The 109,997-nt window shown below is 62.4% G+C and carries 115 protein-coding genes, 2 pseudogenes and 3 riboswitches (2 of these 120 running past the window's edge); of the genes and pseudogenes, 38 read left to right on the top strand and 79 right to left on the bottom strand.

Annotated elements, in window-relative coordinates; translation table 11 throughout:
• Positions 1-165, top strand: the 3' portion of a protein-coding gene (locus INF37_RS07720) for an ABC transporter ATP-binding protein (protein ID WP_193537534.1). It extends 849 nt beyond the left edge of the window; the window shows 165 of its 1,014 coding nt (coding positions 850-1,014); its start codon lies beyond the left edge, outside the window; it ends in the stop codon at positions 163-165.
• Positions 162-1,139 carry an ABC transporter ATP-binding protein gene (locus INF37_RS07725; protein WP_101693404.1) on the top strand — a complete coding sequence of 326 codons (978 nt, stop codon included), beginning with the start codon at positions 162-164 and terminating at the stop codon, positions 1,137-1,139. The genes INF37_RS07720 and INF37_RS07725 overlap by 4 nt, the downstream gene beginning before the upstream one ends.
• Positions 1,140-1,215: 76 nt before the next feature.
• Here the strand turns inward: INF37_RS07725 and INF37_RS07730 are convergent, their stop codons facing one another.
• Together INF37_RS07730 and INF37_RS07735 are read right to left on the bottom strand one after the other, a co-directional pair.
• Positions 1,216-1,767 (bottom strand): Fe-S-containing hydro-lyase, encoded by a 552-nt coding sequence (locus INF37_RS07730; protein ID WP_186962756.1) that lies wholly within the window; start codon positions 1,765-1,767, stop codon positions 1,216-1,218.
• Positions 1,768-1,773: 6 nt separating this feature from the next.
• Positions 1,774-2,475: a coiled-coil domain-containing protein gene (locus tag INF37_RS07735; RefSeq protein ID WP_193537536.1), complete on the bottom strand. Its 702-nt coding sequence runs from the start codon at positions 2,473-2,475 to the stop codon at positions 1,774-1,776.
• A gap of 179 nt (positions 2,476-2,654) precedes the next feature.
• On the opposite strand from INF37_RS07735, the gene INF37_RS07740 reads away from it, so the two are divergent.
• The 10 genes from INF37_RS07740 (at position 2,655) to INF37_RS07785 (ending at position 13,675) form a co-directional block, all read left to right on the top strand.
• Positions 2,655-3,521 carry a class I SAM-dependent methyltransferase gene (locus INF37_RS07740; RefSeq protein WP_193537538.1) on the top strand — a complete coding sequence of 289 codons (867 nt, stop codon included), beginning with the start codon at positions 2,655-2,657 and terminating at the stop codon, positions 3,519-3,521.
• 35 nt (positions 3,522-3,556) lie between these two features.
• Positions 3,557-4,402, top strand: a complete 846-nt coding sequence (locus tag INF37_RS07745) for an energy-coupling factor transporter ATPase (protein WP_193537540.1) — start codon at positions 3,557-3,559, stop codon at positions 4,400-4,402.
• Positions 4,403-4,480: 78 nt separating this feature from the next.
• Positions 4,481-5,347 carry an energy-coupling factor transporter ATPase gene (locus INF37_RS07750; protein ID WP_186962759.1) on the top strand — a complete coding sequence of 289 codons (867 nt, stop codon included), beginning with the start codon at positions 4,481-4,483 and terminating at the stop codon, positions 5,345-5,347.
• 1 nt (position 5,348) lies between these two features.
• On the top strand, positions 5,349-6,155 hold the full coding sequence (locus INF37_RS07755; protein ID WP_101693410.1) for an energy-coupling factor transporter transmembrane component T family protein: 807 nt from the start codon (positions 5,349-5,351) through the stop codon (positions 6,153-6,155).
• Positions 6,156-6,219: 64 nt separating this feature from the next.
• Positions 6,220-6,990: a tRNA pseudouridine(38-40) synthase TruA gene (truA, locus tag INF37_RS07760; RefSeq protein WP_101693411.1), complete on the top strand. Its 771-nt coding sequence runs from the start codon at positions 6,220-6,222 to the stop codon at positions 6,988-6,990.
• Positions 6,991-7,009: 19 nt separating this feature from the next.
• Complete coding sequence (locus tag INF37_RS07765; protein ID WP_186962760.1) at positions 7,010-8,197, top strand: DUF5711 family protein; 1,188 nt, start codon at positions 7,010-7,012, stop codon at positions 8,195-8,197.
• Positions 8,198-8,210: 13 nt separating this feature from the next.
• Entirely contained in the window at positions 8,211-8,903 is a 693-nt protein-coding gene (locus tag INF37_RS07770) for a CvpA family protein (RefSeq protein ID WP_101693413.1), read from the top strand.
• A gap of 32 nt (positions 8,904-8,935) precedes the next feature.
• Positions 8,936-9,472, top strand: coding sequence for a CDP-diacylglycerol--glycerol-3-phosphate 3-phosphatidyltransferase (gene pgsA, locus INF37_RS07775; protein ID WP_101693414.1), 537 nt, complete (start codon positions 8,936-8,938; stop codon positions 9,470-9,472).
• A gap of 139 nt (positions 9,473-9,611) precedes the next feature.
• Positions 9,612-12,155: an ATP-dependent Clp protease ATP-binding subunit gene (locus INF37_RS07780; RefSeq protein WP_101693415.1), complete on the top strand. Its 2,544-nt coding sequence runs from the start codon at positions 9,612-9,614 to the stop codon at positions 12,153-12,155.
• A 236-nt stretch (positions 12,156-12,391) separates the two neighbouring features.
• Positions 12,392-13,675: a nickel pincer cofactor-dependent isomerase, group 22 gene (locus tag INF37_RS07785; RefSeq protein WP_101693416.1), complete on the top strand. Its 1,284-nt coding sequence runs from the start codon at positions 12,392-12,394 to the stop codon at positions 13,673-13,675.
• 149 nt (positions 13,676-13,824) lie between these two features.
• Here the strand turns inward: INF37_RS07785 and INF37_RS07790 are convergent, their stop codons facing one another.
• Entirely contained in the window at positions 13,825-14,337 is a 513-nt protein-coding gene (locus INF37_RS07790; RefSeq protein WP_101693417.1) for an SLOG family protein, read from the bottom strand.
• 186 nt (positions 14,338-14,523) lie between these two features.
• A riboswitch (FMN riboswitch) is annotated at positions 14,524-14,658 on the top strand.
• Between the two features lie 106 nt (positions 14,659-14,764).
• Here INF37_RS07790 and INF37_RS07795 point away from each other — a divergent pair.
• From INF37_RS07795 to dinB, 6 genes are all read left to right on the top strand, one after another.
• On the top strand, positions 14,765-15,391 hold the full coding sequence (locus INF37_RS07795; RefSeq protein WP_101693418.1) for an ECF transporter S component: 627 nt from the start codon (positions 14,765-14,767) through the stop codon (positions 15,389-15,391).
• Positions 15,392-15,775: 384 nt separating this feature from the next.
• On the top strand, positions 15,776-16,801 hold the full coding sequence (pheS, locus tag INF37_RS07800; protein WP_193537542.1) for a phenylalanine--tRNA ligase subunit alpha: 1,026 nt from the start codon (positions 15,776-15,778) through the stop codon (positions 16,799-16,801).
• Positions 16,802-16,881: 80 nt separating this feature from the next.
• Positions 16,882-19,566 carry a phenylalanine--tRNA ligase subunit beta gene (gene pheT, locus INF37_RS07805; RefSeq protein ID WP_193537544.1) on the top strand — a complete coding sequence of 895 codons (2,685 nt, stop codon included), beginning with the start codon at positions 16,882-16,884 and terminating at the stop codon, positions 19,564-19,566.
• A gap of 127 nt (positions 19,567-19,693) precedes the next feature.
• Positions 19,694-19,942, top strand: coding sequence for an IreB family regulatory phosphoprotein (locus INF37_RS07810; RefSeq protein ID WP_101693421.1), 249 nt, complete (start codon positions 19,694-19,696; stop codon positions 19,940-19,942).
• A 120-nt stretch (positions 19,943-20,062) separates the two neighbouring features.
• Entirely contained in the window at positions 20,063-20,581 is a 519-nt protein-coding gene (locus tag INF37_RS07815) for a nitroreductase family protein (protein WP_193537546.1), read from the top strand.
• Positions 20,582-20,702: 121 nt separating this feature from the next.
• Positions 20,703-21,929, top strand: a complete 1,227-nt coding sequence (gene dinB, locus INF37_RS07820) for a DNA polymerase IV (RefSeq protein ID WP_193537548.1) — start codon at positions 20,703-20,705, stop codon at positions 21,927-21,929.
• A 44-nt stretch (positions 21,930-21,973) separates the two neighbouring features.
• Here dinB and INF37_RS07825 read toward each other — a convergent pair whose 3' ends face one another.
• From INF37_RS07825 to INF37_RS07835, 3 genes are read right to left on the bottom strand one after another with little or no spacing between them, the layout of a single operon-like run.
• Positions 21,974-22,858, bottom strand: a complete 885-nt coding sequence (locus INF37_RS07825) for a radical SAM protein (protein ID WP_101693424.1) — start codon at positions 22,856-22,858, stop codon at positions 21,974-21,976.
• Between the two features lie 12 nt (positions 22,859-22,870).
• On the bottom strand, positions 22,871-23,947 hold the full coding sequence (gene hisC / locus INF37_RS07830) for a histidinol-phosphate transaminase (protein ID WP_193537550.1): 1,077 nt from the start codon (positions 23,945-23,947) through the stop codon (positions 22,871-22,873).
• Complete coding sequence (locus INF37_RS07835) at positions 23,944-24,138, bottom strand: DUF951 domain-containing protein (RefSeq protein WP_101693426.1); 195 nt, start codon at positions 24,136-24,138, stop codon at positions 23,944-23,946. Before INF37_RS07835 ends, hisC begins: the two co-directional genes overlap by 4 nt.
• A gap of 209 nt (positions 24,139-24,347) precedes the next feature.
• Between INF37_RS07835 and INF37_RS07840 the strand changes: the two genes are divergently transcribed.
• Entirely contained in the window at positions 24,348-25,277 is a 930-nt protein-coding gene (locus INF37_RS07840) for a S1 RNA-binding domain-containing protein (RefSeq protein ID WP_193537552.1), read from the top strand.
• Positions 25,278-25,372: 95 nt separating this feature from the next.
• Here INF37_RS07840 and INF37_RS07845 read toward each other — a convergent pair whose 3' ends face one another.
• From INF37_RS07845 to INF37_RS07885, 9 genes are all read right to left on the bottom strand, one after another.
• A complete protein-coding gene (locus INF37_RS07845) occupies positions 25,373-26,500 on the bottom strand; it encodes an ABC transporter ATP-binding protein (RefSeq protein ID WP_101693428.1) in 1,128 nt (375 codons plus the stop codon).
• Between the two features lie 247 nt (positions 26,501-26,747).
• Entirely contained in the window at positions 26,748-27,875 is a 1,128-nt protein-coding gene (nagA, locus tag INF37_RS07850) for an N-acetylglucosamine-6-phosphate deacetylase (RefSeq protein ID WP_193537554.1), read from the bottom strand.
• Positions 27,866-28,618: a glucosamine-6-phosphate deaminase gene (gene nagB, locus INF37_RS07855; RefSeq protein WP_101693430.1), complete on the bottom strand. Its 753-nt coding sequence runs from the start codon at positions 28,616-28,618 to the stop codon at positions 27,866-27,868. Before nagB ends, nagA begins: the two co-directional genes overlap by 10 nt.
• 39 nt (positions 28,619-28,657) lie before the next feature.
• Positions 28,658-29,563, bottom strand: a complete 906-nt coding sequence (locus INF37_RS07860; RefSeq protein ID WP_101693431.1) for a dihydrodipicolinate synthase family protein — start codon at positions 29,561-29,563, stop codon at positions 28,658-28,660.
• A 142-nt stretch (positions 29,564-29,705) separates the two neighbouring features.
• On the bottom strand, positions 29,706-30,545 hold the full coding sequence (locus INF37_RS07865) for a carbohydrate ABC transporter permease (RefSeq protein WP_193537556.1): 840 nt from the start codon (positions 30,543-30,545) through the stop codon (positions 29,706-29,708).
• A gap of 12 nt (positions 30,546-30,557) precedes the next feature.
• Positions 30,558-31,496 (bottom strand): carbohydrate ABC transporter permease, encoded by a 939-nt coding sequence (locus INF37_RS07870; RefSeq protein ID WP_101693433.1) that lies wholly within the window; start codon positions 31,494-31,496, stop codon positions 30,558-30,560.
• 121 nt (positions 31,497-31,617) lie between these two features.
• Positions 31,618-32,967 carry an ABC transporter substrate-binding protein gene (locus INF37_RS07875; RefSeq protein ID WP_186962766.1) on the bottom strand — a complete coding sequence of 450 codons (1,350 nt, stop codon included), beginning with the start codon at positions 32,965-32,967 and terminating at the stop codon, positions 31,618-31,620.
• 161 nt (positions 32,968-33,128) lie between these two features.
• On the bottom strand, positions 33,129-33,980 hold the full coding sequence (locus INF37_RS07880) for a MurR/RpiR family transcriptional regulator (protein WP_101693435.1): 852 nt from the start codon (positions 33,978-33,980) through the stop codon (positions 33,129-33,131).
• 35 nt (positions 33,981-34,015) lie between these two features.
• On the bottom strand, positions 34,016-35,227 hold the full coding sequence (locus tag INF37_RS07885) for an AGE family epimerase/isomerase (RefSeq protein ID WP_235964256.1): 1,212 nt from the start codon (positions 35,225-35,227) through the stop codon (positions 34,016-34,018).
• A 262-nt stretch (positions 35,228-35,489) separates the two neighbouring features.
• Here INF37_RS07885 and INF37_RS07890 point away from each other — a divergent pair, with 262 nt between their 5' ends.
• Positions 35,490-36,863, top strand: coding sequence for an ROK family protein (locus tag INF37_RS07890; protein ID WP_101693437.1), 1,374 nt, complete (start codon positions 35,490-35,492; stop codon positions 36,861-36,863).
• Between the two features lie 79 nt (positions 36,864-36,942).
• On the opposite strand, the gene INF37_RS07895 is transcribed toward INF37_RS07890, so the two are convergent.
• Positions 36,943-37,605 carry a DUF624 domain-containing protein gene (locus INF37_RS07895; RefSeq protein WP_101693438.1) on the bottom strand — a complete coding sequence of 221 codons (663 nt, stop codon included), beginning with the start codon at positions 37,603-37,605 and terminating at the stop codon, positions 36,943-36,945.
• A gap of 350 nt (positions 37,606-37,955) precedes the next feature.
• Here INF37_RS07895 and INF37_RS07900 point away from each other — a divergent pair, with 350 nt between their 5' ends.
• Positions 37,956-38,543: an adenylyltransferase/cytidyltransferase family protein gene (locus tag INF37_RS07900; protein ID WP_207730463.1), complete on the top strand. Its 588-nt coding sequence runs from the start codon at positions 37,956-37,958 to the stop codon at positions 38,541-38,543.
• A 59-nt stretch (positions 38,544-38,602) separates the two neighbouring features.
• On the opposite strand, the gene hemL is transcribed toward INF37_RS07900, so the two are convergent.
• The 33 genes from hemL to rpmG all read right to left on the bottom strand — a co-directional run bounded on the left by hemL (position 38,603) and on the right by rpmG (position 68,850).
• The gene (gene hemL, locus INF37_RS07905; RefSeq protein ID WP_101693440.1) at positions 38,603-39,892 is read right to left on the bottom strand and encodes a glutamate-1-semialdehyde 2,1-aminomutase; all 1,290 of its coding nucleotides are present in this window, start codon (positions 39,890-39,892) and stop codon (positions 38,603-38,605) included.
• Positions 39,892-40,875 (bottom strand): porphobilinogen synthase, encoded by a 984-nt coding sequence (hemB, locus tag INF37_RS07910; RefSeq protein WP_193537562.1) that lies wholly within the window; start codon positions 40,873-40,875, stop codon positions 39,892-39,894. Before hemB ends, hemL begins: the two co-directional genes overlap by 1 nt.
• 39 nt (positions 40,876-40,914) lie before the next feature.
• Positions 40,915-42,408 carry a uroporphyrinogen-III C-methyltransferase gene (cobA, locus tag INF37_RS07915; protein WP_193537564.1) on the bottom strand — a complete coding sequence of 498 codons (1,494 nt, stop codon included), beginning with the start codon at positions 42,406-42,408 and terminating at the stop codon, positions 40,915-40,917.
• Positions 42,401-43,270: a hydroxymethylbilane synthase gene (gene hemC / locus INF37_RS07920; protein WP_101693443.1), complete on the bottom strand. Its 870-nt coding sequence runs from the start codon at positions 43,268-43,270 to the stop codon at positions 42,401-42,403. Before hemC ends, cobA begins: the two co-directional genes overlap by 8 nt.
• Entirely contained in the window at positions 43,267-43,716 is a 450-nt protein-coding gene (locus INF37_RS15685) for a precorrin-2 dehydrogenase/sirohydrochlorin ferrochelatase family protein (RefSeq protein ID WP_235964257.1), read from the bottom strand. The genes hemC and INF37_RS15685 overlap by 4 nt, the downstream gene beginning before the upstream one ends.
• A 14-nt stretch (positions 43,717-43,730) precedes the next feature.
• Positions 43,731-44,909 carry a glutamyl-tRNA reductase gene (gene hemA / locus INF37_RS07925; RefSeq protein ID WP_235964258.1) on the bottom strand — a complete coding sequence of 393 codons (1,179 nt, stop codon included), beginning with the start codon at positions 44,907-44,909 and terminating at the stop codon, positions 43,731-43,733.
• Position 44,910: 1 nt separating this feature from the next.
• Complete coding sequence (gene cobI / locus INF37_RS07930) at positions 44,911-45,603, bottom strand: precorrin-2 C(20)-methyltransferase (protein ID WP_193537566.1); 693 nt, start codon at positions 45,601-45,603, stop codon at positions 44,911-44,913.
• Positions 45,600-46,454, bottom strand: a complete 855-nt coding sequence (locus INF37_RS07935; RefSeq protein WP_193537568.1) for an ATP-binding cassette domain-containing protein — start codon at positions 46,452-46,454, stop codon at positions 45,600-45,602. Before INF37_RS07935 ends, cobI begins: the two co-directional genes overlap by 4 nt.
• Positions 46,451-47,233: a cobalt ECF transporter T component CbiQ gene (cbiQ, locus tag INF37_RS07940; protein WP_193537570.1), complete on the bottom strand. Its 783-nt coding sequence runs from the start codon at positions 47,231-47,233 to the stop codon at positions 46,451-46,453. Before cbiQ ends, INF37_RS07935 begins: the two co-directional genes overlap by 4 nt.
• 4 nt (positions 47,234-47,237) lie before the next feature.
• Positions 47,238-47,528 carry an energy-coupling factor ABC transporter substrate-binding protein gene (locus INF37_RS07945; RefSeq protein ID WP_101693447.1) on the bottom strand — a complete coding sequence of 97 codons (291 nt, stop codon included), beginning with the start codon at positions 47,526-47,528 and terminating at the stop codon, positions 47,238-47,240.
• Positions 47,529-47,541: 13 nt separating this feature from the next.
• The gene (locus tag INF37_RS07950) at positions 47,542-48,255 is read right to left on the bottom strand and encodes an energy-coupling factor ABC transporter permease (protein WP_193537572.1); all 714 of its coding nucleotides are present in this window, start codon (positions 48,253-48,255) and stop codon (positions 47,542-47,544) included.
• 158 nt (positions 48,256-48,413) lie between these two features.
• A riboswitch (cobalamin riboswitch) is annotated at positions 48,414-48,606 on the bottom strand.
• 37 nt (positions 48,607-48,643) lie between these two features.
• Entirely contained in the window at positions 48,644-49,450 is an 807-nt protein-coding gene (locus INF37_RS07955; protein ID WP_193537574.1) for a sirohydrochlorin cobaltochelatase, read from the bottom strand.
• Positions 49,451-49,468: 18 nt separating this feature from the next.
• The gene (locus INF37_RS07960; RefSeq protein ID WP_101693450.1) at positions 49,469-50,116 is read right to left on the bottom strand and encodes a precorrin-8X methylmutase; all 648 of its coding nucleotides are present in this window, start codon (positions 50,114-50,116) and stop codon (positions 49,469-49,471) included.
• Between the two features lie 3 nt (positions 50,117-50,119).
• The gene (locus INF37_RS07965) at positions 50,120-51,622 is read right to left on the bottom strand and encodes a cobyric acid synthase (protein ID WP_193537576.1); all 1,503 of its coding nucleotides are present in this window, start codon (positions 51,620-51,622) and stop codon (positions 50,120-50,122) included.
• Positions 51,622-52,671: a pyridoxal phosphate-dependent aminotransferase gene (locus INF37_RS07970; RefSeq protein WP_193537578.1), complete on the bottom strand. Its 1,050-nt coding sequence runs from the start codon at positions 52,669-52,671 to the stop codon at positions 51,622-51,624. The genes INF37_RS07965 and INF37_RS07970 overlap by 1 nt, the downstream gene beginning before the upstream one ends.
• A 24-nt stretch (positions 52,672-52,695) precedes the next feature.
• A complete protein-coding gene (cbiB, locus tag INF37_RS07975; RefSeq protein ID WP_101693453.1) occupies positions 52,696-53,682 on the bottom strand; it encodes an adenosylcobinamide-phosphate synthase CbiB in 987 nt (328 codons plus the stop codon).
• On the bottom strand, positions 53,679-54,740 hold the full coding sequence (cobT, locus tag INF37_RS07980) for a nicotinate-nucleotide--dimethylbenzimidazole phosphoribosyltransferase (protein WP_101693454.1): 1,062 nt from the start codon (positions 54,738-54,740) through the stop codon (positions 53,679-53,681). The genes cbiB and cobT overlap by 4 nt, the downstream gene beginning before the upstream one ends.
• A 2-nt stretch (positions 54,741-54,742) precedes the next feature.
• Positions 54,743-56,113, bottom strand: coding sequence for a cobyrinate a,c-diamide synthase (locus INF37_RS07985; RefSeq protein ID WP_193537580.1), 1,371 nt, complete (start codon positions 56,111-56,113; stop codon positions 54,743-54,745).
• The gene (cbiE, locus tag INF37_RS07990; protein ID WP_193537582.1) at positions 56,110-57,312 is read right to left on the bottom strand and encodes a precorrin-6y C5,15-methyltransferase (decarboxylating) subunit CbiE; all 1,203 of its coding nucleotides are present in this window, start codon (positions 57,310-57,312) and stop codon (positions 56,110-56,112) included. Before cbiE ends, INF37_RS07985 begins: the two co-directional genes overlap by 4 nt.
• Positions 57,309-58,055 (bottom strand): precorrin-6A reductase, encoded by a 747-nt coding sequence (cobK, locus tag INF37_RS07995; RefSeq protein ID WP_193537584.1) that lies wholly within the window; start codon positions 58,053-58,055, stop codon positions 57,309-57,311. The genes cbiE and cobK overlap by 4 nt, the downstream gene beginning before the upstream one ends.
• A gap of 1 nt (position 58,056) precedes the next feature.
• Positions 58,057-58,791 (bottom strand): precorrin-3B C(17)-methyltransferase, encoded by a 735-nt coding sequence (gene cobJ, locus INF37_RS08000; protein WP_101693458.1) that lies wholly within the window; start codon positions 58,789-58,791, stop codon positions 58,057-58,059.
• The gene (locus tag INF37_RS08005; RefSeq protein WP_193537586.1) at positions 58,782-59,837 is read right to left on the bottom strand and encodes a cobalt-precorrin 5A hydrolase; all 1,056 of its coding nucleotides are present in this window, start codon (positions 59,835-59,837) and stop codon (positions 58,782-58,784) included. The genes cobJ and INF37_RS08005 overlap by 10 nt, the downstream gene beginning before the upstream one ends.
• Positions 59,834-60,592, bottom strand: a complete 759-nt coding sequence (gene cobM / locus INF37_RS08010; RefSeq protein WP_193537588.1) for a precorrin-4 C(11)-methyltransferase — start codon at positions 60,590-60,592, stop codon at positions 59,834-59,836. Before cobM ends, INF37_RS08005 begins: the two co-directional genes overlap by 4 nt.
• Complete coding sequence (gene cbiD / locus INF37_RS08015; protein WP_193537590.1) at positions 60,589-61,743, bottom strand: cobalt-precorrin-5B (C(1))-methyltransferase CbiD; 1,155 nt, start codon at positions 61,741-61,743, stop codon at positions 60,589-60,591. Before cbiD ends, cobM begins: the two co-directional genes overlap by 4 nt.
• Before the next feature lie 86 nt (positions 61,744-61,829).
• Positions 61,830-62,013, bottom strand: a riboswitch (cobalamin riboswitch).
• 115 nt (positions 62,014-62,128) lie between these two features.
• Positions 62,129-64,195 carry a sensor histidine kinase gene (locus tag INF37_RS08020; protein WP_193537592.1) on the bottom strand — a complete coding sequence of 689 codons (2,067 nt, stop codon included), beginning with the start codon at positions 64,193-64,195 and terminating at the stop codon, positions 62,129-62,131.
• 43 nt (positions 64,196-64,238) lie between these two features.
• Positions 64,239-64,940, bottom strand: a complete 702-nt coding sequence (locus INF37_RS08025) for a response regulator transcription factor (RefSeq protein WP_101693463.1) — start codon at positions 64,938-64,940, stop codon at positions 64,239-64,241.
• Positions 64,941-65,160: 220 nt separating this feature from the next.
• Positions 65,161-65,541 carry a 50S ribosomal protein L7/L12 gene (gene rplL / locus INF37_RS08030; protein ID WP_101693464.1) on the bottom strand — a complete coding sequence of 127 codons (381 nt, stop codon included), beginning with the start codon at positions 65,539-65,541 and terminating at the stop codon, positions 65,161-65,163.
• A 107-nt stretch (positions 65,542-65,648) separates the two neighbouring features.
• Positions 65,649-66,194 (bottom strand): 50S ribosomal protein L10, encoded by a 546-nt coding sequence (gene rplJ / locus INF37_RS08035; protein WP_101693465.1) that lies wholly within the window; start codon positions 66,192-66,194, stop codon positions 65,649-65,651.
• Between the two features lie 407 nt (positions 66,195-66,601).
• Entirely contained in the window at positions 66,602-67,294 is a 693-nt protein-coding gene (gene rplA, locus INF37_RS08040) for a 50S ribosomal protein L1 (protein WP_101693466.1), read from the bottom strand.
• A gap of 19 nt (positions 67,295-67,313) precedes the next feature.
• Complete coding sequence (rplK, locus tag INF37_RS08045) at positions 67,314-67,739, bottom strand: 50S ribosomal protein L11 (protein ID WP_101693467.1); 426 nt, start codon at positions 67,737-67,739, stop codon at positions 67,314-67,316.
• Positions 67,740-67,827: 88 nt separating this feature from the next.
• Positions 67,828-68,352, bottom strand: coding sequence for a transcription termination/antitermination protein NusG (gene nusG, locus INF37_RS08050; protein ID WP_193537594.1), 525 nt, complete (start codon positions 68,350-68,352; stop codon positions 67,828-67,830).
• Positions 68,353-68,364: 12 nt separating this feature from the next.
• On the bottom strand, positions 68,365-68,646 hold the full coding sequence (gene secE, locus INF37_RS08055; RefSeq protein WP_101693469.1) for a preprotein translocase subunit SecE: 282 nt from the start codon (positions 68,644-68,646) through the stop codon (positions 68,365-68,367).
• 39 nt (positions 68,647-68,685) lie between these two features.
• Positions 68,686-68,850: a 50S ribosomal protein L33 gene (gene rpmG / locus INF37_RS08060; RefSeq protein WP_087262704.1), complete on the bottom strand. Its 165-nt coding sequence runs from the start codon at positions 68,848-68,850 to the stop codon at positions 68,686-68,688.
• A 335-nt stretch (positions 68,851-69,185) separates the two neighbouring features.
• Between rpmG and INF37_RS08065 the strand changes: the two genes are divergently transcribed.
• Positions 69,186-69,353: a hypothetical protein gene (locus INF37_RS08065; RefSeq protein WP_193537597.1), complete on the top strand. Its 168-nt coding sequence runs from the start codon at positions 69,186-69,188 to the stop codon at positions 69,351-69,353.
• Here the strand turns inward: INF37_RS08065 and INF37_RS08070 are convergent.
• From INF37_RS08070 to INF37_RS08085, 4 genes are all read right to left on the bottom strand, one after another.
• On the bottom strand, positions 69,350-69,499 hold the full coding sequence (locus INF37_RS08070; RefSeq protein WP_193537599.1) for a hypothetical protein: 150 nt from the start codon (positions 69,497-69,499) through the stop codon (positions 69,350-69,352). The two genes, INF37_RS08065 and INF37_RS08070, sit on opposite strands and share 4 nt — an antisense overlap.
• Before the next feature lie 91 nt (positions 69,500-69,590).
• Positions 69,591-69,791 carry a hypothetical protein gene (locus INF37_RS08075; RefSeq protein WP_186964418.1) on the bottom strand — a complete coding sequence of 67 codons (201 nt, stop codon included), beginning with the start codon at positions 69,789-69,791 and terminating at the stop codon, positions 69,591-69,593.
• A gap of 45 nt (positions 69,792-69,836) precedes the next feature.
• Complete coding sequence (locus INF37_RS08080; RefSeq protein ID WP_193537601.1) at positions 69,837-70,502, bottom strand: hypothetical protein; 666 nt, start codon at positions 70,500-70,502, stop codon at positions 69,837-69,839.
• A 16-nt stretch (positions 70,503-70,518) separates the two neighbouring features.
• Entirely contained in the window at positions 70,519-71,907 is a 1,389-nt protein-coding gene (locus INF37_RS08085) for a transposase (protein ID WP_193537603.1), read from the bottom strand.
• 134 nt (positions 71,908-72,041) lie between these two features.
• Between INF37_RS08085 and INF37_RS08090 the strand changes: the two genes are divergently transcribed.
• The 3 genes from INF37_RS08090 (at position 72,042) to INF37_RS08100 (ending at position 73,600) form a co-directional block, all read left to right on the top strand.
• Positions 72,042-72,422, top strand: a complete 381-nt coding sequence (locus INF37_RS08090) for a helix-turn-helix domain-containing protein (protein ID WP_193537605.1) — start codon at positions 72,042-72,044, stop codon at positions 72,420-72,422.
• Positions 72,423-72,816: 394 nt separating this feature from the next.
• Complete coding sequence (ruvX, locus tag INF37_RS08095) at positions 72,817-73,236, top strand: Holliday junction resolvase RuvX (RefSeq protein WP_101693470.1); 420 nt, start codon at positions 72,817-72,819, stop codon at positions 73,234-73,236.
• 58 nt (positions 73,237-73,294) lie between these two features.
• Positions 73,295-73,600: a putative quinol monooxygenase gene (locus INF37_RS08100; RefSeq protein WP_101693471.1), complete on the top strand. Its 306-nt coding sequence runs from the start codon at positions 73,295-73,297 to the stop codon at positions 73,598-73,600.
• Here INF37_RS08100 and INF37_RS08105 read toward each other — a convergent pair.
• The 6 genes from INF37_RS08105 to INF37_RS08130 form a co-directional block, all read right to left on the bottom strand.
• Positions 73,597-73,959 (bottom strand): TSUP family transporter, encoded by a 363-nt coding sequence (locus INF37_RS08105; RefSeq protein WP_193537607.1) that lies wholly within the window; start codon positions 73,957-73,959, stop codon positions 73,597-73,599. The genes INF37_RS08100 and INF37_RS08105 overlap by 4 nt on opposite strands.
• Positions 73,953-74,333, bottom strand: a complete 381-nt coding sequence (locus INF37_RS08110) for a TSUP family transporter (RefSeq protein ID WP_235964270.1) — start codon at positions 74,331-74,333, stop codon at positions 73,953-73,955. The genes INF37_RS08105 and INF37_RS08110 overlap by 7 nt, the downstream gene beginning before the upstream one ends.
• A 65-nt stretch (positions 74,334-74,398) precedes the next feature.
• Positions 74,399-75,094 carry a tRNA threonylcarbamoyladenosine dehydratase gene (locus INF37_RS08115; RefSeq protein WP_101694000.1) on the bottom strand — a complete coding sequence of 232 codons (696 nt, stop codon included), beginning with the start codon at positions 75,092-75,094 and terminating at the stop codon, positions 74,399-74,401.
• Between the two features lie 116 nt (positions 75,095-75,210).
• The gene (locus INF37_RS08120; protein WP_193537609.1) at positions 75,211-76,758 is read right to left on the bottom strand and encodes a peptidylprolyl isomerase; all 1,548 of its coding nucleotides are present in this window, start codon (positions 76,756-76,758) and stop codon (positions 75,211-75,213) included.
• A gap of 133 nt (positions 76,759-76,891) precedes the next feature.
• Positions 76,892-78,058 (bottom strand): alanyl-tRNA editing protein, encoded by a 1,167-nt coding sequence (locus tag INF37_RS08125; protein ID WP_193537610.1) that lies wholly within the window; start codon positions 78,056-78,058, stop codon positions 76,892-76,894.
• Between the two features lie 94 nt (positions 78,059-78,152).
• Complete coding sequence (locus INF37_RS08130; protein ID WP_101693475.1) at positions 78,153-80,384, bottom strand: hydratase; 2,232 nt, start codon at positions 80,382-80,384, stop codon at positions 78,153-78,155.
• Between the two features lie 212 nt (positions 80,385-80,596).
• Between INF37_RS08130 and INF37_RS08135 the strand changes: the two genes are divergently transcribed.
• A complete protein-coding gene (locus INF37_RS08135; protein ID WP_193537612.1) occupies positions 80,597-82,168 on the top strand; it encodes an N-acetylmuramoyl-L-alanine amidase family protein in 1,572 nt (523 codons plus the stop codon).
• A gap of 72 nt (positions 82,169-82,240) precedes the next feature.
• Here the strand turns inward: INF37_RS08135 and INF37_RS16010 are convergent.
• The 6 genes and pseudogenes from INF37_RS16010 to tsaE all read right to left on the bottom strand — a co-directional run.
• A pseudogene (locus INF37_RS16010) lies at positions 82,241-82,318 on the bottom strand (formate--tetrahydrofolate ligase); the annotation flags it as partial.
• Positions 82,319-82,457: 139 nt separating this feature from the next.
• Positions 82,458-84,122: a formate--tetrahydrofolate ligase gene (locus INF37_RS08145; RefSeq protein ID WP_101693477.1), complete on the bottom strand. Its 1,665-nt coding sequence runs from the start codon at positions 84,120-84,122 to the stop codon at positions 82,458-82,460.
• Between the two features lie 167 nt (positions 84,123-84,289).
• On the bottom strand, positions 84,290-85,372 hold the full coding sequence (eutH, locus tag INF37_RS08150) for an ethanolamine utilization protein EutH (RefSeq protein WP_193537614.1): 1,083 nt from the start codon (positions 85,370-85,372) through the stop codon (positions 84,290-84,292).
• A gap of 76 nt (positions 85,373-85,448) precedes the next feature.
• Complete coding sequence (gene upp, locus INF37_RS08155; protein WP_101694001.1) at positions 85,449-86,078, bottom strand: uracil phosphoribosyltransferase; 630 nt, start codon at positions 86,076-86,078, stop codon at positions 85,449-85,451.
• Positions 86,079-86,098: 20 nt separating this feature from the next.
• Positions 86,099-86,824, bottom strand: a complete 726-nt coding sequence (gene tsaB, locus INF37_RS08160; RefSeq protein WP_235964259.1) for a tRNA (adenosine(37)-N6)-threonylcarbamoyltransferase complex dimerization subunit type 1 TsaB — start codon at positions 86,822-86,824, stop codon at positions 86,099-86,101.
• Positions 86,821-87,270 carry a tRNA (adenosine(37)-N6)-threonylcarbamoyltransferase complex ATPase subunit type 1 TsaE gene (gene tsaE / locus INF37_RS08165; RefSeq protein ID WP_186962788.1) on the bottom strand — a complete coding sequence of 150 codons (450 nt, stop codon included), beginning with the start codon at positions 87,268-87,270 and terminating at the stop codon, positions 86,821-86,823. Before tsaE ends, tsaB begins: the two co-directional genes overlap by 4 nt.
• Positions 87,271-87,418: 148 nt before the next feature.
• On the opposite strand from tsaE, the gene INF37_RS08170 reads away from it, so the two are divergent.
• Both INF37_RS08170 and INF37_RS08175 read left to right on the top strand, forming a co-directional pair.
• Complete coding sequence (locus tag INF37_RS08170) at positions 87,419-88,639, top strand: FtsW/RodA/SpoVE family cell cycle protein (RefSeq protein WP_235964260.1); 1,221 nt, start codon at positions 87,419-87,421, stop codon at positions 88,637-88,639.
• 75 nt (positions 88,640-88,714) lie between these two features.
• Positions 88,715-90,052 (top strand): S-layer homology domain-containing protein, encoded by a 1,338-nt coding sequence (locus INF37_RS08175; protein ID WP_193537617.1) that lies wholly within the window; start codon positions 88,715-88,717, stop codon positions 90,050-90,052.
• Between the two features lie 64 nt (positions 90,053-90,116).
• Here the strand turns inward: INF37_RS08175 and gltA are convergent, their stop codons facing one another.
• Complete coding sequence (gene gltA, locus INF37_RS08180; RefSeq protein ID WP_193537619.1) at positions 90,117-91,511, bottom strand: NADPH-dependent glutamate synthase; 1,395 nt, start codon at positions 91,509-91,511, stop codon at positions 90,117-90,119.
• A 15-nt stretch (positions 91,512-91,526) separates the two neighbouring features.
• Positions 91,527-92,387 carry a sulfide/dihydroorotate dehydrogenase-like FAD/NAD-binding protein gene (locus INF37_RS08185; protein ID WP_186962791.1) on the bottom strand — a complete coding sequence of 287 codons (861 nt, stop codon included), beginning with the start codon at positions 92,385-92,387 and terminating at the stop codon, positions 91,527-91,529.
• 387 nt (positions 92,388-92,774) lie between these two features.
• Here INF37_RS08185 and INF37_RS08190 point away from each other — a divergent pair, with 387 nt between their 5' ends.
• Positions 92,775-93,317, top strand: a complete 543-nt coding sequence (locus INF37_RS08190; protein WP_193537621.1) for a beta-class carbonic anhydrase — start codon at positions 92,775-92,777, stop codon at positions 93,315-93,317.
• A gap of 10 nt (positions 93,318-93,327) precedes the next feature.
• Here INF37_RS08190 and INF37_RS08195 read toward each other — a convergent pair whose 3' ends face one another.
• The 8 genes from INF37_RS08195 to INF37_RS08230 form a co-directional block, all read right to left on the bottom strand.
• The gene (locus INF37_RS08195; protein WP_193537623.1) at positions 93,328-94,239 is read right to left on the bottom strand and encodes a sensor histidine kinase; all 912 of its coding nucleotides are present in this window, start codon (positions 94,237-94,239) and stop codon (positions 93,328-93,330) included.
• Between the two features lie 366 nt (positions 94,240-94,605).
• Positions 94,606-95,361, bottom strand: a complete 756-nt coding sequence (locus INF37_RS08200) for an ABC transporter permease subunit (RefSeq protein ID WP_193537625.1) — start codon at positions 95,359-95,361, stop codon at positions 94,606-94,608.
• A gap of 23 nt (positions 95,362-95,384) precedes the next feature.
• Positions 95,385-96,140, bottom strand: coding sequence for an ABC transporter permease (locus INF37_RS08205; RefSeq protein WP_193537627.1), 756 nt, complete (start codon positions 96,138-96,140; stop codon positions 95,385-95,387).
• The gene (locus tag INF37_RS08210; RefSeq protein ID WP_193537629.1) at positions 96,133-97,056 is read right to left on the bottom strand and encodes an ABC transporter ATP-binding protein; all 924 of its coding nucleotides are present in this window, start codon (positions 97,054-97,056) and stop codon (positions 96,133-96,135) included. Before INF37_RS08210 ends, INF37_RS08205 begins: the two co-directional genes overlap by 8 nt.
• Positions 97,057-97,159: 103 nt before the next feature.
• On the bottom strand, positions 97,160-97,855 hold the full coding sequence (locus INF37_RS08215) for a response regulator transcription factor (RefSeq protein ID WP_101693487.1): 696 nt from the start codon (positions 97,853-97,855) through the stop codon (positions 97,160-97,162).
• An 18-nt stretch (positions 97,856-97,873) separates the two neighbouring features.
• On the bottom strand, positions 97,874-99,601 hold the full coding sequence (locus INF37_RS08220; RefSeq protein WP_193537631.1) for an Rqc2 family fibronectin-binding protein: 1,728 nt from the start codon (positions 99,599-99,601) through the stop codon (positions 97,874-97,876).
• A 3-nt stretch (positions 99,602-99,604) separates the two neighbouring features.
• A complete protein-coding gene (locus tag INF37_RS08225) occupies positions 99,605-100,003 on the bottom strand; it encodes a Mini-ribonuclease 3 (RefSeq protein WP_101693489.1) in 399 nt (132 codons plus the stop codon).
• Between the two features lie 12 nt (positions 100,004-100,015).
• Positions 100,016-101,245: a class I SAM-dependent rRNA methyltransferase gene (locus INF37_RS08230; protein ID WP_193537633.1), complete on the bottom strand. Its 1,230-nt coding sequence runs from the start codon at positions 101,243-101,245 to the stop codon at positions 100,016-100,018.
• A gap of 145 nt (positions 101,246-101,390) precedes the next feature.
• On the opposite strand from INF37_RS08230, the gene INF37_RS08235 reads away from it, so the two are divergent.
• A complete protein-coding gene (locus INF37_RS08235) occupies positions 101,391-102,014 on the top strand; it encodes a superoxide dismutase (RefSeq protein ID WP_101693491.1) in 624 nt (207 codons plus the stop codon).
• 41 nt (positions 102,015-102,055) lie between these two features.
• On the opposite strand, the gene INF37_RS08240 is transcribed toward INF37_RS08235, so the two are convergent.
• Positions 102,056-102,904, bottom strand: a complete 849-nt coding sequence (locus tag INF37_RS08240; RefSeq protein ID WP_193537635.1) for a C39 family peptidase — start codon at positions 102,902-102,904, stop codon at positions 102,056-102,058.
• A 217-nt stretch (positions 102,905-103,121) separates the two neighbouring features.
• Positions 103,122-104,066 (bottom strand): HPr(Ser) kinase/phosphatase, encoded by a 945-nt coding sequence (gene hprK, locus INF37_RS08245; protein WP_101693493.1) that lies wholly within the window; start codon positions 104,064-104,066, stop codon positions 103,122-103,124.
• A 205-nt stretch (positions 104,067-104,271) separates the two neighbouring features.
• Between hprK and rpmB the strand changes: the two genes are divergently transcribed.
• Positions 104,272-104,460: a 50S ribosomal protein L28 gene (rpmB, locus tag INF37_RS08250; RefSeq protein ID WP_101693494.1), complete on the top strand. Its 189-nt coding sequence runs from the start codon at positions 104,272-104,274 to the stop codon at positions 104,458-104,460.
• A gap of 124 nt (positions 104,461-104,584) precedes the next feature.
• Here the strand turns inward: rpmB and proC are convergent.
• Positions 104,585-105,397: pseudogene (gene proC / locus INF37_RS08255) on the bottom strand (pyrroline-5-carboxylate reductase); the annotation flags it as partial.
• 269 nt (positions 105,398-105,666) lie between these two features.
• On the opposite strand from proC, the gene INF37_RS08260 reads away from it, so the two are divergent.
• Positions 105,667-106,860, top strand: coding sequence for a coenzyme F420-0:L-glutamate ligase (locus tag INF37_RS08260; RefSeq protein ID WP_101693498.1), 1,194 nt, complete (start codon positions 105,667-105,669; stop codon positions 106,858-106,860).
• A 55-nt stretch (positions 106,861-106,915) separates the two neighbouring features.
• On the opposite strand, the gene INF37_RS08265 is transcribed toward INF37_RS08260, so the two are convergent.
• Complete coding sequence (locus INF37_RS08265; protein ID WP_186962799.1) at positions 106,916-107,536, bottom strand: flavodoxin family protein; 621 nt, start codon at positions 107,534-107,536, stop codon at positions 106,916-106,918.
• Positions 107,537-107,705: 169 nt separating this feature from the next.
• Between INF37_RS08265 and INF37_RS08270 the strand changes: the two genes are divergently transcribed.
• From INF37_RS08270 to INF37_RS08295, 6 genes are all read left to right on the top strand, one after another.
• On the top strand, positions 107,706-108,017 hold the full coding sequence (locus tag INF37_RS08270; protein ID WP_193537639.1) for a hypothetical protein: 312 nt from the start codon (positions 107,706-107,708) through the stop codon (positions 108,015-108,017).
• 175 nt (positions 108,018-108,192) lie between these two features.
• Entirely contained in the window at positions 108,193-108,402 is a 210-nt protein-coding gene (locus INF37_RS08275; protein ID WP_186962800.1) for a cold-shock protein, read from the top strand.
• Positions 108,403-108,460: 58 nt separating this feature from the next.
• Positions 108,461-108,745, top strand: a complete 285-nt coding sequence (locus tag INF37_RS08280; protein WP_101693502.1) for a zinc-ribbon domain containing protein — start codon at positions 108,461-108,463, stop codon at positions 108,743-108,745.
• A gap of 118 nt (positions 108,746-108,863) precedes the next feature.
• Positions 108,864-109,049, top strand: coding sequence for a hypothetical protein (locus INF37_RS08285; protein WP_101693503.1), 186 nt, complete (start codon positions 108,864-108,866; stop codon positions 109,047-109,049).
• A 137-nt stretch (positions 109,050-109,186) separates the two neighbouring features.
• Positions 109,187-109,612, top strand: a complete 426-nt coding sequence (locus INF37_RS08290) for a MarR family winged helix-turn-helix transcriptional regulator (RefSeq protein WP_101693504.1) — start codon at positions 109,187-109,189, stop codon at positions 109,610-109,612.
• Positions 109,613-109,630: 18 nt separating this feature from the next.
• A protein-coding gene (locus INF37_RS08295) for an ABC transporter ATP-binding protein (protein ID WP_193537641.1) crosses the window boundary here: on the top strand, positions 109,631-109,997 show its 5' end (the start). It continues 1,379 nt past the right edge of the window; the window shows 367 of its 1,746 coding nt (coding positions 1-367); it begins with the start codon at positions 109,631-109,633; its stop codon lies beyond the right edge, outside the window.

The raw sequence follows: 109,997 nt of genomic DNA on the forward strand, positions 1-109,997 counted from the left end.
CCCACCGCCGGGCAGTTCTCTTCCGGCTGCCGCTTTGCCGACCGGTGCGAACACTGCACGGCCCGCTGCCGGGAGGCGGTTCCGCCGCTGACCGAGGTGGCCCCCGGGCACCAGTGCCGCTGCTGGCTCCACGCCAGCGGCGCAGAGAAGGAGGCGGCACGATGAGTCAGGAAAACATTCTGCTGGACGTCCAGCATCTGAAAACCTACTTTCCCATCCGGGGCGGCGTGATGCGCAAGGCCGTAGGCCATGTCCACGCGGTGGAGGATGTCTCCTTCCAGATCCGGGAGCAGGAGACCTTCGGCCTGGTGGGCGAGTCGGGCTGCGGCAAGTCCACCACCGGCCGGAGTATCCTCCGCCTCATCGAGCCCACCGGCGGACAGGTCCTCTTTGACGGCACCGACCTGTGTACCCTGAGCCGGGAGCAGCTGCGGCTGAAGCGGCGGGACATGCAGCTCATCTTCCAGGACCCCTATGCCTCCCTCAACCCCCGCATGACGGTACATAAGCTGTTGGAGGAGCCGCTGCTCACCCATTTCCATCTCTCCCCCAAGGAGCGGGAGGAGCAGATCCAGTGGATCGCTCAGGCTGTGGGCATCACGGCGGAGCATCTGGAGCGCTATCCCCATCAGTTCTCCGGCGGACAGCGCCAGCGCATCGCCATCGCCCGGGCCCTCATCTGCAAGCCCCGCTTCGTGGTGGCTGACGAGCCGGTCTCCGCGCTGGACGTGTCCATCCAGTCCCAGATCCTCAACCTGCTCATGGGACTTCAGCAGGATCTGAAGCTCTCCTATCTTTTCATCTCCCACGATCTGAACGTGGTGCGCCACATCAGCAACCGGGTGGGTGTGATGTATCTGGGTCGTCTGGTGGAGACGGGCAGCACCGAGGATGTCTACCGCAATCCTCTCCATCCCTACACCAAGGCCCTTCTCTCCGCCATTCCCAAGCGGGACCCGTCGGAGGAAAAGGAGCGCATCCATCTGGAGGGCGATGTGCCCAGCCCGGCCGATCCCCCCAGCGGCTGTGCCTTCCACGACCGCTGCCCCCACTGCATGGGAATCTGCAAGGAGCAGCCGCCCCAGACCCGGGAGCTGGAGCCCGGCCACCGGGTGGCCTGCCATCTCTACAATCCATAGCACAGCCAAACACTTACGTATATATGAAAAGAGCGGACCGGAACAATTCCGGTCCGCTTTTCGTATTCAGATGATCTTATTTCGCAGCGTATTCGGCCCGGCCGCTGCGGAAGAGATTTCCGCCCGTGCTGTCGATGGCGACCGTCAGGGGGAAGTCCTCCACGGTCATCTTCTTCACCGACTCACAGCCCAGCTCATCAAAGGCGATGACCTCGGCGGCCTTGATGCAGCGGGCGATCAGCGCCCCCGCGCCTCCCACCGCCGCGAAATAGCACGCCCCGTTGCGGACGATGGCGTCCACCACCTCCTGGCTGCGCTCTCCCTTGCCGATCATGGCACCCAGGCCCAGGTCCAGCAACCGGGGGGCAAAGGCGTCCATCCGGCTGGCCGTGGTGGGGCCGCAGGCTCCCACCGCCATGCCCTGCTGTCCCGGGGTGGGGCCGGCATAGTAGATCACCGCGTCCCGCAGCGGGAAGGGCAGGTCCTCTCCCCGGTCCAGAAGCTCAAAAAAGCGCTTGTGAGCCGCGTCCCGGGCGGTGTAGATGGTCCCGCTCAGGATCACCCGGTCTCCCGCCTTCAGCGCAGGAATGTGGCTGCGCAGGTCCTGTGTATGCAGACGGTATTCCATCTCTCCTCACTCCTCATCCAGCGGCAGAGGCTCGGGCATCCGGGGCCCGATGGCCTCCTCATAGGTCTCCAGCAGCAGCTTGAGCTCGGCGTCATGGTCACCGAACTCGGCGGTGAGTCCCTCCATGCTCTTGCGCACCCGGTCCAGCTCCCCGGCTGTGTGGGCGATGGTGGCCTCAATATCCGTGCGCATCCGGTCATAGCCGGCCTGCACTTTGTAGATCCACTGTTCCAGCTCCTGGCGGGCCTTCTCCACCTGCTCCCGGGCGGCCGACTCGATCCCCTGGGCACGGCAGTGGGCCTCCAGCTCGATGCCGGCCGTGCGGTCCTTGATGGCCTCGTAAGCTCTGGCCCCCTGCTCGCTTTTCTCCAGGCGCTCCTTCAGGTCGGAGAGCTGGTTCTGGAGGGCGCTTTGCTCCTCTGCCTGGAGCTCCCGCTCGCCCCGGCTCTGCTCCAGAGCGGCACCCCGCTCGGCCAGCTCGCCGGTGAGCTTCTGTACCTGGGCCGACAGCTCCACCAGACGCCCCTCGGCCTCTTCCACCCGCGCTTTGAGTTTGTCCCGCTCCTCCGTCATGGCGGAGAGCTCTTTCTGAAGTCCCTCCACCTTGGCGGCGTGGTCCTGATTGGCCTTCTCGATATAGTCCAGTACGTCCTGCTTACTGAACCCGCCCAATGCGGCGGTACGGAACTGAATGTCCGCTGCCTCCATCTACGTACACGCTCCTTCTCTCAGGGTATTGCTCGAATCAGAGGTATTTTATCACAATTTTGCGGGCAATACAATCCTATTCTATTTGACGCTGGCCGGGGCCAGGTGATATAATAACCTGATTGTACCATTTCCATCGCCCTGCGATGGATGAGATTGATAGATGGAGCGAATGCACTATGTGGATTTCCGACGCCTGGAAAGACTATGAACTGATTGACTGCGGCCGTGGGGAAAAACTGGAACGCTGGGGGAAGCATCTCCTGGTCCGCCCCGACCCCCAGGCCATCTGGAATACGCCCCGGAGACATCCCGGCTGGAAGAAGCACGAGGCCCGCTATGCCCGCTCCTCCACCGGCGGGGGCGCCTGGGAGAAGAAGGATCTGCCCGAACGCTGGACGGTGGACTACCGGGACCTCACCTTTAATATTAAACCCATGAATTTCAAGCACACCGGCCTCTTCCCTGAGCAGGCCGCCAACTGGGACTGGGCCCGGGAGCAGATCCGCCGAGCCAACCGTCCCATCCAGGTGCTCAACCTCTTTGCCTATACCGGCGGAGCTACCGTGGCCTGTGCCGCGGCGGGGGCTTCGGTCTGCCACGTGGACGCGGCCAAGGGCATGGTGAGCTGGGCCAGAGAGAATGCCCGCTCCTCCGGGCTGGAGGATGCCCCCATCCGCTGGATCATCGACGACTGCGGCAAGTTCGTGGAGCGGGAGATCCGCCGGGGCCGGCGGTATGACGCCATTATCATGGACCCTCCCTCCTATGGCCGGGGCCCCTCCGGTGAGATCTGGAAGCTGGAGGAGAATCTCTATCCCTTTGTGGAGCTGGTCTCGGGCGTCCTCTCGGACAACCCCCTCTTTGTCATCATCAACTCCTACACCACCGGCCTTGCCCCCTCGGTGCTCACTTACATCCTGGAGACCATCGTCTCCTCCAAACACGGAGGCCACACCGACAGCCAGGAGCTGGGCCTGCGGGTCCGTGAGACCGGGCTGGCCCTCCCCTGCGGCGCCACCGGACGCTGGCTGGCCGACCGCTGAGGGACCCACCCTTCTGAGATTTGAGGATATCGACTATGAGCAACGCCATCATTGAAATCAGAGATCTGCACTTTTCCTACACCGGGGCGGAGGGTGCCTCCCCCTCGGTGCTCAACGGAGTGAACCTCTCCATTGAGGAGGGCTCCTTCGTGGCGGTCCTGGGGCACAACGGTTCGGGCAAATCCACCCTGGCCAAGCACCTCAACGCCATCCTCCTCCCCAGCGGCGGGGCGGTCTATGTGGCGGGCATGGACACCGCTGACGAGTCCCTCCTGCTGGACATCCGCCGCACCGTGGGCATGGTCTTCCAGAATCCGGACAACCAGATTGTCGCCAATGTGGTAGAGGAAGACGTGGCCTTCGCCCCGGAAAACCTGGGGGTCCCCCCTGCTGAGATCCGCCGCCGGGTGGACGAGGCCCTCAAGGCCGTGGGCATGTATGAGTTCCGGGAGCACGCCCCCCACCTTCTCTCGGGCGGACAGAAGCAGCGAGTCGCCATCGCCGGCGTCATCGCCATGGCTCCCCGCTGCATTGTGCTGGACGAACCCACCGCCATGCTGGACCCGGTGGGCCGCCGGGAGGTCCTGGAGACCATACAGAAGCTCAATCGTCTCTCCGGGGTCACTGTAGTCCTCATCACCCACCACATGGACGAGGCCGCCCTGGCCGACCGTCTGGTGGTCATGTCCAAGGGCCAGGTGGTGGCTGACGGCGCTCCCCGGGAGGTCTTTCAGCGGGTGGAGGAGCTCAAGGCCCTGGGCCTCACCGTCCCCGAGACCACCGAGCTGCTCTGGCAGCTCCGGCAGGACGGGCTGGACGTGCCCCTGGACGCCCTGAGCGACGAGGAGTGCGCTCAGGCCCTCTACCAACTCTTCCGCTGAGGCGCGAGAGCCTCCGCCACTTCTTCGGGCGTCATCCCTCCGGGGAGATGCACCACTTTCGCAAAGGAATGAAGTTATTTGGAACCCATTCTTCAGACACATCAGCTCTCTCACGTCTACTCCCAGGGTACGCCCTTTGAGCGGGCTGCCCTGCTGGACGTGGAGTTTGCCGCCTACCCCGGGGAGTACCTGGGGATCATCGGCCACACCGGGTCGGGAAAATCCACCCTCATCCAGCACCTCAACGGTCTGCTCAAGCCCACCGGCGGGCAAGTCCTCTTTGAGGGAAAGGACATCTGGGAGACCAAGGAGCGCACCCGTCAGACCCGCTTCCAGGTGGGTCTGGTGTTCCAGTATCCCGAGTACCAGCTCTTTGAGGAGACCATCTACAAGGACATCTCCTTCGGTCCCCGGAACATGGGACTGCCCGAGGAGGAGATCGACCGCCGGGTCCGGGAGGCCGCCCATTTCGTGGGTCTGCGGGATGAACTGCTGGAGCGCTCCCCCTTTGAACTCTCCGGCGGTCAGAAGCGCCGGGTGGCCATCGCCGGCGTCATCGCCATGGAGCCCAAGGTCCTCATTCTGGACGAGCCCACCGCCGGGCTGGACCCGGTGGGTGTGGAGCAGATCCTCCAGAACATCCGAGATTACCACGAGGCCAACAACGCCACCATCATTCTGGTCTCCCACTCTATGGAGGAGGTAGCCCGGACAGTGGACCGCCTGGTGGTGGTCAACGACGGGACCATTCCCTTTGAGGGTCCCCCCCGGGAGGTCTTCCGCCATGGGGAGGAGCTGGAGGCCATGGGTCTGGGCGTGCCCCAGATGACCCGGGTCTTCCACCGCCTGCGCTCCATGGGCGTGGACATCGACCCCTCGGTCTACACCATCGCTCAGGCACGCCAGGTCCTGCTGGATGCGCTCAAGAGAAAGGGGGCGGTCTGATATGGCTCTGAAAGACATCACCCTGGGACAGTACTTTCCCGGTCACACCATCCTCCACCGGATGGACCCCCGCACCAAGATCCTGCTGACCACCCTCTACATCGTGGCCCTCTTCCTGTGCAAGCAGGTGGTCTCCTATGCCCTGGTCATCGCCGTACTGGCAGGGGCCGTGGCTATCTCCCACGTGGGCCTCAAATCCATCGTCCGCGGGATGCGTCCGGTGCTCATCATCGTCATCCTGACGGCGGTGCTCAACCTCTTCTACACCCCCGGGCAGGAGCTGTGGCGCTGGGGCTTCCTCCGCATCACCGTCGAGGGCATCTGGGCGGCCGTCTTTATGGTGCTGCGTATCACCCTGCTCATCACCTGCACCTTCCTGCTCACCTATACCACCTCCCCCATCCTGCTCACCGACGGACTGGAAAAGCTGCTCTCCCCCCTCAAGCACCTGCGCTTCCCCGTCCATGAGCTGGCCATGATGATGTCCATTGCCCTGCGCTTCATCCCCACCCTCATCGAGGAGACCGACAAAATCATGTCGGCCCAACGGGCCAGAGGCGCCGACTTTGACTCGGGCAATCTGATCCAGAAGGCCCAGGCCCTGGTGCCTCTGCTGGTGCCCCTGTTCATCTCCGCCTTCCGGCGGGCCGATGAGCTGGCGGTGGCCATGGAGTGCCGCTGTTACCATGGCGGAGAGGGCCGTACCCGGATGCGTCAGCTCCATTTCCAGCGCGCCGACTGCGCCGCTCTGGTCCTGGGCGTCGCCCTGGTGGCCGCCGTGTCCGTCCTGCGGCACTTCGGCCTGTAATATTCCCAGGCCGGAGAATCCCATTCTCCGGCCTTATCAACTTTCAAGGTGAATGAGATCTGCTATGAGAAATATCGCGCTGCAACTGATGTATGTGGGCACCGCCTATCACGGCTGGCAGGTGCAGAAGACGGTCACCACCGTGGCTGAAACCCTGGAAAAGGCCCTGTCCACCGTGGTCTGCCACCCGGTCAAGTGTACCGGCGCCGGACGCACCGATGCCGGGGTCCACGCCGAGACCTATGTGGCCAATTTCCACACCACCTCTTCCATCCCCTGTGAGCGGCTCCCCCTGGCGGTGAACACCCGCCTGCCCGACGACATCGTGGTGGTCCGGGCCGCCGAGGTGCCCGACTCCTTCAACGCCATCGGCTCCTGTCTGAAAAAGGAGTACACCTACCGCATCTACAACTCCCGCATCCGCAACGCCTTCTTCGTGGACCGGGCCTGGTTCTATCCCAAGCCCCTGGACGAGAAGGTGATGCAGGCGGCGGCCAGCCAGTTTGTGGGTACCCACGACTTTGCCGCCGTCCAGTCGGTGGGCACCGAGGTCCAGTCCACGGTGCGCACCATCCACTACTTTGACATCACCCGGGCGGGGGACCTCATCACCTGCCGGGTCTGCGCCAACGGTTTTCTCTACAATATGGTGCGGGCCCTGGTGGGCACCTGCGTCTATGCCGCCGAGGGAAAACTCTCCCCCGACGATATCCCCCGTCTGTTGGAGTCCCGCAACCGCACGGCGGCGGGTCCCACTGTCCCGCCGGGCGGGCTCTACATGACCCGTCTCTGGTATCCGGAGGACACCCTGGGACAGGTCGTTCCCTTCCGCTGAGCCTAACAGGAGGCAATCTATGGAACTGCTGCAACCAAAGCCAACCCCACCCAAAAAACGCCCCAGCCGCCTGCTGCGTCTGCTGGCCTTTTTGGTGACTCTGGCCCTGATGGCCGGGGCGGTGGCCCTGGTGGCCAACCGGGACAAGCTGAATCTGGACGGGGTGCGCCGCTGGTTCAACTACCGCTCTCTGGAGCGCAGCGACAGCGGCCAGGCCGAGTCCTTTTCCTACGACGGCGGAAGCGCCAGCAGCTTTGCCACCCTGGACGACGGGCTGCTGGTATGCTCTACCGCCTCCATCCGTCTCTATTCCGGCAGCGGAACCCTCTATGTGGACCAGACGATCTCCATGGAGCACCCGGTCATCCACAGCACCGAGCACAGCGCCGTGGTCTACGACGCGGGCGGACAGGATCTCTTTGTCTTTTCCGGAAAGGAGCAGGTCTTTTCCCTCTCCCTCAAGGAGGACGAGTCTCTTCTCTCGGCCCGCCTCAACCAGGAGGGTTCCCTGGTGGTAGTCGCCCAGGAGAGCGGATACAAGGGCACCGTGACGGTCTATGGACAGGATTTTCAGCCCATCATGCGCATCAAGCTCTCCAGCCGCTTCGTGAGTGACGCGACCCTCTCTCCGGACGGCAAGTCGGTGGCTCTGGTCACCCTGGGCGTGAACGGGAGCACCTTTGAGAGCACGCTGGAGCTCTATCAGCTCTCCCGGACCGAGGAGGACGTCTCTCCCGATCACACCTGCTCTCTGGGCAATGACGTTCCCCTGGATCTGGCCTGGAAATCGGACGGAATCTGGGTCCTGGGACAGTCCTCCTTCACCCTGGTCTCTCCCAGTGGAGAGAATAAGGGGAGCTACGACTATTCCGGCCAATACCTCAAGGGCTTTTCCCTGAACGGGGAAGGCTATGCCGTTCTCCTGCTGGGCAAGTACCGGGCCGGAAGCGCCGCCGACCTCATCGTGCTGGACCATACCGGCCAGGTCAAGGCATCCTCTTCCCTCCATGACCAGGTCTTTTCTCTCTCGGCCGCCGGCAATTACATTGCGGTGCTCTCGGCGGGACGGCTGGATCTGTACACCCCGGATCTCACCCTCTACCGGTCTCTGGAGACCACCCAGGGCGCCCGGCGGGTCATCCAGCGCTCCGACGGCTCTACCATGCTCATGAACGCCGACACGGCCCATCTCTATGTTCCTAACTGAGGAGGTTTTTTCCATGCCCTATCTGCTTGATCTGATCGTGGCAGCGGTCGCTGCCCTGTTTATCTGGAAGGGATGGCGCAAGGGTCTGGTCCTCTCCCTGTGCGGGCTGCTGGCGGTGCTGGTAGCCTTCGCCGGAGCGGGGATTGCTGCCCGCACCCTCTCTCCCGCCGTAGGCCAGGCTCTCGAGCCTAAGATCTCCCAGCTCATCGAAGAGCGGCTGGAGGAGGGGCTCTCCGCTCCTCCGCCGGCAGAGGAGGTCTCCGCCGGCGAGGACCCCCTCTCCGACGTGCTCTCCGTCCTCAAGGATCTGGGGCTCTATGAGAATCTGGTGGACTCCCTCCAGCACACCGTGGAGGAGGGTATGAACGGGGCGGTCTCGGCCGCCGCCAGCGCAGGGGCCGCCATGGCCCAGTCCATCGCCTACCGCATCATCTTCCTGGTGTCCTTCACTCTGATCCTGGCCCTCTGGGGCTGGCTGAGCCGGGCACTCAATCTGGTGGCCCGCCTACCGGGACTGCACTTTCTCAACAAGACCGGCGGTGCCGCCATCGGGCTGGTCAAGGCCCTGCTGGTGCTCTTTCTGGTCACCTGGCTGCTCCAGTCTCTTGGCCATTTTGTTCCGGAGGAGACGGTGGCCCAGACCACCCTCCTGCGCGCTCTGGTGGAGCACAATCCCCTTACTGCCCTGACGGATCTGGCGGTATGAGGCGCTTCACACCCATTGGGAGGTAAATCCGTATGAATGTACCAAATCTGCTCTCACTGCTCCGCCTGGCCATGGTGCCGGTCTTTGCGGCGGTCTTTTTCCTGCCCGACCCGTCCGCCCGCAGCTGGGCTGCCGGAGTGTACGCCCTGGCCTTTGTTACCGATATCGCCGACGGCTGGATCGCCCGCCATTTCCACCAGGTCACCCGTCTGGGCCGTATCCTGGACCCTCTGGCGGACAAGCTGATGACCTTTACGGTCATTGTCTGTATCACCGCCGCGGGCATCATCCCCCTCTGGGCTGTGGTGGTCTTCTTCCTGAAGGAGGCCGCCATGGGCGTGGGAGCCCTGTCCATGTACCATAAGACAGAGGACGTGATCCCCTCCAACTGGCTGGGAAAGGTCTCCACCGGCGTGTTCTTTGTGGTGTGTGCCGCACTAGTCCTCTTCCCCGGCATTCCCTCCTCCTGGGCCACCGGCCTGATCACCCTGGCCCTGGTCCTGACCATCCTGGCCTTCGTGAGCTATCTCCTGCAATACCTCTCCCTCACCGGCCGGCGGAAGAGCTGATGCCCGGAACGGGACTTGTTTCTCCTACATTCATACGCAGTTCATAATTTCGGGCTAGAATCAATAAACTGGAGGGCGGCGTTCTGTCCGCCCTCCCGCGCGCGGTCCAGCCGCGCCGGAAAAGGAGTTGAAATCATCCATGCAGCCGACACTCTGTTCCAGATGTCATAAAAATGTGGCCGTCGTCTTCATCCAGAAGATGGAGAACGGCGTGGCCAAGACAGAGGGCCTCTGTCTGAAATGCGCCAAGGAAATCGGCATTCAGCCGCTTCAGGATATGATGCAGAAAATGGGGATCACCGACGAGGATCTGGAGAGCCTCTCCAACGACATGATGACCGCCATGGGCTCCCCCGAGAGTCTGGCCGGTCTCATCCCGTCGGAATCCGAGGAGGACGACGAGGAGGACGGCAAGACCGCCACCTTCCCCTTCCTCAATAAGCTCTTTGGCGCGGGCTCCAATCCCCGCTCGGAGGAGGAGCCGGGCGGTCCCTCCATGGACGGCCCCCGCCCCAACCGGGAGGAAAAGGGCAAGGGAGAGCGTCCCCCCAAGCGGAAGTTTTTGGAGAACTACTGCATCTCTCTGACCCAGAAGGCCGCCGAGGGCAAACTGGACAATATCATTGGCCGGGAGGAAGAGATCCAGCGCACCATCCAGATCCTCAACCGCCGGCAGAAGAACAACCCCTGCCTGATCGGTGAGCCCGGCGTGGGCAAGACCGCCATCGCCGAGGGCCTGGCCCAGCGTATCTACAACCGGCAGGTCCCCTATAAGCTCCTGGACAAGGAGGTCTATCTCCTGGATCTGACCGCCCTGGTGGCGGGCACCCAGTTCCGCGGCCAGTTCGAGAGCCGCATGAAGGGACTCATTGAAGAAATCAAGAAGCTGGGCAACATCATCCTGGTCATCGACGAGGTCCACAACATCGTGGGCGCGGGTGATGCCGAGGGCTCCATGAACGCCGCCAACATCCTCAAGCCCGCTCTCTCCCGGGGCGAGATCCAGGTCATCGGCGCCACCACGCTCACCGAGTACCGCAAGCACATCGAGAAGGACACCGCGCTGGAGCGCCGCTTCCAGCCCGTCATCGTGGAGGAGCCCTCCATTGACGATGCGGTGAAGATCATCGAGGGCATCGCCCCCTACTATGAGAACTACCACTTTGTCTCCATCTCTCCCCAGATGTGCCGCCTGGCCGTCACCATGAGCGAGCGGTACATCACTGACCGCTTCCTCCCCGACAAGGCCATCGACCTCATTGACGAGGCCTGCTCCGACGTGAACCTCCACAACACCAATCTGGCCCGGGAGGCCCAGGTCCGCAAGGAGCTGGATGAGCTCTCCAAGGAGCGGGACCGTATGGTCAGCGAGTCCAACGACCGGGAGTACAAGCGCCAGAACAGCCTCAAGGCCAACGAGCAGAAGCAGGCCGAGCTCCGCCGCCAGCTGGGCAAGCTCAATGAGGAGCACGCCGCTCTCTCGGCCGCTCCCGACCAGGAGGCCGGCCTGCGGGACAACGAGCGGGAGGCCGCCCGCCTCCAGCGGGAGCTCTCCGCCCTCAACAAGGACCACATCTCCCTCTCCACCGAGACCGACGGCAATCAGTATGAGCGCCTGGCCGAGATGAAGAGCCGCCAGCTCCAGCTGGAGGAGGAGCTCCACAAGCTGGAGGCCCAGAGCGCCCCGCCCCTCACGGTGGAGCATCTGGCCCGGGTCATCGAGCTGTGGACCAAGATCCCGGCCAGCCAGATCCAGGAGGCCGAGTATGAGCGCCTGGCCAAGCTGGAGGACCGCCTCAAGGAACACATCATCGGCCAGGACGAGGCGGTAAAGGCTGTGGCCGCTGCCGTGCGCCGGGGCCGCGTGGGCATCGCCTCCAAGCGCAAGCCGGTCTCCTTCCTCTTCGTGGGCTCCACCGGCGTGGGCAAGACCGAGCTGGTCAAGCGCCTGGCCATGGACATGTTCCACTCTCCTGAGTCTCTCATCCGCCTGGATATGTCGGAGTTCATGGAGAAGTTCGCGGTCAGCCGCATCATCGGCTCTCCCCCGGGCTATGTGGGCTACGACGAGGCCGGACAGCTCACTGAGAAAGTACGCCGCAAGCCCTACTGTGTGGTCCTCTTCGACGAGATCGAGAAGGCCCACCCCGACGTGCTCAACATCCTGCTCCAGATCCTGGACGACGGCCACATCACCGACGCCCAGGGCCGGAACGTGAACTTTGAGAACACCGTCATCGTCATGACCTCCAACGCGGGCAGCGACACCAAGTCGGCCGGCAGCGTGGGCTTTGGCCGCACCGCCAACGAGCAGGGCCGGGAGCGGGTCATGAAGGCGCTGGAGTCCTTCCTCCGCCCCGAGTTCATCAACCGCGTGGACGAGATCGTCTACTTCAACAAGCTCTCTGAGGAGAACTTCAAGGCCATTGCCAGCATCATGCTCACCGAGCTCCAGACCAACCTGCGGGAGAAGGGCATCACCTTCTCCTGGGACGAGTCCCTGCTGGATTACCTGGTGGAGAAGTCCTACTCCCTCACCTACGGTGCCCGCAACCTCCGCCGCCAGATCCAGCGGGATCTGGAGGACGGCATTGCCACCAAGCTCATCGAGAGCTATCTGCATCCTCTCTACGAGATCCGCGCCACCGCCCAGGACGGACAGATCCGCCTGGAAACTCAGTAAACGGTATCGCAGGGCCCCGTGCCGCCAGTGGCGGCGCGGGGCCTTTCTCTCTTGACAATCCACACGGAAAGGGTCATAATAAACATGTATTATGTCTGAATTTGGTTTGTCTTTTTATATTGGAAATACATTCTGTATATCGGAATCAACGGCAGTTTGACCAGATCGGTTTGTCCCTGTAAGGTCCTTTCCGCCGGATTCGGTCAGACATTGTAATGACTAAGGAGGAATCGTCCATGGAAACCATTACCGACCTCATCAAAAATGTCCCCATTCCCAAGATGGTCAAGATCCGCGAGCGCTATGACGAGAGCCATATCCCCGCCGACAAGATCGCTGAGACCGTGACCGAGCAGCTCTCCCGGGATGTCATCGCCAGCCGCATCCAGCCCGGTATGCGCATCGCCATCACCTGCGGCAGCCGTGGCATCAACCACTATGCCGTCATGGCCCGGGCCATGGTGGACTTTGTCAAGTCCAAGGGCGCCGAGCCCTTCATCGTGGCCGCCATGGGCAGCCACGGCGGCGCCACCGCCGAGGGTCAGCGCCAGATCCTGGCCGACTACGGCATCACCGAGGAGAACATGGGCTGCCCCATCGTCAGCTGCATGGACACCGTGGAGATCGGTCTGTCCGGCGTGCGTCATCTGCCCGTGCGCATCGACAAGCACGCTGCCGCTGCCGACGGTATCCTTCTCTTCAACCGCATCAAGCCCCACACCTCCTTCCGCGGTAAGTACGAGAGCGGCCTGATGAAGATGATGGCCATCGGTCTGGGCAAGCAGCACGGCGCCGAGAACATCCACCACCAGAGCCCCGCCATCATGCACGAGCTGGTGGAGGAGTACGGCCTGACCATCCTGAAAAACTGCAACATCCTGGGCGGTATCGCCATCATCGAGAACGCCTATGACGAGACCTACCTCATCCAGGGCCTGAGCCCCGAGGAGATCATCACCGAGGAGCCCAAGCTCAAGGAGATCTCCTATCAGACCATCGCCCACCTCCTCTTTGACAAGTGCGACGTGCTGGTGGTGGATAAGATCGGCAAGAACATCTCCGGCGACGGCATGGACCCCAACGTCTCCGGCCGTTTCGTCCAGCCCAAGTACTGCTCCGGCGGCATCGAGGCCGAGAAGGTGGTCATCCTGGACCTGACCGACGAGACCCACGGCAACGCCCAGGGCATCGGTCTGGCTGAGGTCACCACCCGCCGTCTCTACAACAAGATGAAGCTGGAGATGACCTATCCCACCGGCGTGACCAACACCTTCCTCCACCTGATGAAGATCCCCATGATCATGGACAACGACCGGGAGGCCCTCCAGCTGGCCCTGTGCTGCTGCCCGGATGCGGAGGATCAGAACAACATGAAGATGATCCGCATTCCCAACACCGCCCACATCGAGTATATCGAGATCTCCGAGGGCCTGCTGCCCCAGGCCAAGGCCAACCCCAACATCGAGATCCTCTCCGAGCCCTATGATCTGGAGTTCGATGAGAACGGCAACCTGTTCTAATCTGTTTTGGGTCGCTCCGGGACTTGTCCCAAACGGAACTCCCGAAAAAACGTGAAAAACCCGGCGTCTTTTGAGCCCAATTGGCCCCAAAAGACGCCGGGTCTATATTTTTTCTCCGGGAGGCTGTTTCCAACGTTGGAGCGGTCCCTCTATCCTTCCGGCTCCTCCGGGTCCAGCAGGACCACTTTAAGCCCCTGCTTCATGGCGTAGGAGACGGTATACATGGTCCCCCCCAGCAGCCCGTCGTACACGGCGATGAGGCGGGAAGAGCGGTCCACCATGTAGCGGTTGCGCCGGAGCATGCATCCCTTGTCATAGTGCCGCTGCACCATGGTCTCCTTGTCGCAGTGCCCCACCAGGTCAAAATAGCGGTTTCTGGCCCCCTCGCTCCAGCGGGCGCACTGCTCTTCGCAGGGGATGGCGGCCTCTACCGTAACCCCTGCCCGCCGGTCCCGCAGGGCAAGGGCCGCCTCGCAGAAATAGAAGTCCGCTCCCTGGGCCATTCCGCAGATAAAGTGGCGGTATCCGTCCCGATACGCCGCCTCCAGTTCCCGGTCGATCCGGGCCTTGAGGGCGAGACAGCGGGGGTCCTCCTCCCGATTGCGCCAGGGCAGCTTCTCGGGCCGGTGCCCGGTAAAACAACACGTGGTGTCGCGGTCCATTCTTCTTCTCCCTTCTGCCGGACATCGGATGGATCCTCTCTTGTTCCCATCTCCATGCCTGTTATTTTAGTATATCCCCCTGCGGAAGTCAATTATTTATCGAACATTAGTTTCTTTTTCTTTCTCTCATTTTGGGGGTTGCATTTTCGAGATGTCCTGCTATAATAAAAACAGAACAACTGAATGTGATGTCTTCAGGGCAGGGTGAAATTCCCGATCGGCGGTATAGTCCGCGAGCGCGCTTGCGCAGACCCGGTGTAACTCCGGGACCGACAGTGACGTATCCTTTTGGATGCGAAGTCTGGATGAAAGAAGATGTGTCCGCTGGGAAGTGGTTCTCCACTTCCAAACACGCACCTCCTGTTTTGTGTTTGACACCTGAAAGACATAGGCTTTCAGGTGTTACTAGCAAAAAGGAGTGTTTTTTATGTCCAACCCCCAGAACACCACCGCCGGCGTCTTTCCCCGCCGCAGCCTGACCCGCGTCCGCGCCCTCACCGTGACCGCTATGCTCTCGGCCATCGCCTTTGTGCTGATGTTCCTGGACTTCTCGGTCCCCCTGATCCCCAGCTTTGTAAAGATGGATATTTCTGAGCTGCCCGCTCTGCTGGCCGCTTTCGCCCTTGGCCCGGTCTACGGCACGGTGGTCTGCCTGGTGAAGAACCTGATCCACCTGATGATCACCTCCACCGCCGGTGCTGGTGAGCTGTGCAACTTCCTGCTGGGCGCCAGCTTCGTGATCCCCGCCGGACTCCTCTACCGCCGGATGAAGTCCCGCAAGGGCGCGCTCATCGGCGTGCTGATCGGCTCGGTCATCATGGCCCTCTTCTCCATCCCCCTCAACTACTATGTGACCTATCCCATCTACTCCAACTTCATGCCCATCGACGCCATCCTGGGGATGTACCAGGCCATCCGTCCCTCGGTCAACAGTCTGCTGGAGTGCCTGATCGTGTTCAACGCCCCCTTCACCCTGGTCAAGGGCCTCATCGACGCCGCCCTGTGCTTCCTGATCTACAAGTCCCTCTCCCCCATCCTGCACAAGGGTATGTAAGTTTCCATCCCGCCGTACCGCTGGTGCGGCGGGATTTTTTCGCCTTTTTTCGGAAAAGCGGGAAGTTCTCCTTGCAATTGAGCCCAAAACGTGCTATATATTATCTTACATGCAAAGAAGGGGAAAATAACGGTTTTCGACCCATCAGAGAGCGTCCGTCACCGGCTGAAAGCGGATGTTGGCGTCCCGCCGTTTGGTTCGCCCCGGAGCGGCCCTGGAGACAGGGACGGTTTCCCTCCGTTACCGGGGTCAGAGTGCCCGCGCAGTGCGCGGGAATGCGGGTGGTACCGCGGAAGGTTGGCCTTTCGTCCCATAACTTGGGGCGGAGGGCTTTTTTGCTGCCCTTCCCCTCACAGTCTACAAATGCTTAAAGGAGCGTACGATATGAAAGAGAAGCTGGAACAGATCCGCCAGGAGGCGCTCTCCGCCTTTGCCCAGGCCGGCAGCGCCCAGGACCTGGATGCCCTGCGGGTCAAGTACCTGGGAAAAAAGGGTGAGCTCACCAACGTGCTCAAGATGATGGGATCTCTCTCTGCCGAGGAGCGTCCTGTGGTGGGCCAGATGGCCAACGAGGTCCGTGAGGCCCTCACCGCCGCCCTGGAGGAGCGTCAGGCTGCCCTGGAGGAGGAGGCTCTCAACCAGCGTCTGGCCGCCGAGGCCCTGGATGTGACTATCCCCGGCAAGGCCCCCCATCTGGGCCACCGCCACCCCATGTATATCGCCCTGGACGAGCTCAAGGATATTTTTGTGGGCATGGGCTTCACCGTGCTGGACGGCCCCGAGGTGGAGCTGGCCGAGTACAACTTTGACAAGCTCAACGCCGAGGAGGGCCATCCCTCCCGCGACTGGTCGGACACCTTCTATTTTGACCAGGACAGCCGGGTGATGCTCCGCTCTCAGACCTCCCCCATGCAGGTGCGCGCCATGGAGACCATGGAGCTGCCCATCCGCATCATCGCCCCCGGCCGGGTGTACCGCAAGGACGAGGTGGACGCCACCCACTCCCCCATGTTCCACCAGGTGGAGGGCATGGTCATCGACAAGGGCGTTACCATGGCCGACCTGAAGGGCACCCTCAACACGGTAGTGGAGCAGCTCTACGGCAAGGGCACCAAGACCCGCTTCCGTCCCCACCACTTCCCCTTCACCGAGCCCTCCTGTGAGATGGACGTGCAGTGCCACAAGTGCGGCGGCGTGGGCTGCCCCACCTGTAAGGGCGAGGGCTGGATCGAGATGCTGGGCGCCGGTATGATCCACCCCAAGGTCCTGAAGATGGCCGGCATCGACCCGGAGGTCTACTCCGGCTGGGCCTTCGGCATCGGGCTGGAGCGCACCGCCATGCGCCGCTTCAAGATCGCCGACCTGCGCCTCATCTTCGAAAACGACGTGCGGTTCCTGGAGCAGTTCTAAGGCGGCCCTCCGCAGCCGCAGGGGCGGTCAGAGGCCGTCCCCACGATGAAAAGCCTGATGTGATAAGGGAGTTTTAAGATATGAATCTATCTCGTAAATGGCTCGGCGAGTTTGTCACCGTCGACGCCTCCGATCATGATTTTGCAGAGGCCATGACCCTGTCCGGCTCCAAGGTGGAGACCACCGAGAACCTGGGCGCAGAGATCTCCAATGTGATGGTGGGCAAAGTGCTGTCCATGGCCCGCCACGAAAACAGCGACCATATGTGGGTCTGCCAGATCGACGTGGGCGAGGCCGAGCCCGTTCAGATCGTCACCGGTGCCTGGAACGTCCATGTGGGCGACCTGGTCCCCGTGGCCCGGCACAAGTCCACCCTGCCCGGCGGCGTGAAGATCGAGAAGGGCAAGCTGCGCGGCGTGGTCTCCAACGGCATGCTCTGCGGACTGTCTGAGCTGGGTCTGGAGGAGCGGGACTTCCCCTATGCCGCCATCACCCCCGCTGCCCTCCTGAACGACTACCATCCCCTGGATGCGGACAAGCCCTCCATCCCGGCAGACATCCAGGCCGGCCACAAGGTCTTTGGCCCGGTGATCTGCGCCAAGGTGCAGGCGTGCGAGACCCAGCCGGACGGCAGCTTCCGCGTCTTTCTGGATCTGGGCGAGGGTACCGCCGACACCACGACGGCCTGCCCCAACCTCCACGAGGCGGATCTGGTGGCCTACAACACCAAGTCCGGCTCCATCTGCACGCTGGAGGATCTCCACGCGCAGCAGGCGGAGTTCCCCCACTGCATCCCCGACGGCATCTTCATCCTCCGGGAGGAGTGCAAGCCGGGCGACGATATCAAGGGTATCATCGGTCTGGACGACTCGGTGGTGGAGTTTGAGATCACCCCCAACCGCCCCGACTGCCTCAGCGTCATCGGCCTGGCCCGGGAGGTTGCCGCCACTTACGGCGCGCCCCTGCGCCTCCACACCCCCGTGGTGAAGGGCGGCGGCCCCGGCAATCTGATCGAGCTGCTGGATGTGGAGACCCCCGATCCCGACCTGTGCCCCCGCTACACCGCCCGGATGGTCCGCAATGTGAAAATTGGTCCCTCCCCCAAGTGGATGCGGGAGCGGCTGCGCGCCATGGGTGTGCGCCCCATCAACAACATCGTGGATATCACCAACTATGTGATGCTGGAGTACGGCCAGCCCATGCACGCCTTTGACTACCGCTATGTGAAGGGCGGCAAGATCATCGTCCGCCGGGCCAGCGAGGGCGAGGAGCTCACCACTCTGGACGGACAGGTCCGCAAGCTCAACGCCAATCACCTGGTCATCGCCGACGAGCATCGCGCCGTGGGCCTGGCCGGCATCATGGGCGGTGAGAACAGCGAGATCGTCTCCGACACGGTGGACGTGGTGTTCGAGTCGGCCAATTTCGACGGCACCTGCATCCGCAAGGGCGCTCTGGCCCTGGGCATGCGTACCGAGGCCAGCGCCAAGTTTGAAAAGGGCCTGGACCCCATGAATACCCTCCCCGCCGTGGACCGTGCCTGTGAGCTGGTAGAGCTGCTGGGGGCCGGCGAAGTGCTGGACGGAGTCATCGACATCCTCAACTATGTGCCCCACCCCCGTGTTCTCCCCCTGGAGCCCGACAAGATCAACGCCCTGCTGGGCACCGAGATCTCCGGCGAGGAGATGGTCTCCATCCTGAAGAAGCTGGACTTTGGAGTGGAGGACGGCATGGTCACTGTCCCCTCCTGGCGCGGCGATGTGGAGGCTATGGCCGATCTGGCCGAAGAGGTGGCCCGTTTCCACGGCTACAACAATATCCCCACCACCCTCATGCGGGGTCAGACCACCCGGGGCGGCTACTCCCCCGAGCAGGAGCTGGAGCGCTCCCTGGGCCAGACCTGCCGCAGCTTGGGCTATGACGAGATCATCACCTACTCCTTCATCAGCCCCACCTACTATGACAAGATCCGCTGGGCGCCCGACGATCCCCGCCGTGCCTCCATGCGCATCTGCAACCCCCTGGGCGAGGATACCTCCATCATGCGCACCACCATTCTCCCCTCCATGCTGGAGATCCTGACCCGCAACTACAACTACCGCAACAAGTCCGCCCGCCTGTATGAGCTGGGCCGGGTCTACTTCCAGCGGGAGGACGGCATGGCCGACGAGCCCAAGGTCCTCTCCCTGGGCGCCTACGGCGGCGGAATGGACTTCTACACCCTCAAGGGTGCGGTGGATTCCCTCCTCTCCTCGATCCGGGCCGAGCATGTGACCTATGAGGCCGTGTCGGATAACCCCTCCTACCATCCCGGACGCTGTGCCCGGGTCCTGGTGGACGGCCGCGAGGTGGGCGTGCTGGGTCAGATCCATCCCCTCACCGCCCGGAACTACGGGGTGGACGCTGAGCTCTACTGTGCAGAGCTCTCCTTCCCCGCTCTCTTTGCCGCCAAGGGGGCCGATCCCCAGTATGTGCCTCTGCCCAAGTTCCCCGCCGTCACCCGTGACATCGCCGTGGTGTGCGACGAGGCCGTCACCGTAGGCGCGCTGGAAGATTCCATCCGTCGGGGCGCCAAGGGTCTGCTCAAGGAGGTCACCCTCTTTGATATCTACCGCGGCAAGGGCGTAGACGAGGGCAAGAAATCGGTGGCCTTCAGCCTGGTCCTCCGTGCCGATGACCGCTCCCTCACCGCCGAGGAGGCCGACGCCGATGTGGCCGCCATCCTGAAGGCCCTGGAAACCGAGCTGGGCGCCGTGCTCCGCTGAACAGAATAAACCGCCTTCTATTCCACAAACTACTTCTTAATGTTTCGTGAATTTTGGTCTGGCCCCTTTACACTCCGCGTTTTTTCAGTTAAAATAGGGGACAGAAGCATAAGGAGGTGTGATTGTCATGCATACGGATTATACACGCAGATTCAGTCTCAATTATGAGAAGGATCAGGAGATCAAGGACATTCTGACCTCTGTCTATAATTCTCTGCAGGAAAAAGGGTATAACCCCATCAATCAGATCGTGGGTTACATCCTCTCGGAAGATCCCACTTATATCACCAACTATAACAATGCCCGTGCGCTGATCCGCAAGCTGGATCGGGACGAGCTTCTTCAGGAGCTGGTGAAGCAGTATCTCAATAGCTGAGCAGACGGAGGGTCCGGTTTTACCGGGCCCTCCGAGATTTTTATTTGCATTTTGCAGAAAAAAGGTATAAAATGGATGTATCTAAATGCGGCACTGCCGCTTCTGTCATGAGGTGATTGTATGGAATTCTTTGAAACTGTTGCCAAGCGTTACAGCCACCGGACGCCCTTTTTGGACCAGCCCGTGCCAGACGCCGATGTCCGCAAGATCGTAGAGGCCGGTATTCAGGCCCCCTCCGGTCAGAATTGCCAGACCACGCCCTTCGTGGTGGTCACCGATCCCGACCTGCGCAAGCGCATCTCCGAGGTCCTCTCCACCCCCGCTACCCAGACGGCTCCCGTCATCCTGGTGGTGCTGAGTGAGCACGTGGTGGCCCCCTGCGGTATGGCCTTCGAGGTGGAGGATTATGCCGCCTCCGTGGAGAATATGCTCCTGGCCGCCACCGCCCTGGGCTATGCCACCGTCTGGATGGACGGCATGACCAAGGCCCCCGCCGCCTGTGCGGCCATCGCTTCCCTCCTCCACATTCCCGAGGGAAAAACGGTGCGTACCATTCTCCCCCTGGGCGTTCCCGCCGAGGTGGGTGAGCCCAAGCCCCGCAAGTCCTTTGAGGAGCGGGCCCACTACAACCAGTTCTAAGATCCAGACGCCGGTCCCCCTAAAAAGGGACCGGCGTCTCTTTTTTTGTTATAGAACATTCGTTTGACATAGGACACGGAATCTCTTATAATAGAATCCAGAACAACAAGGGGGGAGCGCCATGGACCGGGTCATTCTGCACTGTGATCTCAATAGCTTCTACGCCTCGGTGGAGCTTCTGGACCACCCGGAGCTCCGGGAAAAACCGGTGGCCGTCTGCGGAGATCCAGAGAGCCGCCACGGGATCATCCTGGCCAAAAATGAGCCCGCCAAGCGCTTCCAGGTCCGGACCGCCGAGACCATCTGGCAGGCCAGGCGCAAATGTCCCCAGCTCATCCTCCTCCCCGCCCACCGGGAGAAATACCGGCACTTTTCCCGGGCCGTCAACGCCATCTATGAGCGCTATACCGATCTGGTGGAACCCTTCAGCATCGACGAGAGCTGGCTGGACATGACGGGCTCCCTCCACCTCTTTGGCGGCGACGGAAAGGCGGTGGCCGATGAGATCCGCTCCGTGGTCCGCCGGGAGACCGGGCTCACCCTCTCGGCAGGGGTCTCCTTCAACAAGATCTTTGCCAAAATGGGGAGCGACTACCGGAAACCGGACGCCACCACCGTCATCTCCCCCGAAAATTTCCGCACGCTGCTCTGGCCCCTCCCGGTCACCGATCTCATCTTTGTGGGCCGGGCCGCCGCCCGGACCCTGGAGCAGTACGGCGTACACACCATCGGGGATCTGGCCCAATTTGACCGGGAGGCTCTGGTGCGAGTCCTGGGCCGTCAGGGCGTGACCCTTCACGCCTATGCCAGCGGCCGGGAGCACAGTCCCGTGGTCCCGCTGCGGGATATGCCGCCCCCCAAGTCAGTGGGCAACGGCATCACCTTCCCCCACAATCTGGTGGGCTGGGAGGAGCTCCGCTCCGGACTGGCCCTCCTGTGCGACAGCGTGGCCGGACGGCTGCGAGAGGTGGGTCTCAAGTGTACCACCGTCCAGATCATGATCCGGGACCCCTCCTTCCGGGACATCTGCCGCCAGAGCCGGCTGAACGCCCCCACCTTTGTCACCCGGGAGCTGCTGGACGCCTCCTTTGCCCTGCTCCGGGGTGTCTGGCGGGCGGAGGCCCCGGTGCGGGCCCTCACGGTCACGGCCCAGCACCTGATCCCGGAGGACGAGGCCGCCGAACAGCTGGATTTTTTCTCCGCCGACTCCCTCCCCCGCCGAGACCGGCTGGAGCGGCTGGAGCGGGCAGTGGATCAGGTTCGCCGAAAATATGGACACGACGCCCTCTCCCTGGCCTCCTCCGTAACAGGAGAAACCCCACCCTCGGATCCCCAGGTTCCGCTATGACAAAAACGCTTCCGGACAAAAGTCCGGAAGCGTTTTTCAAGCGATTACAGTCCGCGGCCGTATTCGCTGCGCAGCAGCTCCTGGTCCTCCAGGGCCAGATCGATGGCCGAGAGCATGGCCTGCCGGTCCTCGGGCAGACCACCCTTGAGGGGCAGATAGTTGGAAGCGTGGTCGCAGGTAAAGTGCAGCGGGTCCACGTCCAGGTGCTCCAGCAGGAGACGGGTCTCTTCCAGGGCCTGGGGCCCGGTGATGAGCTGGAACTCTCCCCGCTCCACCTGCTCCCCCATCTCGGTGCCCGGCTCAGGCATATAGGTGAGAGCCGAGAGATGGCGGGGCTTCATCTGGTTCATCATCTCCGCCGTGGCCAGGATGTGCCGGCGGGAGGGCTCCCCGGGACCGGCCAGTCCCAGCAGGACCATGACCCACAGGTCCAGGCCTGCCTCCCGCAGCCGGATGCCGGCCTCCAGCATCTCCTGCGCGCCCACACCCTTCTTGATGGTGTGAAGCAGCTCATCCGAGCCGGTCTCCACCCCCAGATAGACCCGGTACAGTCCGGCCTCCCGCAGGGCACGCAGCTCTTCCGGGGTCTTGGTCAGGGCCGAGCGGGGACCGGCGTAGGCGGTGACCCGCTCCAGCTCCGGGAAGGTATCGTAGAGCTTTTTCAGGATGGCCAGCAGCTGCTCGGTCCGCATAATGACGGCGTCGCCGTCGCACAGAAAGACCCGCTTGACCGGCCGGCCCATCCGATTATAGTAGGCCCGGGCCATCTCGATGTCCTCAAAGATATCGGCCATGGGGCGGATGTGGAACTGCTTGTCCTTGTACATGCTGCAAAAGGTACACTTATTATGGGAGCACCCCACAGTGACCTGGAGCAGATAGCTCCGCCACTCTCCGGGGGGACGGTAGATATTTCCTTCGTAACGCAAGGGATTTCCTCCTTATTTCTGTGCTTTGTCACGGCCGAGTGTCTGACGCAGGACCTGGATCAGCTGCTCCATCTCCTCTTCGGTGCCGATGGTAATCCGCAGATAGTCCTCAATGCGGGGCTTGCCCCACCAGCGGACCAGGATGCCCTGTGCCCGCAGGGTGTCCAGCAGCTCCTTCCCTCCCCGCTCCGGATGGGAGACAAAGAGGAAGTTGGCCTGGGAGGGACAGACCCGGAAGCCCAGCTTCTCCAGAGCGGCGGCCGTCTTTTCCCGGGTGTCCATGATGCGGCGGCGGTTTTCCTGGAAATACGCCTCGTCCTCCACCGAGCCCTGGGCCGCCGCCAGGGCGATCCGGTCCAGGGTATAGGAGTTAAAGGAGTTTTTCACGCAGTTGAGGGCCGCGATGAGATTGGGGCTGCCCACCGCATATCCCACCCGCATTCCTGCCAGAGAGCGGGATTTGGACATGGTGCGCACCACCAGCAGATTGGGATACCGGTCCAGCAGGGAGAGGGCCGACTCTGTCCCGAAGTCCACGTAGGCCTCGTCCACCACCACCGCGGCGGTGGGATTGCCTGCGGCCAGCCGCTCCACCTCCGCCAGAGGCAGAGCAATGCCGGTAGGGGCGTTGGGATTGGGCAGGATCACGCCGCCGTTGTTCCCCAGAAATTCCTCTACCGGGATGGTGAAGTCCTCCCGCAGAGGGATCTCCCGGTAAGGGATTCCAAAGAGTCCGGCGTAGACCGGGTAAAAGCTGTACGAGATATCCGGAAAACAAATGGCCCGCGCCGGCTCGAAGAGCCCCTGGAAGCAGAAGGCCAGCACCTCATCCGAGCCGTTGCCCACAAAAATCTGCTCCGCCTTCACCCCGTGATAGGCCGCCAGTGCGGCGCGCAGCTGCCCGGCCTCCGGATCGGGGTACAGGCGCAGCCCCTCCCCCACGGCCTGTTTTGCCGCCTCCAGCGCCCGCGGCGCGGGCGGATAGGGATTTTCATTCGTGTTGAGCTTGATGAACGTCCGGTCCTTGGGCTGCTCCCCCGGCGTGTAGGGGACCATGTCCCGAATGCGGCTGCTCCAAAATTCTTTCATGTCTCCGGCCCCTCATTCCGCTTGATTTTTTTGATATTCTTCTCCGCCTTGCTGCGGGGGAGCATCAGTTCATGTCCGCAGCCGGCGCAGCGCAGCTTGAAATCCATGCCAACCCGCAGGACGAGCCATTCCCGGCTTCCACAGGGGTGCTGCTTCTTCAGCTCCAGCACATCGCCCACCCGTACATCCATGGCAGTTCATCCTCTCCATTTATTACTTTACTTCGCTGCATTATTATATCCCATGAGGCGGTCGGACGCAAGCCCCATTCTCGGGGCCTCCCGGCCACACAGCCGTAGGTATTATTATAAATTCCCCGTTCTTTTCTGTCAATTCCGGGTTGCGGGGCGCATATAGTGCTCTATAGACCCCTATTGGATATTGAAAGGATCTGGTCGTTTTGACACGCTTTTTCCTGCCTGAGGGCCATCGCCTGCACACGCCAGAGAACCGTGCCGCCTGTTCCTCGCCGGAGGGACTGCGCCGTGCCATGGAAACAAAGACCGTACTGGAAGGGACCGCACTGCTCTGTGACGCCGAACACAACCTGACGGTCTCCCTGGGAAACGGCTGCCTGGCCACCATCCCCCGGACCGAGGCCGCCCTGGGCATTGCGGAGGGGACCACCCGGGACATCGCCATCCTCTCCCGGGTCGGGCGGCCGGTGTCCTTCCTGGTGGATTCCATACCGGAGGCGGGCGGGCGGCCCATCCTCTCCCGGCGCAGAGCCCAGCGCATGGCCCTGGACCTGCTGCTCACCCAGGCCCGGCCGGGCATGGTACTCCCCGCCGTGGTCACCCACCTGGAGCCCTTCGGGGCCTTCGTGGACCTGGGCTGCGGGGTCACCTCCATGATCGGCATCGAAAATATCTCAGTCTCCCGCATCTCCCATCCGGGACAGCGCTTTACCATCGGACAGTCTATCTATGCGGTGGTGCTGGACATAGACCCCCAGCGGGAGCGCATCTACCTCACCCACAAGGAGCTGCTGGGCACCTGGGCGGAAAATGTACGCCCCTTTCACCCGGGCATGACGGTACCAGGTATCGTGCGGGGGATCAAGGAGTACGGTGCCTTTATTGAGCTCACCCCCAACCTCTCCGGGCTGGCCGAGGCGCGGACCGGCCTCACGGAGGGGGAGCGGGTGTCGGTCTTTCTCAAGTCCATTGCCCCCGACCGCATGAAGATCAAGCTTCTCATCATCGACCATCTACCTCCGGAGCCACCTGCCCCCCTCCCCTATTTCATCACAGAGGGACGCATGGCCTACTGGCGCTATGCCCCGGCGGGCTGTACCCGTGTGGCGGCTGAGACGGTTTTTCTGGATTGAGCCATGACGCAAAAAGGACCCTGGCCCAATGGGCCAGGGTTCTCATTTCTCAACACACAGTCACTTTTGAAAGACGCGCAGTCCGCCCGCCTCTATTACTCCAGAGCCAGCAGGTTGGCCTCGGTCTCGGGGTTGAAGAGGTGCAGCAGGTCATTGCGGAAGGTGAAGTGGACCTGGGTACCATAGTTGATACCGCCGCGATGCTCCTCGGGCAGGTCGGTGGTGGGAACACGCAGCACCACGTCCTTGCCGCTGGCATTGACGTGCAGGTGCACCTCGGAGCCCATCATCTCGGACACGTCCACCACGCCCTTGACGCTGGTCTCGGAGGGCTCGGACACGAAGGAGATGTGCTCGGGACGCACGCCCAGCGTGATGTCCATGGGAGCCACGTTCCGGGCCTTCAGACCGGCCTGGATCTTCTCACCGGGGGTGATCACAGCGCCCTGGCAGCGGACCACATACTGGTCGCCGTTCTTCTCCAGCTTGGCGTCGAAGAAGTTCATCTGAGGCATGCCGATGAAGCCGGCCACAAAGATGTTGGCGGGATGATCAAAGACCTCCTGAGGCGTGCCGATCTGCTGGATGAAGCCGTCCTTCATGATGACGATACGGTCGCCCAGAGTCATGGCCTCGGTCTGGTCATGGGTCACGTAAATAAAGGTGGTGTTGATGCGCTGACGGAGCTTGATGATCTCGGCACGCATCTGGTTGCGGAGCTTGGCATCCAGGTTGGACAGCGGCTCGTCCATCAGGAAGACCTGGGGCTCACGCACGATGGCGCGGCCGATGGCCACGCGCTGGCGCTGGCCGCCGGAGAGGGCCTTGGGCTTGCGCTGGAGGTACTGGGTGATATCCAGGATCTCGGCCGCCTCTTTCACCCGCTTGTCGATCTCAGCCTTGGGCAGCTTGCGCAGCTTCAGGGAGAAGGCCATGTTCTCATACACGGTCATGTGCGGATACAGGGCGTAGCTCTGGAAGACCATGGCGATATCGCGGTCCTTGGGCTCCACATCGTTCATGCGCTTGTCGCCGATGAGGAGATCGCCCTCGGAGATATCCTCCAGGCCGGCGATCATCCGCAGGGTGGTGGACTTACCGCAGCCGGAGGGGCCGACCAGGACGATAAACTCCTTGTCCGCAATCTCCAGGTTGAAGTCGTGCACCGCGGTGACCTTGTTGTCGTAGATCTTCTTGACATTCTTCAGGCTGACAGTTGCCATAGGTTGAGGACCGTAGGAGCGATGCCTCCGCAAGCACTCCCTCGTCCATGGAGAGCAAAACTCCAGGGACGTTACGGCAGGTCTCCACACTGCCGCACCGCCGGTCCGGCGGATTTCCTCCTTTTTTACCGCTCACCCTCCCCTATGGAAATGGAGTAGGAGAGGGTGGCTGGAATGGTGGCGCAGCCGCGCCGCTGTCTCTATTATGCCAGAGAATCAAGCCTTTTGCAAGGGTGTTTTTGTGCTTTTATACAGTCCCGTGGACCAATTCGCCCTTGAGGAAGACGGCCTTGAGCTCCAGATTTTCATCCAGCACGGCCAGGTTGGCCAGCTTGCCGTTCTCAATGCTGCCCACGCGGCTATAGATGCCGATGGCCTTGGCGGGGTTCACCGCGGCGGCCCGGACCGCATCCTCCAGGGGGATCCCGAAGGAGACGGCGGTCTTCATGCAGTTCATCAGGTCGGTGACCGAGCCGGCCAGGGTGCCGTCCTCCAGCGTGGCGTACTTGCCCTTGACCTGGACCGGCTGACCGCCCAGGGTGTAGTCCCCGTCGGGCATACCGGCGGCCCGCATGGTGTCGCTGATGAGGATGACCCGCTTGCTCCCAAAGAGCTGGAACACGGCCCGCACCACGCTGGCGTGGATGTGGACGCCGTCGCAGATCAGCTCAGCCATGCACTCGGGGGTGTCGAAAGCCGCGCCCACCACGCCGGGTGCCCGGTGGGTAAAGGGCGGCATAGCGTTGAAGAGATGGGTGGCCTGCCGGGCGCCGGCGGCATAGGCCGCCATGGCGGTATCATAGTCGGCGGTGGTGTGGGCGATGGAGACCGTCACCTCGTCGGCGACTTCCTTGATGAACTCCAGCGCGCCGGGCTCCTCCGGGGCGACCGAGACCAGCTTCACCAGACCCTCGGAGGCCTCCTCCAGGCGGCGGAGCATGGCCACATCGGGCTCATGGAGCCAATCGCCGTTCTGGGCGCCCTTCTTGGCCCGGGAGAGGAAGGGCCCCTCCAGGTTGACGCCGCACAGCAGAGCGCCGCTCTTGCTGTTCTTCCGATGCTGGGCCGCGTTCTTGCAGACCTTGATGAGCTGCTCCTCCAGCAGGGTCATGCCGGCGGGGCAGATCTGAGTGACACCCCGGGAGAGCTCATAGTCGGCCATGACCTGGAGGCCCTCGGGATCCGCATCGCTGAAATCATGGCCCTTGGCGCCGTGGAAATGCACGTCGGTGAGACCGGGGATCAGATAGTACCCGGACAGGTCGGCGCTCTTCCCGTCGGAGCTGTGGTCGGCCAGCAGTTCTCCCTCAATGCACACATCCCGGGAAACAAAGCCGTTCTGGACGTCAAATACCTTTGCTCCGGTCAGCCGCATACGGGAACACCTGCCTCTACCAGTTTGCTCAGCGCTTCCTTATCGCCCACCAGGGTCACATCGGGGTGGAGCTGGAGGATGGAGGCGGGCACTTCCTTGGTGACCGGGCCGCAGAAGGCCTTGTACACGATGTCGGCCTTGGCCGCACCGCTGACCACGATCAGGATCCGGCGGGCCTGCATGATGTTCTTGATGCCCATGCTCAGCGCCTGGCGGGGCACATCGTCCTTGCTCTCAAAGAAACGCTTGTTGGCCTCAATGGTGCTCTCGGTCAGGTTGACCAGATGGGTCTCCAGACCGAAGTCGTCGCCGGGCTCGTTGAAGGCGATGTGGCCGTTGTGGCCCATGCCCAGCAGCTGCAGGTCGATGCCGCCCAGATCCCGGATGAGCTTATTGTACTCGGCGCACTCCACCGTGGGGCTCTTGGCCAGGCCGTTGAGCACGTGGGTGTTCTCGTACTTGATGTCGATATGGTCAAAGAGGTTGCTCTGCATGAAGTAACGGTAGCTCTGCTCATGACGGGGAGAGAGGCCGTAGTACTCGTCCAGGTTGACCGACTTGACTTCCGCAAAGCTCAGGTCGCCCTTCTTGTACCACTCCACCAGCTGCTGGTAGGCACCCACGGGGGTCCCGCCGGTGGCCAGGCCCAGCACGCTGTCGGGCTTGGTGATGACCTGGGCCGAGATGATGTTGGCGGCCCGACGGCTCATGGACTTATAATCTTCTGCCAGATAAATTCTCATGATAATCTCTTCCTTCCTGTTGTGCCCTCAGGCATCCCATCAGCAGTATTTGGCAATGGCCGCGTCGATCCGGGCCGCGCAGGCGTCCACAATGGCCAGATCGCTCTCCACCAGAGCGGGCAGAGGCTTGCGGACGGAGCCGCACTCCACGCCCTTCTTGGCCAGGATGGCCTTCATGGTGGCGTAGAGGTTGCCGTGGGCGGAGCACATCTGATAGATGATGCGGCAGATCTCGTTCTGGATCTCACGGGCGGGCTCCATCTCGCCCTTCTGGAAGTGCTCGCGCACCTTCAGGAAGAGCTCGGGCATGACCGCATAGGTGCCGCCGATGCCGGCGCAGGCGCCCATGGCCAGGCCGGAGATGAACTGCTCGTCGGGACCGTTGAAGACGATAACGCCCTCGTCACGCCACATCTGGATGTCCTGGGTGGGCATGGAGGAGTTCTTCACGCCGATCACGCGGGGATTCTTCTTCATCTCCTTCAGGAGAGAGGGAGTCAGAGCCACACCAGCCAGCTGGGGGATGTTATAGATGATGAAGTCGGTGTTGGGGGCGGCGGCGGAGATATCGTTCCAGTACTGGGCGATGCCGTACTCGGGCAGGTGGAAGTAGATGGGCGGGATGGAGGCGATGGCGTCCACGCCCAGGCTCTCGGCATGGGCAGCCAGCTCCTGGCTGTCGGCGGTGTTGTTGCAGGCCACGTGGGCGATGACCACGACCTTGCCCTTGGCCTCAGCCATGACGTTCTCCAGCACCACCTTGCGCTCGGCCACGCTCTGGTAGATGCACTCACCGGAGGAGCCGCCCACATACAGGCCGTTGACGCCCTTGCTGATCAGGTGGCGGGTCAGGCCGCGCACACGCTCGGGAGAGATATTGCCCTCGTCGTCATAGCAGGCGTAGAAAGCGGGGATAACACCCTGGTACTTGTTCAGATCGCTCATTTTGATTCACTCCAATAAATTATGTGAGCCGGCAGGAAACAGGGCCCGCCCCGCTTTGCAGGGCGGGCCCTCCTGTCAGTTCCAGCACGTTGCGGATAACCGGATCAGACATCGTCTGAAAGGGACTCCAAACACAGTAATCTTAACCCTTTACCGCGCCCATGGCAATACCCTGTGTGAAGTATTTCTGGAACGCGATGAAGATTGCCACGATGGGGATAGCCGCCAGAGCAGCACCGGCCATGATGAGGCCGAAGTCGCTGGCCATCTCGCCCTGGAGTCTGGCGATACCGAGGGAGATGGTCCACTGGGTGCGGCTGTTGAGCATGATCAACTGCAGGAAGTAGTCGTTCCAGGAGTTGACGAAGGTAAAGATGGCCAGCGCACCCACGCCGGGCTTGATCATGGGGAATACCACGCTGAAGAAGGTACGCAGCTCGCCGGCGCCGTCCACCCGGGCAGCCTCCAGCATCTCGGTGGGGATGGTCTCGGAGAACTGCTTCATCAGGAACACACCGAAGGGCCAGCCTACGGTGGGCAGGATGACGGCCCAGAGGGTGTCATGCAGGTGCAGGAAGTTCATCTCCTGCAGCAGGGGGATGACGATGACCTGCTTAGGCAGAGCCATGGCGCACACCAGCAGGCTGAAGAGGATCTTGCGCCCATAGAAGCGCTTCTTCGCCAGGGCATAGCCGGCCAGAGCGGCAGTCAGGCAGGTCAGCACCATGGCGCCCACGGCCATGATCACCGTGTTGGCCAGCCACCGGAAGGCCGGCTGGCTGAAGAGCTTGGTGTAGTTCATCAGGGTGGGCTCCAGCGGGAACCACTGGGGCTGCTGGGCATTGATGGCCGCAGCGGTCTTGAAGGAACCGGTGATGATCCAGTACAGCGGGAAAATGAAGAAGACAGCCAGGAGGAAGAGGATGACAAAGGCGAATGCCCGATATCCCTTGGACTGTTTCATGGCAAGACTGTTGTTCATCTCTTCACCCCCTTAACCGTTGTCGGTCTTCGTGACCTTGAACTGCACGGCGGAGAACACCGCGATGATCAGGGCCAGAACGACGCCCATGGCGTTGGCATAGCCGAAGCGCTGATACTTGTACGCCATATCAAAGATATAGTACATGATGGTATCGGTGGCGTGGTTGGGTCCGCCCGAAGTCAGCAGCTGGATGAGCGCGAAGCACTGGAAGCTGTTGATGGTGGTGATAACCAGGATGTACAGGGTGGTGGGCATGATCTGGGGCCACTTGATCTTCCAGAACACCTGGAGCTTGGTGGCGCCGTCCACCTGGGCCGCCTCGATGAGGGACTGGTCCACGTTGCCCAGGGCCGCCACGTAGAGCACGATGGGCTGGCCGATGGAGGTGGTAAACAGGATCATGATGATACACCAGATCGCGGTCTTGGGATTGCCCAGCCAGTTGAAACCGGTGGTCCCCAGGATCTGATTGAGCAGACCGGTGTAGGGGTTGAACATCCACTTCCACACCACGGTGACCGCCACGGTACCAGTGACCACGGGCAGATAGAACACGCAGCGGAAGAAAGAACGGGTGACCGCCTTCATGGGGCAGATGGCGGAGCTCACCCACAGCGAAAACGCGGTGACCGTAGGCACGGCTACGACCACGATGAGTACCGTATTCCAGAAGGCCCGGATAAAGACCTTATCCTGGAACATCTCGATGTAGTTGTTCAGACCGGCGAACCCTTCAAAGCCCGCCAGGCCGTAGTCCAGAAAGCTGTATACCACACAGATGATCATGGGGATCACAACGAACCCCACAAAGAAAATCAGGCTGGGCAGCAGAAAGAGGTAGGCGGAAATCGTTTCCCGGCGTACCAGAGCCTTGCTCATGCCGGAGAACTCAGAGCGCCGTTCCTTTTTGGGCTTTTTTGCCGCAGCCGGCACGGATTTTTGCTCCATAACGTATCGTTCCCCTTTGTCGTAAAATACGCTTCCTCTCCCCCGCTCTCCGCGGGTCAAAGCGAATGCGCCCGCCCCCTCTCAAATAGGGAGCGGGCGCATGATTGCGTGTAAAGAGGTCTTACTTGATGGCGGCGTTGCTGGCCTCCACGAAGTTGTCGGCCGCAGTCTGCACGTCCTCGCCGCTGACGAAGATCTGCTGCAGCATGTTGAACCAGTTGGTGCGCTGCTCGGTCCAACCGCCGATGACGTTGTAGTAGTCGCCCAGGTAAGGCATCATGACCTGGAACTCAGCCATACGGGCCTCGTCCTCAGTGCCGGCATAGACGTCGCCCTGAGAGGCACGCACGGGGAAGAAGCCGGAGAGGCGGACGCTCTCGGGACCCTGCTCGGCGTCGTCACAGACGAACTTGATGAAGGTCTTGGCAGCCTCAATCTTGGCCTCATCGCCGTTGTCGAAGATACCGAAGCCCCAGATGCCGCCGCACAGAGCGGGAGTCTCCTGATCGGTGGGGAAGGCCACCGCGTAGGGAGTGAAGGAGACCTGAGAGGCATACTGAGCCTGGTTGGAGGCGTTCCAGCAGAAGGTCATAGCAGCGGTGCCGTTGGCAAAGGCCTGCAGCTCGTCGGCAGCCTGGAAGCTGGCGTCGGCAGTCAGGTTGCCGGCCTTGACCTGCTCAGACAGAGTCTGGAGGGCCTTGACGTTCTCAGCGGAGTTGGCGGTGTACTCGGTGTGGTCGGCATTGGTGTAGGTGCCGCCGTACAGGTTGTTCACCAGCGCGCGGGTACCCTGGTCGCCGCCCTGGCCGCCGCAGTAGATGATACCGGGGGTGGCCACCTGACCGGAGGCCTTCACAGCAGCGATGGCCTTGAGGAAGTCCTCGGTGCTGTTCCAGGTGCGGGTCTCGTCGTTGATGTACTGCATAGCGTCGGCGGCCTCAAAGACCTCCTTGTTGATGGCCATGCAGTGGGTGGTCATGCACAGGGGGTACTCATAGTAAGTACCGTCGTTGCTCTTACAGGCGTTGACCACGGACTCGCTCACAGCGGCGATGTCGGCGGTAGCCTCCTCGGTCCACAGATCGCTCAGATCCACCATCTTACCGGCAGCGCCCCAGTTGGAGACCAGGCGCTCAGGACCCTCCATGATGATGTCGGGGGTATTGCCGGCGGTGATCGCGGAGGTGACCTGGGTATCGCCGTTGGTGTAGTCCAGGAACTCCACGTTCACCTTGATGTCAGGATACTCGGCGTTGAAGGCGGCGATGATCTCGTCCACCTTGGCCTCGGTGCCGCCCCACTTGCCGATGGGGTAGGTCCACATGGTGATCTCGGTGCCGGTAGCGGCGCCGGAGCCGCTGGCCGCGGGAGCGGGCGTCCCGCTGGTCTTGGCGTCCCCGCCGCCACAGGCGGCCAGGCTCAGGGTCATGCCGGTTGCCAGTGCAAGAGCAACTGCTTTTTTCAGATTCATTGCTGATCTCCTCCTCATGATTTGAATAATTTCTCTCGAGCGCCAGAGATACCCGTTGTGTAGATTGTACAATCACAAACCCTTTTTGTCAATAGTTAACTGAAAATATTTTTCTTTTCAATTCAAACTGAAATTTTTTTCAAAACTTCTTCCCGTTTCGATCAGAGGTGTTTCTCCGAAAGAGCGTCGGCGATGCGCTCCCGACTCTCCTCCGCGCCCTTGGGGTCCCGCTGGTACATCTCATGGAAGAGCACGTCCAGCAGATAGAGCTGAGCCATCCGCGCCGCCACCGTTCCCAGCTGGAGGGGGCCCTCCTTGGAACCGCACTGGAGCACCAGATCGGCATACTGCGATCCGGGCGACTTGGGAAAACGGCTAATGAGGATGCACCTGGCCCCTCTCCCCTTTGCCTGGGCCAGCACCTCCACCAGATCCCGGGTGGCGCCGGAGTAGGAGAAGTAGAGCACCACATCTCCCGGCGCCAGCTGGGCCGTCCAGATGGCCTGCATGTGGGCGTCGCAGATGGGGTAGAAATTGGGCCGCACCGTGGAGAAGAGATGGGCCGCCTCCTGGGCCATGATCATGGAGCCGCCCTGTCCCATGCACAGGACCTTCCCCGCCCCCATCATCAGGTCCACCGCCCGGGCGATCTCCTCCGGGCGAATGAGCTTGCGTGTCTGGGCGATGGCGGCCACATCCGCGTTGTAAAGCCGCTGGCAGGGACTGATCTCCCCCTCCTCCAGATCCATCTCCTGGATGGGAGAGACCCGCTCCGGAATCACCGTAGAGTTGGCCACAGCCAGTTTGAAGGCGCTGTACCCCTTATACCCCATCCGGCGGCAGAAGCGGGAAATGGTGGCCTCGGCCACGCCGCACTCCTCGGCCAGCTCTGAGATGGACATATACTGGGTCTGTTTTTCGTGGCTGACCACATAGTCGGCCACCTTTTTTTCCGCACCGGTCAGCTGATAATACTCATTATCCAGCCGGGCGAACACATTGACCTGCGGCATGGGTCCTCACCTCCCTGCGCTTGCCGCGGGCAGAATCAGTCCCGGGCCAGAATCTGTCCCAGCATGTTGTCCACCATGGAGAGCATACGGGGCAGATGGAAGGGGCCCTTGAAGGTGGAACCCTTGGTGGAGGGCATGGTGGGCAGGCCGTCACGGCGCAGATAGCCGTACCACTCGCCATACTCCCGGTCGGAGAAGTGCTTCTTGCAGTAGTCCAGGGTCTGCTCGAACTTCTCCAGGTAGGACACGTCCCCGGTATCCCGGAAGATCATCATGGACGCGATCAGGATCTCGTCGTGGGGCCACCAGAGCTTCATATCGTGCTCGTAGGCCTCGGTGGGCTTGCCCAGGCAGTCGATGAAGTAGAGCAGTCCGCCGTACTCCTTGTCCCAGCCAGCCTCAAAGGCCTGGTCAAAGATCTTGACGGCGGTGGCGTGGGTCTCGGCGTCGTGGGCGTAGTTGGCCGCCTCCATCAGGAACCAGGAGCACTCGATGTCGTGGCCGGGGTTGACCACGCGGCCCTCGGTGACATCCAGACGGGGGGTCCCGTCGGGCGCCACGGACTCCAGGGTGCACTTGAGCTCGGGCTTGTAGTGGTACTGGAAGATGGTCTCCACACACTCCTGGGCTCGGGCGGCGTAGAGCTTCTGCCGCTCCGGATCCGTATCCACCCGGCGAAGCACGGAGGTGATGTTCAGGTAGATCATGGGATCGGCCAGAGCGCGGCCGGTGCGCGTGGTGGAGATGGTCTTGGGACCCATGCCGGTGGGATCCTGGATGAGGCCGTTGTTGAGCTGGTAGATCAGCTCATAGGCAGCCCGGGCGCGCTCCAGGCAGGCGGCGTCGCCGGTGACGCCGTAGTACTCGGCGTTGGCGATGGCGTAGAAGCCCTCGGAGAAGCAGTAGCGGCGCTGGCGCAGGGGCTTGCCCTCCGCGGTAACGGTGAAGTACATCCGGTTGCCGGCCTCCCGGTTGATGCAGTGGGCCTCCATAAAGTCCAGGCAGCTCTTGCTGGCCTGGAGCCACTCCTCCTTCACCCCGTACTGGTGGCACAGGTAGGCGAACATCCAGGCGCAGCGGCCCTGCATCCAGACGCTCTTATCGGTGGAATAGATCTCGCCCTTGCGGTCCAGGCAGGTGTATACGCCGCCGTTGACGTGGTCCATACCGTTTTTCAGCCAGAAGTTGACGCAGATGTCCAGCTCCTCCTTGATCCACTTCTGATGGGCCTCAAGGCGCTCTCTCATAGCAGTATCCATAACTTCGTTCCGCCTTCCTTTTGATACAAATTGCATAATGGACGGGGGCTTGAAACAGGCTTCCCTTTCCTTATCGCCTATATCATACCGTTGAAAGTAACTTTCAGTCAATAGCTTCTTTGAAAGTTTTTTCGATTTTTCTCGGAAATCCCTTGACAGATTGAAAAAAACTGATAGCCTATAAGTGGATAAATTTGATGGGCGGTACAAAAAATACCCCCAAATGATACATTCAAGGAGGAGGATACCGATGAAACACCTCGGCATTGACGTTTCCGTTCGTAATCTCCCTGAGCTGGACCCCAACTACATTCCGCTCTTCCCCTTCTATGAGTCCTTTCTGAAGGGCGCTTCCAAGCCCCTGGACATCGCGGTGGAGCGCTCTGCCGGTCAGGTCGCTGTCTACAAGACCTTCATTCACGGTACTCCCGAGATGGCTGAGGCCGACCTCTACTATGTGGACCGCATCATCAAGACCCTGCTGTGGCTCAAGGGCGGCTTCAAGGTCTATATCGCGGGCGATAAGGCCATCTATGAGGCCATTCACAAGGCCTACTCCAAAGAAGGCACCCGCGCCTTTGACGAGGACTTCATGGCCGGCGTCTATGAGCATCCCTTCGAAGTGGTCTACTGCGACGCCGTTCCCGCTGAGGTGAGCAAGTCCGAGGCCATCGGCCGCCACATGAACGGCTGCCGCATCGGCTTTGACGCCGGCGGAAGCGACCGCAAGGTCTCCGCTGTCATCGACGGTGAGCCCGTCTTCTCCGAAGAGGTGGTGTGGTTCCCCAAGACCAACTCCGACCCTGACTATCACTACCAGGGCATCGTGGACGCCATGAAGTCCGCCGCTGCCCATATGCCCCGCGTGGACGCCATCGGCGTGTCCTCCGCCGGTATCTACATCGACAACCGCACCATGGTGGCCTCCCTGTTCCTGAAGGTGGGCAAGAAAGACTTTGACGCCAAGGTGAAGGACATCTACATCCGCGCCGCCAAGGAGTTTGGCGATGTGCCCATCGTGGTGGCCAACGACGGCGACGTGTCCGCCCTGGCCGGCGCCATGAGCCTGGAGGAGAACAACGTCCTGGGTATCGCCATGGGCACCAGCGAGGCTGTTGGCTTCGTGGATGACAAGGGCAACATCACCGGCTGGCTCAACGAGCTGGCTTTCGTCCCCGTGGACGCCGCCCCCACCGCCATGGTGGACGAGTGGTCCGGCGACATCGGCTGCGGCGTGAAGTACTTCTCCCAGGATTCCGTCATCAAGCTGGCCCCCGCTGCCGGCATTGAGCTGGACGAGTCCCTCTCCCCCGCCGAGAAGCTCAAGGTGGTGCAGGGCCTCATGGAGAAGGACGACGACCGTGCCGCCGCCATCTACCGCTCCATCGGCGTGTATCTGGGCCATGCCCTGCGCCTGTACTATCACTTCTACGGCTTCAAGCACATCCTGCTGCTGGGCCGCGTGATGTCCGGCAAGGGCGGCGACATCGTGCTGGCCGAGGCCAAGCGTGTGCTGGCTGAGGAGTATGCCGACATCGCCTCCAAGATCAATCCCACCCTGCCCGACGAGAAGGCCCGCCGCGTGGGTCAGTCTGTGGCTGCCGCTTCCCTGCCCGAGTTTTAATCCGGTCACAGCATAGCAAAGCAAAAAACGTCCGGCTCTCCCTGTGGAGAGCCGGACGTTTTCCTATGTGCACAACGAGTCAGCGCAGATACCAGGGCCGCTCTGCCGGATCTTCCGGCAGCCCCTCCTCTGGAATGGTATAGGGGCGGAAGATCCGCTCCAGCAGCAGAGAGGCCGCCAGTCCAGCCAGGGCGGGCAGGATCATCAGCGGCACCAGATACCGCACCGACACCAGTCCCGCCGCCAGCAGCACTACCCCCAGTCCCAGGGTCGAGGGAAGATGCCCCAGCGCCAGCCGGAGAGCCAGGCCCAGAGCCCCCCAAACCCCCTGGCTGAATCGGGAGATTACCGGGAATACATAGCCCAGCACCCCCAGCAGTACCAGCGTCACCAGTGCATAGACCAGCAGCAGGGACATGGCCGCACGGTTGCCCGCCAGGGCCATCTGGTAGACCACGTACAGTCCTCCCAGCACCAGCTGTCCCGCCACCAGGCACACCAGCCCGGTCAGAAAGCTCACCTTGAAATTGCTCTTCAGGCACTCCAGAAAGTTCCGGAAGGGATAGGGCTCCCCCTTCCGGATGCACTTGACCAGCGTATAGTAAAGGGCTGTGGTGGCCGGGCCCGCCGTGACCACCGGAATACACAGCGCCACCCAGAGCAGGCTCAGGGCCGCCAGATTGAAAATCAGGTCAATGGTCTGAAAAAAACCGTTTTGGGGATCAAAGATACTGCGCCACACACCGATGTCCTCCTTGTGGTCCTCCGGGCATTCGTCCAGGCCCGGTCCATCTGTTGGAATGTATTCTATCCTATTTCCCGAAAAACGTCAAATGCCGCGGGATGACCCGCGGCATTTTCCTCGCCTTTTCCTCACGCCCGCCCACGGCGGCGCGTCTCCCCTCGGGAGATAAAGTCATTATATGTCTTTTAGGGCGCGGTGTCAACCCGTTTTTCCCCCTATTTCTTCCATTGCTATTGTATTTTTCGATAAAGTCTCCTCCCTTCTTCCCTTTTTGCCCGGTTTCGACTAAGATAGTGTCTGCTGCACGGGCGGCAAATCAGAGACAGGAGCTGGACAGGCGGATGGATATGGAACAGAGAGATACATTGGGCGTGGTCATGGGCCGTTTTCAGGGACTACACCTGGGGCATATGGAATACTTGCTGGCAGGGGCACAGCGCTGCGAACATCTTCTGGTGGGCGTGACCCACTTTGACCCCTGGGAGCACGCCCCGGAGGAGCTCCGGGATCTGGGCCGCATGAACGCCTCGGCCAATCCCTTCACCTACTATGAGCGCCTAGCCATGCTCCGGGATGCACTCACCGAGGCCGGACTTCCCCGGGAGCGCTTTGATATTGTCCCCTTCCCCATTGAGCACCCGGAGCGCATCCCCGAGTTCATCCCCCGGGAGGCCGTGTGCTATGTGACCATCTACGACCAGTGGGGATACCACAAGCGCCAGGTCCTGACCGATCTGGGCTTTCCCACCCGGGTCCTCTGGGTGCGGGACGACAGCCAGCGCCTCACCAGCGGAACGGAGGTCCGCCGGCTGATCGCGGAGGGGAAGCCCTGGTCCCACCTGGTCCCGCCGGCGGTATCCCGGTATCTGCTGGAGCACGGCCTGACCCAGCGGCTGGCTGCCGGCATCCCGCCGGAGGACTCCAATCCTTCCTAATAACAGACAGAAAAAGACCCCGCAGAATAAAAATTCTGCGGGGTCTCTTGTTTTCCTAGTTACAGCGCGGCAAAGACCTCGTCCGCCGCAACGCGGGTGTGCTCCAACAGCTCCTCGGTGTGGGCTGCCGAGAGGAACATGGCCTCAAACTGGGCGGGAGCCAGGTAGACGCCCCGCTCCAGCATTCCGGCGAAATACCGGGCGTACATCCCCACATCGCTCCCCTTGGCATCCACAAAGGTGCTCACACTGCTGGGTGTGAAGAAGGGAGAGAGCAGGCTGCCGATCTGGTTGATGGAGACGGCCACCCCGTGATTTTCCGCCAGCGCCCGGAACTCCCGGGCCAGCCAGAGGGCTTTCTCCTCAATCATGGAATAGATCTCCGGATGGCTCTTCAGCCAGCTCAGCTGGGCCAGTCCCGCGGCCATGGCCACCGGGTTGCCGCTGAGGGTACCCGCCTGATAGACCGGACCGCAGGGGGCCACCTCTTCCATCAGCTCCCGCCGTGCGCAGTAGGCCCCTACCGGCATGCCGCCGCCGATGATCTTTCCAAAGGTCACAATGTCGGCCCGCACGCCGAAATAGGCCTGGGCCCCGCCCAGCGCCAGCCGGAAGCCGGTGATGACCTCGTCAAAGACCAGCAGAGCACCATACTTGTCACACAGGGTCCGCAGACCGCTCAGGAAGCCGGGTGCGGGGTTCACAACGCCCATGTTGGCCGCCACGGGCTCCACGATGACGCAGGCCACCTCGCCCCGATTGGCCTCCAGCAGACGCTCCACGCTGTCCAGGTCGTTGAATTGGGCGGTCAGGGTGTGGCGCACCACGTCCTGGGGCACGCCCGCCGAGGTGGGATGTCCTCCCGCCAGGGCGGAGGAACCCGCTCCCACCAGCAGGCAGTCGCTGTGCCCGTGGTAGCAGCCCTCAAACTTGATGATCTTATCCCGTCCGGTAGCTCCCCGGGCCAGACGGATGGCCGACATGACGGCCTCCGTTCCCGAGTTGACCATGCGCACCATGTCGATGTTGGGGACCAGCTCCACCATGAGCTGGGCGATCTCCACCTCCCGCTCAGTGGGAGCGCCGAAGCTGAGTCCGTCCTTGACGGCCCGCTCCACCGCCTCCCGGATGACCGGGTGGTTGTGCCCCAGGATCATGGGACCCCAGGAGCAGACATAGTCGATGTAGCCGCGCCCCTCCACGTCGTAGATGTACGGGCCGTTGGCGCGGGCAATGAAGCGGGGGGCCATGTCCACCGCACGGAAGGCCCGCACGGGAGAGTTGACGCCGCCGGGGAGCACCTTGAGGGCCTCCGCAAAGAGCTCCTGAGAGGTTTTGTGCCGGTTCATCATCCGATCTCCCCCTTCCGCATGGCATCGGCCAGCTCCTTGGCATAGTAGGTAATGAGCATATTGGCCCCCGCCCGGAAGATGGACACGGCGCTCTCACACATGACCCGGTGCTCGTCGATGAGCCCCTCCCGGGCTGCCGCCTTGATCATGGCGTACTCTCCCGACACCTGGTAGGCACACAGGGGCAGGCGGAAGGCATCGGCACACTCCCGGATCACATCCAGATAGGGGAGCGCAGGCTTGACCATCAGCAGGTCGGCCCCCTCCTCCACATCCAGTGCGCACTCCTTGAGGGCCTCTTTCCAGTTATGGGGGTCCATCTGGTATCCCTTCCGGTCCCCAAAGGAGGGGGCGGAGCCGGCCGCCGCCCGGAAGGGGCCGTAAAAGGCCGAGGCATACTTGGCCGAGTAGGACAGGATGGGCACATTCTGGAATCCGTGCTCGTCCAGTCTGGCCCGGATGGCCGCCACACGGCCGTCCATCATGTCGGAGGGAGCCACCATATCGGCGCCCGCCCGGGCGTGGGAGAGCGCAGTCTTAGCCAGCAGCTCCAGCGTGGCGTCGTTGTCCACGCTGTGGCCGCACAGAGCCCCGCAGTGGCCGTGGTCGGTGTACTCGCACATGCACACGTCGGTGATGACATAGAAATCGGGATAGGACCGCTTGATGAGGCGCACCGCCTCCTGCACCACGCCGTGCTCATCCCAGGCGGAGGAGCCCGTGGCGTCCTTGTGCTCCGGCAGGCCAAAGAGGATGCACCGGCCCACCCCGTGAGCCAGACAGTCCTCCACCGCCTGTCCCACGCTGTCCAGCCCGTAGTGGAGCTGTCCCTCCAGCGAAGGGATGGGGCGGGTGCCCGTCAGGGTCTCGTCCACAAAGATGGGATAGATCAGGCTGTCGGGGGAGAGACGGGTCTCCCGGCACAGCTTCCGGATGCTCTCATTGCCCCGCAGGCGGCGGGGCCGAATGCTCAGGTCCATGGAAATGGCCTCCTTGTTTTTCTTGCTTGTCAGACGGGCTCACCCCCGGGCGCACTCCACCGCACACTCGGTCAGGGCCTCCAGAGTGGCCGAGCGGGCCACCCGGACGGGGATGCCGCTGCGCCGGGCCTCGGCGGCGGTCTGCTCCCCGATGCATATGCCGGTGATGCGGGAGAGGTCGGCCCCCTCCCCCACCGTGGCGAGAAATCCCTTCACCGTGGAGGCCGAGGTAAAGGTCACCAGATCCACCCGGCCCTCCTCCACCGCCTCCCGCAGAGCCTGGCTCCGGGGATTGCGGTAACAGGTCTCATAGATAGCCACGTCGTTATATTCCAGTTTAGCGCGTTCCAGCGCCTGCGTCAAGGCGGGGGACCCCTCCCTGGCACGCAGGAGGAGGACCCTGCCCGCAGCCTGGGCGGCCAGCGCCTCGCCCAGGTGGGATGCGTCGTAGACCTCCGGGATCAGGTCGGCCTTCAATCCATGCCCGGCCAGCGCACGGGCGGTCCCCGGCCCGATGGCAGCCAAGCGCACCCCGGCCAGAACTCTGGCGTCCAGACTCATCCGCTCCAGAGCCGCCCAGAGGAACTCGGCCCCGGCCGGACTGGTGAGGGCCAGCCACTCATACCGCTCCAGGTGTCCCAGCGCCTCCTCCATCTCGGGACAGGGCGAAAGGGGGATGGTCTCGATGCAGGGGTACTCCCACACCTGGGCCCCCAGGGCACGCAGCCGTCCGGTCAGCGTCCCGGCGCGCTCCCGGGGCCGGGTGACCACCACCTGCTTGCCCCGCAGGGGGAGCCGGTCAAACCAGTCAAACTCCTCCGCCAGGGCACACACGCCCCCTACCACGATGACGGCGGGGCTGCGCACCTCCGCTGCGGCCGCCCGGGCGGGCAGCTCTTCCAGGGTGGCGGAGATCCGCCGCTGGTCGGGGGTGGTTCCCCGCTCCACCACGGCAGCCGGGGTGGAGCCGTCCATTCCGGCGGCCAGAAGCCCGGCGCAGATGTCCGGAAGGGCCGACACCCCCATCAGAAAGACCAGGGTACCCTTCGTGCGGCACAGTGCCTCGAAGTCGATATCCAGCTTCTCCCCCGCCCGGCGGTGGCCGGTGATGATGTGGAGGGAGGAGCAGAAATCCCGGTGGGTCACCGGGATGCCCGCGTAGGCCGGGGCGGCAATGGCCGAGGTGATGCCGGGCACCTCCTCAAAGGGGACGCCATGCCGGGCCAGGAGCTCCAGCTCCTCCCCACCCCGCCCGAAGAGGAAGGGATCGCCCCCCTTGAGGCGGACCACCACCTGGTTCCCGCTCCCCTCCTCCAGGAGGATGCGGTTGATCTCCTCCTGGGGCACGGGGTGGCATCCGGCGTTCTTGCCCACGTCGATCCGCCGGGCCTTCGCCGGGATGAGGTCCAGAATGGCGGGGCTCACCAGGCGGTCATAGACCACCACGTCGGCCTGGGCCAAAGCCTCCCGCCCCTTGACGGTGAGCAGGCCCGGATCTCCGGGGCCGGCTCCGACCAGAATCACCTTACCCATGGCATTTCTCCTCCTTGATCCGTGCGCCCAGGCGGCTGCCCAGGGCCTCGGCCTCCTGCCGGCTCCCCCGGATGGTCTGCCGCCGGCCGGTCTCATCCATACCGGTGAGGAGGAGCTCCTCACCCTCGATCACGGCGTAGGCGGCCACCGGAGAGGAACATCCCCCGTCCAGTACCCGCACGAAGGCCCGCTCCGCCAGGGCACAGTCCCGGGCGTCCGGGTCGTTCAGGCTCTCCAGCCACGCCGGGGCGTCCCGCCGGGTCTGGACGGCCAGGATGCCCTGCCCGGCGGCGGGGAGCATCTCTTCCGTGGAAAAATACCGGGCGATGCGCCCCTCCAGTCCCAGGCGGCACAGTCCCGCGGATGCCAGGACCAGGGCGCCGTACTCCCCGCTGTCCAGCTTGCGCAGCCGGGTCTGCACATTCCCCCGGACCGGCCGGACTTCTACTCCGGGAAAGAGGCGTTCCAGCTGGAGCGCGCGCCGCCGGCTGGCACAGCCGATGGGCTTCGTCCGATCCAGCTCTGCCGCACCCTCGGGCAACACCAGCACATCCCGGGGATCGGCCCGGCGGGGAAAGGCCACCACCGGCAGCTCCGGATGGGTCTCCATGGGCAGGTCCTTGAGGCTGTGGACGGTGATATCCACCCGCCCCTCCAGCAGAGCCGCGTCCAGCTCCCGGACAAACAGGCCCTTTCCGCCCACCTGGTCCAGCGTCCGGTCCAGGATCTTGTCCCCGGTGGTCTTCATGGTCACCAGCTCCAGCTCCACACCGGGACAGAGGGCGCGCATGGCCTCCATTACCAGCTCGGACTGCCGGACGGCCAGCAGGCTCTCCCGGCTTCCGATACGGATCACGCTCATTTCCACTCCTCCAATGTCCGGCGCACCGCCCGGGCCGCTCCGGCCACGGCCCGGTGGTCCCCGTTGCGGGAGACCATGCCGGCGATCAGTTCTCCGCCCTCACAGATGGCGGGAAAGAAAAAGGTACACTCTCCGGGCGCGTCGGCCACGCTGACAGGGATGCCCAGGCTCCGGGCCTCCTCCCCCACCGCGGCGTTCACCTGGCGGTCATCGGTGGCGGCCACCGCCAGGTCCGCCCCGGTCAGATCTCCCGGGGCATAGGGGCGCAGCACATACTCCGCGCCCTCCAGCCGCTCTTTTACCTGAGGGGCCACCACCCGCACCCGGGCCCCAAAGCGCAGCAGCACACCGGTGCGCCGGGCGGCTACCGTTCCGCCGCCCACCACCACGGCCCGCTTGTCCCGCAGGTCCACAAAGAGGGGAAACAGCATTCTGTTTGATTCCATGCCCTTCCTCCTCTCTATGCCCGGGTGTGGGCGCGGATCTTGCGGGCGCAGTGGGTCAGGTCCTCCGCGCTCAAACAGCCCTTCAGATTCCCGGCCAGCAGCTCCACCGCCCGGCTCACGGCCAGTTCGGCGGCCTCTTCCGGCTCCAGCTCCGCGCATCCGGCGGCCAGCACCCGCTCCAGCACCGCCGCCTTGACCTCTTCGATGGCCCCCAGGCTGGAGCGATAGCCCTCCCACTGGCGGAAGCGCTCCATGGCGGCGGTGAGGATGGCCTCCCCCTCCGGCGGGATCACCCGCTCCACGCCGCAGCCCAGGGTGTCGATGTTGTAGAGGGTCACGTCTGCCCGCTCCCCCACCTGAGGGGCGATGTCCCGAGGGATGGCCAGATCCACCAGCAGACGCGGGGGCCGGGAGAGGGCGTCGTACTCCTCTGCCCCCACCGTATAGTGGGGACTGGTAGTGGCCGAGAGGAGGAGATCCATTCCCTCCATGGCCTGGTAGCGCTCCTCATAGGGAGCCACGGCACACCCAGCGGGGACCACCGTCTCCCCATGGCGGTAGGTGCGCAGGGTCACGGTCACGGCGCACCCCGCCTCCCGCAGGAGCCGGGCCGAGAGCCGTCCCATCTCCCCGTTGCCGATGACGAGCGCCCGCTTGCCGGAGAGTCCCCCGGTCTCCGCCTGGATGACCTCCACCGCCCGGGCCGCCGAGGAGGGGGACACGCCGCTCACACGGACCTTGCTCCGCAGCTCCTTCCCGGCCGACACCGCAATGCGGAAGAGGGTCTCCAGCACGCTGTCCGTACTCCCCGCCCGCCGGGCGATGGTCAGAGCCTCCCGCACCTGGGAAAGGATCTGATCCTCTCCCCAGATCCGGGAGCGCAGGCCGGCAGCCACCTCAAAGAGGTGGCGTCCCGCCTCCTCCCCCGACAGCGTCCGGAAGGCTCCGTCAAAGAGGGAGAGTTCCACCCCCGCGGCCTCGCAGAGGAGCTGGGGTCCGGGGGGCAGCTCCCCCTCCCAGGAGCAGTAGAGCTCGGTGCGGTTGCAGGTGGAGAGGAGGACACAGCCCCGGATGCCGGGCCGGCGGGCCAGCTGGGCGCAGACCTCCTCCACCCGTCCCTTGGTAAAGGAGAGCCGCTCCCGCAGGGCGATGGGGGCCCGCCGGTCGCTCAGGCCGCAGTAATAAATGCCCATCTCAGTCCCGGTCCTTTCCCGGCGCGAAGAGGACGGAGAAATAGCGGCTCTCCGGGTCCATGTCGGCCGCCCGGGGCCAGACCTGCTCCTCCTCCATGCCGCAGTTGGAGACCGCCATGGCCCCCTCCAGCCGTCCGTGCTGCTCCAGCGTCTCCAGGAGCCCGCCCAGACGCCGTCCGGCCTTCATGTAGATCTGATTGGCGGGGAAATCCACGCAGTCCTCCACGCTGTGGCTGGCCGGAACGATGAGGAGCCGCTCCTCTCCCTGGCACAGGCTGATGCCCAACCGGGCGGCCACGGCGCAGAAGGAGGGCACGCCGGGGATCAGACGGGCCTCGTAGCCCCGCTCGGCCACCCGCTCATGGATGTAGAGATAGGTGGAGTAGACCGACGGGTCTCCCAGGGTGATGAAGGCCACGTTCTTCCCCTGATCCAGCAGGGCGCACAGGGTGTCGGCGTTTGCCTCATAGCTCTGCGCCAGCACCTCCTTGTCCCGCACCATGGGGGTGGGGCAGGAGAGAAGCTCCTTCCCCTCGATATAGGCCTGCACGATCTTGCGGGCGGTCTGTTCGCCGCTGCCCTTGTCGGGCATGGCCACCACGTTGGCCTCCCGCAGAATGCGCACCGCCTTCAGGGTGAGCAGCTCCGGGTCCCCGGGACCCACCCCCACGCCGTACAGTATTCCTCGCTTCATCTCATTTCCTCCTTGTTGAGCAGCTCTAATATGGCCCGGCGGACCGCTCCAATGGTGGCGGCCGAGCGGGGCAAATCTATCCCGTCCTCCCGGGCCAGGACCTCCATCAGATGGGCCATCCGGGGCAGACGCAGGTGGTTTTCCCGCAGGAGTCCGGGCTGGCAGACCAGCTCCTCCGCCGTTCCCTCCCCCGCCACGCGCCCTCCGCTGAGTACATAGGCGTAGTCGCAGTAGAGGGGCACGATGTCCATATCGTGGGTGGCCAGCAGAATGGTCATCTTCAGCTGGTCCCGCAGGGCGGTGAGCAGGCGCATCAGTTCGCTCACCCCCTGGGGGTCCAATCCCGCGGTGGGCTCATCCAAAATCATCACACTGGGCTCCATCACCAAAACCCCGGCGATGGCCACCCGCTTCTTCTGTCCGTAGGAGAGGGCATGGGTGGGCTTGTCCCGCAGGGCGGTCACCCCCGTGCGCTCCATGGCCAGCTCCACCCGCCGGCGTACCTCCTCCGGAGGCAGACCCAGGTTCACCGCTCCGAAGGAGATGTCCCGGTACACGTCGGCGGAGAAGAGCTGGTCGTCCGGGTCCTGAAAGACGATGCCCACCTTCCGGCGCAGCTCGGGCAGATCCCGGCGGGCATAGGATACCTCCTTCCCGTCCAGCAGCACCTGCCCCCCGGAGGGAGTGAGCACCCCGTTCAGATTGAGAAAGAGGGTGGACTTGCCTGCGCCGTTGGCCCCCAGAATCCCCGTGACCGCCCCCCGGGCAGCCCGGATGGAGATGGCGTCCAGGGCCCGGGTGCCGTCCTCATAGGTATAGCACAGTTCCCTTGTCTCGATGGCGTAGTTCATCCCAGCAAGCTCCTTTCCAGCGCCAGCGCGCCCAGCTGCGCCGCGCTCACTCCGGCCAGCACGGCATAGAGCCACTTCCCCGGCACGGCGTCGGCAGGCAGTGTGTCCAAACGCCCCTTATAGCCCCGGGATTCCAGGGCGGTAAAGGAGCGCTCCCCCTGCCGCCAGGCCCGGAGGAAGAGCATGGAGACCAGCGTCCCCATGCTCTCCAGACTCCTGCGCCAGCCCTGGTAGCCCAGCCGGGATTCCTGGGCCACCCGGATGCGCCCGGCGGTGTCCGTGAGGACAAAGATGAAGCGGTAGATCAGCTCCATCAGCTCCACCAGGAGCTTGGGCACCCGCAGCCGCTCCAGGGCCAGGGTCACGTCGGTGACGGGGGTATTAAGGGAGAGGAAATACATGGCCGACACCGCTCCCATGGCCTTACACAGCACCATGAGACTCAGATCCCGGTATTCCGCCGTGATCCCCCAGCGGAAGCGGCCCAGAAGCTCCACCGCCCACAGTGCGCCTTCCTCCGGTGAGAGGGGACGCACCAGGATGGTGAGACAGCCCACGGCCAGAAAAGCCAGCGGGACCTTGAGAAAACGGAGGACCGTCCTCAGCCCCTGCCCGCCCAGCCACACATTGAGTCCCCCCATCAGAAGCAGGGTGGCCACTCCCACGGCGGCGCTGTCACAGCACACGCACAGGAGCAGGGGGATCAGCGACAGCCACAGCTTGGGGATGGCGTCCACCCGCCGCAGGCGGGAGGCATAGGCATAGCGATCGGTCCCCATGTGGTCACGCGTCCTTGTTGTCCGGTTTCCGGGCGGTGATGCGGCCCAGGATAAAGCACACCACGCCGGACCCCACCGCCGCCTGGAGGGCGAAGAGCAGGGATTCGATCTCGCCGCTGGCCGGCTCCAGGATGGGCTCAAACCAGGGTTCAAACCCGGGCACGCTCTCCTCCACCAGCTCGGCGGCCATGCCGTCGGCTCCGCCGAACTCGGCCTCCCGGCACAGCCACAGAGGGGCCGCCGCCAACAGGATCACCAGCAAAATGAGGATGGTATTTTTCTGCCAGACTTTCATGTTCCGTCCCTCCTTACAGCACCGAGAGCTCCAGCAGCTCATCCCGGGCATACTTCTCCAGCACGTTGAAGACCACTACCGTCAGCAGACCCTCGGCCACGGCCAGGGGGAGCTGGGTGACGGCAAAGATGGTCAGATACTCCCCGATGTTTCCGTAGACCACGCCCAGCTGCACCGAGGTGGTCACATAGGTCACCAGGTCCCCCAGCGCGGCGGCGCAGAAGACCGCCACGGCGGGGCGGGCCTTCAGCTTCTTGAGCAGCAGGTACACCCCCCAGGAGACAAAGGGCCCCACGATGGCCATGGAGAAGACATTGGCCCCCAGGGTGGTAATGCCGCCGTGGGCCAGCAGAAGAGCCTGGAACAGCAGCACGATGAGCCCCAGCACCGTGGTGGCGGTAGGCCCGAAGAGGATGGCGCCCAGTCCCACACCGGTAGGGTGCGAGCAGGAGCCGGTGGCCGAGGGGAGCTTGAGGGCCGAGAGCACAAAGGCGAAGGCGCCGCACATGGCCAGCAGCACCTTGGCCCGGGGGTAGTCCCGCACCCTCTTCTGAATAGAGCGCATACCGGCGGCCACAAAGGGCACGCACACGGCCATCCAGCCAAAGGCCCAGGGCCGGGGGAGATAGCCCTCGGCGATGTGCATGGCCGAGGCGCTCACGGTGAGCACGCCCAGCGCCATACACAGGGCGGCGGCCAGGCGGACACAGGAATCCAATCGTTTCATGGTACATTCATCCTTTCCCAATTTGCACTTTGGTCAAAGGTCCCGCCCCAGCGGGACCGGTCCTGCGCCCGGGCTCACCCGGTACCGGCTTTTGAGTTCCACTGCTTCTTCACGGGAAACACACCTCCTATCATCCGTAGCGGTATGGTTTGCCGGCATGGCCGGCGCGGTCTGCGGCAGGTCTTCCGACTCTGGCCTCATGGCGCGCCCGTGTCTTCCCGGCCCGAAGGGGCCAGTGACTTGTATGCGGGTTTGCTCTTCCATCACGGCAGCGGGACTGTGCGGGATTCTCACCCGTCTTCCCTTTTGAAACCGCCCCGCAGGGCGGTTACCGCAGACCGTCTCTTCTATCCCCGGAGCACGCTCCGGTGAGAAAGCGTCTCGGCGCTCAGTCCGGGCGCTTGTCTCCCTCTTCTTCCCCCTGGGCCGCCAGGGCGTGGCCGGCAAAGAGGGCCCGGAAGGCCGGGTATTCCCCCAGGCCCCGCAGCACACATTCCACCGTATAGCCCTCCCGCTCCAGGCGGCTCTTCCAGGAGTCCTCTTCCTCGCCCGCCATGTCGTTGGCGGCGTGGTCCCCCGCCACCACCATGAAGGGCTGGAGTCGTACCCGGCGCACGCCGCTGCACTCCCGCAGGCGGCGCATGACCTGGTCCAGGGTGGGGTATCCCTCCACCGTCCCCAGAAAAGCCCGGTCCCAGCCCCGGTCGTGGAGGGCATACTCCAGCAGGGCATAGGCGGAATTGGCAAAATGCTCGCTGCCGTGGCCCATAAAGACCAGGGCCTCATCTGCCTCCGGAGCGGGGATGGATTCCATCACCGCATCGGCTGCGGCCAGATAGTCCTCCGCCGTGGTGAGCAGGGGTTTGCCCACCACAAAGCGGGCAAAACGCCCCCGCCAGGGCTGTGCCTGGGCACAGAGCTTGTCATATTCCTCTCCATTGAGGATGTGGGTGGGCTGGAGGAGCACGTCCTCATAGCCCTCCCGGGCCAGGCGCTCCAGGGCCTGGTCCACATTGTCGATCTGTACGCCGTCCCGCCGCGCCAGCTTGCGCAGGATCATGCCGCTGGTAAAGGCCCGGAACAGCGTCCGGTCCGGCAGGGCGGCGGCCACAGCCGCCTCGATGCGGCTGATGTTCTTCTCCAGCGTCTCGGGATAGCTGGTCCCGAAGGAGACCATCAGAAGTGCTTTCCCCATGGTATCTCACCTCACGTATTACTCTCTCCGGTCTCCGGAGGCCAGGTAGAGCAGGGCGTTGCAGATGGCTGCGGCGATGTTGCTCCCCCCCTTGCGGCCCCGGGCCACGATGTGCTCCCCTCCCATGGAGAGGAGCAGTTCCTTGGACTCCACCACGTTGACAAAGCCCACCGGCACACCGATGACCAGCTCAGGCCGGAGCCGTCCCTCCTCCATCAGCTGGCAGGCCCGCACCAGAGCGGTGGGGGCGTTGCCCAGGGCCAGGACCACGGGCCCTTCCAGCCCGGCGGCCCGCTCCATGGAGACAGTGGCGCGGGTCTCCCCCCGCTCCCTGGCCTCAGCGGCCACATCCGGGTCGGACATAAAGCACACCACGCGGCCGCCAAAGCCCTCCAGCACCCGCTTGTTGATGCCCGCCCGGGCCATCTGGGTGTCGGTGACGATGGTGCAGCCCTTCCGCAGGGCCTCCACCCCCCGCTCCACCGCATGGGGAGAAAAGACCAGATTGTCGGCATAGTCAAAGTCGGCGCTGGTGTGGATACACCGCTTCACCACGGCCAGCTGCGGGGCCGGGATGTCCCGCTCCCCCAGCTCGGAGGCGATGATCTCCATACTCCTGGCCTCGATCTCAGCGGGGGCCACCCGCTGCAAGTGGATCTCTCTCATGTCCTATTCCTCCCGGTTGAGAATGCGGTAGACCCGCTCCATATCCAGCCCCGCACGCACGGCGTCGGCCAGAATGTCATACTGGCGCTCCTTGTAGTCCGTCCAGTCCAAGACAGCCTCCTGCTCGCCCAGCCCTCTGGCCTGGCGCAGGCAGTTGACCAGCGCTCCGGCGCAGCCGCCCTGATCGAAAAGGCCGTGGACATAGCTGCCCCACACATTGCCCCGGGCCAGACCGTCGGCCTTCTCCACGCCGTCCAGGGTGTGGAGGCGGGCGCAGCTCCCGGCAGCATCGCCCCGGGCGGTCTCGCCCATGTGGATCTCATAGCCCTCGAGCTCCACGCCGTTCATGCCCGCAAAGATCCCCTCCAGGCCGTGAAAGACGCCCTGGACCCGGGTGCGGGTCTTTTCTCCCCGGAACACGGTGCGCCCGGGCAGCAGGCCCAGGCCGGGCAGGCTTCCGCCCCCCTCCACACCGTCGGGGTCGGAGACCTCCTCCCCCAGCATCTGATATCCGCCGCAGATGCCGATCACCGCGCCGCCCCGGGCGGCGTGTTTGCGGATGGCACTCTCCAGGCCGCTGGCGCGCAGCCAGCGCAGGTCGTCCAGGGTGTTCTTGGTGCCGGGGAGCAGGATGAGGTCGGGCTCCCGCAGCTGGGCAGGACTGGACACATACCGGAGGGAGACCTCGGGGATGCGCTCCAGGGGGTTGAAGTCGGTGAAATTGGAGAGCTTGGGCAGCCGGATCACCGCCAGGTCGATGAGGCCCACCCCGCCGCCGTTCCCCAGCCGCTGGGAGAGGGAGTCCTCGTCGTCCAGGTCCACGTTCACCATGGGCACCACGCCGGCCACAGGGATGCCAGTGCGCTCCTCCAGCATGGAGAGGCCGGGGCGGAGGATCTCCACGTCTCCCCGGAATTTATTGATGACAAAGCCCTTGAGCCGTGCCCGCTCCTCCGGTTCCAGCAGGGCCGCCGTGCCGTAGAGGGAGGCAAACACCCCGCCCCGGTCGATGTCGCCGCACAGGAGAACCGGGGCGTCCACCATGGCGGCCAGGCCCATGTTCACGATGTCCCCGTCCTTCAGGTTGATCTCGGCAGGGCTTCCTGCCCCCTCAATGACGATCACGTCATATTCCCGTGCCAGGCTCTCATAGGCCTCCAGGATCTCCGGGATGAGCTCCCGCTTGTAGGCGAAATAGTCCCGGGCCTTCCAGTTGCCCCGGGGCACGCCGTTGACGATGAGCTGGGAGCCCACGTCGCTCACCGGCTTGAGCAGGATGGGGTTCATCCGCACGGAGGGCTCGATTCCCGCCGCCTCGGCCTGCATGACCTGGGCCCGGCCCATCTCCAGTCCCTCCCGGGTGATGAAGGAGTTGAGGGCCATGTTCTGGGATTTGAAGGGGGCTGCCCGGAGCCCGTCCTGCCGGAAGATCCGGCAGAGGGCGGCGCACAGGAAGCTCTTCCCCGCGTTGGACGTGGTCCCCTGTACCATGATGCACTTTGCCATCAGTCCAGTACCTCCTTCAAGGCGTTGAGCAGAATGTCGTTTTCCTCCGGAAGCCGCACGGCGATGCGGTAGTCGCACGCCCCCAGTCCGGGGTAGTTGGCGCAGGAGCGGATGAGCACCCCTCGCTCCAGCAGGCGCTCCTTGAGGTCGCTCCGCCCGGGCGCGGAGAAGAGCAGGTAGTTGGTCTCGCTCTCCCACACGGTCAGGCCCAGGGCCCGCAGCGCCGCCGTCAACCGGGCGCGCTGGGGGCGGATGACCTGCTCCATGGCCGTCTCCGGCCATCCGGGACAGGCGCAGGCGGCGATGCCGGCGGCCTGGGCGGGGGCTGAGACGCTCCAGGGCTGCCCCACCCGGTAGAGCCGCTCGGGCAGCTCCGGATGGGCGGTCAGACAGTACCCCAGGCGCAGCCCGGGCATGGCGTAGCACTTGGTGAAGGCCCGCAGGAGCACCAGCCGCGGAAACTCCGAGAGCCGGGCGGCCAGCCCCTCTCCCCCTCCGTCGCAGAGGTGGAGGAAGCACTCATCCACTACCAGCCAGACCTTCTCCTCCTCCGCCCGCCGGAGGATGGCCTCCAGCACGGGCTGGGCCACCCGCCGCCCGGTGGGGTTGTTGGGGCTGCATAGGAAGGCCAGCTCCACCCCACCCGAAAGGGCGGCGGCAAAGCCCTCATCCACTGCAAAGCCATTCTCCCGGGCCAGAGGATAGCGGACGACCTCTCCCCCGGCCGCCTCCACGGCCTGGGCATATTCAGAGAAGGTGGGGGCGGTCACCAGTGCCCGGCGGGGCCGCAGAGCCAGGCACAGCCGGAAGATCACATCGGCCGCGCCGTTTCCGCAGCAGATCCACTCGGCCGGGACGCCGTCCCGCCGGGAAATGGCCCGGCGCAGCTCCCGGCACAGACTGTCCGGGTAGCGCTGGGCATCCACGACGGCCGCCTGGGCCGCCTCCGCCACGGCAGGGGGCATCCCCAGCGGGTTCTGATTGGCGGAAAAGTCCAGCACCGGTCCGGACTGGGCGTAAATGTCTCCGCCATGGGTATAGATGGGCATGGGATGACTCCCTCCTTTTGGGATTTAAAAGGGAAAGCGCAGGACCATCAGCGGCACCCCACACAGCAGGAGCAGGGACAAAAAGGCCGTGCCGTACATCAGCCGGTTGGCCCGCAGGATGTCCAGGGCCTCCACCGGGTGGATGGGGTCGCCCAGGGTGGGCTTCTCCACCCTCCGGCCAAAGTACACGGCCGGACCGGCCAGCTGCACCCGCAGGGCCCCGGCACAGGCGGCCTCGGTGTGAGCCGAATTGGGAGAGGCGTGGTTCTTCCGGTCCCGCCGGAAAATGCGTATCGCCCCCGGTCCGTCAAATCCGGTGAGAAAGGCGCTCAGGCACATGAGCCCCCCCGCCAGCCGGGCGGGCAGAAAGTTGAGGACGTCGTCCAGCCGGGCCGCAGTCCGCCCGAAGTAGAGATAGCGCCCATTCTTGTAGCCCACCATGGAGTCCATGGTGTTGACCGCCTTGTAGGCCATTCCGGCCAGAGGGCCGCCCAGGGCCAGGTAGAAGAGGGGGGCCACCACGCCATCCGAGGCGTTCTCGGCCACCGTCTCCACCGCCGCCTTGGCCACACCGGTCTCGTCCAGCTTCTCGGTGTCCCGGCCCACGATCATGCTCACCGCCCGGCGGGCTCCCGGAAGGTCTCCATCCCGGAGGGCGCGGTAGACCTTCCCGCTCTCATCCCGCAGGGACCGGGCTGCCAGCAGCTGATAGCACAAGAGGGTCCGCACCCCGAAGTCCAGGGCCGGGTGGAGTCTGGCGCACAGGGCGAGCACCAGTCCGGTCACCCCCACGGAGAAAAAGAGCACCAGGACCACCAGCGCCGTACCGCCGGCCCGCTCTCCTCCCGGGGTTTTGGGAAAGACGCGGCGCAGGGGCCCCTCCAGCCCCGCGATGAGCTGTCCCACGGCCCGGACCGGGTGGGGGGCCCAGTGGGGGTCCCCCAGCAGCAGATCCAGGCAAAACCCCAGAAGCAGGGCGGTCAGGTTGGTCTGAAAAAAGGATTGTATCATGTCAGCGGCTGGTAAGCCTCCACCTCGATCTCATCAAATGTGGCCATCTCCCGGTAGACCGCCAGGGCCATATCCAGCAGAGGCATGACCGCCGCCGTCCCGGTGCCCTCTCCCAGGCACATTCTGGCCCGCAGGAAGGGGGTCAGGCCCAGGGCCTCCAGCAGCAGTTCCCCGGCGGGCTCCGCTGAGACGTGGCTGGCCAGCAGGTAGTCCCCCGCCGCCGGGCAAAGCCGCACGGCGCACAAGGCAGCCGCCGCCGAGATGAACCCGTCCACCAGCACGGGTACCCGGCAGGCCGCGCCGCCCAGGAAGACCCCGGCCAGACCGGCCAGATCCAGTCCTCCCACCTTGGAGAGCACGTCCACCGGGTCGGTTGGATCGGGCTGGTTCACCGCCACGGCCCGGCGGATGGCGTCCACCTTGCGCACCAGCCCCTCCGAGGAGAGGCCCGCGCCCCGGCCGGTGACCGTCTCCGGCTCCACGCCCAAGAGCACCGAGACCACGGCGGAAGAGGCCGTGGTGTTGCCGATCCCCATCTCTCCGGTACCCAGGAGCTTTACGCCGGAAGCACAGAGCTCCTGCGCGATCTGGATGCCGGTCTCGATGGCCCGGACACAGGTCTCCCGGTCCATGGCCGGCTCCCGGGTCATATTGCGGGTCCCCCGCATGAGGTTGCGCTGAAGGATGCGCGCCCCCTCCACCGGACGGGCCACGCCGATGTCCACCGGAACCAGCTCGGCACCAGCCACCCGGGCCATACAGCAGACGCTGGTATCCCCCTTGGACATATTCTCTGTGACGATGGCGGTGACCTCCTGTCCTGTCTGGGTCACCCCCTCGGCCACCACGCCGTGGTCGGCGCACATGGCCACGATGGCCCGGCGGCTCAGGTCTACGTCGGGGCTTCCGCCCATGGCCGCGATGCGTACCACCGCATCCTCCAGAAGGCCCAGGCTGTGCAGCGGCTTGGCGATGGAATCCCACCGGCGGCGGGCGGCCTGCGCGGCCCGCTCATCGGCAGGCGTGATCTCTCGTACGGTCTTCTCCAACAGTCCCATGTTCATCCCTCATTTTCCCCATGATATCTGGCACAGGCGGCCACAAATCGCTCCGCCGCCTGTTGACAGCCGCAAAAATGTACGTGCGGAAATCCCGCATAGAGGGTGGGCGTATGCCAGGCGCAGTCCCACCCCCGCTTGCTCCTGGGCTTCTGGGCGTGGAAATCTGCTCCCGGCCGGTCGCTCTCCCAGTAGTGGAACTCGTGGGCCGGTAGGCTCTCCCCCGCCCCGCAGAGCAGGCCCTCCGTCCGGGCCGTCAGCGTGATATAGCCAAAGCGCCCCAGCTTTCCCTGGTTCCAGGCCGCGGCGGGCAGGACACCCACCAGGGGGCGGTCCACCCCGTCCGCGTCGGAGAGGGTCCGGTGGAGGTAGAGAAAGCCTCCGCACTCGGCCACGGTGGGCATCCCGCGATTCACTGCAAGGCGCACTGCCCGGCGCATGGCGGTATTGTTGGCCAGCGCCGCTCCGTAAAGCTCGGGATAGCCGCCCCCCAGATAGAGCCCGGCGCATCCCTCCGGAAGTTCCTCGTCCCGCAGCGGGGAGAAGGAGACCAGCTCAGCCCCCAGTTTCTCCAACAGCTCCAGGGCGTCGGCGTAGTAGAAGCAGAACGCCTCGTCCCGGGCCACGGCGATGCGGGGCCGGGACGGATGGGAGGCGGCGATGTTCTCCTCTTCCGGCGGCAGGTCGGGGGCGGACCGGGCCAGGGCCAGAAGGCCGTCCAGGTCTATGCTCTTCTCGGCCTGGGCAGCCAGGGCAGAGAGCTTTCCCCGCAGGTCGGACACCTCTGCGGCCGTGATGAGGCCCAGATGGCGGCTCTCTAGGGAGGCGTCGGGGAGAACCGGAAGGTAGCCGTAAACCGGGATGCCGGTCTCCTCCTCCACGCAGTCCTTCAGGGCGGGGTAGAACATGGGGGAGACCCGGTTGAAGAGCACCCCGCGGATGCCGTGTTCCTCCTCCAGGGCACAGAAGCCCTTCACCACCGCCGCCAGAGAGCGGGCCGCGCCCCGTCCGTCCACCACCAGCACCGCCGGCGTGGCGGTCCGGCGGGCCAGGTCCCAGGCGCTGAGCTCGCTGGAGAGGGCCGCGCCGTCGTAGTAGCCCATGGCCCCCTCCAGGATGGCGGGTCCATGGCCGGCGCAGTTCTGACGCAGAGAGCGGCGCACCGCCTGCTCCCCCATCAGAAAGAGGTCCAGGTTGCGGGAGGGCACCCCCAGCACCTCCGCGTGGAACATGGGGTCGATGTAGTCCGGCCCCGATTTGAAGGCCACCGGGTCCAGCCCCCGGTTTACCAGGGCCTGGAGCACGGCGCAGGTCACCGTGGTTTTACCGCACCCGCTGGCGGGGGCGGCAAAGAGCAGACGGGGAGGATTCATTCCGCTCCCCCCGTTCCGCTGATGAGCCACACCGGATTCTGGGCCTCCATCATGTGGTAGCTTCCCGCTTTCCGGGTCCGGGTGACCGCCACCTGGACCAGGTCCACATCCTGAAAATGCAGTTCCTCAAAGGCCGACACCGCCTCCTGGAGGGTCTCCAAAGTCACGGCCGACACCACCGCCCGGAGGCCGGGGCGCTTGTCCAACGCGGCGGCCAGGATGGCCCGCAGGGCACCCCCGCTTCCCCCCACAAAGACCCGGTCGGGGGGCGGCAGCTCTGCCAGGGCCTCGGGGGCGGTCCCGGACACCGGGATCACGTTGGAGGCACCCAGGGCCGCGGCGTTCTGAGCGATGAGCTCCAGGCCCTCGCTCCGCCGCTCCACCGCGTAGACCACTCCGGCCGGGGCGGCCAGGGCGCACTCCACCGACACCGAGCCGGTGCCCGCCCCCACGTCCCAGATCACGCTCTCCCGCTCCGGACGGAGCTTGGAGACCACGAGGGCGCGGACCTCCTCCTTGGTCATGGGCACCTTTCCCCGCTGAAAGGCACTGTCGGGCAGACCGGGCGCGGTAGCGGATCGCTCCACCGGGTGGGGATGCTCGGCCAGCAGCACGGCGAGATCGGCAAACTCCTCCCCCGCCAGGGACTGGGCCGTCCCCGCACAGATGCGCTCCTCCGGGTAGGAGAGCCGCTCCCCAACCCAGATCCGCACATCACCCAAGCCCCGGCTGCACAGCTGCGCACACAGGTCCTGGGCCCGGGTCTCACCTCCCGTGAGAACAAAGGTGCGCCGGTGGCTCTGGATCTCCCCCACCGCGTTGTGGGTACGTCCATGGGCGCTCACCCAGTGGACATCCTGCCAGGTGGTGTTGAGCCGGGCACAGAAGTAAGCGAGAGAGGAGATGCCCGGGATGGTATGTACCTCGTACCCCTCCAGCAGAGGCCAGAGCGCCTTTGCCCCGCTGTAAAAGCCCGTATCTCCGGAGAGGAGGACGGCCGCCGGGCCGTCGCTCTCCCCTTCCAGGGCGGCGAGGATCTCCCGCGGGCGGATGAGGGGATGAGCCGGTTTCTCCCCGCTCCAGGGCTCCAGCAGCCGGGGGGCGCCCAGGAGCACCCGGCTCTCCTCGATGGCCCTCCGGGCTTCCCCGGTGAGGGTGTCCGGATTTCCCATGCCCACGCCGATCAGATAGACTTTCATGGCCGCTGCGCCTCCCAGTTCCTTTGAAATTCCGCCAGCGTCTCCCCCCGCTCCCGGGTGGGACGCTCCACCACGATCAGCCGGCAGCCCGTGTCCCGGGCGGCCGCGCACTTCTCTTCAAATCCTCCGGCCGCACCGCTCTCCTTGGTCACCAGCACGGAGATGTCCAGCTGCCGGATCACGGCCCGGTTGAGCTCCGCCGAAAAGGGCCCCTGCATGGCGATGATCTGTTTCGGGGGAAATCCTGCTGCCTGACAGGCTTCCAGAGAGGACACGCTGGGCAGCACCCGGGGATAGCACCGCTCCCGCAGCCCCGGCTGGGCGAAGGGAGCGAGCTCCTTGCTGCCCGTGGTGAGCAGGATGTTCCCCGGCAGTTCCCGGCACAGCTTAGCGGCGTCGGTCAGGCTGGCGCAGCGCAGGAAGTCCCCCGCCCCCTCTTCCGCCCGAACGATCCGCCGGTAGGGCAGGTCCAGCTTCTCACAGCAGGCGCGGATCTGGGCGGTGACCTGTACAGCATAGGGGTGGGTGGCGTCGGCCACGCAGCAGAAGGGACGGCTTTTCATCAGCTCCTCCATCCCTGCCTCGTCCAGCCGTCCGGTGTGGACCGCGATCCCCTCCCCCTCGGGCAGGAGAGTGGCCCCGTAGTCGGTGGCCACACAGACGGTCACCCGGCAGTCCCGCCGGGCCAGCCACAGGGCCAGCTCCCGGCCCTCCGTGGTGCCGCCAAAGAGCAGGACCTCCATCTCACATCCCCCGCTGGAGATAGCCTCGGGGGGTGACCATCTTTCCGCCGATGAGGCAGGTCTGCCGGTTGCCCACAAAGACTGTGGTAAACATGTCCACCTGGGTCTCCCGCAGCTGGGCGAGGGTGCAGGTATGGGCCTCCTCCCCGGCGCGGCCGATGTTGCGGACATAGCCGCACACGGTATCCGGGCTCTTTTCCTCCAGCAGGATGTCACAGGCCCGCTGGAGATAGTCGGCCCGGCTCCGGCTGGAGGGATTGTAGAGGCAGAGCACAAAGTCGGCCCGGGCCGCCAGGCGCAGGCGATTTTCGATGGTCTCCCAGGGAGTCATCAGGTCGGAGAGGGAGACCACCGCAAAGTCGTGGGTCAGGGGCGCGCCCAGTACGGCGGCTCCCCCACAGGCGGCGGTGATACCGGGGACCACCTCGATCTCGATGGGCGGATAGTCCCGGGATACCTCGTACACCAGGGCCGCCATACCGTACACCCCCGAGTCGCCGGAGCAGACCAGGGCCACATCCCGGCCGGCCGCTGCCTCCTCCACCGCCATACGGCAGCGGTCCACCTCCCGGCGCATACCGGTGGAGCGGCGCTCCTTGTCGGGGAACTGCCCCTCCAGCAGGGCAATATAGGCGGTGTAGCCCACGATCAGGTCGCAGCGCTCCAGAGCCTCCACGGCCCGCCCGGTCAAATCGGCCCCGGCGCCGGGGCCCAGTCCTATCACGGTCACTCGCATGGTGTTTCCTCGCTTCCTTCTTCAAATGAGACGGCCCATGGCCGCCGGGCCACCGCAACGGTGACCCCGTCTGCCCCCTGCTTGGGAACTAACAGCGCTCCCCCCGCCCGCACGGCGGCACGCTCGCAGACGTTGTCCACCCCGGTCACCGAGCGGACAAAGGCGGAGGGGGTAAAGGCTCCCGGTGTCCCGGCCAGCTCCTCCGCCGTCCAGACCCACAGGGGCAGCCCTTGGGTCCGGCAGAACTCCAGTAGCCCTGGCTCCCCCTGTTTCAGATCAATGGTGCTTACCTGGAACACCGCGCGCGGATGGAGCCGGAAGGCCTTCAGGGTCTCCTCCACCGCCCGGGCGATGGTCTCGGAGCTGGTTCCCTTCCGGCAGCCGATGCCAAGAGTAAGCACCGGTGGGACAAGACGCAGGGTCACCGGGTAGGGTGCCTTTTCCACGTCCGCAGTCAGGACGATCCCCACCTCAGACGGCCCCGACGAGAGGCCCTCCGGCCGCTCTCCCTGTATAGGAAAATCACTTTGCAACCCTACGGAATCCCCCGCCAGAAGGGCGGCGGACACCCGTTTGGCCGCTGTTTTGCTGTCAATGTATAGTCCTTTACACTTCGCCCAACTGTCTACCGCGAAACGCCCGTTCACATCGGTGGCGGTGGAGATAGCTGCCGTACCGTCCGTGAGCCGGGCCACCCGGCGGGCCAGGTCGTTGGCCCCGCCCACATGGCCGGAGAGGAGTGGGACCACCCAGGCCCCTCCTTCGTCCACACTGACCACGGCGGGGTCGGTATACTTGTCCCTCACCCAGGGGGCGATGGCCCGGACCGCAATGCCGCAGGCCCCCACAAAGAGGAGCCCCTCGCAGTCGGCAAAGCACGCTCCCGTCCAGTCGGCCAGCCGCTCATAGGAGGCTGTCCCCAGTTCCTGGGCCAGCCGTGCCGGGAGGGCCAGCTTCACTTCCTCCCCCTGTTCCTCCAGTGCCCGGGCCAGGGAGCAGGCCAGACCATATCCCCGGCGGGTGAAGGCGGTGAGGGCCAGTCTCATGCCTCGGTCCCCTTCCGGCAGCCGTGGGTAAAGGTCGGGTCATAGAGCTTGGAGCGCTCGTAGTCCTCTCCCAGGAACCGTCCCACGGTGATGAGGGCGGTCTTGGTGACGCCGTTGGTACGGGCGGTCTCCGCCAGGGTGGAAACCGTACAGCGGAACACCCGCTCCTCTGGCCAGGTGGCCTTGTAGACGATGGCCGCCGGGGTGTCGGGGGCATATCCCCCCGCCATCAGCTCCCGCTCCACCTCCTCCAGCAGGCCCGTGGAGAGGAAGAGCACCATGGTGCAGCCGTGGCTGGCCATCTTGCGCAGTGCCTCTCCCTCAGGCACCGGCGTCCGCCCGGCCATACGGGTGATGATGACGCTCTGGGAGACATCAGGCAGGGTGTACTCCGCCTGAAGGGCGGCCGCCGCGCCGGAGAAGGAGGAGACGCCCGGCGTCACATCGTAGGAGATCCCATCCACATCCAGGGCGTCCATCTGCTCCCGGATGGCCCCGTAGAGGGAGGGGTCCCCTGTGTGGAGCCGGACGGTGGTCTTGCCCGCCGCCTCGGTCTCCCGCATGACGGCCAGAACCTCCTCCAGGGTCATGGAGGCGCTGTCATAGACCTGACAGCCCTCTTTGCGGTACTCCAGCAGGGCCGGATTGACCAGGCTCCCCGCGTAGATGATCACGTCGGCCTCCCCCAGAAGGCGGGCCCCCCGCACCGTGATCAGGTCGGCCGCGCCCGGTCCGGCGCCAATAAAATGGATCATAAGGATTCTCCTTCCCCGCGCCTGTGGCGCGCCAGCAGTTCACTGGCCCCCGGGGTCTGCCCCAGCAGGCCAAAGCGGTTGGAAAAGACCACCGCCTGAATTTCCATCTCCTCCCCCGCCCGATGGCGGAGGTTCTCATAGAGCGCCCTGGTCAAAGAGGCCATCACGTCCTCCCGCAGCCCCGCCTCCTCCAGAAGCTCCAGGGCCGCGTCGGTGGTGGCCGCTTCAAAGACTCGTTCCACCAGCCCCCGGGGCGCGCCGCACAGGGCAGCGTGGGCGGCCATGGTCTCCCGGCGGCCGTCCGCCGTCCGGGAGTGGGTGTTCATGGCACCGCCGGCCACCTTCACCAGCTTGCCCAGATGCCCCACCAGCAGGAAGCTGGAAAAGCCCAGCCCCGCCGCGTGGTCGATGGCGGCGCCCAGGTAATTGCTGCAGGAGATGCAGCCCTCCGTCTCCAGACCCAGATGGTCCCGGGCGTAGTCCTCCCCATAGTTGCCCGGCGTGACCAGCAGGTGCTGTACTCCGGCGGCATGGGCCATGTCCAGCTCCAGCGTGATGGAGTCCACCAGAGCCGCCTCGCTCATGGGGCGGACGATCCCGCTGGTCCCCAGGATGGAGATCCCACCCTGGATACCCAGCCGTGGGTTGAAAGTCTTGCGGGCCAGCGCCTCTCCCCCGGGGACGGAGATGACCGCCTCCAGCCCGCCGTGGTCCCCTGCCTCCTGCAGGGCGGCCGCGAGCTGCTCGGCGATCATCCGGCGGGGGGTGGAATTGATGGCCGCCGCGCCGGGGGGCTGGTCCAGTCCCCGACGGGTCACCCGGCCCACGCCTTCTCCCCCGTCCACCCGCAGCGTGCCGTCGCTCCGCCGGGAGACTCTGGCATAGATCCGCATGCCATCGGTCACATCCGGGTCATCCCCGCCGTCCTTTTCCACGGCACACATGGCCCAGTCCGCTCCAGCGGACCAGTCCAGCAGCTCCACCTGCACCCGCACGCCGGCGGGGGTGTCGATCTCCACTCCGGCCGGGCGAATACCAGTCAGCAGGGCCTGCGCCGCGCCCCGTGCCGCCGCCGCGGCACAGGTGCCGGTGGTATAGCCGCAGCGCAGCCGCTGCCGCCCTACCGGGATATAGTATTCCAGCTTCGGCATGCTCCACCTCCCCACAGAAAAAGCCCGCCTCCAGAGGAGACGGGCCGCAGATCTGCACAGGCAAACAGCGGCGCTCTCCACCTAAGAGCGACGTCGGCCAAAAGGCAGGTCTCCTGGCTTGCGCTTCTTCCGCCGGCGTCCCTTCTCGGCAGAGCCAATGGGTCTGACGCCTTTGTCCGCGCTTACAGTAGAGGTAAGACTGCGCCGGATTTTCACCGGCTTCCCTTTTCAGCGGCGAGCCCTCGCCGCACCGTTTGGCAGTTACTAGACATTAGTATAACCATATGCCCGCAGAAAGTAAAGTGGATTGTCTATTTTGTACACATCTTTTCCCAGAGAAATGCCCTGAGGACGGGGACATCCTCCCATCCGCAGGGCATTTGGCTTATACTGACTCCGTTCCTTCCGGAAGGGAGGGCTGGACACACGGGAATTCCACCTCCACGGTGAAGAGGTCGGCGTCGGTCCGCAGCCGGAAGGTTCCGCCGCAGGCCTCGGTAAAGCTCTTGGCGATGGCCAGACCAAGCCCGCTCCCGCCGTCGCTGCGGCTCTCATCCCCCCGGACAAAGCGCTCTGTGAAGTCCTTCTCCCGGGACAGCTCCTCCCGGGAGATGTTCTGGACGCACACCCGCCCGCTCTCCCCGTTGGTCTCCAGGGTGAGGTAGGCCCGGGAGCCCTCCAGACTGTACTGGAGCACATTCTGGATCAGGTTTTGAAAGACCCGGTAGAGCCGGTCGCCGTCCGCCCGGATGAGGACCGGCTCCGCCGGAAGCCGGGTGCGCAGATCCAGACCGCTTGCGGCGATGGGCTCGGCCTGGTCGGCCAAGGTCTGCCGCAGCAGCTTGGCCAGGTCCAACTCCTCCCAGTGGAGATTCAGATTTCCGGAGGCCGCCTTGCTCACGTCAAAGACCTCCTGTACCATGTTCTTCAGGCGCTGGGCCTTGTCGTTGAGGATGGTCACGTAGTCCCGCACATGGTCAGGCAGTTCCTCCTCTTCCAGAAGGGCCGCATAGCTCAGGATAGAGGTCAGCGGGGTCTTGAGGTCGTGGGAGACGTTGGTGATGAGCTCTACCTTCATCCGCTCGCTGCGCAGCCGTTCCTCCACCGCCTGCTGAAGGCCGCTGTCGATGTCGGCTACCGCCTGGGAGAGCCCGGCCAGAGGTCGCTCCGCCGCCAGCATGGTCCCCTGCTGTTTCCTGCGCACCGCCTCGATCTGATCGGAGAGAGCCCCCAGGTCTTCGATCATCGCCCGCTCCTCCTTCCAGTGGAGAAAGACGATCCCCAGCAGCACCAGCCCCACCAGTCCGATCAGGAATGGGACCCAGATCCGGATGGAGCCGCTGCGCCAGGCCGACAGAAACAACTCCAAGTCAAAGGCCGCGGCCCCCAGGGCCAGAATCACCACGGCCATCAGGTGGACCACTCCGCTCCGCATGGCCCGGCGCTGGAGGGGCAGGTCCAACCCATCTCCCCGCAGCTTTCCCGCCAGCCAGCCGCAGAAGCTCACCCGGCACAGACGGCCCCGATTGCAGAGGAAGTCGTTGAGGTAAAACACCATCACCCAGCACAGGCCGATGGCAAAGGCCAGGAAAATGGGCTCGTAGGCATAGGACAGGGACACCATCAGCGGTCCCACCAGGAGCGCCAGGAGGAGCAGCTTGATCTCCAGCCAGATCTTCCCCGTGAGGCGTCCGGCCGCCCGGAAGGTCAGCGCCATCCAGCGCCGCCACAGGAGGCTCCACACCACCAGCGCCACACCCAGCAGGAAACAGCCTGCCACGATACATACCGCAAGGCGCATGGTGTACAGGGTATCGGCTACATCATAGAGCCCCATAGAGTGGTAAAAATACACCGGTGTCTGGGCGGCAGCCAGACGGATGGTCACGCCGTCCCACGGCTCCCCGGTGTCAGCGGCAGGCTCCTCCCCGCCAGTCTCCCCAGGGACCGCTGTCGCCATGGGTGTGGCCGCCCCAGTGATACCGGAGAGGTCAAAGCCCCGTCCGCTGTCGGTCCAGCCTCCGCCCACAAAGAGCTCGGTGTCCAGATTGCGGTAGCCGGGCAGCTCCCACTGCTCCCACTGGTCCCGGTAGACCTCGTCTCCATAGACATCCACCTCAGCGCCGTCCTTCCAGATCTGCACCTTGCCGTCCCGGTACTCCAGGTAGAAATTATAGCCCGGTTCCTGATGTCCCGTCAGATTTCCCGTGATGCCGTTGAGGTTGCCGGCCAACAGTTTCTCATCCTGCCAAATCCCCCAGCGGAGGTTCTCATCCTGGAAGCAGGATGTCTCTTCCCCGGTCAGCACAAACTCCAGCATGGCACGCAGGTCATAGCTGATCTCCCTGCGGAAGCGCCGGGTATCCTGATAGTCGCTGCGGAAGCTGTCCGCCACATCACCCAGTTCCAGGCTACCGGCGCCCAACAGTCCGATACCTCCAAAAATGGCCATGAGCGTTAGTCCGATCAGGAGGAACAGCACACTCAAAATACCTTTACTTTTTTTCCATTTTGTATCCAATGCCCCACACCACCTTTAAATACTCCGGTTCCTTTGGATTGAGTTCGATCTTTTCCCGGATGTGCCGGATATGGACCATGACCGTGTTTTCCGAGGCATAGGCCTCCTCCCCATCCCACACCCGGCGGTAGATCTCCTCAGCCGGAAAGATCCGTCCCAGATTGCGCATCAACAGATCCACGATGCGGGTCTCAGTAGCGGTGAGTCGGACCGGTTCTCCATCCACCCGAAGCTCCAGCGCCTCCGGCAAATAGGTAAGACGGCCGTTGACGATCTCTCCGCTCCGCTCTTCCGCATGGACGTCCCCCAGCCGGGTATACCGACGCAGCTGACTGCGGACCCGGGCCAGCAGCTCCTGGGGATTGTAGGGCTTGGACACATAGTCGTCCGCCCCCATGGAGAGTCCCAGGATCTTGTCGCTGTCCTCACTCTTGGCGGAGAGCACGATGATGGGCAGGTTCCGTTTCTCCCGGATCTTCATCAGTGCGGAGAGGCCGTCCAGCCTGGGCATCATCACGTCCAGCAGGATGAGCTGTACCGAGCGCTCACAGGCCAGCTCCAGCGCCTCCAGGCCATTGTAGGCCCGCAGCACCCGGTATCCCTCCTTCTCCAGCAGCAGGGCAATGGCCTGGACGATCTCCCGGTCGTCATCTACTACCAGTACACACGCTTCCATCTAGACATCTCCTCCACCGTTTGAACTTCCCCGATCGGTCCCGATCTCCTTCCGGCAAGGATAGGATAGCAGGCGCTTCTTATAGTTTTCCAGGGGCATTTCTTAGCAATTTCTTAACGTTATCCCATCATAGCATTTGATCTGTCCGTCGTCAAAGGGCATAAAAAAACGTGCGTGCCCCGACTGGGACACGCACGTTGCAGTACAGCAAGAGAAACTCTTACTTCAGCTCGACCTTGGCGCCGGCCTCCTCGAGCTTCTTCTTCATCTCCTCGGCCTCGTCCTTGGAGACACCCTCCTTCAGAGCCTTGGGAGCGCCCTCGACCAGGCCCTTGGCGTCAGCCAGGCCCAGGCCGGTGATCTCGCGGACAACCTTGATGACCTTGATCTTAGCAGCAGCGTCGAAGCCGGCCAGAACCACGTCGAACTCGGTCTTCTCAGCAGCAGCCTCGCCGCCGGCAGCGCCGCCAGCAGCGGGAGCAGCCATAGCAGCAGCGGAAACGCCGAACTCCTCCTCCAGAGCGTGCACCAGCTCGGACAGCTCCAGAACAGTCAGGCCCTTAACCTCTTCAATCAAAGCAGTGATCTTCTCGCTAGCCATGATAAGATACCTCCTAAATTCAATCATTTAAAAAATAAGTTTGAGTCTCCCCAGTGCGGGGATGCGGGGAACAGAACCGCTGTCAGGCGGGTACTGACGTACCAACCTTACTCGGCAGCGGGAGCCTCCTCGGCAGGAGCAGCCTCGACGAAGCCGCCCTTCTCCTCGGCGATCGCCTTGAGGACGATAGCCAGGCTGGTGATGGGAGCCAGCATGGTGCCCAGAACCTGAGCCTGCAGGACTTCCTTGGAAGGCAGGTCGGACAGAGCCTTGATCTCGTCCAGAGACAGCACCTTGCCGTCCATGAAACCGGCCTTGATGGTGAACTTCTCGCCGTTGAACTGCTTGGCGAACTTCGCGATCACACGCATGGGAGCGATGGGGTCACCATGGCTCAGGGCCAGAGAAGTGGTACCATTCAGAACGGAATCCATCTCCTCCAGACCCACGTTGTTGATGGCGAAACGAACCAGGGTGTTCTTCACAACAGCGTAGTCCAGCTCGTTCTTGCGGCACTCGGCACGCAGGGCGGTATCCTCGGCAACGGTGATACCCTTATAGTCCACCAGAACACCGCTGGCAGCGGTCTTCAGCTTCTCAGTCAGGTCGGCGACAATGGCCTGCTTCTCACTCAGAACCTTTGCGTTAGGCATGTGGGATTCACCTCCATGAAATAAAAAATGCTATTCTCATGCTCAAAGCACGAAAACAGCACAAAGAAAGCTTCTTCACTTGCTGCATTCTCGGCGGGGCTTATGGCTGCCCGCTGTCTTTGAACACGCGAATTATTATATCACCCCGGACAGGCTATGTCAAGCATAACCTGTCCGGAAATGATCTTTTTTGTGGGGCTGCGCCGGATGGCACATCTCCCCGGCTTGTCACGCTACGGCTCGCGCACGATCGGGTCGCGGCCTTCGCGCTTCCTTGGGCACGCTCCGCACCCTCCGCTGCGGCACACTGCGCCCCGCTCCGCCGGAAATGCCGCTTCCCCTACGGGGTCGCCTGTTTTCCGGTCTGCGCGGTTCACTGTGCGCCTGCTTCGGGCGCTTCGCGCTTCTTACACCAGCTTGGCGCCGTTGATCTTCACACCGGGGCCCATGGTGGTGGCGGTGACACAGCTCTTGATATACTGACCCTTGGCGGCAGCAGGCTTAGCCTTGATGATGGCGCCCATGAGAGCGGTGAAGTTCTCGGTCAGCTTCTCAGCGCCGAAGGACACCTTGCCGATGGGGCAGTGGATGATGTTGGTCTTGTCCAGACGGTACTCGACCTTACCGGCCTTGATCTCCTTAACAGCCTTGGCCACGTCGGGGGTGACGGTGCCGGCCTTGGGGGAGGGCATCAGGCCCTTGGGGCCCAGGACCTTACCGAGGCGGCCAACCACGCCCATCATGTCGGGAGAGGCGACGACCACATCGTAGTCGAACCAGTTCTCGGACTGGATCTTCTGCACCAGGTCCATCTCGCCGACGAAATCAGCGCCGGCCTCCTTGGCGGCCTCAGCCTTGTCGCCCTTGGCGAAGACCAGCACGCGCTGGGTCTTGCCGGTGCCGTGGGGCAGGACGATGGCGCCGCGGACCTGCTGGTCCGCATGGCGGGAGTCAACGCCCAGCTTGACGTGCAGCTCGACGGTCTCGTCGAACTTGGCGGTGGCGGTCTTCACGACCAGGTCCATAGCCTCAGCGGCATCATAGAGAGTGCCCTTCTCGATCTTCTTGGCGCTCTCGACGTACTTCTTACCTCTAAACATTGCTTCTCCCTCCTTCGCCTTAGTCGCCCACGACAACGCCCATGGAGCGGGCGGTGCCGGCGATCATGCTCATGGCGGACTCGATGCTGGCCGCATTCAGGTCGGGCATCTTGGTCTCCGCGATCTTGCGGACGTCCTCCTTGCTGATGGTGGCAACCTTGGTCTTGTTGGGCACACCGGAACCAGACTCGATGTTGCAGGCCTTCTTGATGAGCACGGCGGCGGGAGGAGTCTTGGTGATGAAGGTGAAGGAGCGGTCGGCATACACGGTGATGACGACGGGGATGATCATGCCCACGTCATTCTTGGTGCGCTCGTTGAACTCCTTGGTGAAAGCGGCGATATTCACGCCATGCTGGCCGAGGGCGGGGCCCACAGGGGGGGCGGGAGTCGCCTTGCCGGCAGGAATCTGCAGTTTGACGTAACCAGTAACTTTCTGTGCCATTTGAAACAGCACCTCCTACTTAAATGTGGTTGAGACGGAATTGATACAATTCCTCCCACGTGCGGGGGATACGGGGTCTTTCACCCGTTTAGTCGTCGACCCGCTCCACCTGATCGAGCTCCAGCTCGACAGGGGTCTCACGGCCGAACATCTCGACCACGACGCGCACTTTGCTGCGCTCCAGGTCGATCTCTTCCACGGCGCCCAGGAAGGACTCCAGCGCGCCTTCAGTGATCTTGACGCGGTCGCCCACTTCATAGCCGACCACGACTTCCTTCTTCTCCACACCCATGGAGGCAACCTCCTCCTCGGTGAGGGGAATGGGCTTGCTGCCCGAACCCACAAAACCAGTCACGCCGCGCACGTTGCGCACCAGGTGCCAGGTCTCGTCGGTCATGACCATCTTCACCAGCACATAGCCAGGGAAGACCTTGCGGTCCACGGTCTTGGGCCCGTTTTCGCTGATCTCGGTAACCGTCTCCATGGGGATGTTTACCTCATGGATGAGATCGCGCATCCCGCGGTTTTCCACCGCCTTCTCAATGGAAGCAGCTACGGTGTTCTCGTAACCAGAATAGGTGTGCGCGACATACCACTTCGCGTTATCTGCCATACTCGCCGCTCCTTAACCCTTAAACAGATTCATGAGCGCGGCGAAGACGGACTGCGCCAGCCAGTCAAACGCCCAGATGCAGATGCCAATGACGATACAGCACACGATGACGACGACGGTGTTGTTGATCGTCTGCTTTTTCGTGGGCCACTGGACCTTCTTGAGTTCGACCTTCATCTCGCGGAACCACTTGCCGATGCGGGCGAAAAAGCCAGGCTTGGACTTCTTGACGTCCTTCTTGGACTTGTCCGCCTTGGCGGCAGCGGCCTGCTCGTTCTTCTCATAATCAGGCATTCCGTACACCCTTCTTTCTTAATGAGAGATACATTCTCATTACTTGGTCTCGTTGTGAACCGTATGCTTTCTGCAGAAGGGGCAGTACTTGTTCAGCTCCAGACGGTCGGGAGTGTTCTTCTTATTCTTGTTGGTGTTGTAGTTTCTCTGCTTGCACTCGGAGCAGCGGAGGGTGATCTTCACCCGGGAACCTGCCTTTGCCATGTGTTCGGCACCTCCTTCAATAGTTGAGCGGTACACCGGCATAAAAAAACGCCGGATACAGCCCTTGGCCGAATCCAGCGACGTGGGCGCACTGCGCCTATCGTCACGGTGCGGACTCGGCATGTCTGCCTCCCTATGTCCTCGCCTGGAGGGGAGGGTTTCATGCCCGTCACACCGTAAAAACGCGCACAAAAGAAAAGCCCTCTTTCATAGGTGTTTTCAGAATAGCACACCCTCCACCGAAAGTCAAGCTTCTTTTGAAATAACTTCAATTCGCAAAGTAAAAAATAAACATAAAAAATCCGCCCCGGTTGGGGCGGAGTGGAGGTAAATATATGGATAAAAATTATTGTATTTCACACGAAGAAAGAAGACGAATCATCAAAGAGCAGCTTGACTCTCTCTTAAAATTATATGAAACACAATCTTTGTCTATCACAGAACAAATAGAACTTGCAAAAACAATAGAGCAACTATCCCGCAACCTAGTTCTCGCTGGTTAATCTGGAATTTTATCCAATGCGCGCTTGGCCATTAAGATAAGCTCCTCAATTCTATCTTCCGAAAATCTTTCATTAGTAGAAGCCGCTTGGGTAGAATAATACGCGGCTACCAATTCAACAGCTAATTCTTTATTGCTTTTTCCCATTAAAATCCCCTCCTAAGTTTTAGTAAATAATACCACAATTACGGTATTTTGTCCAGAAGAGCGTGGGCAAATTGCCCACGCTCTTCGCTTTTTATTTTTCGATTGTATATCCGCAATGTTTGCACTGATATAGTTTCTTTTTCTTGCCAAGCGCTCCACCCAAAAGACCTACTGGCCCTAAAAGGATTCCACCAATTGCGGCTTTCCCCAAACTGACTCCACCAGTTCTTTCACCGACAGCAGATACGGCCATATGGCCACATTTGGGACACTTCACTGGTACTTCCGGCATAATTACATCTCCTATTCTCTGTTTTCAAAAAATAACTGAAATTAGTTATAGCCCAGTATCATTAATATCTTCCTCGTAGTTTTTATCAGTGTATGAAATAAGCAAGCCAACCTCGTAGCGTTCGGCCATCATCCCCAACATAATATCGGTTGTTTCAGTTTCCCACTGAGCACGATAAACAACATATCCGTATTCTAGTGCGTCTGCTGGGCCAGCCATATCTATCATCTTTTGGTCTTTTAACGATATAATTTCATCCTCGTATGGTTCACCATATTTTTTGATTAACATTTCTTTTAAGTCGTTGTAAACAGGGATATATTGGCCAGCGTTTGAGAATTTTAACGGGAAAGTGTAGAATCCTTCATACAATTTATCATCGTCAAACAAATATGCGGCATATGAATCATACCCGCCTACAACAGTTTCCCCAGCAAGTTTTTCATCGGATTCAATCAGAGTAATTTCTGTTTCGTATTTTTTGACGGTATCTCTATTTTCACCCCATTTTGCATTACGAAAATCAGCATCTTCTCTTTTCGTTTCAATAGGCTCTTCCGTTGGGGTCGCAACTGGCATTTCAGACGTAAGCGAGTTTTCAATATTGCTTGTTTGAATCGGAGTATTTTCTGGTTTTGTACTAGCTGTGCTTTGGCATCCAGACATTAAGATAGCGATAGTTAGGACAAATAAGAAAAGATATTTCTTCATTATAGGCACCTCAAAGTTATATTTTCTCCATAACGGCTCTAATCTTCTCTCTCACAACCTGACCACAGGCAGAGTAGAGTTCCATCATATCAAGTAAGGTGATGACACCAAACTCATAGTCCGTATAAAGGACAACGAAACTCTGTGGCTTTGCATCGTACACTTTGAGCAGGACTGGCAACGATTTTCCAGCCAACTTTTCTCCGTCTGGAAGCATGGTGTAGAGCTGGAAGAAGAGATAGCCGAACAGGACACACACAATATGGAATGCAATCATGTTGATTTTTGTACTTTTGAAATCTTCAATTTTCCAAAAATCTTTAAGCTGTCGATAGTCCTCTTCAATTTCTGGACGCAACTCATAGATTTTGATAATATCTCTGGCCAATTTGGAGGTGTCCGTCGTGACAAACACAAAGTATTGTCCATTTTCCATATCCCAAACAACACAAGCATTTAAGTCAACGTCCGCACTTGGGCAAGCACTTTCCCAATATGGGCCGACATGAGGGACGAGTGAAATTCTTTGCTGACTACGTTTAGGATTTGGGTGTTTACTCCAATCGTTATTTTGGATAGCACATTCAACCGCAAGCCTATAAGCATCCATATTATTTCGGAGAGGAACATAGGTATCCACATTCCGCTTGCGCTTTAAGTAGTTCATTACGGGGCGGGAAATAAAGCCACGGTCGTTAATTAGAATGTCGCCCGATCTAAAAACTGGGGAATGCTTTATCATTCGTTCGCTCAGAGACATATCGTGTACATTGATTGGGCCAAAGCGAATATCCTCAATAATTCCCGTGTCTCCAACAATTCCACGAATAGTTGCTAGTTTATAGCCGCGACAAGGAGAATTTGTTCGCTTACTGACGGATATGCCAGACTGTTCATAGTGTTTATTCTTAAAGTTCACTTCAAGGTCTGTGCAGTCCAAAATGTGAATGTTGGGAACTAGATTTAGGTGTGGGAGAACTTGATTCTGAACGACACTGTTGTATCCGTTGAAAAGGTCTTCTGCTTGGTATTTGCCTAACAAGGCACGCAAACTTCCTTCTCGCATCAAACCAGCACCTAGTTTTCCCTCTGTTTCGATTAGCGTGTAGCCGAGTTTGGCCAGAGTTCGATGGTCGGAAATAGCATACGGAATATCTGTCAGACTTGTTTTCACTTTCATTTTTGCGGCGATTGCAGAGGCCCATACCAAATCGTAGGGAATAATTGTATTGTCTGCCCGTTTATCTTGAATATTGGTCGATAAAAATTTAAGGATACCAGAGGTGTGCATCGAAAGAATGATTTCATCGACTAGACTGGAAATGCTAAGAGCCGCAGAGTCTAGCTTGCCAGCTCTGACTTTTGTCAAAACAGACTCTTTGTTTTGCCTACACGCCTTAATCACAATGCACACCTCCTTTCCCTCTTTTGTTCACTATTAGTATAACATAAGTACACTCATTTGTCTACTCTCAGAGCCACTTATGAGCACCAAACGTAGACTCATTTTCTATAAACTAGACAGCGAGGTGAGACAGTATGATAGATATTGGAACCAGAATAAAAGACCTAAGAAATGCCAGAAGAATGACTCAGGCCGAATTTGCAGAGAGAATTAATGTGACGAAATCTACTGTCTCAGCATATGAGAATGGGACAAGGTTTCCTTCTTATGATGTTCTGATTAGAATTGCCCGGTTATTTAAGGTAAGCACAGATAACCTTTTGGGATACAGTGAAAAATCCGTGGTGGATGTGACCGGATTGACCCGGAAGCAAATAAATGTTATTCAGGATGTTGTAATCACTTATAAGAGGCATAATCTCCTCTATCGACAGATGATGGATGAGGATAGTGTGGCTGACCGTCTAGCGGCTATGGGTTTGATTGATGAAGATGAGGCCGATTGGATGAAATAGGCAACAAAAAAAGAGCCTTTCGGCTCTTAATAAAAGTAAACAAAATACCGCCCCTTACAAAATGTCATGTTTGACCCCGGCTCAGGATGAGCCGCTGACATAATGCTTTGGAATATCAGGCATACCACGCCAAATTAGCGGGCTGGGCATCTACGCCAGTGAGCGCAAACGTGCTCTACGGCTCCGAAGCGAATTTGGGTATATGCGCGAACATACACTTGCTTCATTTAGACACCCCCCCTATTCCGAAGGGGCGGTATTTTAGATTATAGCAGAAAAAATTTGGAAGTCAAAATTTTTTTGATGCTTACTTTGCGAATCGAAGTGAAATAAAAATTGACTTTTTCCTTCTCTGCCCGGATAATAGAACCAGACACGAAGGAGGAATGAAACCATGCGCATTATGGCCATCGACTACGGCGATGCCCGCACCGGGATCGCCATATCGGACGCCACCGGTCTGCTGGCCGGCTTTACCACCGTCATCCACAGCCGAAAGAGCGAGGTGGTCGCGGAGGAGATCGAAAAGCTGATCGCCGCCCACGGGGTGGAGGAGCTGGTCATGGGCTTCCCCCGCAATATGGACGGCACAGAGGGCCCCCGGGCCGAGCTCTACCGGGCATTCGCCGGACAGCTGGAGGAGCGTACCGGCCTCACCCCGGTGCTCTGGGACGAGCGGCGCACCACCGTGGAGGCCCACAGCATCCTCCACGCCAGCGGCAAGAAGATGAAGCAGCACAAAAAGACGGTGGACGCCGTGGCCGCCACGCTGATCCTGGAGGGCTATCTCACCCTCCGCCGGAACCGCCCCTGATCCCATCTCCTCCGGCGTGCATCCCCGCACATCATGTTTTGGAAAGGAGTCTTTTCTCATGCATATCGTGCTCAATGTGACCTACACCCTCCACCCCGGCGCCCGGGAGGCCTTCCTGGCCGCCCTTCAGCAGAACCAGCTTCTGGAACAGGTCCGCGGAGAGGCGGGCTGTCTCCAGTATGAGCTCTTTGCCGCCGTGGAGTCTCCCGACCGGCTGGTGCTGCTGGAGCACTGGGACAGCCAGGCCCATCTGGACGCCCATATGGCGGGCGCTCCCTTCCAGGCCATCCACCAGGTGGAGCAGGCCCACGTGGCCCAGGTGGATGTCCGCCGCTTTGATGTGAGCGCCGGAGAGAAGGGTTAACGGGGCCGGGCGAAGAGCTCCCGCACCCCTACCACCAGCAGGAAGCCCCCAAAGCACCGGTGGAGCAGCTCCACCTCCAGCCCTGTGGCCACCCAGGCCGCCAGTGCGGTGCCCGCCAGTCCGGCCAGGATGGCGGGCACCGCTGTTTTTTTGTCTACATACCCGTTGCGCACATGGGAAACGAGGGCGGTGGACGCCGTGGGCAGAAAATAGAGCAGGTTGATCCCCTGGGCCAGGTGCTGGGGGATTCCGGCGACCGCGGTCAGATAGAGGAGCAGAAGGGTCCCCCCGCCCACGCCGAACCCGGAGAGGATGCCGGTCAGCCCGCCCACCAGCACCGCCACCCACCAGGCTACCATCCCAGCAGCGCCTTCCCCCCGCCGTAGAGAAGGAACGCGCCGAAAATCCGGCGCAGCCACAGGATATTGACCCCCCGGAAGAGCTTTCCGCCCAAGAATCCTCCTGCCAGTCCCCCCACCAGATAGGGCAGCGCCAGGGATAGATCCAGCCCGCCCCGGAGCCAGTAGATCCCGGCCGAGAGCATGCACAGGGGCAAGATCACCGCCACCGATGTGGCGAAGGCCCGGCGGGGCTCCAGCTGACAGCGGCCCAGGAGCATGGGCACCAGGATCATCCCCCCTCCCCCGCCGAAAAAGCCGTTTGCCAGCCCCGCCAATCCACCTGCAACCAGGGCGGCCAGGGGCAGCCGCTGTTTTTTTCCATTCTGATTCATCAAAAAGCATCCCTCCATTGGTCTCAGTCTGCCAATGGAGGGATGCTTTTATTCCAGATTCCGTTCTATGCCTGGTTCCGTCCGGCAAGTGTCATGATCACATCGCCGGCCATCATCAGCCCCGCGCAGGAGGGCACCCAGGACACGCTGGCGGGCACGCTGCGGCGTCCCGGCGGCGGGGCCTCCCCGCTCTGGTCCGTGACAGCGGGCAGCTCAGGAGACCAGACCACCCGGTGGTGATGGATCCCCCGATTGCGCAGTTCCTTGCGCACCACCCGGGCCAGGGGACAGCCCTCTGTTTTGGAGATGTCGCTGATGCGGAACTGGCTGGGGTCCAGCTTGTTGCCCGTGCCCAGCGCTGAGATCATGGGGATCCCCCGTTCCAGCGCGGTCTGGATCAGATCCAGCTTGCAGGAGACCAGGTCGATGGCGTCCACCACAAAATCATAGCGCTCGCCGAAAAACTCCTCCCGGCAGGCTCCCTCATACCGTTTTACCACCGGTGTCACCCGACAATCCGGACTGATATCTCTCACCCGGGCGGCCAGGGCCTCCGCCTTGGGCATCCCCAGGGTGGAGTGGAGGGCCCCCAGCTGCCGGTTCAGGTTAGTCATTCCCACCTCGTCATGGTCCACCAGGGTCAGCGCGCCGATCCCGGCCCGGGCCAGGGCCTCCACGGCCCAGCTTCCCACGCCGCCCAGACCGAACACGGCCACATGGCTGTTCCACAGCCGCTCCATGGCGGCCTCCCCCAGCATCATCTCCGTACGCAAAAAGGCTTCCTGTCCCACTGTGTTCACTCCTTCCGCCCGATAAAACAGGGGCGGGGCAATGCCCCGCCCCCTCAGGCTGTCAAATTCAAATGGTCTCGTGCAGATCAGCCGATATACTGGATACCGGAGCCGTCCACAGCCTCATAGCCCTCCTGCAGGCCCTCCAGCCAGGTCTGGACGTCGGCATCCCGCAGATCGTTCTCCGCGGTGTACTTCCACAGAGGATCGCCCACGCTGTCCAGATACATCACATGCCAGCCCTGCTGTCCGGACTGGGTATTCTCCACCAGACCGGTGTCGCCCACCTTGCGGCCATCGGCAAAGATCCAGTTCAGGAAATCGGCAAAGAAGCTGGTGTCCCGGGTCACATCCTCATAGAGGCCGCCGTTGTCCTTGGAGCCGGGGTCCTCGGAGTTGGCCTTGGCCAGCTCGGCAAAGGAGTCGGCGCTCTGATCGCCCGCCTTGAACTGATCCAGGATCTCCTGGGCCTTATCCTCGGCGGCCTGCATGGCCTCCTCGGTGGGCTCCTCCGCTCCCTCGGCCACCTCGGCCTTCACCAGGATGTGGCGGATATTGGCGGTGCCGAAGTCGTCCTCATTGCGGAAGCGCTCCACAAACTGCACCACATAGTAGCCGGAGCCCTCGGACTCGACCACCGTGATGTCGCCGGCCTTACGGCTGCTGTCGCTGAGCCACTCCTGATAGGGGCCGGCCAGGGCGCTGCCCACATGGCTCATCTCTCCCTCATAGGTGAGGTCCTCGTCCTCCGCCTTGGCCGCCTCGGCCGCCGTGGCAAAGTCAGACTTCTCCACCTCGCTCCGGAAGGCGTCGGCCTTAGCCTTGGCCGCCTCCATCGCAGCAGTCTGCTCCTCTTCCGTGGGCTCCACGGTGTTGCCCTCTTCATCGGTGGTGCTCTCAGCGGTGCCGCTGAAGAAGATGGTGTGATAGCGGAAGGTATCCAGGTCCGCGGCGTTCTCGGTGTAATACTCCTCCAGCGCGGCGTCATCATAGGTCAGGCTGTCGGAATAAGCGGTCTGGTACTGAGAGGCCAGAAGGCTCTCCTCCAGGCAGCTGCGCAGGACCTTTTCATTCATATAAGAGCCAAAGTAGGCCTTGAGGAAGCTGTTCAGGCTGGGGTAGCCGCTCTGGCTGGCGCCGCTGCGGTAGCTCTCCAGGGCGGTCTCCAGCTGCTCCTGGCTCTCCTCGGTCAGAGTCACGCCCTCTTCCCGGGCCGCATCGGCCAGGGCGGCCTCCTTGATCATGGTAGCCTTCGCCTGCTCCATAAAGAGATCATAGAAGGTCTTGCCGCTCTCCTCGTCCACCACCTGGTCCCGGTCGGACTTGGTGGAGTCATAGCCCATCATGGACAGATAATAGCCGTAGCTCTGCTTGGTCTGCCCATAGTAGTAGGAGACCTCAGCGGGGCTGTAATCCCGTCCGTTGATGGTCATAGCGACGGTACGACTCTGGAAGAAGCCGGAATTCCAAACCAGCAGGGCCACCACCAGGACGGCCACCACCACGCCGATGACCGTATAGATCACCGTATTCCGCTTCTTGATGGCAGCTTCCTTGCGCTCCTTGATCTGCTTCTGGGTGAGCCCCTGGTTGGGGTCATCCTGGCGCTGCTTCTTTTCTCTGGATGCGCTCATTTTGTTCAGTCCTCTCGTAGTAATTCCCGCGAAGGGTAGTCTTCGCATAAACAACTTGACATTATACAGGAAAAGCCGTTTTCTTTCAAGTCCCAAGGCGGCTTCTCCGCCCGCTGCATCCTGTTTTTACGGTTTATTCACACTTGTCCCACCAGGCTTCGATGGCCGCCCGGCCGGCGGTGACGCTGCCCTGGACCATCCCGGCCGAGCCGCCGCCCCGTCCCTCCAGGGCGGCATTCATCTCCCGGACCAGCGGCCGGAGATCCCGCCCCGCGGAGCCCAGAATATAGCGGAAGCGTCCCTCCTCCGGGGCAAAGGCGGCACACAGTCCGATCCCCCGCTCCAAGGCGGCGTTGACCAGCGCCCGGAGCCCGTCGGTGTCCAACTCTTCAAAAACCAGTACCCGCTCGGTCTCCCGGGGCAGAAGCTCCGCCTTGGCGCAGGCCAGTGCCCGCCCCAGCCGGGCAGCGCGGAGCTTGGTCTGTTCCAGCTCCCCGCTCATCCGGCGGGCGGCCTCCGCCACGTCCTCCTGCTTGGCCGAGAGCAGATTGGAAATGGCCGTGATGCTCTCCTGCTTGCGCATCACATCCTCCACCGCCCGGCTGCCGCAGAGCATGCGCAGGCGCACGCCCCCCTTCCAGTTCTGCATGGAGAGCAGGTGGATGAGCCCCACCTCCCCCGTCCGCCCCACATGGGGCGCGCAGCAGGCACACCGGTCATACCCGGAAATGGTGACGATGCGCACGTGCTCCTTCAGATCCAGCTTGCTGCGGTATTCCAGGTGCTCCAGCTCCTCCGGCGCGGGGTAGGCGCATACCATGGAGACATTCTCCGCCACTGCCCGGTTGGCCCGGCGCTCTACCTCCTGGACGTCCGCCCAGGTCACCGGCCCGCTCAGGTCGATGGTGACTTCCTCATCTCCCAGATGAAAGCCCACGTTCTCCAGTCCGTAGAGGGTGTGGAAGAGCCCGGAGACGATGTGCTCTCCGGTGTGGCACTGCATCCGGGAAAAACGCACCTCCCAGTCGATCTCCCCCCGCACGCGGGTACCCACCGGCAGAGGACGGTCCGTGTGGTGCCAGATCGTGTCCTCCACCTCCTGGGTGTCGGTGACGGACAGGGGCTCTCCCTCCGCCGGGTACAGGCTTCCCACATCGCCGAACTGTCCGCCCCCCTCTGGAAAGAAACAGGTTCGGTCCAGGGCGATCCGCCATCCGCCCTTCCGCTCCTCACAGGCCAGAACCGTGGCCTCTACCGAGCGGATATAACTGTCCAGATCATACACGCGCTCTGTCATCATAGTACGTATTTCTCCTTTTCAACCTTTGGAAAACAAGTCTTTTGTCAAAAGCGGGGACCCGCGGCGCGGGTCCCCGTCTTTTCGATGGCTTACCTTATTTGGCGTAGTAGTTGATGAGGCATCCGGCCAGGATGATCTCCCGCTCTTCCTGGGTGATGCCGGGCAGCTTGAGGGTCACCGGACGCTCCGCTCCGTTCTGGATCAGGACGGCCTGGATGCTCTCCTCGCCCCGCTCCAGCGCGACACGAATCCCGGGCAGATAGAGCTGATCGCCGGGCTGGATGTTCCAATCCTTCACGTCCTCGGCGATGAAGGGGAGCATGCCCCAGTTCACCACATTGGAGCGGTAGCGCTTGGTGGCAAACTCCGCGCACAGGTTGGCGCAGCCGCCCAGCACCCGCTGGCAGGAAGCCGCCTGCTCCCGGGCGGAGCCGTCGCCGGGCTTGAGGGCCATGACAAAGGAACCCAGGCCGGTGGTCTTGGGATCCCGTCCCATGAGGGCATCGGTGGCCTCTCCGGCGCGGCGCTTGCGCTCCTCCGCCAGGATGGCCTTGGCGCGGGGCACATACTGGGGATCCTTCCGGGACAGGGCAAACTCGCTCAGCCGCAGGGGGTTGGAGCGATAGGAAGAGGTCTCACCGGAGGGGATCAGCTCATCGGTGGTGGTCACCGGGTCGTAGATGGCTGCCGCCGCCGTGAGGAGCAGGTTCTCCGGCAGGGGGATCTGCTCGGGCCAGTCGGCGATGTTGGGGCCGTAGACCAGCTCGGTCTCGGGCTTTGCCTTCCCCACGCCGAAATAGACCCGGGAGCGGTAGGCCGAATCGTCATAGCTCCAGCTCTCGTCCTTCTGATCGGCCGGGCAGTCGGGCAGCTCGTCCGCCCCGGTGAGCACGCCGCCGTTGCGGGCGGTGGCCGCAATGGAGCGGGCGTCCATCAGGGCCACATAGGAGATCTGGCCCTCGCCGGGCTTGGAGCCCTCCCGGTTGGGGAAGTTGCGGGTGGAGTGGCGGATGGAGAAGGCGCCGTTGGCGGGCACGTCTCCCGCGCCGAAGCAGGGGCCGCAGAAGCAGGAGCGGATGGAGGCACCCGCCGCCATCAGGTCGGCGATGTAGCCCTGCCGGGTCAGCTCCAGATTGATGGGCATGGAGCCGGGGTAGCAGGAGAGCCAGAACTCATCCGGTCCGATGGCGCTCCCCTTCAGGATCTGGGCGGCGCGTACCAGGTTCTGATAAGTACCGCCCGAGCAGCCGGCGATGACGCCCTGATCCACCCGGAACTGTCCATTCACCAGCTTGTCGGTGAGGGGCGCGGCGCCCTTGATCCCCAGCTGTTCGGCCGCGTCGGCCTCCACCTGGCGGAGCAGCTCCCGGGCGTTGGCCTTGAACTCCCGGATGGTATAGGCGTTGGAGGGATGGAAGGGCAGGGCGATCATGGGCTCCACCGTGGACAGGTCCACCTCCAGAAGGCCGTCATACCAGGCTCCGTCCGCAGGGGCCTGGGCCTTGAACTCCTCGCCCCGGCCCAGGGCAGTCAGATGCGCGCGGGTCGTCTCGTCGGTGCTCCACACCGAGGACAGGCAGGCAGTCTCGGTGGTCATAACGTCGATGCCGGAGCGGTAGTCCATGGACAGGCTCCCCACGCCGGGTCCAAAGAACTCCATGACGGCGTTCTTCACCACGCCCTCCCGGAAGGTGGCCCCGATGATAGCAAGGGCCACATCCTGGGGACCCACGCCGGGCCGGGGCGCACCGGTGAGATGGATGCCGATGACCTTGGGATAGGCGATGTCATAGGTCTTGCGCAGGAGCTGACGGGCCAGCTCCGGTCCGCCCTCGCCGATGGCCATAGTACCGTAGGCGCCATACCGGGTGTGGGAGTCGGAACCCAGGATCATCTTGCCCGGCGCGGCATACCGCTCCCGCATATAGGAGTGGATGACCGCCTGATGGGCAGGTACAAACTCACCGCCGTACTTCTTGGCGGCCGAGAGGCCGAAGACATGGTCGTCCTCATTGATGGTGCCGCCCACCGCGCACAGGGAGTTGTGGCAGTTGGTGAGCACATAGGGCAGCGGGAATTCCGTCAGCCCGGAGGCCCGGGCAGTCTGGATGATGCCCACATAGGTGATGTCATGGGAGGCCATGGCATCGAACCGGATGGCCAGACGGTCCATGGTGTCCAGGGTGTTGTGGGCCTTGAGGATGCCGTAGGCCATAGTGCCCTCTCTGGCCTGGGCGGGGGCAGGCAGACCGGCGGTCCGGCCCTCCTCCTCCGAGAGGAAGGCGCCGGAACGGTAGTAAACGCCGGAACGTGTGATTCGAATCATGTGGTTTCCCTCCAAACGGTGTCGCTCTCATTTAGCGACTTAATTTATTGTATCAAGAAGCGGCAGAGAGCGCAACCCTTCCAAGCCCCTTCTTTCCCGATTTTGCACAAGTTCTTTTGAAATTTATGTCAACTATTTTTCCTGGATTCGGTTGACGGATTTGCTCCTTTCCGGTAAAATTATGTCTGCAATTCTCAGAAAAGGAGTCCGTCATGAAAAAAACTTTCCTATGTCTCCTCGCCATGCTCTGTCTGCTGGCCGGCTTTCTCACCGCCCAGGCGGCCGGACCGGCGGGAACGTTGAGCGTCTCTTTTTACAGTGAGAGCGCCAAGCGCTATGACGCCCCTGTCCAGACCGATCTGGTTCAGCTCCAGCTGGACGGCACGTCCCTTACCCCGCCTGACGTCCCGGCCCTCATCCAGTACATCGGCGGCGCAGGGCGGACTCTGGTCCCGGTGCGTCTGGTCTCGGAAGCCCTGGGTGCCGACGTGCTCTGGGTCAACGACACCCGTCAGGTCATCATCCAGAATGAGAGTCAGACCATCGTGCTCACCCTGGGCTCCTCCAAGGCAACGGTCAACGGCACGATTACCGATCTGCCCGGCGGCGTTCCGGCCGGTGCCGTCAAATACAACGGAAAAGAGAGCACCATGGTCCCCCTCCGTTTTGTCTCCGAGACCCTGGGTGCGGAGGTCCTCTGGGATAACGACACCTTTACTGCCGATATCCGTACCGGTGCAGTTACTCCGACTCCCACCCCCACGCCGACCCCGACTCCTACTCCTACGCCTACGCCCACACCGACTCCCACTCCCACGCCGACCCCTACGCCCACACCGTCGCCGGAGCATGAGGACCGGGGCACTATCGTGCGCATTGAGCAGGATGACAACGCCCAGTCCGTCTTTATTGCCACAAACCACGTGCCGGAATACCGGGTGGTGGATCTGGGAACCCGGGTCGCCGTGGATATTCTGGGCACGGTCATCGACCCGGGCAGCGGCAGCATCACCGTGGAAAACGAAGTGATCACCGCCGTCCGCTACGCCCAGCACGGGGACGACCTGGGATACAGCTATCCCCACACGGTGCGCGTGGTCTTTGACCTGGCGGAGGGCTTTACCTACTCGGAAAATATAACCGTAGAGAAGCAGGTGGGCGGCGTTCTGGTGACCTCCCACTATGAGGATGTGGCGCCTCCTCCGGACATTCCCACCGATCCCATCGACCCCTCCACGGCCACCATCGTGATCGACCCCGGCCATGGCGGCTCCGCCTCCGGCGCCTACTACGAGGGGATCATGGAAAAGGATCTCACCTTCCCCATCAGTCTCTATCTGCGGGACATTCTGGAGGACGAGGGCTACAACGTAATCATGACCCGGGAGAGTGACGTCTACATGACCCTCTCCGACCGCTGTGCGGTGGCTAATGAGGTGGACGCCGACCTCTTCATCAGTATCCACTGCAACGCCTTGGCCAACAACACGAATTACCAGGGGCTCATCACCTTCTATTCCACAGGCAGTACCAAGGGCCAAAAACTGGCCCAGGCCGTCCAGGACGCCACGGCGGAGGCCACCGGGGCCATCAACCGCGGCATCCGGAACAACTCCGACTATACCGTCCTGCGGCAGACCAAAATGCCCGCCATTCTGGTGGAGACCGGCTTTATGTCCTCCCATGAGGAGCTCATGCGCCTGTCCGACCCGGCCTACCAGCAGCTTCTGGCGCAGGGCATGGCGGATGGTATCATCCGGTACCTGAACTCTTCTTCCTCATAATTACAAAACAAAAAACCCTGTCCGGGCACTGCGCACCGGACAGGGTTTTTTTATGAACACGGAATGGAACGCTTAGAACAGCCCGGAGATCACGCCGTTCTCGTCGATATCGATCTTCTCCGCCGACGGCACCTTGGGCAGGCCGGGCATGCTTCCCAAAGCGGCGGGCCGCTTTGGGGCCCTTTTCTTTGATCTGCTCGGGCGGAATCAATCCGCCCGGCATCAAGCATTTGGCTTTGCCAAAGGACTTGTTGCGCCGCACCTGCGGCGGACATGACCATTCCCGGCCTTAGAACAAACCAGAGATCACGCCGTTCTCGTCGATATCGATCTTCTCCGCCGACGGCACCTTGGGCAGGCCGGGCATGGTCATGATATCACCGGTCAGTGCAACGATGAAGCCGGCACCCGCCGAGACCTTCAGGTTGCGCACTGTGATGCGGAAGCCCTTGGGAGCGCCCAGGAGAGTCTGATCGTCCGAGAAGGAGTACTGCGTCTTGGCCATGCAGATGGGCAGATTGCCGTAGCCCAGCTCGGTCAGCTGCTTGAGCTGCTTCTTGGCGTTGGGGGTCAGATCCACGCCCTCGGCCCGGTAGATCTTGGTGGCGATGGCGTTGAGCTTCTCCTCAATGGAGGCGTCCGACTCATAGCAGTAGCGGAACTGGTTGGGCTGCTCGCACAGACGGACCACTTCCTCGGCCAGGGCCTTGCCGCCCTCGCCGCCCTTGGCCCACACCTCGGACAGGGCCACGTTGACGCCCAGCTCCTTGCACTTGTCCTCCACCAGCTTGAGCTCGGCGGCGGTATCCGTGGGGAAGGCATTGATGGCCACCACGCAGGGCAGGCCAAAGACCTTGGTCACATTCTCCACGTGCTGGAGCAGGTTGGGAAGGCCGGCCTCCAGCGCGGTCAGGTTCTCCTGATTCAGATCGGCCTTGGCCACGCCGCCGTGGTGCTTCAGGGCGCGGACGGTGGCCACGATCACCACGGCGCTGGGCGCGAAGCCCGCGGCGCGGCACTTGATGTCCAGGAACTTCTCGGCACCCAGGTCGGCGCCGAAGCCCGCCTCGGTGACCACATAGTCGCCCAGCTTCATGCCGGTGTCGGTGGCCATGATGGAGTTACAGCCGTGGGCGATGTTGGCAAAGGGTCCGCCGTGGATGAGCGCGGGGGTGTGCTCCAGGGTCTGGACCAGGTTAGGCTTGATGGCGTCCTTCAGGAGGGCGGCCATGGCTCCCTCGGCCTTCAGGTCATGGGCGGTGACCGGCTTGTCATCCCGGGTATAGGCCACGACCATGCGGGCCAGGCGGGCCTTCAGATCGGTCAGGCTGGTGGCCAGGCACAGAACTGCCATGATCTCGGAGGCCACCGTGATGTCGAATCCGTCCTCACGGGGCACGCCGTTGGGCTTGCCGCCCAGGCCGCAGATGATGTTGCGCAGCTGACGGTCATTCATATCCACCGCGCGCTTCCAGGTGATCTTGCGCACGTCGATATCCAGCGCATTGCCCTGCTGAATGTGGTTATCCAGCATGGCGGCCAGCAGGTTGTTGGCCGCGCCGATGGCGTGGAAGTCACCGGTGAAGTGGAGGTTGATCTCCTCCATGGGGACCACCTGGGCATATCCACCGCCGGCCGCGCCGCCCTTCACACCGAACACGGGGCCCAGGCTGGGCTCGCGCAGGCAGAGAACGACCTTTTTGCCCAGCTGATTCAGGGCATCGGCCAGTCCCACACTGGTGGTGGTCTTACCCTCGCCTGCCGGCGTGGGGTTGATGGCGGTCACCAGCACCAGCTTGGCCTTTCGAGGCATCTCTCGCAGGGGGTTGAGATCCAGCTTGGCCTTGGTGCGGCCATAGGGCTCCAGCATGTCCTCGGCAACTCCAAGCTTGGCGGCCACTTCTGCGATGGGCAGCATTTTCGCTTCCTGCGCGATTTCGATATCCGTTTTCATCGGAATACAGCCTCCTTTATCCATGTTCGCTTTCCGTTTGTTGTATGTAATCAATGGAATGTCCCGACTCCGGGAAACTCTGTTTCCATACTAGCACGGAAACGGAGGCATTGTCAAGACTTGGCAGTTTAGTTTTTGAAATTTTCTTCTCAAGGCATCCGACCCCCTTATTGTCCCTCCGACTTGACCCGCGGATAGAAGAGGGCCGCTGCGCCCAGCGCACACACGCCGCTCAGCAGCTTGGAGGCCACAAAGGCCGCCACCACCGGTCCCGGCTCCACGCTGGCGATAAAGGCCATCTGTCCCCCCAGGGCAAAGGCGCCCGACACGGAAAAGGCGGCGTTCATGGCCTTTCCTCTGGGGTCCATCTGGCTGAACAGAGGGAGCATGGAGAGACTGGTGGCCAGGCTCAAAATCAGACCCACCGCCGCGGACTCATTCACACCCATCCAGCCCGCAAGGCGCCGGATGGGTCCCTGGCACCAGGCCAGGATCAGCCGGGAGAGCACCATGGCCCCGCAGACCACCGCGGTGATCTTCAGCACCACCACAAGGGCCTCCTCCGCCAACCCCGGCTCCGAAAGATTCCACGCCGGGAGAAAGAGTCCCAGCACCACCAGCGCGAAGAGCACAAAGCTCAGCGCCCGCACCCCGTTGCCCAGCAGCAGAAGCACCCGGGTGGTGGGGCCGGTGGCCTTCCAGAGGGCTAGGCAGAGCCCCGCACAGACCAGCAGAATAGGGGCACAGGTCCTTGCCAGCTCCCCCCATCCCACGCCCAGCAAAATGCCTCCGCTCAGAAGAGCGGCAGGGAGGGTGACGATCCCCAGCACCAGTCCCCGCATCATGGCTCCCACCTCTTCCCGCCCGATCCCGGCCAGAGAGAGGGGCAGCACAAAGCTCAGGGCACAGCCCAGTGTGGAGGAGACGATCACACCGGCAAACCGTCCTACCGCCGGATTCCCCGCCATTTCCCGGGCAATGGACCACCCGCCCAGGTCGGGGGCCAGGATGCAGCCCACCAGTACGCAGGGGTCAAAGGGGAGCACTCCGGCGAGAGCCGCCACCGCCTGGGTATTGCCCCGCACCGCGGTGATGCCCAGACAGTACAGCCCCACCAGGGAGATGGCCAGCCTGCCCATGGAGTCCACACCCCGTCCAAAGGGCTCCGCCAGTCCCATCCGGCCGCCCAGCAGCTGATCCAGCAGCCCCAGGGCCGCCAGAACCAGCAGAAACGCAATCAATCCATTCATATTCTCTCATCCCGCCATAAAAAGAGGGACGCCCCGCGCATATACCGGGGGCGTCCCTTCATCCAGTGTGATATTCTTACTTGGTGCCGAAGATACGGTCGCCCGCATCGCCCAGGCCGGGCACGATGTAGCCGTGCTCGTTGAGCTTCTCATCCACAGCGGCCACATAGATCTCCACGTCGGGATGATCCTTGTGGACCCGCTCGATGCCCTCGGGGGCAGCGATGATGTTCATCAGCTTGATGTGCTTGACATCATAGTTCTTGATGAACTGGATGGCCGCGGAGGCGGAGCCGCCGGTAGCCAGCATGGGATCGAGGATGATGATGTCACGCTCGGCAATGTCGTTGGGCATCTTGCAGTAGTACTCCACGGGCTCCAGGGTCTCGGGATCCCGGTACAGGCCGATGTGGCCCACCTTGGCGGCGGGGAGCAGCTCCAGAATGCCGTCCACCATGCCCAGGCCGGCCCGCAGCACGGGAACGATGGCCAGCTTCTTGCCCGCCAGGGTCTTGAACTTGGCGGTGGTGATGGGGGTCTTGATCTCGACCTCCTCCAGCGGCAGGTCGCGGGTGGCCTCATAGCACATAAGGGTGGCGATCTCGGAAACGACCTCCCGGAACTCCTTGGAGCCGGTGCGCTCATCCCGCAGGATGGAGAGCTTGTGCTGCAGCAGCGGGTGGTCCAGAATGTGTACCTTTTCCATGTCCATGGTATCTTCCCCTTTTATCTTGTTTTCTCAGCGGCTTCCTCCGCCCGGAGCCTTTCCAGCCGCTCCCGTTCCGCCTGAGAGAGGCGGTGGTAAACAGGGACCAGGCCCTGCGCGTCGGTCAGCGCCCCGGTTCGGGCCTGCTCCAGTGCCGCCCGGGCAACTCCCCAGGCGCTCTGATAGCGCAGATGGGGCGGCGCCAAATGGACATCCAGCCCCTGTTCCTTAAACGTAGTATAACATAAAAGCGCGCCGTCTCCAACCAGAATTTGCGGATTTTCCCTGTTTTTTAACTCGGCCGCCAGTTCCGGCAGGCCGATGGCCCGGTCGGGCGTGAGGCGCTCCAGTCCCTCTCCCGTTCCCTGGAAGCAGGCATTGTAGACCTGGCTGCGCCGGGCGTCCATCACGGCGCAGATCTCCCCGCCGGTGTGGGCCATGGTCCAGGCCATGGCCTCCAGGGTCGAGACCCCCGCACAGGGCTTTTCCGCCGGCCAGGCCAGTCCCTTGGCCGCCGCCACGCCGATCCGCAGCCCGGTAAAGGAGCCCGGACCAGCCGCCACCGCGATGAGATCGATCTCATCCAGGGTAGAAGCGCAGCTGTCCAGCATATGCTCCAGCATGGGCATCAGCGTGCGGCTGTGGGTCAGGCCGTTGTTCTGGAAGGACTGGGCGATCAGCTTCTCCTCCTCACACAGCGCCACGGAACAGGCCGTGGCCGAGGATTCCAGTGCCAAAATCTTCATGCTCTCCCCTCCTTCTCCGTGAGCGCGGGGGCCCCGGTGATGGTGAGGAGACGCTGGTCCTCTCCCGCTCCCCGGCGGATATCCACCCGGATACAGCCCGCTTCCAGGGCCCGCTCCACATTTTCGCTCCACTCTACGGCACACACGCCGCCCCGGGCCAGATAGTCCTCCCAGCCGATGTCAAAGAGCTCCTCCTCCGAGCCAAGGCGGTACATATCAAAGTGAAACAGCGGCAGACGGCCGCCCTCATATTCGTTGACGATGGTAAAGGTGGGACTGGTCACCCGCTCTGCGATGCCCAGGCCCCGGGCAAGCCCCCGGGTAAAGGCCGTCTTGCCCGCCCCCAGGTCTCCGGAAAAGGCCACCACCGACCCGGGTGTCAGCACCCGCGCCAAGGCCTCCCCCAGCGCCTCGGTATCGTCCACACAATTGGAAACATATTCCATGGATTCACGCTCCTTCAAACCGGGGATATTATAACATATCTTTGAAGAAAGCGCAAAACGGTTTACGTCTCTCCAAAAAGGTGATATGATAAGAGCCGTTCCTCGGAGCTTCCCGGCGGAAGCGCTCCGGATTTCTGATTGGTTCGATTTGGAAAGGAGGCCGTTTTCTCTGTCCTGGCTCACCGATTCCCTGAAAGAGTTTTTCCGCAAGGGCGACCTTGTGCTCCTCTCCCTCTGCCTGGCTGCCAGCGGCTTTGGACTGGTGCTCATTTGCAGCGCATCCCGCTATACCGAGAGCACCCGCTTCATGCCGGTCCAGTCCATCGCGATTGTGCTGGGCGTGCTGGTCTATATTGTGATGTCCTCGGTGGACGTGGAGCTTTTTACCGAAAAATCCTGGAAGTTTCTTCTGGCCTTCAACATCGGTTTTGTGCTGCTCACCCGCACCCCCATCGGTGTGGACCACGGCACGGGCAACCGCAGCTGGCTCTCCATCCCCGGTATCCCCTTTGAGCTCCAGCCTGCGGAGATCGTCAAGCTCACCTTTATCCTGCTTCTGGCCTGGCAGTGCAGCCGCATCCAGAGCCGGGGGCATGACATCAGCTCCATTCCCTCGGTCATGCAAATCACAGGACATACCCTGATGATGTTCGGCCTGATCGCAGTGGCCTCGGGCGACTTCGGCATGGGACTCACCTATCTCTTCATCTTCGTGGTGGTGGCCTGGGTGTCCGGTGTCAAGAAGCGTTGGTTTGTCCTGGCCATCCTGCTCTTTGCCGCCATGGTGGTGCTGATCGTTCTGTTCTGGGACAAGTTCAGCGGCATCTATTTCTTCCGCCGGATCAAGGTGGTGGTGGACCACATCACCGGCAACCCGGATACCCTCTACGATCAGACCATGGACACCGGGTGGCAGCAGACCAAGAGTATCACCGCCATCGGCAGCGGACAGCTCACCGGCATGGGTTACCTCAACGGCAACCTGACCCAGAGCGCCTATGCCACCAGCCTGCCCGCCCGGTACAACGACGAGATCTTCGCCGTCTGTGGTGAGGAGTTCGGCTTTATCGGCTGCGTGTTCCTGCTCCTCCTGATGTCTTCCATTATCCTGCGCTGCATCTGGGTGGCCCGGCGGGCCTGTTCCCCCCAGTCGGCCTACCTGGTGATGGGATATGCCGGAATGCTCCTGGCTCAGGTGGGCGTCAACATCGCCATGTGCCTGTATATCTTCCCCGTGGTGGGTCTGACCCTCCCCTTCGTGAGCTACGGCGGCTCCTCCATCATCACCATGTTTGCCGCCATGGGCATCGTATCCAGCGTAAAAATGCGCTCCCTCCCCAGCTGGCTGCGGGACCGGAGCAAATTATAGGAAAAACCGCATAACCTCCTTGTTTTGGGAAAGACTGTGGGTGATCCCATTTTTCCAAACAAGGAGGTTTTTTCTTTGAAGCATTCCGCACTGACCCGCCGCCTGGTATCCCTGGGTGCGCTGTGCGCCCTCACCCTGACCTTCTCCCTTCCCGCCTCCGCTTTTCTGTTCTGGGGCAAGGAGGAGACATCGGTCGGAGAGGCCACGGTGGCCGCCTTTGCCAAAAACGGCCTGCCGGGAGAGTCCATCTCCTTCTCCGCCGAGGATTTCCGGGTGGACGCCGACGGAGATGTGGCCCTGGACGCCGTGGTCATCTCCTCCCTTCCCGACGCCGCAGCCGGCGTGCTCACCCTGGCCGGTATCCCGCTGAACGTGGGGGATTCCGTCTCCATGGACGCGGTGGATGGACTGCGCTTTCTCGCCTCCACTCAGCCCACCGCGGCCACCTCGCAGTTTACCTTTGCCCCGGTCTTCTCCAACGGTGTGTCCGGCCGGGAGGTGGAGGTAGGGCTCTACCTTCTCTCCGCTGAGAACAACACCCCGGTGGCCCAGCATCTGGAGCTCTCCACCTATAAAAACACCGTACTCACCGCACCGTTCTCCGCCACCGATCCCGAGGGAGATCTGCTCTCCTACCAGCTGGTCAGCAAGCCGGCCCGGGGCGCGGTGACCATGCCCGCCGAGGGGGAGAACACCTTCACCTACACGCCCTATGAGGGCAAGACCGGAAAAGACGCCTTCACCTACGTGGCCGTGGACTCGGTGGGCAACACCTCCGCTCCGGCCAAGGTGACCATCACCATCGAGAAGCCCGCCACCAAGGTCACCTATGCGGATATGGACGGCCACGCCGCCGCCAACGCCGCCATTCGTCTGGCCGAAGAGGGGATCTTTGTGGGGGAATGTATGGGGGACTCCTACTTCTTCCAGCCTGATCTGCCTGTGACCCGCAGCCAGTTCGTGGCCATGGTGATGGATACCACCGGGCTGGAGGCCTTGGAGGACGTGAGCCGCACCGGCTTTGCCGACGACACCTCCATTCCCCAGTGGGCCAAGCCCTATGTGGCCTCCGCCCTCAAAGCGGGACTGGTTCAGGGGACCCAGAGCGCCGACGGACAGGTGGTGTTCCAGCCCCAGGCCCTCGTGACCCGGGCCGAGGCCAGCGTACTGCTCAACCGGGTGCTCCAGGTCACCGACGTGGCGCAGCCCACTTTCGGCGTGGATCTGACCGGCGCGCCCGCCTGGGCGGTCCAGTCGGCGGCCAACCTAGAGAGCTGCGGCGTCCTTCAGGCCGAGTCCAACGGCACACTTACCCTTTCCAACACCCTGACCCGGGCGGAGGCCGCCCAGCTTCTGGTCGGTGCGCTCAACGTACTGGAAAACCGGGAGACCGGGAGCTTCCTTCCCTGGTAACATGCAAAAACGCGCCGCAGAGCTTTGACTCTGCGGCGCGCTGTTGTTTTAGGGGTCAGCCGGATTACTTGCCGTACTTCTCCTGCAGGTACTTGTCCATGGCGGCAGCGGCCTTCTTGCCGGCGCCCATGGCCAGGATGACGGTGGCGGCGCCGGTCACGGCGTCACCGCCGGCGTACACGCCCTCACGGCTGGTAGCCATGGTCTCCTCATCGGCCACCAGGCAGCCCTTCTTGTTGGCCTCCAGGCCGGGGGTGGTGGAGCGGATCAGGGGGTTGGGGCTGGTGCCCAGGGACATGATGACGGTGTCCACTTCCAGCTCAAAGTTGGAACCGGGGATCTCCACCGGACGGCGGCGGCCGGAGGCGTCGGGCTCGCCCAGCTCCATCTTCACGCACTCCATGGCGCGGACCTTGCCGTGGCCGTCGTCCAGGATCTTGACGGGGTTGTTGAGGAACAGGAACTCGATGCCCTCTTCCTTGGCGTGATGGATCTCCTCCCGGCGGGCAGGCATGGCCTCCTCATCCCGGCGGTAGACCACATAGACCTTGGCGCCCATGCGCTTGGCGCAGCGGGCGGCGTCCATGGCCACGTTGCCGCCGCCCACGACGGCCACGGCCTTGGCGTCCTTCACGGGGGTGTCATAGCCCTCGCGGTAGGCCTTCATCAGGTTGATGCGGGTCAGGTACTCGTTGGCGGAGTACACACCGGCCAGAGCCTCGCCGGGAATACCCATGAACATGGGCAGGCCGGCACCGGAGCCGACGAACACGGCCTTGTAGCCGTCCTCAAACATCTCGTCGATGGTGTAGGTACGGCCCACCACCACGTCGCACTCCAGATCCGCGCCCAGAGCGCACAGCTTGTCGACCTCGTTCTGCACGATGGCCTTGGGCAGACGGAACTCGGGGATGCCGTAGACCAGCACGCCGCCAGCGGTGTGGAAGGCCTCGAAGATGGAGACCTGATAGCCCTTCTTGGCCAGATCGCTGGCGCAGGTCAGGCTGGCAGGGCCGGAGCCCACCACCGCCACCTTGATCCCGTTGGACGCGGGCTTCTCGGGCATGGCGTTGACGTTCTCACGGTACCAGTCGGCCACGAAGCGCTCCAGACGGCCAATGGCCACGGGCTCGCCCTTGATGCCGCGGACACAGTGGCACTCACACTGAGTCTCCTGGGGGCAGACACGGCCGCTGATGGAGGGCAGGGCATTGGTGCTGGTGATGACGTCATAGGCGCCCTGGAAGTCGCCCTCGGCCACCTTGGCGATGAACTCAGGGATGCGGATGTTCACGGGGCAGCCGTTGACGCAGGGCTTGTTCTTGCAGTTCAGGCAGCGCTTGGCCTCGTCGATGGCCATCTCGGCGGTGTAGCCCATGGCCACTTCTTCAAAGTTATGGTTACGGACGCCGGGATCCTGCTCCGGCATCGGATTCTTCGTCATGCTCATGTTCGGCATTTTCTTCGACCTCCCTTAGTGAATCATGTTCTTGGCGAGCGTCTCCATGCGGCAGGTGTGGCGCTCTTTTTCCTTGGCCTCACGCTCGCGGTACACGGAGTTGCGGTTCATCAGCTCGTCAAAATCCACCTTGTGGCCGTCAAAGTCGGGGCCGTCCACGCAGGCAAACTTCATCTCGCCGCCCACCGTGACACGGCAGCAGCCGCACATGCCGGTGCCGTCGATCATGATGGGGTTGAGGCTCACCAGGGTGTGGATGCCGAAGGGCTCGGTGGTCTTGCAGACAAACTTCATCATGGGAACGGGGCCGATGGCGATCACAGCGTCATACTGGTTGCCGGCCTCGATGAGGGCCTTGAGCTTGTCGGTGACAAAGCCCTTCTCGCCATAAGTGCCGTCGTCGGTGGTCAGGTAGAAGTTGTCACAGGCGGCCTTGAACTCCTCCTCCAGGATCACGATGTCCTTGGAGCGGAAACCGGCGATGACGTCCACCTGGATGCCCTCAGCGTGGAGGCTCTTGGCCTGGGGATAGGCGATGGCGCAGCCCACGCCGCCGCCGACCACGCACACCCGCTTCACATCGCCCAGCTCGGGGCGGGTGGGCTGGCCCAGGGGGCCTACGAAGTCCCGGATATAATCACCCTCATTGAGGTCGCCCAGCAGCTCCGTGGTCAGGCCCACCTTCTGGAACATGATGGTGATGGTGCCCTTCTCGCGGTCATAATCGCCGATGGTGAGGGGGATACGCTCGCCCTCCTCATCCAGACGCAGGATGATGAACTGTCCCGCCTGTGCCTTCTTGGCGATCATGGGGGCCTCGACTTCCAGCAGGGTCACGCTGGGATTGAGGACCTTCTTTCTCACGACTTTAACCATACCTTGATCTTTCCTTTCCTCCGACTCGGCCAATGCCCGCACGTTTCCAGACCATCCCGTTTCCCTTCGGTGGGGCTGGACAGCGGAGCCGGGGCCATCCGTCTCGTTTTCCGGCAGAACAGGGTCCCGCCGGACTCTCTAAACTCAACAAATAAGACTCATAAGTTTAATAAAAACGGCCTTCTGCTCCGTTTCAAGTCCTATGAGTTCTTATCCTCTAAGAAAAGATAGCAGTTTCCCATAACTTTGTCAAGAAATTATCAGAGCTTTTTCTCTATTTCTACAATCGCTCCGCAGGCAATCCGCAACACGCTGCCCGCTCTTTACATTGTTTTCCAAAAAGAGTATGATAATACAGTCAATCTCGTGAAAGGCGGTGGTCCTGATATGATCGATGAGATCCTGCGCTATAACCGCTCCTTTGTCTCTCAGGAGCGGTATGCCCCCTATCAGACCAGTAAATATCCCGACAAGCATCTGGCGGTCCTCTCCTGTATGGACACCCGGCTCACGGAACTGCTCCCCGCGGCGCTGGGACTGCGCAACGGGGATGTCAAGCTCATCAAGAATGCCGGCGCGGTAGTCAGCCATCCCTTCGGAAGCATCATGCGCAGCCTCCTCATCGCCGTCTATGAGCTGGGCGTGGAGGAGATCATGGTGGTGGGCCACTACGACTGCGGAGTGCAGCACATGGACGGTGAGGAAATGCTCCGCCATATGCGGGAGCGCGGCATCTCCGAGGACCGCATCCGTCTGGTGGAGAGCTGCGGCATTGACCTGCGCCGCTGGCTCACCGGCTTTGACAGTGCGGAGGACTCCGTCCGGGCCACCGTGGAGCAGATCGTCTCCCACCCGCTCATGCCGGACAGCCTGGTGGTGCGCGGCTTTCTGATGGACCCCGCCACCGGACGGCTGGACCCGGTCTCCTGACCGGAGAGCCTCACCCTCTCTCCCGCCACCTGGGCCAGGTGATCCGGATCTCAAAGCGCGCCTGATCTCCGGATGCGGTAACGGTGCATCCCATCTGTTCCCCCAGGGTCTTGACAATGGCAAGGCCCAACCCGGTGTTGCGTCCGGTACGCATCTTATCCGCCGTAAAAAACCGCTCAAACACCCGGGGCACATCCTCCGCCTCCAGCCCGGGGGCCGCATTGGCGAAGGAGCTGACGACCGTGCCCCCCTCCTGCCACAGACGGATGGACATGGGACCGGCGCCGTGGTCCAGCGCATTGCGCAGCAGATTGGTCCCGATCCGGAGCACGCCCCCCGGGTCGGCCTGGACGGGGGGCAGATCGGAGGGCAGATCCACCTCCATCTCAAACCCCGCCTCGGTAAAGTCGGTATAGAAGGAAGCCAGCAGCTCGGAAAAGACCGCCCTCAGGTCCACCCGCTGCTTTTCCAGCGGAAATTCCCCGCCCTCCAGCCGGGAGAGATCATAAAAGCTGGTGATGAGCCGCTGTAACGTCCGAGCCCGGCCCCGGATCACGCCCAGATATTCCGTCTGCTGTTCCTCGGTCAGGCCGCCCTCCTCCAGAAGCTGGAGGTAGCCCAAAATGGAGGTCAGCGGGGTGCGCAGATCGTGGGAGATGTTGGAGATCTGCCGCCGGAGCTCCCGCTCCCGGGCCCTTCCCTCCGCCCGCTCCTCCTGCCGAAGGGCCAGCAGCCGGTTGACCTCCTCCAGGAGGGCTTCCGCTGCGGCATTGGGGGCCTCGAGCCGTACCCGGGAGACGCTGTCCTGCTCCTCCAGCTGCCGAAGCTGCTCCACTGCCGAGCGGAGCGAGCGGTTCTGCATACGGCCCCAACACACCAGCACAATGCACAGCACCAGCAAGATTCCGCAGAGGATCCACATGGTCCTTTCCCCTTTCTTGAGGAGGGCCCACGCCTGTGGCCCCTTCCCCTTCCAAACAAATCGTGGCGCACCCGCTTTGCGCGGGTGCGCCTCAGCGTGTCGAAACATTCGACACGCTTCTCAAAAATGCAAGCATTTTTTCGAGGGGATGCAGGCCGTCGCGCGCATGGCCCAAAGGGCCACACACTTACAGCCTGAGCAGAGTGTTTTCCGACGTACACGCCGCCGGAAAACACGATTTGACTCCATTCCGCCATCTGCGGACGGCGGAACTCTGCGAGGCTCTTGCAGCACAAAGTGCAGAAATACACTTTATCGACAGCCTGTGGCGCACCCGCTTTACGCGGGTGCGCCTATTTTTTCTGTCTACCGGATGTCTTTCCGTTTCAACAGAGCCAATCCGGCCGCCGTGCTGGCAGCCAGCCATCCCAGGCCCACGCCCCAACACCAGACCTGATACGTCCAGGTCAGCCATCCGCTCAGAAACCGGGGCGTCAGAAGCAGAGAGGGCATAAAAACCGCCTCGGCAACGGTTGCCGTCCAAGAGGAGGTGTTGCCCGCAAAGAGGATGGCCACGAACACCAATAAAATGGGCTGTCCAAAAAAGAAATAAATATAGTATCCGCAGATCCACACCGCCGTGTTCCGGATGGCCAGCGCCGCCATATGGCAGACCCCCGCCATACCGCACCAGATGGGCACCGCGCCCAGGAGAGAAAAGCCCAGCACCACCAGATTGGTCCACTCCTGTTCCGGATCGCTGTGGTTCAGCAGCAGCCACCCCCCGATGAGGCAGGCCCCCAGCAGGATGGCACACAGGGCCAGCCCGGCCAGCAGGACCGCAATCAGTTTTCCCAGATAGATCCGGGTGCGGCTCAGGCCAAAGGCTACCTCATGCTTCAGGGTATCGGGTGCGCCGTCATCCACCAGTAGCACCAGCAGGGGCGCGACCAGGACGCCCGCCACCAGGACCACCGTGCATGCCGCCACGAGATTGCTGTACTCTCTCCCGCTCAAGAGGACGGAATAGACCACCATGAGCAGAAAGAGAATGCCCCAGGTCAGAAAGAGCGCAGGGCGCTGCGTGAGCTTCCACAGCTCCGCCTTGACATAGTTGAACATATGGAAGCTCCCCCCTTTCCACCTCAGCGAATCTCCTTTTTCTGGAACAGGCCCATCCCGATCCCGGTGGCAGCACCGAACCAGACCAGTCCGGTGATCCAGCATCGGGCCAGATAGCCTCCATCAAAGGCATGATTTCTCAGGTCCTCCAGCATCACGGCGGGCATAAAGCCCCGCAGCGTCTCAAAGATCGGGTGGAACAGGATACCAAAGGCCTGAAACACACTGGGCAGGACCGTCAGGATCGCGACCCCCAGGAAGGCTCCCATGGTGGAGCTGCGCACATGGAAGTAGCAGGCCATCACCACCGCCTGGGCCGCCATCCACAGCGGCAGCGCCCCGGCCAGGCAGTAACCCACCGCGGCCAGCGCCTGCCCGTCTTCTCCGCTGTGGGGGAAGAGAAGCCAGCACCCCGCCAGATAGAAGCCCACCAGCACTGCGCAGGCCAGGACAGCCACCGCCAGGGAGACCAACAGTTTACCCAGATAGATCCGCTCTCTGGGCAGTCCGTAGGACACCTCATTTTTCAGTGTGGTATGCTTGTACTGGTCGGAAAACACCACATCTCCTGTCAAAAACGTGGCATACATACCAAAGGTCAGCAGCAGGGCCACAATCATGCTGGTGGAGTAAAAGGAAACCTGGGGATTGCCCCAGGAATAGGTGCTCCAATACCCCCACAGGAGCACGCCCTCCAGGGCCAGGCAGATGGCCAGGGCCACATAGAGATACTTGCGCCGGAACACCTTGAAACACTCGGCAGTCAGATAGTTACGCATGGTGGACACCTCCGATCAGGCCCAGGAAGTAATCCTCCAGATTGGCCCCCTGGGGCTCCACGGCGGAGAGGCCCACGCCCGCCTCTACCAGGGCACGGGTGACCTCTCCCGGCCGGTCCAGATGACTGTAAAGCCGGATGACCGACGGACTGAGCACCTCAAAGTCCCGGGTTGCCAAATCTTCCTCCAGGACCCGGGCCGCCTTGGCGGCGTCGTCCACCCGCAGCTCCAGACAGGCCCGGCACTTCTCACTCAGCCGCGCGGCGGAGATCTGCTCCAGCAGCACGCCGTGGTCGATGAACCCGTAGCAGGTGGCCAGGTTGGCAAGCTCGCTCAGAATGTGGCTGGAGATCAGGATGGTGGTCTGCCGGTCCCGGTTGAGCTTCAGGAGCAGGTTCCGAAACTCCACGATCCCCTCCGGGTCCAGGCCGTTGATGGGCTCGTCCAGGAGCAGGAGGTCGGGGCGGTTCATCAGGGCCAGCGCCAGGCCCAGGCGCTGCTTCATGCCCAGAGAAAAATGCTTGAACGGCTTGGTCCCGGTATCCGTCAGTCCGGCCGCCTCCAGCGCCTCGTCCACCGCATTCCTCCCCGGGATGCCCCGCTGAATGCGGTAATACTCCAGATTCTGACGGGCGTTAAGATAGGGATAAAAGCTGGGGGTCTCCACCATGGCCCCGGTACGGGCGCGCATACGGGCATTTTCCCGCTCGCCCTGAGCCCCAAAGAGGGAGATATCCCCCTCGGTGGGGGTGGTCTGAGCCGTGATCATCCGAATGATGGTGGTCTTTCCGGCGCCGTTGCGTCCGACCAGGCCGTAGATCTGTCCCCGTTCCAGGTCCAGATTGATATGATCCGCGGCCAGCGCATGGCCGTAGCGCTTGGTAAGGCCCCGGGTCGTCAATACTTGTTCTGCCATACAGGCATCAACCCTTCCTTTTTGATTGTGATGCCATTGTAGCAGCTCGTCCATAAAGCCGAATAAAGCAAAGATTAAGAATGTCTAAACTCTGCCCGGGGACTCACTCGTTCTCCTCCGCCATTTTGAACCCAATGCCCCAGACCGTCTTGATATAGTCCCCCTTGCTGACCTTGTTCAGCTTGGAGCGCAGGTTGGAGATGTGGACATTCACCGTATTATCATCCCCCATAAACTCCCCGCCCCATACCTGCTCATAGAGCTGTTCCCGGGTAAAGACCTTTTTCGGATGGGCCATCAGCAGGGCCAGGATCTCAAACTCCCGGGCGGTCAGGCTGGCGGGCTTTCCGTCCACGGTGACGGTCACGCTCTCCCGGTCCAGGACCAGCGCGCCGTGGGTGAGGACCTGCCCCGCCCCGCCGCCGGAAAACTCCTTGTACCGCCGCAGCTGGGCCTCCACCCGGGCCAGGACCTCCGCGTTGTCAAAGGGCTTGGGGATGAAATCGTCCGCCCCCAGCCGCAGGACGTTCACCCGGTCCTCCAGTCCCGCCTTGGCCGAGAGGACCAGGATGGGCATGGTCTTTTTCCGGCGCATCTTCTGGATGAATTCCTCTCCGGTCAGACCGGGAAGCATCAGATCCAGCAGCACCAGGTCATAGTTGTACTGGGTGGCCCAGAGCTCCGCCTCACTCCCGGAAAAGGCGGGGCGGCAGTCGTATCCCGCGTTCCCCAACACCGTACAGAGCAGGCGGTTGATGTCCGGGTCGTCCTCTACCACCAGAATGTGACAGTTCTCCATGGCACTTTCCTCCTCTTATTATTTTATGCGCAGACGCTTCACCAGTTCCCCGTCCGGGTCCACATAGGCGGTCTCATAGGTGGTATAGATCACCATGCCGGGCCGGGCCCCCGCGGGCTTTTTCACATACTTGACCGGCGTATAGTCCACCGGCACCTTTCTTCCCTCCCGTCCCTGGGAGAACCAGGCCGCCAGCACCGCCGCCTCGTGGAGGCTCTGCACGTCGGGGGTCCCTCCCTCGGTCCAGAGGATCACGTGGGAGCCGTGGATCTTCTGAGTGTGGAACCAGATGTCGCTCTTGAAGGCCATCTTGGTGGTGAGCTGGTCGTTCTGACTGTTGTTCTTGCCCACCGAGATCCGCAATCCCGCGGAGGAGCGGAACTCCATGGGCTTGCCCGACACCCGCTTCTCCCGCTTGGCGGCCGTCTTGCCCCGGCGGAGATAGCCGGTGTCGGCCAGCTCCTGCCGGATCTCCTGCAAATCCCGCTCGCCCTCGGCCAGGGTGATGTTCTCCAGCACACTGTTGAGGTACTCCAGCTCCTTCTCACCCTTTTCGATCTGGATGGTGAGCATCTCCTCGGCGGTCTTGGCCTTGTTGTAATCCTTATAATATTTGGCGGCGTTCTGCTGGGGAGTGCGGAGGGGATCCAGCCGGATCTCCACCTCCCGGCACTCCGGGTCATAGAAGTCCACCGCCCGCAGCACGCTCTGTCCCTTGTGCATGGCGTGGAGATTGGAGGTGATGATGTCCCCCAGCTCCCGCAACCGCTCCCGGTCCAGGGTGGCCTCCAGCTCCCGCTCCTGGTTGGCCAGCTTACGGGCCACCCGATCCCGGGCGCTGGTCACCGATTTGATGAGGTCCTGGCCCCTCTGGCGCACCCGCTCAGCCTGATCCCGGGTCTCATAGAATGCGTCCAGCATCGGAGAGAAGCGCTCCTGACGGCGGCACTCGGTCTCCGGTCCGTACTGGAGGATGGGCAGAAAGGTAAAGTCCACCGCCCGGCCCTCCCGCACCAGCAGATAGGGCGCAAAGCGCTTTTCCTGCACCTCCGTGCGGAATTTCTCCAGCTCCTCCCGCAGTGCGGCAGGGTCCTCCCCGGCCCGGAAGACCAGTTCCCGGGCGATGAGGGGGGAGATGCCCGTAAAGGCGTCCAGCAGGAGCTTGTCCAGACTCTTCCCCATGGGATTTTCCAGGGCGGCGGCCCGCTCCTCCTCCGAGCAGGCGAGCAGGTCCAGCTTGTCCGGCGCAGGCGGCAGGCGGTAGAACATCCCGGGCAATACCTGCCGCTGGTTGGAGGCAAGATCTCCGTCCACCCGGCGCAGGCAGTCCACGATCCGCCCCTCCCCGTCCAGCAGGATGAGGTTGGCCCGGCGGCCCATACACTCCAGGATCAGGCGCCGCTCCACCCGGTCACCCAGCTCGTCCAGGACCTCCAGCCGGAAGTCCAGCAGGCGCTCCATGGGGGGCTGGACGATCTCCAGGATGCGGCCCCCGGTCAGGTGCTTGCGCAGGAGCATACAGAACATGGGGGGCGTGCCCGGGTTCTCCCGGCTGACGGTGGTGAGCTGGGCCCGGGGCTGGTTGGGGCTGGCCGAGAGGAGGAGCTTTCCGTTCCCCTCGTTTCCCCGTACGGCCAGCACCACCTCGTCCCGGCCGGGCTGATATACTTTATCGATGCGCCCGCCCACCAGGGCGGCGCGCAGCTCCTCCGCCACGGCGGAGAGGCAAATGGCGTCCAAGGGCATGGGTCACTCCTCCATCATATGGGCAAAGAGCTCGTTGAGCCGCTCGGTCCGCCCCTGCAAATAGAGCCAGCCGAAGAGGGCCTCCAGTCCGGTGGCACTCTGGTACTCGGCCCGGCTGGCCTTCTGGGGGACCGAGTGGGGGCTGGTGTTGCGTCCCCGGCGGTAGACGTCTCCCTCCTCCTCGCTGAGCAGGGGGAGGATCCGCTCCACCGCCTGGGCCTGGGCAGGGGCGGCCACATAGCGGACGGTGGCCTTGTGGAGGCCCCGGGCGCTGGCCTTGCCGTGCAGGCACAGCCAGGAGCGCACCATCACCTCAAAGACCGCGTCCCCCAGATGGGCCAGGCCCAGGTTGCTGATCCCGGCGATCTGGTCGCGGGAGGCATTCAAGTGAAAATAATCCATGGTCGTTCTCCTTTATACCACCTGGAACAGGTAGAATTTCAGGTAATTGGTCTCGGGTACATTCCACAGGATGGGATGGTCGGGCGACTGCTGGCGGGCCTCGATCTGCCGCAGCTGTACGCCCGCGTCCCGGGCCGCGCTGTGGAGCATCCGCACGAACCGCTCCTCATCCATGAAGTGGGAGCAGGAGCAGGTGGCCAGATAGCCGCCCCGGGGGAGCAGCTTCATGGCCCGGTAGTTGATCTCCTTATAGCCCCGTGCGGCGGCGTCAATGGTCTTGCGGCTCTTGGTGAAGGCGGGCGGGTCCAGGATGATGAAGTCGTAGGGATGGCCCCCCTTCTCCTCCAGAGCAGGCAGAAGGTCGAACACATTGGCCGCCGTAAAGTCCATGATCCCCTCCAGGCCGTTGCGCCGGGCATTCTCCCGGGCCATCTCCACCGCCAGCTCAGACACATCCACGGCGGTCACATGGGCCGCGCCCCCCTTGGCGGCGTTCAGGGCAAAGGAGCCGGTGTGGGTAAAGCAGTCCAGCACCCGCTTGCCCCGGGCCAGCCGGGCCACAGCCTGGCGGTTGTACTTCTGGTCCAGGAAAAAGCCGGTCTTCTGTCCGTTCTCCACGTCCACGGCGTACTCCACACCGTTTTCCACGATGGCGGTGCGGGGACTCTCCGGGACCGGGACTCCCTCCAGATGGAACCATCCCTTGTTCTCCGCCAGCCCCTCGTGGGCCCGGATGGCCACGTCGTTGCGCTCATAGATCCCCCGGATGGTCTGTCCGTCCTCGGTCAGCACTTTATAGATCAGGGGGAAGATCATCTCCTTGCGCAGCTCCATTCCCAGCGAGAGGGTCTGGGTCACCAGCAGGTCATGGAACCGGTCCACCGTGAGTCCGGGGAAGGAATCGGCCTCCCCGAAGATGATGCGGCAGCAGTCGGTATCCTCCCCCATGACCGTCTTGCGGTACTCCCAGGCGTAGCGCACCCGGCGCTCCCAGAAGGCCTCGTCAAACCGGTCGTTGGCATTGCGGGAGATGAGACGCACCCGGATCCGGGAGGTCTCGCTGAGAAATCCCGTGCCCAGGTAGCGGCCCTTTCCGCTCACCACATCCACCAGAGCGCCGTTCTCATACGCGCCCTCGATGGAGACGATCTCCCCGTCGTACACCCAGGGGTGTCCGCCCAGCAGGGCTCGCTCTCCCTTTGGCGTGATGGTCACTTTCGCATATCCGCGTTCCTGTTTCATGGTCCCAGTCTCCCTCTTGTATGGCTTGCGGCAGACCCGCATATATTGGTATCTCACAGGGGGCGCACCCGGCGCGCCTGTAACGATTTAGTATACCGCAAAACCACCGGAAACACAACCGCCCCCCTGAAAGGAGTATGCAAGGATGGATCTGCGCTATCCCTATACCCTTCCCCCACTCCCCTACGGCTATGACGAGCTGTGTCCCGCCATCGGGGAGGAGACCCTCTGCTTTCACCACGACAAGCACCTCCGCTCCTACGTGGAGCAGCTCAACCGGGCGCTGGAGGACTGCGAGGCCGGCCGGAGCAAGACTCTGGAGGAGCTGCTCCGGGACCTGGACAGCCTGCCCGCCCAGGACCGTGTCCCGGTGGGCCGCAGCGCCGGCGGGGTGTACAACCACCTTCTGTATTTTGCCGGTCTCTCTCCCAGCGGCGGAGGAGAGCCTTCCGGAGCACTGGCCGAGGCCATCCAGAGGGATTTCGGGTCCTTTTTCGCCTGGAAGCGGCAGATGGCGGAGGCCGCACGTACCCTCTTCGGCTCGGGCTACGCCTGGTTGGTCTCCGACCGGGAGGGCGCGCTGTCCCTCCTGGCTCTGCCCAACCAGGACTGCCCCCTCACCCTGGGTCTGCGCCCCCTGCTCTGTCTGGACGTGTGGGAGCACGCCTACTATCTGGACGTGCGCAACCGCCGGGGCGACTACGTGGAGCGCTGGTTCTCCCTGCTCGCCTGGCCCCTGGCCGAGGCCCGTTACACCGCTCCCTGGTAGCGCAAAAGCCCCCGGGACCTATGTGGTCCCGGGGGCTTCCATCAAGCCTCCGTGGGAGTGGGGACGATAAAGAGCATATCGTTTCCGCCCTCTTCCTCGGTGAAGGAGTCATACATGGTGAAGTTGTAGTAGAACCGCTCGGCGGGATAGATGCCGTAGCCGTCCTGGTTGTGGTCGGTGGTGTCGTAGGAATCGGCCACAATGATGACGTCGTCCTGGGTGGTCTCGGTCCCCATGGTGTCATAGCCGATGATGACCTGCCAGTGGCCGCCCCAGTCGTTCCAGGCCACCAGGATGGGCTTGCCCTCGCTCAGCCACTGCTGGAAGGTCTCCAGCGTGACCTCGCTGTACACATCCTCATAGTCCAGGCTGGTAATATATTCAAAACCGCCCACGCCGTCCAGAATATCCATGGCCTGCTTCAGAGTGGTACCCGGATACCCTGCCATCCCGCCGGTGAGCTCATGGCGCAGCGCGGCCAGGCTCTCCTCATTCCAGTCGCCCAGCTTGCCGTAGTAGTCCATGGCCATCAGGATGGCGTCTACGCCGCAGCTCCACTCGCTGGTCTGCTGAATGGTCTTAAACTTGGGCAGGATGGTAAGGGTATCGGTGGATTCCATATTGTAGAAATCCGGATGCTTGAAGTAGGGGGAGTCCTCGTGATCTCCCGCCCGCTCGACGGAGTCGGCTCCGTCCTCGGGGGAGAGGTCCACGGCGTGTTCGATCTTCATCTCATCGCTGAAATTCTCCGCGGTCTGGGCCGCAGTCGGTTTGGCATCCGCAAGGGATGTCGTGTCCGCCCCGGAAGTCTGGGCCGCTCCCGCCGCGCAGCCGACCAGCGTGGTCAGCATCAGGGTGGAGGCCAGAGCCAGAGTGACAGGTTGTTTCATTTCTCGATCTCCTTTGTTGAGGGCATGTTGCCCTATTCCGATTTCACGCCAAATTCTGGACGCGATGGCTGTTATTATACGGCGTGTGCCGCCCCAGTGCAATGCACATTTTTTCCAAATTATACCCCTTATTCTTGCATAATATTTCTATCAATATGAATAAAAAAAACAGACCGGGCAACAAGTCGCCCGGTCTGTCTCTTATTGTATCGAAGGCTTAGAAATTTCCCATCGCCTGGTCAAAATGGCTCTCGATCTGCTTGGTGAACTCCAGCGCGGAGTTGAAGCCCATCTTTTTGTGGCGGTTGTTCATGGCCGCCACCTCAATGATGACCGCCAGGTTACGGCCCGGCTTCACGGGAACGGTGATGGTGGGCACCTTGACGTCCAAAATGTCCACATAGAGCTCGTCCAGTCCCAGACGGTCATAGACCGCATCCTCGCGCCAGGGCTCCAGGTTGATGACCATGTCGATCTCGGTCTCTTCCTTAATGGCGATCATACCGAAGATGCGGCGCACATCCACCACGCCGATGCCCCGCAGCTCGATATAGTGACGGATCAGCTCGGGAGCGGTGCCCATCAGGCTCTTGTTGTTGACCCGGCGGATCTCCACCGCGTCGTCCGCGATCAGACGGTGGCCGCGCTTGACCAGCTCAATGGCGGTCTCACTCTTGCCCACGCCCGAATCGCCCAGCAGCAGTACGCCCTCGCCGTAGACCTCCACCAGTACGCCGTGGCGGGTGATCCGGGGGGCCAGATGGTTATGCAGGGACGTGACGATGGCGCTGATGAGCACCGACGTGGTCTCATTGCTGCGCAGCACGGTGCGGTTGTATTTCTCCGCCATCTCCATGCACTCGGGGAAGGGCTCCATCCCGCGGGCGATGATGAACGCCGGAATCTCGCTCTGGAAGAGGGTTTCAAAGCGGATGCTCCGCTCCTCTGAGGTGATGCCGTCCAGATAGGTGCTCTCTACCAGGCCGATCACCTGGATGCGCTGGGCATCAAAGTAATCAAAAAATCCCGTCAGCTGAAGACCGGGGCGGTTGATATCCTCCGTGGAGATGGGAAGATCGCGGTACCCCTCCGCACCCCGCAATACCTCCAGATTGAATTCATCAATGAGACTACCTAGCTTGACGCTCAACGGCGTAGACATGGCTGGTCCCTCCCTGCTCGTGTAATGAGTCGCGCGTGTCTTAATATGGGATTAGTATACCACGTCTTCCAGCCCTTTGGCAACTCTCCCACAAGATGAGATCGAGTTTTTTTAAATTCCCTCTTGCATTTTCTCCTCTTTTCTGCTATTATATCGTTCGATGCTTTAAGAAGCGTGATATCTGCAAGCGAGGAGGTTTAAGCGAATGGCTAAATGTGAATTCTGCGACAAGGGCGTTGTGTTCGGTATCCAGGTCTCCCACTCTCACCGCCGCTCCAATCGTCCCTGGAAGCCCAACGTGAAGCGCGTCAAGGCGGTTGTCAATGGTACGCCCAAGCACGTCTATGTGTGCACCAGATGCCTCCGTTCGGGTAAGGTCACCCGCGCTGTGTAATTTGATTACCACAGAACAGAAGATCATGAGCCTGTACCGTTTCGGTACAGGCTCATTTCTTTTTTCCACGCCAAAACGGGCCGGATCCGCTCTCTGGAGCGGTCCGGCCCGTTTTCCGATTTGGTTATGCCTTGCCCAGGGCGGTATTTTTCTTCCAGGCAGCCTCCACTGCATCCAGCACCGCGCCGCGGAAGCCATGCCGCTCCAGCGCCGCCACACCCTCAATGGTGGAGCCGCCGGGCGAGCACACCGCATCCTTGAGGGCGCCCGGATGCTCCCCGCTCTCCAGCACCAGCGCCGCCGCGCCCAGCATGGTCTGGGCCGCAAACACCATGGCCTGCTTCCGGGGCAGGCCCGCCAGCACGCCGCCGTCGGCCATGGCCTCCAGGAAGGGATAGACAAAGGCCGGTCCGCATCCGGCCACCGCCGAGAAGGCGTCCATCAGCCGCTCCTCCAGCCGCTCGATCCGGCCGGACCCGGCCAGGATGGTCTCCACCGCCGCCAGGTGCTCCTCCGCCACGCCAAGGGCGGCGCACAGCGCGGTCATCCCCTTTCCGATGGCGCTGGGGGTGTTGGGCATGATACGCAGGATGGGGACCCCTTCCGGGGCCCAGGAGGCCAGAGTCTCGGTGGTGAGTCCGGCGGCCATGGATACCAGCACCTGACCCCGGGTGAGGACCGGGGCGATCTCCTCCAGCAGCTGGCGCACCATGTGGGGCTTGACGCCCAGGAAGAGATAGCGGGCGCTCTCCGCCGCCACCCGGTTGTCCTCCGCCACGGAGCAGCCGGTCTCATCCGCCAGGGCCTGGGCCTTGGCCCGGGTCCGGTTGGAAAGGATCACTTCTTCCGCCCCCACCGACCGGCAGGCCGCCCGCACCAGCGCACCGCCCATATTTCCCGTTCCCAAAAATGCTGCCTGCTTCATCCTGCAAGACCTCGCTTTCTTTTTTTGACCAGTTTACCACACCGTCCCCGTTCCGGCAATGCTTTCCAATCTTTGTTCAAGCAGTAAACAGCCCCGGCATAGCCCATACCCCCTGCCTTTCGCTGCCCGCTGGCCCCTCTCCCCTGTTTTTCCCGGGAGGACTGCAATCCGTCCAGTTTTTATTTTACATTTTCCGAGAATTATAGTATAATAGTTGTGCTCTTCTGTCAGAAGAGCACAATCTGTGTTTTGATTTGAATGAGTAATAGGAGTGTTGCAACATGAGCCGGATGGTCGGCACCATTTCCAGGGGCGTCCGGGCCCCCATTATCCGCAGCGGAGATGATCTCTCCCAGATCGTGCCCGCATCCGTCCTGGAGGCCGCCGCGGAGGACGGTTTTTCCGTCCGTGACCGGGACATCATCGCGATGACGGAGGCCATTGTGGCCCGTGCCCAGGGCAACTACGCCTCGGTGGACCACATTGCCGCCGATGTGCGCGCCAAGCTGGGCGGCGAGACCATCGGCGTCATCTTCCCCATCCTCAGCCGCAACCGCTTTGCCATCTGCCTGCGCGGCATCGCCAAGGGCGCCAAGAAGGTGGTGCTGATGCTGAGCTATCCCTCTGACGAGGTGGGCAACCATCTCATCGATGTGGACGTGATGGACGAGAAGGGCATCGATCCCTACCAGGACGTGCTCACCCTGGAGCGGTACCGGGAGCTGTTCGGGTACACCACTCACCCCTTTACCGGCGTAGACTATGTGGCCTACTACGCCGACCTTATCCGGGAGAGCGGCGCCGAGGTGGAGATCATCTTCGCCAACGATCCCCGCGCCATCCTCAAGTACACCAAGAACGTCCTGGCCTGTGACATCCACACCCGCAAGCGCACTAAGCGCCTGCTCAAGGCGGCGGGCGCCGAGCGTGTCTTTGGTCTGGACGACATCCTGACCGCCCCCGTGGACGGCAGCGGCTACAACGAGAAGTATGGTCTGCTGGGCTCCAACAAGTCCACCGAGGAGACTGTGAAGCTCTTCCCCCGGGAGTGCCAGGACCTGGTTGAGTCCATCCAGAAGATCATGCTGGAGAAGACCGGCAAGCACGTGGAGGTCATGGTCTACGGCGACGGCGCCTTCAAGGACCCCGTGGGCAAGATCTGGGAGCTGGCTGACCCGGTGGTCTCCCCTGCCTACACCGCTGGTCTGGAGGGCACTCCCAATGAGCTCAAGCTCAAGTACCTGGCCGACAACGACTTTGCCGACCTGTCCGGCGAGGCCCTGCGGGACGCCATCAAGGCGGAGATCCAGAAGAAGGACGGCAGCCTGGTGGGCAAGATGGTCTCCGAGGGTACCACTCCCCGCCGTCTCACCGACCTGATCGGCTCTCTGTGCGATCTGACCTCCGGTTCCGGCGATAAGGGCACCCCCATCGTCTACATCCAGGGTTACTTCGACAACTATACCACCGAATAACCGCAGAACAAAAAGGCCCCCGCGGCAAAACCGCAGGGGCCTTTTCTCCATTTGCTCAGCGGATGAAGTTGGTCCGCGCCTCCCGCTCGGCGGCCGGGGGCTCCACGCCCTGGGCCCGGCCCAGCTCGATGCAGCGCAGCAGCCAGGCCATATTCCGCCCCAGATTGCGCATGATCTGAAGTCCTTCCCGGTCCTGCTGTACCTCTTCCGGCCGGGTTCCATGGACCATGGGCCAGTAGGTGGAGGAGACCACCGGCATCTGTGAGATGGTGAAGTACTTGGTCAGCTGGTCCAGCGAGGCCGTCGTGCCCGCCCGCCGGGCCGAAACCACCGCCGCAGCGGGCTTGTGGGCAAAGCACTTTCCAGCATAGAAGGCCCGGTCCAGAAAGCTGGTGAGCGCGCCGTTGGCCGAGGCATAATAGACCGGAGAGCCGACGATCAGGCCGTCCGCCCCTTCCATCTTCTCCAAAAAGGAATTGACCTCTCCGCTGGGGAGAACACATCCCTTTCCGGCGGCGCACCCGCCGCAGCCGGCACAGCCGTGGATGGCCTGCGTCCCGATCCAGAAGATCTCGGTCTCCACGCCGCACTGCTCCAGCATATCGGCCGCCTCCCGCAGCGCTGTATAGGTACACCCTTTTTCGTGGGGGCTTCCGTTGAGCAACAATACCTTCATATTCGCTTCCTCCTGTTCTGATGGGGCGGTGGGATGGCATCCTCCTCCGCCTCCCTCCTATTATATATATGGAGGGGGACACATTGGGACCACTCCCTCCCATCGTCTGCTCCCATTATACCGCACTTTCCCGCTTCCGTACAAATCCAATCCCGGAGGTATTCCACTTATGCCCGACGATATTGTCACATCCATTCAAAAGATGCACCAGGGTATGGTCACCTTTACCGCGGAGGAACTCCTCCAGATCTATGAGACCGCCCGTTCCACCGACCTGGAGGCCCTCCGCTCTGCCGCCCGGACCCTCTATCCCGACCGGAAGGACGACCGGGGCCTCCCCCCCATCGCCGTCTGGGAGGGGGGCGGACGTGCCTTCCCCTATGGTCCCCACGGGGATTACTGCCGCCCCGCCTTTACCATCACCAGCCCCCTGTGCCGGATGCTGGGGATCATGGAGGACGGGACCCCGCACTTCTATTGATCCGGGCCTCTCAAAAAGGAAAAAACTTTTCCTTGACAAGTCTATCCCGCCGTGCTATACTAAGCAAGTATTCAAATGTAGTAATTGATCGGCGCCTATGGAGTCAATTTTTCATTTTGACTTCATAGGCGCCGTTTTTTTGCTCAGTTATCCTGCTGGAAAGGAGGTATGTTCCATGCAAGGTACTGTCAAATGGTTTAACGATGAGAAGGGCTTCGGCTTTCTCTCCAACGACGGCGGCGGGGAAGATGTGTTTGTGCATTTTTCCGCCATCCAGACCGAGGGTTTCAAATCCCTGACTGAGGGCCAGAAAGTCACATTCGAGGTCGAGCGGGATCCACGGGATTCCCACAAACTGCGCGCAGCCCGCGTCTCCCTGGTGTAAGGGAGTGCACTTACACCGAATCCATTGAAATTTTTTATATTTAAAAGAGGTATGTTTTATGTTCCAAGACAAGATGATCGTTTGCAAAGATTGTGGCCAGGAGTTCACCTTTACCGCCGGTGAGCAGGAATTTTTCGCAGAGCGCGGCTTCCAGAACGAGCCCCAGCGCTGCAAGTCCTGCCGTGATACCCGCAAGGGCGGCGGCGGTTCCAGCAGCCGGGACAGCCGTCCCGCCCGCCAGATGTATGATGCCGTTTGTGCCTCCTGCGGCGTCTCCTGCAAGGTGCCCTTCGAGCCCCGCAATGACCGCCCGGTCTACTGCAGCGATTGTTTCCGCCGCTGATCCCAGATGCCGCGCACCCGAATCGGGTGCGCGGCATTTTTTGTGCATGGGATTGGAGATTCTTTTCACGGTTGTGAGCTCCCCGCTCTGGATATACTAGCGATGAGGTGATTTGATTATGAGACCATCCTTTTCGCCCGACGCGGCCTTCCAGAGCTGTCTGCAATCCCATCCTTCCGCCGCGCGCTTCTATCAGAATTGTTCTCCCCAGCAGAAGCAGGCTATCCTGAATCAGCTCCACCAGCTCAGCACACCCCAGCAGGTGCGCTCCTTCGCGGCCCATCTGCCCAGCGCAGCACTCTGAGCACGTTCCCTCTCTCCCGCCCCGCGGACGTTGGTCTGCGGGGCGGATCGTTTGTCCCGGCGTATTGACTTTTCTCCCCCGCCCTCCTATAATCATTACATGTCAATAATTGATATATCAACAAAGGAGGTATCCCGATGGAATATGCCGTCCACGTTCTGCTGGCACGTACTACCCACGCCGTGCAGAACCATCTTCGGCCTCACCTGAGTAAACTGGGCCTCTCCCTGGGTCAACCCAAGATCCTGCGCTGTCTGGTCCATCTGGGCCCCTGCTCTCAGCGGATGCTGGCCGACTGCTGTGAGGTGGACCCCTCCGCCATCTGCCGCATCCTGGATACATTGGAGCGGGATGGCTTTCTGACGCGCCGTCCCTCTCAGACCGACCGGCGCACCGGCGAGGTCTCCATCACCGACAAGGGCCGGGAGGCCTTTGCCGCCTGGGAGGACCAGTGCCAGACACTGGAGGATCAGATGCTGCACGACTTCTCCCCGGAGGAGCGCGCCCAGCTCCGGGACTTTCTCACCCGCGCCTACCGAAACGTGGGCGGACGCCTGCTGTGAGTGGGGGAGGAATGCGATATGAAAGACTTGAAGCATATTTTTTCCTACCTGAAACCCTATCGCCGGGACCTCTTTCTGGCCATCTTTCTGGTCTTTGTGGAGTGTGTCTTTGAGATGCTTATCCCGCTGCTCATGACCGACATGGTGGACATCGGGGTGGCCAACCACGACATTGCCTTTCTCCTCCAACAGGGCGGAAAAATGGTGCTCTGCGCCGTTCTGGCCCTGGTGACCGGTCTGCTCTACGCCCGCTATGCCGCCCGGGCGGCCTATGGCTTCGGCGCGGAGCTGCGCCAGGCGGAGTACCGCCGGCTCCAGGACTACGCCTTCTCCAACCTGGACCGCTTCTCCACTCCCTCCCTGGTCACCCGCATGACCACCGATG

This window comes from Pseudoflavonifractor gallinarum, assembly GCF_014982855.1.
Taxonomy (GTDB): Bacteria; Bacillota; Clostridia; order Oscillospirales; family Oscillospiraceae; genus Pseudoflavonifractor_A; species Pseudoflavonifractor_A gallinarum.

Excerpts from the sequence above, each read along its gene's own strand:
- INF37_RS07795 (WP_101693418.1), top strand. The coding sequence starts at position 14,765 with ATGTCCAACCCCCAGAACACCACCGCCGGCGTCTTTCCCCGCCGCAGC.
- cbiE (WP_193537582.1), bottom strand. The coding sequence starts at position 57,312 with ATGAAAGTCTATCTGATCGGCGTGGGCATGGGAAATCCGGACACCCTC.
- INF37_RS08025 (WP_101693463.1), bottom strand. The coding sequence starts at position 64,940 with ATGGAAGCGTGTGTACTGGTAGTAGATGACGACCGGGAGATCGTCCAG.
- INF37_RS07845 (WP_101693428.1), bottom strand. The coding sequence starts at position 26,500 with ATGGCAACTGTCAGCCTGAAGAATGTCAAGAAGATCTACGACAACAAG.
- secE (WP_101693469.1), bottom strand. The coding sequence starts at position 68,646 with ATGCCTGATTATGAGAAGAACGAGCAGGCCGCTGCCGCCAAGGCGGAC.
- nagB (WP_101693430.1), bottom strand. The coding sequence starts at position 28,618 with ATGAGAATTTATCTGGCAGAAGATTATAAGTCCATGAGCCGTCGGGCC.
- INF37_RS07785 (WP_101693416.1), top strand. The coding sequence starts at position 12,392 with ATGGAAACCATTACCGACCTCATCAAAAATGTCCCCATTCCCAAGATG.
- rplK (WP_101693467.1), bottom strand. The coding sequence starts at position 67,739 with ATGGCACAGAAAGTTACTGGTTACGTCAAACTGCAGATTCCTGCCGGC.
- INF37_RS07815 (WP_193537546.1), top strand. The coding sequence starts at position 20,063 with ATGGAATTCTTTGAAACTGTTGCCAAGCGTTACAGCCACCGGACGCCC.
- INF37_RS07745 (WP_193537540.1), top strand. The coding sequence starts at position 3,557 with ATGAGCAACGCCATCATTGAAATCAGAGATCTGCACTTTTCCTACACC.
- INF37_RS15685 (WP_235964257.1), bottom strand. The coding sequence starts at position 43,716 with ATGGAATCAAACAGAATGCTGTTTCCCCTCTTTGTGGACCTGCGGGAC.
- cobT (WP_101693454.1), bottom strand. The coding sequence starts at position 54,740 with ATGGGACTGTTGGAGAAGACCGTACGAGAGATCACGCCTGCCGATGAG.
- INF37_RS07835 (WP_101693426.1), bottom strand. The coding sequence starts at position 24,138 with ATGGATGTACGGGTGGGCGATGTGCTGGAGCTGAAGAAGCAGCACCCC.
- INF37_RS08185 (WP_186962791.1), bottom strand. The coding sequence starts at position 92,387 with ATGGTTAAAGTCGTGAGAAAGAAGGTCCTCAATCCCAGCGTGACCCTG.
- INF37_RS08280 (WP_101693502.1), top strand. The coding sequence starts at position 108,461 with ATGTTCCAAGACAAGATGATCGTTTGCAAAGATTGTGGCCAGGAGTTC.
- INF37_RS07965 (WP_193537576.1), bottom strand. The coding sequence starts at position 51,622 with ATGGCAAAGTGCATCATGGTACAGGGGACCACGTCCAACGCGGGGAAG.
- upp (WP_101694001.1), bottom strand. The coding sequence starts at position 86,078 with ATGGAAAAGGTACACATTCTGGACCACCCGCTGCTGCAGCACAAGCTC.
- INF37_RS08075 (WP_186964418.1), bottom strand. The coding sequence starts at position 69,791 with ATGCCGGAAGTACCAGTGAAGTGTCCCAAATGTGGCCATATGGCCGTA.
- INF37_RS07765 (WP_186962760.1), top strand. The coding sequence starts at position 7,010 with ATGGAACTGCTGCAACCAAAGCCAACCCCACCCAAAAAACGCCCCAGC.
- dinB (WP_193537548.1), top strand. The coding sequence starts at position 20,703 with ATGGACCGGGTCATTCTGCACTGTGATCTCAATAGCTTCTACGCCTCG.
- INF37_RS08290 (WP_101693504.1), top strand. The coding sequence starts at position 109,187 with ATGGAATATGCCGTCCACGTTCTGCTGGCACGTACTACCCACGCCGTG.
- INF37_RS07885 (WP_235964256.1), bottom strand. The coding sequence starts at position 35,227 with ATGAGAGAGCGCCTTGAGGCCCATCAGAAGTGGATCAAGGAGGAGCTG.
- ruvX (WP_101693470.1), top strand. The coding sequence starts at position 72,817 with ATGCGCATTATGGCCATCGACTACGGCGATGCCCGCACCGGGATCGCC.
- cobJ (WP_101693458.1), bottom strand. The coding sequence starts at position 58,791 with ATGCGAGTGACCGTGATAGGACTGGGCCCCGGCGCCGGGGCCGATTTG.
- INF37_RS08125 (WP_193537610.1), bottom strand. The coding sequence starts at position 78,058 with ATGATGACAGAGCGCGTGTATGATCTGGACAGTTATATCCGCTCGGTA.
- INF37_RS07755 (WP_101693410.1), top strand. The coding sequence starts at position 5,349 with ATGGCTCTGAAAGACATCACCCTGGGACAGTACTTTCCCGGTCACACC.
- INF37_RS08190 (WP_193537621.1), top strand. The coding sequence starts at position 92,775 with ATGATCGATGAGATCCTGCGCTATAACCGCTCCTTTGTCTCTCAGGAG.
- INF37_RS08200 (WP_193537625.1), bottom strand. The coding sequence starts at position 95,361 with ATGTTCAACTATGTCAAGGCGGAGCTGTGGAAGCTCACGCAGCGCCCT.
- INF37_RS07860 (WP_101693431.1), bottom strand. The coding sequence starts at position 29,563 with ATGAGCGATCTGAACAAGTACCAGGGTGTTATCCCCGCTTTCTACGCC.
- INF37_RS07810 (WP_101693421.1), top strand. The coding sequence starts at position 19,694 with ATGCATACGGATTATACACGCAGATTCAGTCTCAATTATGAGAAGGAT.
- hprK (WP_101693493.1), bottom strand. The coding sequence starts at position 104,066 with ATGTCTACGCCGTTGAGCGTCAAGCTAGGTAGTCTCATTGATGAATTC.
- INF37_RS08205 (WP_193537627.1), bottom strand. The coding sequence starts at position 96,140 with ATGCGTAACTATCTGACTGCCGAGTGTTTCAAGGTGTTCCGGCGCAAG.
- INF37_RS07790 (WP_101693417.1), bottom strand. The coding sequence starts at position 14,337 with ATGGACCGCGACACCACGTGTTGTTTTACCGGGCACCGGCCCGAGAAG.
- INF37_RS07950 (WP_193537572.1), bottom strand. The coding sequence starts at position 48,255 with ATGAAACGATTGGATTCCTGTGTCCGCCTGGCCGCCGCCCTGTGTATG.
- hemC (WP_101693443.1), bottom strand. The coding sequence starts at position 43,270 with ATGAGCGTGATCCGTATCGGAAGCCGGGAGAGCCTGCTGGCCGTCCGG.
- cobI (WP_193537566.1), bottom strand. The coding sequence starts at position 45,603 with ATGAAGCGAGGAATACTGTACGGCGTGGGGGTGGGTCCCGGGGACCCG.
- INF37_RS07935 (WP_193537568.1), bottom strand. The coding sequence starts at position 46,454 with ATGAACTACGCCATCGAGACAAGGGAACTGTGCTATACCTATGAGGAC.
- INF37_RS08215 (WP_101693487.1), bottom strand. The coding sequence starts at position 97,855 with ATGGAGAACTGTCACATTCTGGTGGTAGAGGACGACCCGGACATCAAC.
- INF37_RS07780 (WP_101693415.1), top strand. The coding sequence starts at position 9,612 with ATGCAGCCGACACTCTGTTCCAGATGTCATAAAAATGTGGCCGTCGTC.
- INF37_RS07945 (WP_101693447.1), bottom strand. The coding sequence starts at position 47,528 with ATGAAAGTCTGGCAGAAAAATACCATCCTCATTTTGCTGGTGATCCTG.
- cbiB (WP_101693453.1), bottom strand. The coding sequence starts at position 53,682 with ATGATACAATCCTTTTTTCAGACCAACCTGACCGCCCTGCTTCTGGGG.
- INF37_RS08260 (WP_101693498.1), top strand. The coding sequence starts at position 105,667 with ATGAGCCGGATGGTCGGCACCATTTCCAGGGGCGTCCGGGCCCCCATT.
- INF37_RS07955 (WP_193537574.1), bottom strand. The coding sequence starts at position 49,450 with ATGGGGAAAGCACTTCTGATGGTCTCCTTCGGGACCAGCTATCCCGAG.
- INF37_RS08265 (WP_186962799.1), bottom strand. The coding sequence starts at position 107,536 with ATGAAGGTATTGTTGCTCAACGGAAGCCCCCACGAAAAAGGGTGTACC.
- gltA (WP_193537619.1), bottom strand. The coding sequence starts at position 91,511 with ATGCCGAACATGAGCATGACGAAGAATCCGATGCCGGAGCAGGATCCC.
- cbiD (WP_193537590.1), bottom strand. The coding sequence starts at position 61,743 with ATGCCGAAGCTGGAATACTATATCCCGGTAGGGCGGCAGCGGCTGCGC.
- INF37_RS08235 (WP_101693491.1), top strand. The coding sequence starts at position 101,391 with ATGGATCTGCGCTATCCCTATACCCTTCCCCCACTCCCCTACGGCTAT.
- hemB (WP_193537562.1), bottom strand. The coding sequence starts at position 40,875 with ATGGACCTGAGCATTCGGCCCCGCCGCCTGCGGGGCAATGAGAGCATC.
- rplA (WP_101693466.1), bottom strand. The coding sequence starts at position 67,294 with ATGTTTAGAGGTAAGAAGTACGTCGAGAGCGCCAAGAAGATCGAGAAG.
- INF37_RS07900 (WP_207730463.1), top strand. The coding sequence starts at position 37,956 with ATGGAACAGAGAGATACATTGGGCGTGGTCATGGGCCGTTTTCAGGGA.
- INF37_RS07740 (WP_193537538.1), top strand. The coding sequence starts at position 2,655 with ATGTGGATTTCCGACGCCTGGAAAGACTATGAACTGATTGACTGCGGC.
- INF37_RS08210 (WP_193537629.1), bottom strand. The coding sequence starts at position 97,056 with ATGGCAGAACAAGTATTGACGACCCGGGGCCTTACCAAGCGCTACGGC.
- cobA (WP_193537564.1), bottom strand. The coding sequence starts at position 42,408 with ATGGGTAAGGTGATTCTGGTCGGAGCCGGCCCCGGAGATCCGGGCCTG.
- INF37_RS07960 (WP_101693450.1), bottom strand. The coding sequence starts at position 50,116 with ATGAGAGAGATCCACTTGCAGCGGGTGGCCCCCGCTGAGATCGAGGCC.
- INF37_RS07890 (WP_101693437.1), top strand. The coding sequence starts at position 35,490 with ATGAAACACCTCGGCATTGACGTTTCCGTTCGTAATCTCCCTGAGCTG.
- INF37_RS08135 (WP_193537612.1), top strand. The coding sequence starts at position 80,597 with ATGAAAAAAACTTTCCTATGTCTCCTCGCCATGCTCTGTCTGCTGGCC.
- pheS (WP_193537542.1), top strand. The coding sequence starts at position 15,776 with ATGAAAGAGAAGCTGGAACAGATCCGCCAGGAGGCGCTCTCCGCCTTT.
- hisC (WP_193537550.1), bottom strand. The coding sequence starts at position 23,947 with ATGAAAGAATTTTGGAGCAGCCGCATTCGGGACATGGTCCCCTACACG.
- rplJ (WP_101693465.1), bottom strand. The coding sequence starts at position 66,194 with ATGCCTAACGCAAAGGTTCTGAGTGAGAAGCAGGCCATTGTCGCCGAC.
- INF37_RS08005 (WP_193537586.1), bottom strand. The coding sequence starts at position 59,837 with ATGAGACTGGCCCTCACCGCCTTCACCCGCCGGGGATATGGTCTGGCC.
- INF37_RS08285 (WP_101693503.1), top strand. The coding sequence starts at position 108,864 with ATGAGACCATCCTTTTCGCCCGACGCGGCCTTCCAGAGCTGTCTGCAA.
- INF37_RS08240 (WP_193537635.1), bottom strand. The coding sequence starts at position 102,904 with ATGAAACAACCTGTCACTCTGGCTCTGGCCTCCACCCTGATGCTGACC.
- INF37_RS07970 (WP_193537578.1), bottom strand. The coding sequence starts at position 52,671 with ATGCCCATCTATACCCATGGCGGAGACATTTACGCCCAGTCCGGACCG.
- INF37_RS07735 (WP_193537536.1), bottom strand. The coding sequence starts at position 2,475 with ATGGAGGCAGCGGACATTCAGTTCCGTACCGCCGCATTGGGCGGGTTC.
- INF37_RS07725 (WP_101693404.1), top strand. The coding sequence starts at position 162 with ATGAGTCAGGAAAACATTCTGCTGGACGTCCAGCATCTGAAAACCTAC.
- INF37_RS07870 (WP_101693433.1), bottom strand. The coding sequence starts at position 31,496 with ATGGAGCAAAAATCCGTGCCGGCTGCGGCAAAAAAGCCCAAAAAGGAA.
- hemA (WP_235964258.1), bottom strand. The coding sequence starts at position 44,909 with ATGGGCATTTATTACTGCGGCCTGAGCGACCGGCGGGCCCCCATCGCC.
- rplL (WP_101693464.1), bottom strand. The coding sequence starts at position 65,541 with ATGGCTAGCGAGAAGATCACTGCTTTGATTGAAGAGGTTAAGGGCCTG.
- pgsA (WP_101693414.1), top strand. The coding sequence starts at position 8,936 with ATGAATGTACCAAATCTGCTCTCACTGCTCCGCCTGGCCATGGTGCCG.
- cobM (WP_193537588.1), bottom strand. The coding sequence starts at position 60,592 with ATGATCCATTTTATTGGCGCCGGACCGGGCGCGGCCGACCTGATCACG.
- INF37_RS08145 (WP_101693477.1), bottom strand. The coding sequence starts at position 84,122 with ATGAAAACGGATATCGAAATCGCGCAGGAAGCGAAAATGCTGCCCATC.
- INF37_RS08090 (WP_193537605.1), top strand. The coding sequence starts at position 72,042 with ATGATAGATATTGGAACCAGAATAAAAGACCTAAGAAATGCCAGAAGA.
- INF37_RS08070 (WP_193537599.1), bottom strand. The coding sequence starts at position 69,499 with ATGGGAAAAAGCAATAAAGAATTAGCTGTTGAATTGGTAGCCGCGTAT.
- INF37_RS07875 (WP_186962766.1), bottom strand. The coding sequence starts at position 32,967 with ATGAATCTGAAAAAAGCAGTTGCTCTTGCACTGGCAACCGGCATGACC.
- eutH (WP_193537614.1), bottom strand. The coding sequence starts at position 85,372 with ATGAATGGATTGATTGCGTTTCTGCTGGTTCTGGCGGCCCTGGGGCTG.
- nusG (WP_193537594.1), bottom strand. The coding sequence starts at position 68,352 with ATGGCAGATAACGCGAAGTGGTATGTCGCGCACACCTATTCTGGTTAC.
- INF37_RS08120 (WP_193537609.1), bottom strand. The coding sequence starts at position 76,758 with ATGAGCGCATCCAGAGAAAAGAAGCAGCGCCAGGATGACCCCAACCAG.
- INF37_RS08270 (WP_193537639.1), top strand. The coding sequence starts at position 107,706 with ATGCCCGACGATATTGTCACATCCATTCAAAAGATGCACCAGGGTATG.
- cobK (WP_193537584.1), bottom strand. The coding sequence starts at position 58,055 with ATGGAGGTCCTGCTCTTTGGCGGCACCACGGAGGGCCGGGAGCTGGCC.
- INF37_RS08195 (WP_193537623.1), bottom strand. The coding sequence starts at position 94,239 with ATGTGGATCCTCTGCGGAATCTTGCTGGTGCTGTGCATTGTGCTGGTG.
- INF37_RS08065 (WP_193537597.1), top strand. The coding sequence starts at position 69,186 with ATGGATAAAAATTATTGTATTTCACACGAAGAAAGAAGACGAATCATC.
- rpmB (WP_101693494.1), top strand. The coding sequence starts at position 104,272 with ATGGCTAAATGTGAATTCTGCGACAAGGGCGTTGTGTTCGGTATCCAG.
- INF37_RS08020 (WP_193537592.1), bottom strand. The coding sequence starts at position 64,195 with ATGGCCATTTTTGGAGGTATCGGACTGTTGGGCGCCGGTAGCCTGGAA.
- INF37_RS08110 (WP_235964270.1), bottom strand. The coding sequence starts at position 74,333 with ATGAATCAGAATGGAAAAAAACAGCGGCTGCCCCTGGCCGCCCTGGTT.
- INF37_RS07880 (WP_101693435.1), bottom strand. The coding sequence starts at position 33,980 with ATGCCGCAGGTCAATGTGTTCGCCCGGCTGGATAATGAGTATTATCAG.
- truA (WP_101693411.1), top strand. The coding sequence starts at position 6,220 with ATGAGAAATATCGCGCTGCAACTGATGTATGTGGGCACCGCCTATCAC.
- nagA (WP_193537554.1), bottom strand. The coding sequence starts at position 27,875 with ATGCGGCTGACCGGAGCAAAGGTATTTGACGTCCAGAACGGCTTTGTT.
- INF37_RS08275 (WP_186962800.1), top strand. The coding sequence starts at position 108,193 with ATGCAAGGTACTGTCAAATGGTTTAACGATGAGAAGGGCTTCGGCTTT.
- hemL (WP_101693440.1), bottom strand. The coding sequence starts at position 39,892 with ATGAACCGGCACAAAACCTCTCAGGAGCTCTTTGCGGAGGCCCTCAAG.
- INF37_RS08220 (WP_193537631.1), bottom strand. The coding sequence starts at position 99,601 with ATGCCCTTGGACGCCATTTGCCTCTCCGCCGTGGCGGAGGAGCTGCGC.
- INF37_RS08080 (WP_193537601.1), bottom strand. The coding sequence starts at position 70,502 with ATGAAGAAATATCTTTTCTTATTTGTCCTAACTATCGCTATCTTAATG.
- INF37_RS07865 (WP_193537556.1), bottom strand. The coding sequence starts at position 30,545 with ATGAACAACAGTCTTGCCATGAAACAGTCCAAGGGATATCGGGCATTC.
- INF37_RS07730 (WP_186962756.1), bottom strand. The coding sequence starts at position 1,767 with ATGGAATACCGTCTGCATACACAGGACCTGCGCAGCCACATTCCTGCG.
- rpmG (WP_087262704.1), bottom strand. The coding sequence starts at position 68,850 with ATGGCAAAGGCAGGTTCCCGGGTGAAGATCACCCTCCGCTGCTCCGAG.
- cbiQ (WP_193537570.1), bottom strand. The coding sequence starts at position 47,233 with ATGGGGACCGATCGCTATGCCTATGCCTCCCGCCTGCGGCGGGTGGAC.
- INF37_RS08225 (WP_101693489.1), bottom strand. The coding sequence starts at position 100,003 with ATGGATTATTTTCACTTGAATGCCTCCCGCGACCAGATCGCCGGGATC.
- INF37_RS08115 (WP_101694000.1), bottom strand. The coding sequence starts at position 75,094 with ATGATGCTGGGGGAGGCCGCCATGGAGCGGCTGTGGAACAGCCATGTG.
- INF37_RS08230 (WP_193537633.1), bottom strand. The coding sequence starts at position 101,245 with ATGAAACAGGAACGCGGATATGCGAAAGTGACCATCACGCCAAAGGGA.
- pheT (WP_193537544.1), top strand. The coding sequence starts at position 16,882 with ATGAATCTATCTCGTAAATGGCTCGGCGAGTTTGTCACCGTCGACGCC.
- tsaE (WP_186962788.1), bottom strand. The coding sequence starts at position 87,270 with ATGGAATATGTTTCCAATTGTGTGGACGATACCGAGGCGCTGGGGGAG.
- tsaB (WP_235964259.1), bottom strand. The coding sequence starts at position 86,824 with ATGAAGATTTTGGCACTGGAATCCTCGGCCACGGCCTGTTCCGTGGCG.
- INF37_RS08130 (WP_101693475.1), bottom strand. The coding sequence starts at position 80,384 with ATGATTCGAATCACACGTTCCGGCGTTTACTACCGTTCCGGCGCCTTC.
- INF37_RS08100 (WP_101693471.1), top strand. The coding sequence starts at position 73,295 with ATGCATATCGTGCTCAATGTGACCTACACCCTCCACCCCGGCGCCCGG.
- INF37_RS07770 (WP_101693413.1), top strand. The coding sequence starts at position 8,211 with ATGCCCTATCTGCTTGATCTGATCGTGGCAGCGGTCGCTGCCCTGTTT.
- INF37_RS08105 (WP_193537607.1), bottom strand. The coding sequence starts at position 73,959 with ATGGTAGCCTGGTGGGTGGCGGTGCTGGTGGGCGGGCTGACCGGCATC.
- INF37_RS07985 (WP_193537580.1), bottom strand. The coding sequence starts at position 56,113 with ATGAATCCTCCCCGTCTGCTCTTTGCCGCCCCCGCCAGCGGGTGCGGT.